Annotated in this window: 116 protein-coding genes and 1 pseudogene (1 of these 117 only partly in view); 49 read left to right on the plus strand and 68 right to left on the minus strand. The window is 57.1% G+C overall.

Annotated features, from left to right (window positions below):
- The 3 genes and pseudogenes from ACR0BK_RS15040 to ACR0BK_RS15050 all read left to right on the plus strand — a co-directional run.
- Positions 1–98 (plus strand): annotated as a pseudogene (locus ACR0BK_RS15040) (IS5/IS1182 family transposase); the annotation flags it as partial.
- A gap of 28 nt (positions 99–126) precedes the next feature.
- A complete protein-coding gene (locus ACR0BK_RS15045) occupies positions 127–342 on the plus strand; it encodes a hypothetical protein (protein ID WP_480519976.1) in 216 nt (71 codons plus the stop codon).
- The gene (locus tag ACR0BK_RS15050) at positions 335–736 is read left to right on the plus strand and encodes an ATP-binding protein (RefSeq protein WP_480555245.1); all 402 of its coding nucleotides are present in this window, start codon (positions 335–337) and stop codon (positions 734–736) included. The genes ACR0BK_RS15045 and ACR0BK_RS15050 overlap by 8 nt, the downstream gene beginning before the upstream one ends.
- Here ACR0BK_RS15050 and gyrB read toward each other — a convergent pair.
- A complete protein-coding gene (gene gyrB / locus ACR0BK_RS15055) occupies positions 659–3,076 on the minus strand; it encodes a DNA topoisomerase (ATP-hydrolyzing) subunit B (protein ID WP_480474814.1) in 2,418 nt (805 codons plus the stop codon). The genes ACR0BK_RS15050 and gyrB overlap by 78 nt on opposite strands.
- A 114-nt stretch (positions 3,077–3,190) precedes the next feature.
- Positions 3,191–3,763 carry a TetR/AcrR family transcriptional regulator gene (locus ACR0BK_RS15060; protein WP_480555246.1) on the minus strand — a complete coding sequence of 191 codons (573 nt, stop codon included), beginning with the start codon at positions 3,761–3,763 and terminating at the stop codon, positions 3,191–3,193.
- A gap of 100 nt (positions 3,764–3,863) precedes the next feature.
- Between ACR0BK_RS15060 and ACR0BK_RS15065 the strand changes: the two genes are divergently transcribed.
- A complete protein-coding gene (locus tag ACR0BK_RS15065; RefSeq protein WP_480555247.1) occupies positions 3,864–4,430 on the plus strand; it encodes a carboxymuconolactone decarboxylase family protein in 567 nt (188 codons plus the stop codon).
- Here ACR0BK_RS15065 and recF read toward each other — a convergent pair.
- From recF to mutM, 6 genes are all read right to left on the minus strand, one after another.
- Positions 4,427–5,524 (minus strand): DNA replication/repair protein RecF, encoded by a 1,098-nt coding sequence (gene recF / locus ACR0BK_RS15070; protein ID WP_480555330.1) that lies wholly within the window; start codon positions 5,522–5,524, stop codon positions 4,427–4,429. The two genes, ACR0BK_RS15065 and recF, sit on opposite strands and share 4 nt — an antisense overlap.
- Before the next feature lie 57 nt (positions 5,525–5,581).
- Complete coding sequence (gene dnaN, locus ACR0BK_RS15075) at positions 5,582–6,703, minus strand: DNA polymerase III subunit beta (RefSeq protein ID WP_480483945.1); 1,122 nt, start codon at positions 6,701–6,703, stop codon at positions 5,582–5,584.
- Positions 6,704–6,927: 224 nt separating this feature from the next.
- Positions 6,928–8,313: a chromosomal replication initiator protein DnaA gene (dnaA, locus tag ACR0BK_RS15080; RefSeq protein WP_480488104.1), complete on the minus strand. Its 1,386-nt coding sequence runs from the start codon at positions 8,311–8,313 to the stop codon at positions 6,928–6,930.
- A 555-nt stretch (positions 8,314–8,868) separates the two neighbouring features.
- The gene (gene rpsT, locus ACR0BK_RS15085) at positions 8,869–9,132 is read right to left on the minus strand and encodes a 30S ribosomal protein S20 (protein ID WP_039541017.1); all 264 of its coding nucleotides are present in this window, start codon (positions 9,130–9,132) and stop codon (positions 8,869–8,871) included.
- 225 nt (positions 9,133–9,357) lie between these two features.
- Positions 9,358–10,134 (minus strand): enoyl-CoA hydratase, encoded by a 777-nt coding sequence (locus ACR0BK_RS15090; protein WP_480555249.1) that lies wholly within the window; start codon positions 10,132–10,134, stop codon positions 9,358–9,360.
- A gap of 66 nt (positions 10,135–10,200) precedes the next feature.
- Complete coding sequence (gene mutM, locus ACR0BK_RS15095) at positions 10,201–11,052, minus strand: bifunctional DNA-formamidopyrimidine glycosylase/DNA-(apurinic or apyrimidinic site) lyase (protein WP_480555250.1); 852 nt, start codon at positions 11,050–11,052, stop codon at positions 10,201–10,203.
- An 86-nt stretch (positions 11,053–11,138) separates the two neighbouring features.
- Here mutM and ubiE point away from each other — a divergent pair, with 86 nt between their 5' ends.
- Together ubiE and ubiB are read left to right on the plus strand one after the other, a co-directional pair.
- On the plus strand, positions 11,139–11,891 hold the full coding sequence (gene ubiE, locus ACR0BK_RS15100) for a bifunctional demethylmenaquinone methyltransferase/2-methoxy-6-polyprenyl-1,4-benzoquinol methylase UbiE (protein ID WP_480474807.1): 753 nt from the start codon (positions 11,139–11,141) through the stop codon (positions 11,889–11,891).
- 3 nt (positions 11,892–11,894) lie between these two features.
- Positions 11,895–13,430: a 2-polyprenylphenol 6-hydroxylase gene (gene ubiB / locus ACR0BK_RS15105; protein WP_480555252.1), complete on the plus strand. Its 1,536-nt coding sequence runs from the start codon at positions 11,895–11,897 to the stop codon at positions 13,428–13,430.
- 91 nt (positions 13,431–13,521) lie between these two features.
- Here ubiB and ACR0BK_RS15110 read toward each other — a convergent pair whose 3' ends face one another.
- The gene (locus ACR0BK_RS15110) at positions 13,522–14,697 is read right to left on the minus strand and encodes an acetyl-CoA C-acyltransferase family protein (RefSeq protein ID WP_480555254.1); all 1,176 of its coding nucleotides are present in this window, start codon (positions 14,695–14,697) and stop codon (positions 13,522–13,524) included.
- 116 nt (positions 14,698–14,813) lie between these two features.
- Here ACR0BK_RS15110 and ACR0BK_RS15115 point away from each other — a divergent pair, with 116 nt between their 5' ends.
- The 5 genes from ACR0BK_RS15115 (at position 14,814) to ACR0BK_RS15135 (ending at position 19,495) form a co-directional block, all read left to right on the plus strand.
- Entirely contained in the window at positions 14,814–15,377 is a 564-nt protein-coding gene (locus ACR0BK_RS15115; RefSeq protein ID WP_480555256.1) for a helix-turn-helix domain-containing protein, read from the plus strand.
- Between the two features lie 110 nt (positions 15,378–15,487).
- Positions 15,488–16,672 (plus strand): glycine C-acetyltransferase, encoded by a 1,185-nt coding sequence (locus tag ACR0BK_RS15120; RefSeq protein WP_480555258.1) that lies wholly within the window; start codon positions 15,488–15,490, stop codon positions 16,670–16,672.
- 14 nt (positions 16,673–16,686) lie between these two features.
- Complete coding sequence (tdh, locus tag ACR0BK_RS15125) at positions 16,687–17,715, plus strand: L-threonine 3-dehydrogenase (protein WP_480476882.1); 1,029 nt, start codon at positions 16,687–16,689, stop codon at positions 17,713–17,715.
- Between the two features lie 64 nt (positions 17,716–17,779).
- On the plus strand, positions 17,780–18,664 hold the full coding sequence (locus tag ACR0BK_RS15130; RefSeq protein WP_480494561.1) for a tryptophan 2,3-dioxygenase: 885 nt from the start codon (positions 17,780–17,782) through the stop codon (positions 18,662–18,664).
- A gap of 3 nt (positions 18,665–18,667) precedes the next feature.
- The gene (locus ACR0BK_RS15135) at positions 18,668–19,495 is read left to right on the plus strand and encodes an alpha/beta hydrolase (protein ID WP_480555260.1); all 828 of its coding nucleotides are present in this window, start codon (positions 18,668–18,670) and stop codon (positions 19,493–19,495) included.
- A 66-nt stretch (positions 19,496–19,561) separates the two neighbouring features.
- Here the strand turns inward: ACR0BK_RS15135 and infB are convergent, their stop codons facing one another.
- The 6 genes from infB to pip all read right to left on the minus strand — a co-directional run bounded on the left by infB (position 19,562) and on the right by pip (position 26,868).
- On the minus strand, positions 19,562–22,048 hold the full coding sequence (gene infB / locus ACR0BK_RS15140; protein ID WP_480555262.1) for a translation initiation factor IF-2: 2,487 nt from the start codon (positions 22,046–22,048) through the stop codon (positions 19,562–19,564).
- 8 nt (positions 22,049–22,056) lie between these two features.
- Positions 22,057–22,680 (minus strand): RNA-binding protein, encoded by a 624-nt coding sequence (locus tag ACR0BK_RS15145; protein WP_480474799.1) that lies wholly within the window; start codon positions 22,678–22,680, stop codon positions 22,057–22,059.
- Between the two features lie 22 nt (positions 22,681–22,702).
- Positions 22,703–24,322, minus strand: coding sequence for a transcription termination factor NusA (gene nusA / locus ACR0BK_RS15150; protein WP_480555264.1), 1,620 nt, complete (start codon positions 24,320–24,322; stop codon positions 22,703–22,705).
- Positions 24,322–24,912: a ribosome maturation factor RimP gene (gene rimP / locus ACR0BK_RS15155; RefSeq protein ID WP_480555265.1), complete on the minus strand. Its 591-nt coding sequence runs from the start codon at positions 24,910–24,912 to the stop codon at positions 24,322–24,324. Before rimP ends, nusA begins: the two co-directional genes overlap by 1 nt.
- A gap of 160 nt (positions 24,913–25,072) precedes the next feature.
- The gene (locus ACR0BK_RS15160; RefSeq protein WP_480555267.1) at positions 25,073–25,894 is read right to left on the minus strand and encodes an ABC transporter substrate-binding protein; all 822 of its coding nucleotides are present in this window, start codon (positions 25,892–25,894) and stop codon (positions 25,073–25,075) included.
- On the minus strand, positions 25,891–26,868 hold the full coding sequence (gene pip / locus ACR0BK_RS15165; protein WP_480474792.1) for a prolyl aminopeptidase: 978 nt from the start codon (positions 26,866–26,868) through the stop codon (positions 25,891–25,893). Before pip ends, ACR0BK_RS15160 begins: the two co-directional genes overlap by 4 nt.
- Positions 26,869–26,916: 48 nt before the next feature.
- Between pip and ubiG the strand changes: the two genes are divergently transcribed.
- Complete coding sequence (ubiG, locus tag ACR0BK_RS15170) at positions 26,917–27,663, plus strand: bifunctional 2-polyprenyl-6-hydroxyphenol methylase/3-demethylubiquinol 3-O-methyltransferase UbiG (protein WP_480555269.1); 747 nt, start codon at positions 26,917–26,919, stop codon at positions 27,661–27,663.
- A gap of 36 nt (positions 27,664–27,699) precedes the next feature.
- Positions 27,700–28,194, plus strand: a complete 495-nt coding sequence (locus ACR0BK_RS15175) for a hypothetical protein (protein ID WP_480474790.1) — start codon at positions 27,700–27,702, stop codon at positions 28,192–28,194.
- Between the two features lie 23 nt (positions 28,195–28,217).
- Here ACR0BK_RS15175 and ACR0BK_RS15180 read toward each other — a convergent pair whose 3' ends face one another.
- From ACR0BK_RS15180 to ACR0BK_RS15195, 4 genes are read right to left on the minus strand one after another with little or no spacing between them, the layout of a single operon-like run.
- Complete coding sequence (locus ACR0BK_RS15180; protein WP_480474789.1) at positions 28,218–28,658, minus strand: MarR family winged helix-turn-helix transcriptional regulator; 441 nt, start codon at positions 28,656–28,658, stop codon at positions 28,218–28,220.
- Between the two features lie 12 nt (positions 28,659–28,670).
- Entirely contained in the window at positions 28,671–29,501 is an 831-nt protein-coding gene (locus ACR0BK_RS15185; protein ID WP_480520003.1) for a carbon-nitrogen hydrolase family protein, read from the minus strand.
- Positions 29,501–29,758 carry a glutaredoxin 3 gene (gene grxC, locus ACR0BK_RS15190; protein ID WP_480474786.1) on the minus strand — a complete coding sequence of 86 codons (258 nt, stop codon included), beginning with the start codon at positions 29,756–29,758 and terminating at the stop codon, positions 29,501–29,503. Before grxC ends, ACR0BK_RS15185 begins: the two co-directional genes overlap by 1 nt.
- A gap of 38 nt (positions 29,759–29,796) precedes the next feature.
- Positions 29,797–30,561 carry a double zinc ribbon domain-containing protein gene (locus ACR0BK_RS15195; protein WP_480474784.1) on the minus strand — a complete coding sequence of 255 codons (765 nt, stop codon included), beginning with the start codon at positions 30,559–30,561 and terminating at the stop codon, positions 29,797–29,799.
- Between ACR0BK_RS15195 and ACR0BK_RS15200 the strand changes: the two genes are divergently transcribed.
- Together ACR0BK_RS15200 and hemH are read left to right on the plus strand one after the other, a co-directional pair.
- Positions 30,542–31,372: a methyltransferase domain-containing protein gene (locus ACR0BK_RS15200; protein ID WP_480555270.1), complete on the plus strand. Its 831-nt coding sequence runs from the start codon at positions 30,542–30,544 to the stop codon at positions 31,370–31,372. The two genes, ACR0BK_RS15195 and ACR0BK_RS15200, sit on opposite strands and share 20 nt — an antisense overlap.
- 57 nt (positions 31,373–31,429) lie before the next feature.
- On the plus strand, positions 31,430–32,479 hold the full coding sequence (gene hemH, locus ACR0BK_RS15205; RefSeq protein ID WP_480555271.1) for a ferrochelatase: 1,050 nt from the start codon (positions 31,430–31,432) through the stop codon (positions 32,477–32,479).
- A 161-nt stretch (positions 32,480–32,640) separates the two neighbouring features.
- Here hemH and ACR0BK_RS15210 read toward each other — a convergent pair whose 3' ends face one another.
- Both ACR0BK_RS15210 and ACR0BK_RS15215 read right to left on the minus strand, forming a co-directional pair.
- Positions 32,641–32,823, minus strand: coding sequence for a hypothetical protein (locus ACR0BK_RS15210; RefSeq protein WP_480474781.1), 183 nt, complete (start codon positions 32,821–32,823; stop codon positions 32,641–32,643).
- Positions 32,824–32,962: 139 nt separating this feature from the next.
- Complete coding sequence (locus tag ACR0BK_RS15215; RefSeq protein ID WP_480474779.1) at positions 32,963–33,562, minus strand: L,D-transpeptidase; 600 nt, start codon at positions 33,560–33,562, stop codon at positions 32,963–32,965.
- Between the two features lie 169 nt (positions 33,563–33,731).
- Here ACR0BK_RS15215 and dalA point away from each other — a divergent pair, with 169 nt between their 5' ends.
- Entirely contained in the window at positions 33,732–34,247 is a 516-nt protein-coding gene (gene dalA / locus ACR0BK_RS15220; RefSeq protein ID WP_209507204.1) for a divisome-associated lipoprotein DalA, read from the plus strand.
- A 52-nt stretch (positions 34,248–34,299) separates the two neighbouring features.
- Here dalA and ACR0BK_RS15225 read toward each other — a convergent pair whose 3' ends face one another.
- From ACR0BK_RS15225 to ACR0BK_RS15255, 7 genes are all read right to left on the minus strand, one after another.
- A complete protein-coding gene (locus tag ACR0BK_RS15225; protein WP_267363095.1) occupies positions 34,300–34,764 on the minus strand; it encodes a PTS sugar transporter subunit IIA in 465 nt (154 codons plus the stop codon).
- 57 nt (positions 34,765–34,821) lie between these two features.
- Positions 34,822–35,385, minus strand: coding sequence for a ribosome hibernation-promoting factor, HPF/YfiA family (gene hpf, locus ACR0BK_RS15230; RefSeq protein ID WP_480474777.1), 564 nt, complete (start codon positions 35,383–35,385; stop codon positions 34,822–34,824).
- A 252-nt stretch (positions 35,386–35,637) separates the two neighbouring features.
- Positions 35,638–36,396, minus strand: a complete 759-nt coding sequence (gene lptB / locus ACR0BK_RS15235; protein WP_480474775.1) for an LPS export ABC transporter ATP-binding protein — start codon at positions 36,394–36,396, stop codon at positions 35,638–35,640.
- Positions 36,396–36,887 (minus strand): LptA/OstA family protein, encoded by a 492-nt coding sequence (locus tag ACR0BK_RS15240; RefSeq protein WP_480555273.1) that lies wholly within the window; start codon positions 36,885–36,887, stop codon positions 36,396–36,398. The genes lptB and ACR0BK_RS15240 overlap by 1 nt, the downstream gene beginning before the upstream one ends.
- A 3-nt stretch (positions 36,888–36,890) precedes the next feature.
- Positions 36,891–37,490, minus strand: a complete 600-nt coding sequence (gene lptC, locus ACR0BK_RS15245; protein WP_480520011.1) for an LPS export ABC transporter periplasmic protein LptC — start codon at positions 37,488–37,490, stop codon at positions 36,891–36,893.
- Between the two features lie 11 nt (positions 37,491–37,501).
- Positions 37,502–38,470, minus strand: a complete 969-nt coding sequence (locus tag ACR0BK_RS15250) for a KpsF/GutQ family sugar-phosphate isomerase (RefSeq protein ID WP_480555274.1) — start codon at positions 38,468–38,470, stop codon at positions 37,502–37,504.
- Entirely contained in the window at positions 38,467–39,081 is a 615-nt protein-coding gene (locus ACR0BK_RS15255) for a ribonuclease D (RefSeq protein WP_480474769.1), read from the minus strand. The genes ACR0BK_RS15250 and ACR0BK_RS15255 overlap by 4 nt, the downstream gene beginning before the upstream one ends.
- Before the next feature lie 159 nt (positions 39,082–39,240).
- Between ACR0BK_RS15255 and ACR0BK_RS15260 the strand changes: the two genes are divergently transcribed.
- From ACR0BK_RS15260 to ACR0BK_RS15295, 8 genes are all read left to right on the plus strand, one after another.
- Positions 39,241–39,498: a metal-sensing transcriptional repressor gene (locus tag ACR0BK_RS15260; RefSeq protein ID WP_480474768.1), complete on the plus strand. Its 258-nt coding sequence runs from the start codon at positions 39,241–39,243 to the stop codon at positions 39,496–39,498.
- A 3-nt stretch (positions 39,499–39,501) separates the two neighbouring features.
- Positions 39,502–40,821: an MFS transporter gene (locus ACR0BK_RS15265; RefSeq protein WP_480555275.1), complete on the plus strand. Its 1,320-nt coding sequence runs from the start codon at positions 39,502–39,504 to the stop codon at positions 40,819–40,821.
- Positions 40,822–40,873: 52 nt separating this feature from the next.
- Complete coding sequence (locus ACR0BK_RS15270) at positions 40,874–41,302, plus strand: Lrp/AsnC family transcriptional regulator (protein WP_480474766.1); 429 nt, start codon at positions 40,874–40,876, stop codon at positions 41,300–41,302.
- 72 nt (positions 41,303–41,374) lie between these two features.
- Complete coding sequence (locus ACR0BK_RS15275; RefSeq protein ID WP_480555276.1) at positions 41,375–42,073, plus strand: transglycosylase SLT domain-containing protein; 699 nt, start codon at positions 41,375–41,377, stop codon at positions 42,071–42,073.
- A gap of 69 nt (positions 42,074–42,142) precedes the next feature.
- Positions 42,143–44,170 carry a flagellar biosynthesis protein FlhA gene (flhA, locus tag ACR0BK_RS15280; RefSeq protein WP_480555332.1) on the plus strand — a complete coding sequence of 676 codons (2,028 nt, stop codon included), beginning with the start codon at positions 42,143–42,145 and terminating at the stop codon, positions 44,168–44,170.
- Complete coding sequence (locus tag ACR0BK_RS15285; protein WP_480555277.1) at positions 44,167–44,940, plus strand: flagellar biosynthetic protein FliR; 774 nt, start codon at positions 44,167–44,169, stop codon at positions 44,938–44,940. The genes flhA and ACR0BK_RS15285 overlap by 4 nt, the downstream gene beginning before the upstream one ends.
- Entirely contained in the window at positions 44,937–46,025 is a 1,089-nt protein-coding gene (flhB, locus tag ACR0BK_RS15290) for a flagellar type III secretion system protein FlhB (RefSeq protein ID WP_480555278.1), read from the plus strand. Before ACR0BK_RS15285 ends, flhB begins: the two co-directional genes overlap by 4 nt.
- The gene (locus tag ACR0BK_RS15295; protein ID WP_480555279.1) at positions 46,022–46,405 is read left to right on the plus strand and encodes a hypothetical protein; all 384 of its coding nucleotides are present in this window, start codon (positions 46,022–46,024) and stop codon (positions 46,403–46,405) included. Before flhB ends, ACR0BK_RS15295 begins: the two co-directional genes overlap by 4 nt.
- A gap of 34 nt (positions 46,406–46,439) precedes the next feature.
- On the opposite strand, the gene ACR0BK_RS15300 is transcribed toward ACR0BK_RS15295, so the two are convergent.
- The 9 genes from ACR0BK_RS15300 to ACR0BK_RS15340 are packed head-to-tail and all read right to left on the minus strand — an operon-like array spanning position 46,440 to position 50,978.
- Positions 46,440–46,940, minus strand: coding sequence for a flagellar basal body-associated protein FliL (locus ACR0BK_RS15300; protein ID WP_480474759.1), 501 nt, complete (start codon positions 46,938–46,940; stop codon positions 46,440–46,442).
- Positions 46,941–46,949: 9 nt separating this feature from the next.
- Positions 46,950–47,681 (minus strand): flagellar basal body L-ring protein FlgH, encoded by a 732-nt coding sequence (flgH, locus tag ACR0BK_RS15305; RefSeq protein ID WP_480474757.1) that lies wholly within the window; start codon positions 47,679–47,681, stop codon positions 46,950–46,952.
- The gene (gene flgA, locus ACR0BK_RS15310; protein WP_480555280.1) at positions 47,681–48,097 is read right to left on the minus strand and encodes a flagellar basal body P-ring formation chaperone FlgA; all 417 of its coding nucleotides are present in this window, start codon (positions 48,095–48,097) and stop codon (positions 47,681–47,683) included. The genes flgH and flgA overlap by 1 nt, the downstream gene beginning before the upstream one ends.
- Positions 48,097–48,882 (minus strand): flagellar basal-body rod protein FlgG, encoded by a 786-nt coding sequence (gene flgG, locus ACR0BK_RS15315; RefSeq protein ID WP_480555282.1) that lies wholly within the window; start codon positions 48,880–48,882, stop codon positions 48,097–48,099. The genes flgA and flgG overlap by 1 nt, the downstream gene beginning before the upstream one ends.
- Positions 48,883–48,903: 21 nt before the next feature.
- On the minus strand, positions 48,904–49,614 hold the full coding sequence (locus ACR0BK_RS15320) for a flagellar hook-basal body complex protein (RefSeq protein ID WP_480520029.1): 711 nt from the start codon (positions 49,612–49,614) through the stop codon (positions 48,904–48,906).
- Positions 49,614–49,886: a flagellar biosynthetic protein FliQ gene (locus ACR0BK_RS15325; protein WP_171621143.1), complete on the minus strand. Its 273-nt coding sequence runs from the start codon at positions 49,884–49,886 to the stop codon at positions 49,614–49,616. Before ACR0BK_RS15325 ends, ACR0BK_RS15320 begins: the two co-directional genes overlap by 1 nt.
- Before the next feature lie 4 nt (positions 49,887–49,890).
- Complete coding sequence (gene fliE / locus ACR0BK_RS15330; protein WP_480520031.1) at positions 49,891–50,181, minus strand: flagellar hook-basal body complex protein FliE; 291 nt, start codon at positions 50,179–50,181, stop codon at positions 49,891–49,893.
- A gap of 11 nt (positions 50,182–50,192) precedes the next feature.
- Positions 50,193–50,579: a flagellar basal body rod protein FlgC gene (gene flgC / locus ACR0BK_RS15335; protein ID WP_480520033.1), complete on the minus strand. Its 387-nt coding sequence runs from the start codon at positions 50,577–50,579 to the stop codon at positions 50,193–50,195.
- Positions 50,580–50,591: 12 nt separating this feature from the next.
- Positions 50,592–50,978, minus strand: coding sequence for a FlgB family protein (locus tag ACR0BK_RS15340; RefSeq protein WP_480520035.1), 387 nt, complete (start codon positions 50,976–50,978; stop codon positions 50,592–50,594).
- An 87-nt stretch (positions 50,979–51,065) separates the two neighbouring features.
- On the opposite strand from ACR0BK_RS15340, the gene ACR0BK_RS15345 reads away from it, so the two are divergent.
- From ACR0BK_RS15345 to ACR0BK_RS15370, 6 genes are all read left to right on the plus strand, one after another.
- Positions 51,066–52,403 (plus strand): FliI/YscN family ATPase, encoded by a 1,338-nt coding sequence (locus tag ACR0BK_RS15345; RefSeq protein ID WP_480555284.1) that lies wholly within the window; start codon positions 51,066–51,068, stop codon positions 52,401–52,403.
- Between the two features lie 88 nt (positions 52,404–52,491).
- Positions 52,492–53,331: an OmpA/MotB family protein gene (locus tag ACR0BK_RS15350; RefSeq protein WP_480494531.1), complete on the plus strand. Its 840-nt coding sequence runs from the start codon at positions 52,492–52,494 to the stop codon at positions 53,329–53,331.
- 91 nt (positions 53,332–53,422) lie between these two features.
- Positions 53,423–54,718, plus strand: a complete 1,296-nt coding sequence (locus ACR0BK_RS15355) for a flagellar hook protein FlgE (protein WP_480555285.1) — start codon at positions 53,423–53,425, stop codon at positions 54,716–54,718.
- 33 nt (positions 54,719–54,751) lie between these two features.
- Positions 54,752–56,203 carry a flagellar hook-associated protein FlgK gene (gene flgK / locus ACR0BK_RS15360; protein WP_480555286.1) on the plus strand — a complete coding sequence of 484 codons (1,452 nt, stop codon included), beginning with the start codon at positions 54,752–54,754 and terminating at the stop codon, positions 56,201–56,203.
- 2 nt (positions 56,204–56,205) lie between these two features.
- The gene (locus tag ACR0BK_RS15365; RefSeq protein ID WP_480555288.1) at positions 56,206–57,213 is read left to right on the plus strand and encodes a flagellin; all 1,008 of its coding nucleotides are present in this window, start codon (positions 56,206–56,208) and stop codon (positions 57,211–57,213) included.
- Positions 57,210–58,304, plus strand: a complete 1,095-nt coding sequence (locus ACR0BK_RS15370) for a flagellar basal body P-ring protein FlgI (protein ID WP_480555289.1) — start codon at positions 57,210–57,212, stop codon at positions 58,302–58,304. Before ACR0BK_RS15365 ends, ACR0BK_RS15370 begins: the two co-directional genes overlap by 4 nt.
- Positions 58,305–58,357: 53 nt before the next feature.
- On the opposite strand, the gene ACR0BK_RS15375 is transcribed toward ACR0BK_RS15370, so the two are convergent.
- The 8 genes from ACR0BK_RS15375 to ACR0BK_RS15410 are packed head-to-tail and all read right to left on the minus strand — an operon-like array spanning position 58,358 to position 65,974.
- The gene (locus ACR0BK_RS15375; protein WP_480520045.1) at positions 58,358–59,002 is read right to left on the minus strand and encodes a DUF1523 family protein; all 645 of its coding nucleotides are present in this window, start codon (positions 59,000–59,002) and stop codon (positions 58,358–58,360) included.
- 10 nt (positions 59,003–59,012) lie between these two features.
- Complete coding sequence (locus ACR0BK_RS15380; protein ID WP_480474728.1) at positions 59,013–59,279, minus strand: hypothetical protein; 267 nt, start codon at positions 59,277–59,279, stop codon at positions 59,013–59,015.
- A 1-nt stretch (position 59,280) separates the two neighbouring features.
- Entirely contained in the window at positions 59,281–60,618 is a 1,338-nt protein-coding gene (locus ACR0BK_RS15385) for a DUF6638 family protein (RefSeq protein ID WP_480555291.1), read from the minus strand.
- Positions 60,615–61,379, minus strand: coding sequence for a hypothetical protein (locus ACR0BK_RS15390; RefSeq protein WP_480555293.1), 765 nt, complete (start codon positions 61,377–61,379; stop codon positions 60,615–60,617). Before ACR0BK_RS15390 ends, ACR0BK_RS15385 begins: the two co-directional genes overlap by 4 nt.
- Complete coding sequence (locus tag ACR0BK_RS15395; RefSeq protein WP_480555295.1) at positions 61,376–63,307, minus strand: AAA family ATPase; 1,932 nt, start codon at positions 63,305–63,307, stop codon at positions 61,376–61,378. Before ACR0BK_RS15395 ends, ACR0BK_RS15390 begins: the two co-directional genes overlap by 4 nt.
- A 55-nt stretch (positions 63,308–63,362) precedes the next feature.
- Positions 63,363–64,481 (minus strand): hypothetical protein, encoded by a 1,119-nt coding sequence (locus tag ACR0BK_RS15400; RefSeq protein WP_480555296.1) that lies wholly within the window; start codon positions 64,479–64,481, stop codon positions 63,363–63,365.
- Entirely contained in the window at positions 64,474–64,890 is a 417-nt protein-coding gene (locus ACR0BK_RS15405; protein ID WP_480555297.1) for a hypothetical protein, read from the minus strand. The genes ACR0BK_RS15400 and ACR0BK_RS15405 overlap by 8 nt, the downstream gene beginning before the upstream one ends.
- Positions 64,891–64,894: 4 nt before the next feature.
- Positions 64,895–65,974, minus strand: coding sequence for a coiled-coil domain-containing protein (locus tag ACR0BK_RS15410; RefSeq protein ID WP_267365200.1), 1,080 nt, complete (start codon positions 65,972–65,974; stop codon positions 64,895–64,897).
- A 285-nt stretch (positions 65,975–66,259) separates the two neighbouring features.
- Between ACR0BK_RS15410 and ACR0BK_RS15415 the strand changes: the two genes are divergently transcribed.
- Positions 66,260–67,735, plus strand: a complete 1,476-nt coding sequence (locus ACR0BK_RS15415) for an NAD-dependent succinate-semialdehyde dehydrogenase (protein ID WP_480555298.1) — start codon at positions 66,260–66,262, stop codon at positions 67,733–67,735.
- A 170-nt stretch (positions 67,736–67,905) separates the two neighbouring features.
- Here the strand turns inward: ACR0BK_RS15415 and ACR0BK_RS15420 are convergent, their stop codons facing one another.
- The 7 genes from ACR0BK_RS15420 to ACR0BK_RS15450 all read right to left on the minus strand — a co-directional run bounded on the left by ACR0BK_RS15420 (position 67,906) and on the right by ACR0BK_RS15450 (position 75,225).
- Complete coding sequence (locus ACR0BK_RS15420) at positions 67,906–68,832, minus strand: DMT family transporter (protein ID WP_480520062.1); 927 nt, start codon at positions 68,830–68,832, stop codon at positions 67,906–67,908.
- A 171-nt stretch (positions 68,833–69,003) separates the two neighbouring features.
- Positions 69,004–69,471 carry an Hsp20 family protein gene (locus ACR0BK_RS15425; protein ID WP_480474711.1) on the minus strand — a complete coding sequence of 156 codons (468 nt, stop codon included), beginning with the start codon at positions 69,469–69,471 and terminating at the stop codon, positions 69,004–69,006.
- Between the two features lie 122 nt (positions 69,472–69,593).
- The gene (locus ACR0BK_RS15430; RefSeq protein WP_480555299.1) at positions 69,594–70,409 is read right to left on the minus strand and encodes a trypsin-like serine peptidase; all 816 of its coding nucleotides are present in this window, start codon (positions 70,407–70,409) and stop codon (positions 69,594–69,596) included.
- Positions 70,406–71,197: a trypsin-like serine peptidase gene (locus tag ACR0BK_RS15435; protein WP_480555300.1), complete on the minus strand. Its 792-nt coding sequence runs from the start codon at positions 71,195–71,197 to the stop codon at positions 70,406–70,408. The genes ACR0BK_RS15430 and ACR0BK_RS15435 overlap by 4 nt, the downstream gene beginning before the upstream one ends.
- A 120-nt stretch (positions 71,198–71,317) precedes the next feature.
- On the minus strand, positions 71,318–72,631 hold the full coding sequence (gene glcF, locus ACR0BK_RS15440) for a glycolate oxidase subunit GlcF (protein ID WP_480555301.1): 1,314 nt from the start codon (positions 72,629–72,631) through the stop codon (positions 71,318–71,320).
- A gap of 4 nt (positions 72,632–72,635) precedes the next feature.
- Positions 72,636–73,736 (minus strand): FAD-binding protein, encoded by a 1,101-nt coding sequence (locus ACR0BK_RS15445; RefSeq protein ID WP_480555302.1) that lies wholly within the window; start codon positions 73,734–73,736, stop codon positions 72,636–72,638.
- 49 nt (positions 73,737–73,785) lie between these two features.
- Positions 73,786–75,225: an FAD-linked oxidase C-terminal domain-containing protein gene (locus tag ACR0BK_RS15450; RefSeq protein ID WP_480555303.1), complete on the minus strand. Its 1,440-nt coding sequence runs from the start codon at positions 75,223–75,225 to the stop codon at positions 73,786–73,788.
- Positions 75,226–75,305: 80 nt separating this feature from the next.
- Here ACR0BK_RS15450 and ACR0BK_RS15455 point away from each other — a divergent pair, with 80 nt between their 5' ends.
- A complete protein-coding gene (locus tag ACR0BK_RS15455; protein WP_480476878.1) occupies positions 75,306–76,016 on the plus strand; it encodes a DUF599 domain-containing protein in 711 nt (236 codons plus the stop codon).
- Between the two features lie 35 nt (positions 76,017–76,051).
- Positions 76,052–76,399 (plus strand): hypothetical protein, encoded by a 348-nt coding sequence (locus tag ACR0BK_RS15460; protein WP_480555333.1) that lies wholly within the window; start codon positions 76,052–76,054, stop codon positions 76,397–76,399.
- Positions 76,400–76,402: 3 nt separating this feature from the next.
- On the opposite strand, the gene ACR0BK_RS15465 is transcribed toward ACR0BK_RS15460, so the two are convergent.
- The 4 genes from ACR0BK_RS15465 to ACR0BK_RS15480 form a co-directional block, all read right to left on the minus strand.
- Positions 76,403–76,888 (minus strand): flavodoxin family protein, encoded by a 486-nt coding sequence (locus ACR0BK_RS15465; protein ID WP_480474704.1) that lies wholly within the window; start codon positions 76,886–76,888, stop codon positions 76,403–76,405.
- Position 76,889: 1 nt separating this feature from the next.
- A complete protein-coding gene (gene rlmH / locus ACR0BK_RS15470) occupies positions 76,890–77,360 on the minus strand; it encodes a 23S rRNA (pseudouridine(1915)-N(3))-methyltransferase RlmH (RefSeq protein ID WP_480520078.1) in 471 nt (156 codons plus the stop codon).
- 44 nt (positions 77,361–77,404) lie between these two features.
- The gene (rsfS, locus tag ACR0BK_RS15475; RefSeq protein WP_209599225.1) at positions 77,405–77,764 is read right to left on the minus strand and encodes a ribosome silencing factor; all 360 of its coding nucleotides are present in this window, start codon (positions 77,762–77,764) and stop codon (positions 77,405–77,407) included.
- A gap of 164 nt (positions 77,765–77,928) precedes the next feature.
- Positions 77,929–79,281, minus strand: a complete 1,353-nt coding sequence (locus ACR0BK_RS15480) for a mechanosensitive ion channel family protein (protein WP_480555305.1) — start codon at positions 79,279–79,281, stop codon at positions 77,929–77,931.
- Between the two features lie 115 nt (positions 79,282–79,396).
- Between ACR0BK_RS15480 and ACR0BK_RS15485 the strand changes: the two genes are divergently transcribed.
- From ACR0BK_RS15485 to leuD, 4 genes are read left to right on the plus strand one after another with little or no spacing between them, the layout of a single operon-like run.
- On the plus strand, positions 79,397–79,492 hold the full coding sequence (locus ACR0BK_RS15485) for an isopropylmalate isomerase (RefSeq protein WP_245220657.1): 96 nt from the start codon (positions 79,397–79,399) through the stop codon (positions 79,490–79,492).
- A 43-nt stretch (positions 79,493–79,535) separates the two neighbouring features.
- The gene (gene leuC, locus ACR0BK_RS15490; RefSeq protein ID WP_480494511.1) at positions 79,536–80,939 is read left to right on the plus strand and encodes a 3-isopropylmalate dehydratase large subunit; all 1,404 of its coding nucleotides are present in this window, start codon (positions 79,536–79,538) and stop codon (positions 80,937–80,939) included.
- Between the two features lie 37 nt (positions 80,940–80,976).
- Positions 80,977–81,519 (plus strand): HdeD family acid-resistance protein, encoded by a 543-nt coding sequence (locus tag ACR0BK_RS15495; protein ID WP_480520084.1) that lies wholly within the window; start codon positions 80,977–80,979, stop codon positions 81,517–81,519.
- Between the two features lie 41 nt (positions 81,520–81,560).
- Complete coding sequence (leuD, locus tag ACR0BK_RS15500) at positions 81,561–82,166, plus strand: 3-isopropylmalate dehydratase small subunit (protein WP_480520086.1); 606 nt, start codon at positions 81,561–81,563, stop codon at positions 82,164–82,166.
- Between the two features lie 24 nt (positions 82,167–82,190).
- Here the strand turns inward: leuD and ACR0BK_RS15505 are convergent, their stop codons facing one another.
- Complete coding sequence (locus tag ACR0BK_RS15505; protein WP_480474697.1) at positions 82,191–82,394, minus strand: hypothetical protein; 204 nt, start codon at positions 82,392–82,394, stop codon at positions 82,191–82,193.
- 104 nt (positions 82,395–82,498) lie between these two features.
- Between ACR0BK_RS15505 and ACR0BK_RS15510 the strand changes: the two genes are divergently transcribed.
- Together ACR0BK_RS15510 and ACR0BK_RS15515 are read left to right on the plus strand one after the other, a co-directional pair.
- The gene (locus ACR0BK_RS15510; protein WP_480474695.1) at positions 82,499–83,329 is read left to right on the plus strand and encodes a hypothetical protein; all 831 of its coding nucleotides are present in this window, start codon (positions 82,499–82,501) and stop codon (positions 83,327–83,329) included.
- A complete protein-coding gene (locus tag ACR0BK_RS15515; RefSeq protein ID WP_480555307.1) occupies positions 83,326–84,354 on the plus strand; it encodes an endonuclease/exonuclease/phosphatase family protein in 1,029 nt (342 codons plus the stop codon). The genes ACR0BK_RS15510 and ACR0BK_RS15515 overlap by 4 nt, the downstream gene beginning before the upstream one ends.
- On the opposite strand, the gene ACR0BK_RS15520 is transcribed toward ACR0BK_RS15515, so the two are convergent.
- Positions 84,351–85,253, minus strand: coding sequence for a Rossmann-fold NAD(P)-binding domain-containing protein (locus ACR0BK_RS15520; RefSeq protein WP_480555308.1), 903 nt, complete (start codon positions 85,251–85,253; stop codon positions 84,351–84,353). The two genes, ACR0BK_RS15515 and ACR0BK_RS15520, sit on opposite strands and share 4 nt — an antisense overlap.
- 84 nt (positions 85,254–85,337) lie before the next feature.
- Between ACR0BK_RS15520 and ACR0BK_RS15525 the strand changes: the two genes are divergently transcribed.
- Entirely contained in the window at positions 85,338–86,231 is an 894-nt protein-coding gene (locus ACR0BK_RS15525; RefSeq protein ID WP_480494501.1) for a LysR family transcriptional regulator, read from the plus strand.
- A 3-nt stretch (positions 86,232–86,234) separates the two neighbouring features.
- Here ACR0BK_RS15525 and ACR0BK_RS15530 read toward each other — a convergent pair whose 3' ends face one another.
- Positions 86,235–86,762 carry a redoxin domain-containing protein gene (locus tag ACR0BK_RS15530; protein ID WP_480555309.1) on the minus strand — a complete coding sequence of 176 codons (528 nt, stop codon included), beginning with the start codon at positions 86,760–86,762 and terminating at the stop codon, positions 86,235–86,237.
- Between the two features lie 91 nt (positions 86,763–86,853).
- Here ACR0BK_RS15530 and leuB point away from each other — a divergent pair, with 91 nt between their 5' ends.
- Positions 86,854–87,957: a 3-isopropylmalate dehydrogenase gene (gene leuB, locus ACR0BK_RS15535; RefSeq protein ID WP_480555310.1), complete on the plus strand. Its 1,104-nt coding sequence runs from the start codon at positions 86,854–86,856 to the stop codon at positions 87,955–87,957.
- Positions 87,958–88,027: 70 nt separating this feature from the next.
- On the opposite strand, the gene ACR0BK_RS15540 is transcribed toward leuB, so the two are convergent.
- Positions 88,028–90,202 carry a transglycosylase domain-containing protein gene (locus tag ACR0BK_RS15540; RefSeq protein WP_480555311.1) on the minus strand — a complete coding sequence of 725 codons (2,175 nt, stop codon included), beginning with the start codon at positions 90,200–90,202 and terminating at the stop codon, positions 88,028–88,030.
- Positions 90,203–90,461: 259 nt separating this feature from the next.
- Between ACR0BK_RS15540 and ACR0BK_RS15545 the strand changes: the two genes are divergently transcribed.
- On the plus strand, positions 90,462–90,800 hold the full coding sequence (locus ACR0BK_RS15545) for a P-II family nitrogen regulator (protein WP_117871083.1): 339 nt from the start codon (positions 90,462–90,464) through the stop codon (positions 90,798–90,800).
- Between the two features lie 33 nt (positions 90,801–90,833).
- A complete protein-coding gene (locus ACR0BK_RS15550) occupies positions 90,834–92,159 on the plus strand; it encodes an ammonium transporter (protein ID WP_480474686.1) in 1,326 nt (441 codons plus the stop codon).
- A gap of 72 nt (positions 92,160–92,231) precedes the next feature.
- On the opposite strand, the gene ACR0BK_RS15555 is transcribed toward ACR0BK_RS15550, so the two are convergent.
- The 4 genes from ACR0BK_RS15555 to ACR0BK_RS15570 form a co-directional block, all read right to left on the minus strand.
- Entirely contained in the window at positions 92,232–93,416 is a 1,185-nt protein-coding gene (locus ACR0BK_RS15555) for an amino acid aminotransferase (protein WP_480474685.1), read from the minus strand.
- On the minus strand, positions 93,416–94,270 hold the full coding sequence (sseA, locus tag ACR0BK_RS15560; RefSeq protein WP_480555312.1) for a 3-mercaptopyruvate sulfurtransferase: 855 nt from the start codon (positions 94,268–94,270) through the stop codon (positions 93,416–93,418). The genes ACR0BK_RS15555 and sseA overlap by 1 nt, the downstream gene beginning before the upstream one ends.
- A 93-nt stretch (positions 94,271–94,363) precedes the next feature.
- Entirely contained in the window at positions 94,364–94,633 is a 270-nt protein-coding gene (locus ACR0BK_RS15565) for a CBU_0592 family membrane protein (protein WP_480555313.1), read from the minus strand.
- The gene (locus ACR0BK_RS15570) at positions 94,630–95,193 is read right to left on the minus strand and encodes a helix-turn-helix domain-containing protein (RefSeq protein ID WP_480555314.1); all 564 of its coding nucleotides are present in this window, start codon (positions 95,191–95,193) and stop codon (positions 94,630–94,632) included. Before ACR0BK_RS15570 ends, ACR0BK_RS15565 begins: the two co-directional genes overlap by 4 nt.
- Before the next feature lie 108 nt (positions 95,194–95,301).
- On the opposite strand from ACR0BK_RS15570, the gene ilvD reads away from it, so the two are divergent.
- Positions 95,302–97,134 (plus strand): dihydroxy-acid dehydratase, encoded by a 1,833-nt coding sequence (gene ilvD, locus ACR0BK_RS15575; protein WP_480494489.1) that lies wholly within the window; start codon positions 95,302–95,304, stop codon positions 97,132–97,134.
- Between the two features lie 128 nt (positions 97,135–97,262).
- Here the strand turns inward: ilvD and ACR0BK_RS15580 are convergent, their stop codons facing one another.
- Positions 97,263–98,081: a sulfotransferase family protein gene (locus ACR0BK_RS15580; RefSeq protein WP_480555315.1), complete on the minus strand. Its 819-nt coding sequence runs from the start codon at positions 98,079–98,081 to the stop codon at positions 97,263–97,265.
- Between the two features lie 143 nt (positions 98,082–98,224).
- Between ACR0BK_RS15580 and ACR0BK_RS15585 the strand changes: the two genes are divergently transcribed.
- Entirely contained in the window at positions 98,225–99,802 is a 1,578-nt protein-coding gene (locus ACR0BK_RS15585) for a DUF5928 domain-containing protein (RefSeq protein WP_480555317.1), read from the plus strand.
- 318 nt (positions 99,803–100,120) lie between these two features.
- On the plus strand, positions 100,121–103,720 hold the full coding sequence (locus tag ACR0BK_RS15590; RefSeq protein ID WP_480555318.1) for a flavoprotein: 3,600 nt from the start codon (positions 100,121–100,123) through the stop codon (positions 103,718–103,720).
- On the opposite strand, the gene ACR0BK_RS15595 is transcribed toward ACR0BK_RS15590, so the two are convergent.
- From ACR0BK_RS15595 to ACR0BK_RS15605, 3 genes are all read right to left on the minus strand, one after another.
- The gene (locus tag ACR0BK_RS15595) at positions 103,717–104,880 is read right to left on the minus strand and encodes a hypothetical protein (RefSeq protein ID WP_480474678.1); all 1,164 of its coding nucleotides are present in this window, start codon (positions 104,878–104,880) and stop codon (positions 103,717–103,719) included. The two genes, ACR0BK_RS15590 and ACR0BK_RS15595, sit on opposite strands and share 4 nt — an antisense overlap.
- Positions 104,881–104,900: 20 nt before the next feature.
- Positions 104,901–108,185, minus strand: a complete 3,285-nt coding sequence (locus tag ACR0BK_RS15600) for an ATP-binding protein (protein WP_480555320.1) — start codon at positions 108,183–108,185, stop codon at positions 104,901–104,903.
- 87 nt (positions 108,186–108,272) lie between these two features.
- The gene (locus tag ACR0BK_RS15605) at positions 108,273–109,178 is read right to left on the minus strand and encodes a LysR family transcriptional regulator (protein WP_480555321.1); all 906 of its coding nucleotides are present in this window, start codon (positions 109,176–109,178) and stop codon (positions 108,273–108,275) included.
- Positions 109,179–109,281: 103 nt separating this feature from the next.
- On the opposite strand from ACR0BK_RS15605, the gene ACR0BK_RS15610 reads away from it, so the two are divergent.
- The 3 genes in view from ACR0BK_RS15610 to ACR0BK_RS15620 are tightly spaced (at most 4 nt apart) and all read left to right on the plus strand, a layout consistent with a single transcriptional unit that may run on beyond the window.
- Positions 109,282–110,724 (plus strand): aldehyde dehydrogenase family protein, encoded by a 1,443-nt coding sequence (locus ACR0BK_RS15610; RefSeq protein ID WP_480520114.1) that lies wholly within the window; start codon positions 109,282–109,284, stop codon positions 110,722–110,724.
- Positions 110,724–111,698: a membrane dipeptidase gene (locus ACR0BK_RS15615; protein WP_480555323.1), complete on the plus strand. Its 975-nt coding sequence runs from the start codon at positions 110,724–110,726 to the stop codon at positions 111,696–111,698. Before ACR0BK_RS15610 ends, ACR0BK_RS15615 begins: the two co-directional genes overlap by 1 nt.
- Positions 111,699–111,702: 4 nt before the next feature.
- On the plus strand, positions 111,703–112,320 hold the 5' end (the start) of the coding sequence (locus ACR0BK_RS15620; RefSeq protein WP_480555325.1) for a hypothetical protein. The gene runs 1,071 nt beyond the window's last position; only the first 618 of its 1,689 coding nucleotides appear in the window; it begins with the start codon at positions 111,703–111,705; the stop codon falls past the right edge of the window.

The raw sequence follows: 112,320 nt of genomic DNA on the forward strand, positions 1-112,320 counted from the left end.
TCAAAGACTGGAGACGCGTGGCAACCCGCTACGACAGGTGTCCCAAGGTCTTCCTCTCGGCCATCGCGCTCGCAGCCGTCGTCATCTACTGGTTATGAATCCTGACCCTAGTAGGGATAAGCATCTGTGGCCAATGAAAAAATCAAGACGGCTACCGAAGTTGTCACCGGGTTCATCGACGAGCAAGCGAAGGACGAAGACCTTGATCCTGACACTGTAAAATCGGTCGGCGCACTGCTTCATGAAGGCAAGCTGACCAAGGTCAATCTGCTTCGGCAGCTCGAAGTTCTGCGCAAGGCAGCGATCAATACTCAGGCAGATGAAGGCGGTGCAGATGACTAAGCTGCGTTCCCTCAAAGCCACCGGTTTCCGTGGCGCCCGGTTTGAGTTGCCGCAGAAATTCACCAAGAAACATCGAAGCCTTGCGATCTATGGAGAAAACGCCGCTGGCAAAAGCACGATCACCGACGCGCTGGAATGGTTCATCCGTGACCGGATCATCTTGCGGCATGCCGATATCGTCGGTTTTCTGGACGAAACCAAGGGACGAAAGCGCGAAGCGATAGCGCGTATTATCGGTTTTGACGAGACCATTCAGTTTCGATCAGTCATCCAGCAGTCGCGCAACACCCTGCAAAAATACGGTTCCTACAAACCGTCAGAAATCCAGATTCTCGACGCTCAGTGCGTTTTTCTGGATAAATTCTCGACGAGGTTCGACAACATCACCCATTAGCTTGGTGAACAGATCGTCAGCTTCCACCATATCGTCAACGCGCACTTGCAGCAGCGTGCGTGCATCCGGGTCCAAAGTCGTTTCCCAAAGCTGGCCGGGGTTCATCTCTCCCAGACCTTTGTAGCGCTGCAAGGACAGGCCCTTTTCCCCTTCTTCCAGAATGGCGCGCAACAGGTCCAGCGGACCGTGGATCAATTGGCTACGATCACGGCGGATCAACGTGGCCGAAGTGTTGTAGACCTCTTGCAGGCTTTGCGTGAAGTTGCCTGTTTTGCGCGCTTCTCCCGACCGCAACATCGGGCCGTCCAAGGTGCGAACCTCTTCGACACCACGCAGAATGCGGGCCAGCCGAATTCCGTGATCCTGTGTGATCCGGCCCTGCCAGCCACGCTCATACTCCAGCGCGATCAGGTCCAGACGGGCGGCAACCTTGTCAGCCACCCCTTGCAGGTCTGCGTCCACCGCACCCGGCACAAAGGCACCTGCAACGGCGGCCTGTTCCAGGATGTGGCGCGGGTAGTGCGTCGGGAAGGCGTCCAGAACGCGTTTCAACTGGCGCGCTTCGTCCACCACGCGGGCCAGGTCCTGCCCGGTGATCTCTTCACCCGAACCCAGTTTCAGCACGGCGCCCTCGATCCCCTGGTTGACCAGATAATCGTCCAGAGCCGCCTGATCTTTCAGATAAACCTCTGATTTTCCACGCGAAACCTTATAAAGCGGCGGCTGCGCAATATAAAGATACCCACCTTCGATCAGCTCAGGCATTTGCCGGTAGAAGAACGTCAGCAGCAGAGTCCGGATGTGCGCACCGTCCACATCCGCATCGGTCATGATGACAATCTTGTGGTAACGCAACTTTTCAATATTGAACTCATCACGGCCGATACCCGTGCCCAGAGCCATGACAAGATTACCGATCTCTTGCGAGGACAACATCCTGTCAAACCGCGCGCGTTCCACGTTCAGGATCTTACCGCGCAGAGGCAGAACCGCTTGTGTCAGCCGGTCACGGCCCGTTTGCGCCGACCCTCCGGCTGAATCACCCTCGACAAGGAAGACTTCGGTTTTGGACGGGTCTTTTTCGGAACAATCCTTCAGCTTCCCCGCCAGATAGTTCACATCCATTGCCGTTTTGCGGCGGGTCAGTTCACGCGCCTTGCGCGCGGCCTCGCGCGCCAGTGCAGCTTCGATGATCTTGCCGACGATCGCCTTGGCCTCGGTCGGGTTTTCTTCGAACCACTCGGCAAGTTTTTCGTTCATCAGACCCTCGACCGCTGGGCGAACCTCGGAACTGACCAGCTTGTCTTTGGTTTGCGACGAGAATTTCGGATCAGGCACTTTGACCGACAGCACACAGGTCAGACCTTCGCGCGCGTCATCACCGGTAAAGCTGACCTTTTCCTTTTTCGCGATCCCGCTGGACTGCGCGTAGTTGTTGATCGTCCGGGTTAGGGCACCACGGAAACCCGCCACATGGGAACCGCCATCGCGCTGAGGAATATTGTTGGTAAAGGGCAGTACAGACTCGTGATAGCTGTCATTCCACCACATTGCGATTTCCACACCGATATCGTCGCGCTCGCCCTTGATATAGATCGGCTCGGACATGGCAGGGGTTTTGGACCGGTCGAGGTACTTGACAAACTCCTTGACCCCACCTTCATAGAACAGCTCGGTTTCCAGCCGTTCCGCCGGACGCTCGTCAATCAGGATGATCCGAACGCCCGAATTCAGGAAAGCCAGTTCGCGCAGGCGTTTTTCCAATGTCTCGAATGAGTATTCAAGGTTCGAGAATGTGTCGGTCGAAGCCAGAAACCGCACCTCTGTTCCTGTCCGGTCCCCGCATTCGCCAACAACCTTCAGGTGCTCAACGGTTTCGCCACCTTCAAATCGCGCGATGTGCTCTTTGCCATTGCGCCAGACGCGCAGTTCCAGCCAATCCGAAAGCGCGTTCACCACGGAAACACCCACACCGTGCAGGCCGCCCGACACCTTGTACGAGTTGCTGTCGAATTTCCCACCGGCGTGCAGCTGGGTCATGATGACCTCGGCCGCCGACACGCCTTCTTCCGGGTGGATGTCCACCGGAATACCGCGTCCATTGTCGCTGACCGAAACACTGGAATCGGCGTGAATTTTCACCGTCACATGGTCGGCATGACCCGCCAAAGCCTCGTCAATCCCGTTGTCGACAACTTCATACACCATATGGTGCAGACCCGAGCCATCATCCGTGTCCCCGATATACATGCCGGGGCGTTTGCGAACTGCCTCCAAGCCCTTGAGAACCTTGATAGAATCTGCGCCGTATTCTTGGGGGGCCTGTGCGTCTTCGGACATTCAGTCAGTACCTATATTATTTTGGTAACTTATACGTTTTCTGGTAGGGATTGTCACGCCATCCCCCAATATTTTGTGTTGTTCCGGATCGTTTTTTGCCGCCCGAAAAAGGGATCACAAACGATCGATATCAGAAGCGATATCCGCGGCAATTTCCAACGCGTCGACATCCTTGCGCTCGGCCGACAATCGCAGCCCGAGAATGTCCGACTGATACCGTGCCGCCAGTCGATCCGGATCATGTCCCGCCCCGATTTCACCGGCATCCTGAGCCCTGCGAAACAGATCAGCGAAACAGCCTTTCATTTCCGCCATGTGATGCGCCGCCTGATCCGCAAGGTCATGATCCTTCGCCTTCAACTCGGCATATGTCTTTGCCAACATGCAGGCCTTTGCCGGGGTCTCGACCGCTTCGATCACCAATCGGGGCTGCGCTTTCAGCGCCTCCTTCGGACCCAGTCTCTCTGCCAGGGCCTTTAAGCGCGCCACACCTTCTTGCGTATAACTCTCCAGCGTCAGCGCATAGAGCGCATCTTTCGACCCGAACGCCGCATAAAAACTGCCAGGCTTCAGCTTCAGTTCCCGCTCCAGATCCTTCAGCGATGTACCAGCCCAGCCCTGACGCCAGAAGATATCCTTCGCCTTCGCGATCAACACGTCACGATCGTATGCGGGTTTGCGGGGCATCAGCATCACCAATTTTTGAACGTTCACTCAAGTATATACTTGAGCGTTCACTCAAGAAACCCTAAATACGACCCATCGCGCCAGAAACAGGAGTTCCGACATGGCCAATTTCCCGTCTCACGACCTCGAAACCGCGCCTGAAGCGTCCAAACCGCTGCTGCAAAAGTCTCAGGCCGCTTTTGGTCGCTTGCCCGGCCTGCATAAGGTCATGGCCGAAAGCCCTCAGCATCTGGAAGGCTATCAGGTTCTGCACGGCCTGTTCCTGCAAACTGATTTCGACAATGATGAGAAAACCGTCGTCTGGCAGACCATCAATGTGGAAAACGAATGCCACTACTGCGTGCCCGCCCACACCGGGATCGCCAAGATGATGAAGATCTCGGACGAGATATCGGACGCCCTGCGTAACGAAACTCCGTTGCCTTCAGCCAAACTCGAAGCACTGCGCACCTTCACCCTGCAAGTGATGGAAACCCGCGGCAACCCGACCGAAGACCAGCTTCAGGCGTTCTTTGACGCGGGCTATTCACACCGCGCGGTTCTGGATGTCGTGCTGGGTCTGGCCCAGAAAACCATGTCGAACTACGTCAACCACATGGCCAAAACCCCGGTGGACGAGGTTATGCGCGGCTTTCTGTGGGAACGCAAAGTCAGCGAATCGGCCTAAGCGGTCACGACCGAGCCCTGATCGCTGTCGGTAACGATCAGCGTCTGGGCCCGGTCGCCCATTTCCGCAAACAGCTCAGGCCCGGTGCCCGTCATCCAGGCCTGAGCGCCCAGCGCGCAAATCTCGTCATAAAGCGCTGCACGCCGCCCAGCATCCAGATGCGCGGCCACCTCATCCAGCAGAACGATCGGAGGTGCGCCCAGCATCGCCGCCAGCGCCCGCGCATTGGACAGGATCAGCGACACCAAGAGCGCTTTCTGCTCACCAGTGGAACACTCCCGTGCCGGCACGCCCTTGGCCGCGAACACACCGTACAGGTCGGACCGATGCGGCCCCACCAGGGTTCGGCCCGCTGCCAGATCCCTGAACCGGCTCTCGCTCAACGCGTCTCGCAAATCTTCCGCTGTCACGGGCATTGCGCCTTCGGTTTGCACCAACTCCAGTTCGGCCGAAGGAAAGACCGTTTCCGCCCGGTCCTGCGCCGCCCGTAGAAGATCCAGCGACCTCAACCGCGCGGTATGGATGCGGTGCCCCGTCTCGGCCAACTGCCCTTCAAGCGCGGCGTACCAATGCGCGTCCCTGATCTGCTCTTTCAGCAGACGGTTACGTTCGCGCATCGCTTTTTCATAAATCAGCGATGTTTCGGCGTGGGCCGGGTCAAAACTCAGCGCGATACGGTCCAGAAACCGACGGCGTCCCTCAGCCCCTTCAATCCACAGACGGTCCATGGACGGGGTCAGCCAGACTACCCGTGCAAGTTTCCCCAGATTGATCTGGGTCGCTGACTTGCCATCAATTCGCACCTGTCGCGCTGCGCTGCCCTCGGACCAGGTTTCGATTTCAAACCGCTGCCCCTGAGCGTCCAGCAACCCGGACAGTTTCCAACCCAGCGCCTCGGGCCGACGGGTCATCTCGGCCGCGCTCGCCCGCCGCATCCCGCGACCGGGCGAAAACAACGACACCGCTTCAAGAATATTGGTCTTCCCGGCCCCGTTCGGCCCGTGAATGGCAACCGGTCGGCCGTCCAGAGACAACCGCGCCAGCTTATGAGATCGAAAATGCGAGACCGTTAGCTCGGTCAGGGCCAATCCCATGACCCCTCCCTTCATCTTTTCAAAAATACTCCCGCCGGAGGCATCGCATCCGCGCGATCAGACGCGCATCGGCATGACGACGTATACAGCGCTCAGATCGTTGCCTTCACGCATCAATGTCGGGTCACCAGCCGAGTTGAACAGGAAAACTGCATTCTCACGATCCACCTGAGACGCAATCTCCAACAGGTATTTGGCGTTGAACCCGATCTCCAACCGCTCATCCCCGTAAGCGACAGCCAATTCCTCCTCGGCCGCGCCGCTGTCAGGAGCATTCACCGACAAGATCAGCTTGTCGCCTTCCAATTGCAACTTCACTGCCCGCGACCGTTCCGACGAAACAGTCGCCACGCGATCTACGGCCTGCGCGAATTCAGCAGCATCCACTTCAAGCTTGCGGGTATTTCCTTGTGGGATAACACGTGTGTAGTCGGGGAAGGTGCCGTCAATAACCTTCGACGTCAGCGTGATATCCGGCGTGGCAAAGCGTACCTTGGTTTCACTGACCGAAACGGCGATATCCATCTCGTCGTCATCCAACAGCTTGCGCAACTCGCCCACTGTTTTGCGAGGCACGATCACGCCCGGCATATCCGCCGCGCCATCCGGCAAATCTGCGTCAATTCTCGCTAGCCGGTGGCCATCGGTGGCCACACAACGCAACACTTTTCCACCCTCGGACCCATCCGCCACATGCATGTACACACCGTTCAGATAGTACCGGGTCTCTTCGGTCGAGATGGCGAATTTGGACTTGTCGAACAACCGGCGCAGCAATGCTGCCGACGCGCTGAAATTCGATTGATATTCCGAGGACGCCATCACCGGAAAATCTTCTTTTGGCAGTGTCGCCAGCGAAAAATTCGACCGACCCGCTTCAACTGTCAGCCGTCCTGCGGCGCTGTCAGCAGTCAATGTCACCAGCGCACCGTCCGGCAGTTTGCGCACAATCTCATGCAGGGTTGTTGCCGCGACGGTCGTCGCGCCCGCCTTTTCGACCTGTGCGGGTGCCTTATCGACCACTTCGATATCCAGATCGGTGGCACGGAACTGGACCTGATCGCCTTCGGCCTCGATCAGGACATTGGCAAGTATAGGAATGGTATTGCGACGTTCTACAACGGACTGAGCCTGCGAAACGGCTTTAAGAAGGGTGCCGCGTTCAATGCTGATCTTCATACCCTCAATTCCTCTGACTTGCGTACCGACATGGGCGGGACTGGCACGTTAGCGGTTCCACCCCGAGGCACAAGGATTTTTTACGGATTTCTGGGTTGGAATGTACCAACCGTCAAGTGCGGCGTGCCCCACACGCCTCAGTTCTGGTGCAACCGTGGATTCTTACGCACAAAAAACGCCCCGGCACAGAAGTCCGGAGCGTTTCTTAGCACTACTGGCCCGGTTCAGGCTTCGAGAGAACGGCGCAGCATTTCCACGTCTTCAGCGATCTGACCATCGGTCAGTTTCAGCTCTTCAATGCGCTTGACGCCATGCATGACCGTGGTGTGGTCGCGCCCGCCGAACCGGCGGCCGATCTCTGGCAGCGACCGGCTGGTCAGCTGCTTGCACAGATACATCGCCACCTGACGAGGGCGCGCGTAGGATCGCAGGCGCTTGGGACCGATGATATCAGACATGCGGATGTTGTAGTATTCGGATACTTTCCGCTGAATCTCTTCAACCGTGATCTTACGCTCGGATGCGCGCAGGACATCTGCCAGACAATCCTGCGTCAGCTCCATGTCGATCTCGCGTCCAACCAACGAGGCAAAGGCAAACAGACGTGTCAGAGCACCTTCCAGCACGCGGACATTGGTCGAGATACGATGAGCCAAAAATTCAAGGACGCCATCTGCAATCGTCAGGTCGGGATAGGAACTGCTATATTGCTGGACCTTGTTCTGAAGAATGCCCAGACGCAATTCATAGTCGGTCGGATGCAGGTCAACGACCAAACCACATTGAAGGCGGGACTTTACACGATCTTCCAGATCCTTGATTTCGCCCGGGGCGCGGTCGGCCGAGATGATGATCTGCTTGTTCTGATCCACCAGCGCATTGAACGTATGGAAAAACTCTTCCTGAGTAGAATCCTTTCCGGCAATGAACTGCACGTCATCGACCATCAACACATCGACCGAACGGAACAAATGTTTGAAATCCATCATCCGGCGTTCCCGCAGGGCCTGCACGAAGCGATACATGAACTGTTCGGCTGACAGGTACAGGACATTCAGTTCCGGATGCTTGGTTTTCAGCTCCCAGGCAATTGCGTGCATCAGGTGGGTCTTACCCAGACCCACTCCACCATACAGAACAAGCGGGTTGAATGTTACCGGGCCACCTTCGGACACACGGCGCGCGGCAGCATGGGCCAGCTCGTTGGGTTTGCCCACCACAAAACTGTCAAAGGTGAAACGTGAATCGAGCGGCGCGGCCTGCAACGACTCCAAAGCGTTCTGCGCACTATCCGTCGCCGCTAAGGGTACCGGCTCTGGCTGAGTTTCGGTGACCACCTTGGCTGCGGGCTTGGGACGCGCGGGCGAGTTGGCAGCAACACGGAAGTCCAGACGCTGAACGGTTTCCCCAGCCGTATTCAGCTCGTACAAGATGAGGTCCGCAAAATTCTGGCTGACGTAGTTCCCCATAAAGTTCGTTGGCACGGAAAAAACCGCCACACCATCCTGCAGCTCTTTAAATTCCAGAGGCTCGATCCATGTGGTGTAATTATTCCGACCGACAGCCTTCAGCAATTTGTTACGCAGTAGTCCCCATTTCTCTTGTGTCATTCAGCGCCTCACGCATCCCATTCTTATTGGCCTGTCGGCCTTATCATACGAAGCCGGTTGCCCGGTCTTGCATTCACACGCCCAAAGGGAACCTGTCGCCAAACCTAACGGCTTGGCGGGATTGCCCCTGAAAGTTCGGTGCACCCGGATTTTCGACGCTCAACAATAAATGAGCGTCCCGAAACTCGGGCTGCACGTCACAATCTCAATTTTCAGACAGGGCCGAGAATCCCGGATAATCCGGACTTCGCGGCAGATCGGCAGCCCAGCTTGCGCCAGTCGTCGACGAATGTTTCCTGATCGATCTGATGCCCGTCAGTCCGATCGAGTAAACAGCCTGTCCCCCCAAGCGAGTGAATCGCTGACATCAGTGGTAGCAACTTGAAATGGGGCGCGGCAACGAAACTCTGATATTGACTCGGGTCTTTGGTCGAAAGAATCTCTCGGTTTCGTGAAGGCGCGGTATTCCGGCAACACGAAAAAAGGCGCCGCAATGCGCAGCGCCTTTGACATTAGTTCAGCCTTGCTGACTTGACCTAGGGTAACCCGCAGGCTTCAACCCAGAGCTTTGACCCGGGCCGACAGGCGCGACATTTTACGCGCAGCAGTGTTCTTGTGGAACACGCCTTTGGTGACGCCGCGCATCAGCTCGGGCTGGGCGGCGCGCAGTGCTGCGGTTGCCGCATCTTTGTCACCGGATGCAATCGCTTCTTCGACTTTACGCAGATAGGTGCGGATGCGCGAACGACGCGCTTTGTTAACAGCGAAACGCTTTTCGTTCTGACGGGCGCGTTTCTTTGCCTGGGGCGAATTTGCCATGTGTCTCTGACCTTCGTTCGGTACGGTTATCAAGGGTTGCGCGCCACGGACATATCCGCACCGGATCAGAAATCACGAGTGTGAGTCGGGCCAAGCGGGCCGCACGCGCATGTATTGCGGCGCTCATTACCGAACATTTCAAGGATTGCCAAGCCGATTCTTGGATCTCACAGACCCGGCAAAGAAAAGGCGGGCAACACCCGCCTTTCATTAGTCTCTTGCGTTCTACTTGTCGCGAAACTGCGCAGCCCGCTTTTCAAGAAACGCCGCCATGCCTTCTTTCTGGTCTTCGGTGGCAAACATGGAATGGAAGACCCGACGCTCAAACAGCATACCTTCACTCAGCGGAAGCTCGTAACTGCGATTGACCGCTTCTTTTGCCGCCGCTGTCGTCAGTGCCGATTTCTCGGCTATTTTTTGCGCCGCACCGACGGCTTCTTCGATCAGCTTCTTGGCCGGTACGACCCGGCTGACCAAACCAGCGCGCTCGGCTTCGTCCGCGTCCATGAACCGCCCAGTCAGGTTCATGTCCATCGCCTTGGACTTGCCGACAAAGCGCGTCAAACGCTGGGTGCCGCCCAACCCGGCTATGACGCCAAGGTTGATTTCAGGCTGGCCGAATTTTGCAGTGTCCGCCGCAATGATGAAATCGCAAAGCATTGCCAACTCGCATCCCCCACCCAGAGCATAGCCCGCGACCGCGGCGATGATCGGTTTGCGAATCGCCGAAACCCGATCGTTTGCATCAGCAAAAAGGTTGGTTGTGTAGACATCGACAAAGCTCATCTCGGACATTTCCCTGATGTCCGCGCCTGCGGCAAAGGCCTTGTCCGATCCGGTGATGACGATGCAACGAACCTTGTCGTTGCTGTCCGCCTCTTCCAGCGCGGTACACAACTCACCCAGTAACTGGGAGTTCAGCGCATTCAACGCATCTGGTCTGTCGAGTTTGATTAGGGCGACGTGGTCTTCGATTTCGACGATGATCGTCTCAAAAGCCATGAGAAAAAAGCTTCCGGTTGTTCCGTTCAGTTACGAGTCCTTACCACGCGAATTCTCTGGATCAAGCTATCTTTGGCATTGCGCACAGTAGAAGGATGAGCGACCGGACTGGGTGATTCTCTGGATCAGACCATTGCAACCCTCGGTCCGGCAGGGCTTTCCTTCACGACCGTAGACATCAAAGCTGTGCTGAAAATATCCAAGTTCTCCATCAGCTTGCCGGAAATCCCGCAGGGATGATCCGCCTGCTTCGATCGCGTCCTGCAACACCTTCCGAATGATGGGAACCAGCGACGCGACACGCGCCGCAGAAATTTGCCCTGCTTTGCGACGTGGCGACACCTTGCCGCGATAAAGCGCTTCGCAAACATAGATATTCCCCAATCCGGCAACGATTCCCTGATCCAGCAGGGCTGATTTGACTGGGGTATTCCTGCCTTTGAGCGCCTCAATCAGGTGTTGCTCGTGGAAATCATTGCCCAAGGGCTCTGGTCCCAGAACCGCCAGAAGCTTGTGATCCTCGGCTGTGGCTGTGGGCAGCAGGTCCATCGCTCCAAACCGGCGAGGATCGTTAAAGGTGATACGCGCCCCGTTGGCCATGTGAAAAACAACATGGTCATGTTTCTCAGCGGCAGGATGTTCGCGCAGGAAATGACCTAGTGGATCCCCTGACACCGTCATTCGCCCCGACATCCCCAGATGGATCAACAAGGTCTCGCCACTGCTGAGATCGGCCAGGATATATTTTGATCGCCGCCTTAACCGATCCACCCGCTGCCCGGTCAGCCGTTCTGCCATGCGTTCCGGAAATGGCCAGCGCAGATCCGGGCGGTTCACATCGGCGCGTTCGATCTCGACCCCCTCCATCGCAAGGCTCAGGCCGCGTCTTACGGTCTCGACCTCGGGCAATTCTGGCATTACAGGGCTCCTATTCCAAAGGGCCGCATTGTGCCCCGCTTCCAGAGCCCTATAACAGAAGCGAAATTCGACAAACGGCAAGGCTTATGTCCGACAACAGCGACAACACCACTCATTTCGGGTTCGAAACCGTACGCGAGGCTGACAAGGCCGGGCGCGTGCAGGGCGTGTTCAACTCGGTCGCCTCGAAATATGACGTGATGAACGATGTCATGTCGATGGGTATCCACCGGGTCTGGAAAGACGCGATGATGGACTGGCTAGCTCCGCGTCCCGGTCAGCGTTTGCTGGATGTTGCGGGCGGAACCGGTGACATTTCCTTTCGCTTTCTGAAACGTGCAGGCTATGGCCATGCCACGGTTCTTGATCTGACAGAACCCATGCTGGTCGAAGGCCGGCAACGCGCCGAAGCCGACCAGATGGCCGACAGCCTGAACTGGGTGGTGGGCGATGCCATGGCCCTGCCGTTCGAGGACAACACCTTTGACGTCTACACGATCTCGTTCGGCATCCGGAACGTGACCCGCCCGCAAGAGGCCCTGAACGAAGCCTTTCGCGTGCTGAAACCCGGTGGCCGCCTGATGGTGCTGGAGTTCAGTCAGCTTCCTAATGACGGGTTGCAAAAGCTCTATGACCTCTACAGTTTCAATGTCATTCCACGCATGGGAAAACTGATCGCGAATGATTACGACAGCTATCAGTATCTGGTGGAGTCGATCCGTAAGTTTCCTGATCAGGAAACCTTCCTGAACATGGTCCGAACTGCTGGCTTCGAAAACGCCAAATACCGCAATCTCAGCATGGGTATCGCCGCGCTGCATTCCGGCTGGAAAATCTGACACATGCGTGGCCCACATAATATCATCCGCCTGATCCGAACGGGTGCCACGCTTGAGCGCACCGGTGCCATGAATGTCGTGCTGGATGCATTCGAAGCCCCGCGCCCGCTTCGCGTCATCGCTCATGCTTTGGGCAAACCGTTTCAGTGGCTGGGCTACAAAGGCGACCCGCAGATGCCACCCGCAACCCGTGCCCTGACCGCTTTGGGTCCGGCATATATCAAATTCGGGCAGGTGCTTTCCACCCGCCCTGATGTCGTCGGCAACGAACTGGCAGAACAATTACGTGTCCTACAGGACAAACTCCCGCCTTTTTCCCGGACAAAAGCCATGGCCGAGGTTGAAAAGGAACTTGGACAGCCAGTGGCGGACGTGTTCTCTGAGTTCAGTGAACCTATTGCAGCCGCGTCCATCGCTCAGGTCCACAAAGCCAAACTGGTTAGCACAGGCGAAGATGTCGCCGTCAAAGTTCTGCGCCCGGGGATCGAGCGCGCATTTCGCAAGGATGTGGATGCATTTTATTTCGCCGCTCGCATCGTGCAGCTTTTCGCCCCCGGTGCCCGCCGTCTGAGGCCCATGGAGGTCATTGAACATTTCGACGGCGTTGTTCGGGGCGAACTGGATCTGCGTCTGGAAAGCGCTGCCGCCTCGGAATACGCGGCCAACACAAAAGACGACACAGGGTTCTGGCTGCCGCCCGTCTTGTGGTCACTGTCGGCACGGCGCGTGATGACACTCCGCTGGGCCGACGGTGTTGCATTGGGTGAAAATGACGCACTGGACGCCGCAGGCCACGATCGCCGCGACCTGGCTGAACGTGTGCTGCGTCTATTCCTTCTTCACGCCTTGCGCGACGGCTATTTCCACGCCGATATGCATCAGGGCAACCTAAAGGTCGCCGCCAACGGTGACATCATCGCTTATGATTACGGTATCATGGGCCATATCGACGAATACACGCGCCGGGTCTATGCCGAGATCCTGTTCGGTTTCATCCGCCGCGACTACAAGCGCGTGGCCGAAGTGCATTTCGAAGCCGGTTACGTTCCTGCACATCAGGACGTCGATGAATTCGCCCGCGCCCTGCGTGCGGTTGGCGAACCGATCTTCGGTATGGATGCCTCGCATATTTCGATGGGCCGTTTGCTAAGCTATCTGTTCGAAGTGACAGAGCGTTTTGGCATGGAGACCCGTACCGAGCTGATCCTCCTACAGCGGACGATGGTCGTGGTTGAAGGCGTTGCCCGGTCACTGGATGACCACATCAATATCTGGGAAGTTGCCCGCCCCGTGGTCGAAGATTACATTAAACAATCCATCGGCCCGCGCGCCGCGCTTCGTGACTTCGCCAAAACCGCTTTGGTTCTGGCACGCTTTGGTCCGCGCCTGCCGACATTAGTCGAAAACGCGTTGATTGCACAGACACACAAAGAAGAACCGGAAAACTCGGGTCTTTTGCCAAAAATCCTGCCAGCCGCTCTCGGTGCAGTTGCCGGCGCAGCCATAGTTTTGTTGATCACGACACTCGGCTGGTTGTGATCCGCAGCTTCATCTGGCTGAAAATATCCTCGGGGCGGGAATCGCGCCTTGCGCGATGGGGGGCAGACAGCCCCCCTTGCCCAAACCCGGATCAGAGCCGCTCGATGGCAATGGCGATCCCCTGACCGCCACCAATACACATGGTGATCAACCCTTTTGATCCACGTGTACGCTCCAACTCGTAAAGTGTCTTCATGGTAATGATGGCACCCGTCGCACCGACAGGATGTCCCAGTGCAATCGCACCTCCATTCGGGTTCACTTTCGCTGCATCCAACCCAAGCTCCTGATTGACGGCCAGCGCCTGCGCGGCAAATGCTTCGTTGCTTTCGATCACATCGAAATCTTCCACCGAAAGACCCGTCTTTCTGAGCAGGTTTTGCACGGCCGGTACCGGGCCAATACCCATGACTTCGGGGCGCACGCCAGCATGTGCATAGCCGATTACACGCGCTTTTGGCTTCAACCCGGCCTTTTCCGCCGCATCCGCCGTTGCCAGAACCATCGCCGCCGCGCCATCGTTGATGCCCGAGGCATTGCCTGCCGTCACTCGCCCATCTTTCTTGAACACCGGCCGCAACCCGGCCAGCGCTTCGGCGGTCGTCGCTTTGGGATGCTCATCAATTTTGAAATCTACCATGTCCCGCTTGACCTTCACCTGAACGGGCACGATCTGGCTTTCGAAATATCCGGCTTCAATTGCGGCGGCAGCGCGGGTCTGGCTGGCAAGGGCGAATTCGTCCATCTGTTCACGGCTGATCTGGTGTTCATCGGCAACGTTCTCGGCCGTCACACCCATGTGCCCTGTGCCAAAGGGGCAGTTCAACGCACCCAGCATCATGTCCAGTGATGTGACATCACCCATTTTCGCGCCCCAGCGTGCCTGTGGAACAATGTAAGGGCTTCGCGACATGCTTTCTGCCCCACCTGCCACGGCAAAATCGGCATCGCCAAGCATCAAGGACTGCATTGCCGACACGATCGCCTGTGCGCCTGAACCACACAGTCGGTTTACATTCATCGCAGGGGTGCCGTTCGGAATCCCGGCCTGCATCGCGGCAACGCGCGACAGGTACATGTCCCGAGGCTCGGTGTTGATAACATGACCAAACACAACATGCCCGATTTGAGCACCTTCTACCCCTGACCGCTCCAAGGCCGCTTCGGTGACCACCGTCGCCAGATCAATGGGCGCGGTTGACGCAAGTGCGCCACCAAAAGTTCCAATCGCGGTGCGCGCACCATCCAACAATACGATGTCTGTCATGTCTTTCTCCTCTTGGAATCGTCGTCAGTATGCACATGCAGCATGATCCTGTCCTATAGGACGTGCCGTCACGGATGGAATTGACAAGCGGGGTCCCAACACGCATGGATTCCGTCATGACGGAGAACACAGACGATATCCTGAACCTTTTGCCCGCCCGCCTGAAAGACGCACGCCGGGCCAAAGGACTGTCGCTGGAAGCAGTCGCAAACCTGAGTGGCGTGTCCAGATCCATGGTTAGCCAGATCGAACGCGGGGAAAGCAGCCCGACGATCTCGACCCTCTGGAACCTGACCCGTGCGCTACAGGTGGATTTTGCCGGTCTTCTGGAAGGTTCAAAAGCCAGTGATCAGATCGAGGTGCTGCGCGCGTCCGAAGTGCCCAGCATCGACAATATGGGGCAGAACTGCCGCATTCGCATCCTGTCCCCGCCGGAAGAGGCCGGAGGTCATGAGGTTTACGATATCGTGTTCGACAAAGGCGGGGCCTTGAACAGCCAGCCCCATGCGCGCGGCGCGCGTGAGCAGCTGACCGTGCTGGAAGGAGCCGTCAAGGTTACATCGGGCAGTGCCGTGTCGGAACTGAGCCAAGGGGATACCGCCCGCTATGCCGCGGATATCGTGCATTCCATCTCGGCCAAAGAACCAGCGCGGGTGTTTCTGATCGTAAAGAACGCCTGACATCAGCAGATTTCCGCCTTCACGGAAAATTTTCCTGTATATTGAAATTCCCCTATTTGGGAAATCCATCCGCTATGTTAGACGTGCGACTCAGTTGAACGGAGGTCGCCATGGCAGATGCATTCCTGTCCCACATCACGGACACACTCGCGCAGATCGAATCCGAGGGGCTGTATAAGCGCGAACGAATGATCACCTCGCCTCAGGGCGGTGAGATTACGGTTGGCGGCAAACGGGTGATCAACCTGTGCGCCAACAACTATCTGGGTCTTGCGGATCACCCCGCGCTGATCGAGGCCGCAACAAATGCGATGGGTCCGAAAGGATTCGGTATGGCCTCGGTCCGGTTCATCTGCGGGACGCAGGATATTCACCGTGAACTGGAACAGCGGTTGGCGAAGTTCCTGAACAAGGACGATGCGATCCTGTTTGCGGCCTGCTTTGATGCCAATGGCGGGCTGTTCGAACCGTTGCTGGGGCCTGAAGATGCCATCATTTCGGACAGTCTGAACCACGCCTCGATCATTGACGGGGTGCGGCTGTGCAAGGCCAAGCGCTATCGCTACCTGAACAATGACATGAACGACCTGGAAGCGTGGCTGAAGCAAGCGCGCGAGGATGGCGCGCGTCACATCATGATCGCAACCGATGGCGTGTTCTCGATGGATGGCTATCTGGCCAACCTGCCGAAAATTCGCGAACTGGCTGACAAATACGACGCCATCGTGATGGTCGATGATTGCCATGCAACGGGCTTCATGGGGCCGCGCGGTGCAGGAACACCGGATCACTTTGGTGTTGATGTCGACATTCTGACTGGAACTTTGGGCAAGGCACTTGGGGGGGCAATCGGCGGCTACATCGCCGGGCCGCAGCCAGTGATCGACCTGCTGCGGCAGCGGGCGCGGCCCTATCTTTTCTCGAACTCGCTGCCGCCATCCATCGTCGCCGCAGGGATTGAGGCGATCAGCCTGGTCGAAGAAGGCGACATTCTACGCGCGCAGTTGTTCGGAAACGCAAAGTACTGGCGTGCCGGTTTGGAAAAGCTTGGCTTTGACGTTTTGCCCGGCGAACATCCGATCATCCCTGTCATGCTGGGCGACGCGACGCTGGCACAAGAGATGGCCACCAAGCTGTTTGACGAGGGCGTGTATGTCTCGGGCTTCTTCTTTCCTGTTGTTCCCCGCGGGCAGGCGCGGATCAGGACACAGATGAACGCCGCCCTGACGCGGGACGAACTGGACCGCGCTCTGGCGGCCTTTGGCAAAGTCGGCAAGGAACTGGGGGTGATCTGATGCGACCCAACACGATGAAAGCGCTGGAAAAGTCGAAACCCGAAGAGGGGTTGTGGATGGTACAGGCCCCGGTCCCGGAAATCGGGCCGGATGAGGTGCTGATCAAGATCAACAAGACCGGAATTTGCGGTACCGACATTCACATCTGGAACTGGGATGAGTGGGCCTCTCACACCGTTCCGGTTCCGATGATCACTGGTCATGAGTTCGCTGGGGAAATCGTTGAGATTGGGCGCAACGTAACCGGCCTGAACGTTGGGCAGCGCTGTTCCGGCGAAGGGCATCTGATCGGCACTGAAAGCCGTCAAAGCCGCGCAGGCAAGTTTCACCTCGACCCCGGCACGCGCGGGATCGGGGTGAATGAACAGGGCGCGTTTGCGCAATACCTGAAACTGCCTGCCTTCAATGTTGTTCCCCTACCGGATGATATCCCGGATGAGATCGGGGCAATCCTTGATCCGCTGGGCAATGCGGTACACACCGCGTTAAGCTTCGATCTTCTGGGCGAAGATGTCCTGATCACCGGCGCAGGACCCATTGGCATCATGGCCGCCGCCGTTGCCCGCCATGCAGGAGCCCGTAACGTGGTGATTACCGACATAAACGCTGAACGATTGAAACTCTCGGAACATGTCGTGCCGTCGGTGCGGACCGTTGATGTTTCCAAACAAGATTTGCACGATGTCATCGCACAGCTAGGAATGAAAGAAGGCTTTGATGTGGGGCTTGAAATGTCCGGCTCACAAGCCGCGCTTGACCAGATGGTCGAAGCGCTTGTGATGGGTGGGAAAATCGCCTTGCTGGGGATACCGCCGGGGAAATCTCCAGTCGACTGGTCGCGTATCGTTTTCAAGGCGATCACAATCAAGGGTGTCTATGGTCGCGAAATGTTCGAGACCTGGTACAAGATGATCGCCATGCTGCAAAATGGCTTGGATGTGTCCCGCGTGATCACGCATCGCTTTGCGGTTGATGATTTCGCGGATGGTTTTGCCGCGATGAAATCCGGCCTCTCAGGCAAGGTTGTCCTTGACTGGACCTAACCCGCTGGAAAGTTACGAACTCAACGCCTAGACAGGTGCAAGGATCGCACAACGGAGGCATGAGATGGGCGAGAACAAAGACGATCGTCTGTTGCAAAGAGGTGTCGAAGACACTCTGATCACTGATTTCGCCGAGACACATCGCAAAAGCTATGGAGATTTTCTGCAACTCAAAACGCTGCTGAATCTGCAAAAGACCTTTCAGGACCCTGCGCAGCCGGACGAGATGCTGTTCATTATTATCCATCAGGTCAGCGAACTGTGGCTGAAACTGATGCACCACCAACTGGTCGAGGTGCGCCGTTTTCTGCAACAGGATGAATTTGGCCCAGCCATGAAAAACCTCGACCGAATCAAGGCCATTCAACGGCAGTTGATTGCGGCTTGGGAAACCCTGCTGACCATGACGCCTGCCGACTATATGACGTTTCGGCAGGCTCTTGGCAGCTCGTCAGGGTTTCAGAGCTACGGGTATCGGCAGATCGAATTCATTCTCGGCAACAAGGATGCCTCAACACTGAAGGTCCATACGCATGACCCAGAGGTGATGGAGATGCTGAATGCCGCACTGACCAAACCGTCGCTTTATGACGAGGTGTTGCACATGTTGGCCCGCCAAGGGTTCGATGTGCCCAAAGATCTGATCGAACGCGATTACGCCCAACCCTATTCCGGCGATTCGCGCGTGGTGCAAATTTGGGTGGAGGTGTTTCGAAACACTGAAAAATACTGGGATCTTTATGCTTTGGCCGAAAAGCTGATGGATGTGGAAAGTTTGTTTCAACGCTGGCGCTTTGACCATGCCACCGCGGTTGAGCGCGTGATCGGGATGCAACCTGGCACTGGTGGCTCAAGCGGCGTGGCCTTTTTGCGAAAGGCGCTAGAGCTGCGGTTTTTCCACGACCTTTACGACGTGCGTACGGAATTGATGTATAGTGGGCAGAACTAAGACATGTTGTATCGAGGATTTTCGCAATCCGATCTGGAGCGGGAGTACTCTCCCAGCACAATGATCGGCGGCGACCTGAGCCCCTATCTTGCCAGTTATCAGGCGCTGAGTGCTCAGGCGCGGGCCGACTTTCCGGTACGGGAAAGTCTGGCTTATGGTGACAGCCCCCTTCAAGTTTTGGATTTCTTTCCCGCTCGCGATGACAAGGCACCCCTGCACGTCTTCATTCACGGCGGGTACTGGCAGGCGCTCAGCCAGAATGAGTCGTCTCTGATGGCGCCGGGGCTGTTGGAACACGGGCAAGCTTTTGCGACTGTGAACTACACGCTGGCACCCGATGCCCGGATTGGCGACATGATCGACGAGTGCCGTGACGCGTTGTTGTGGCTGGCGGCCCAGGCTGAGGAGTTGGGGTTCGACCCGTCGCGGATCACCCTGTCAGGTCACAGTGCAGGCGCGCATCTGGCGGCGATGGTGATGGCAACCTCATCAGACGCCCTTGCCAAAGCGGGGCTCCGGGTGCGGGATGTGCTTCTGATCAGCGGCATATACGACCTGGAACCGATCAGCCTGATGTCGGTGAACGATCCGCTGCAATTGACACCGGTCGAGGTCAACGATCTGTCACCCATCCGCAATCTGCCCCGGCCCGGTCCTCGATACCATGTTTCGGTGGCCGAACGGGATACGGATGAGTTCATTCGCCAAAGCCGTGACTATGCCGAAAGGCTGCGAAAGTCCGGACACTCTGTCAGCTTTATGCTCGCGCAAGGAATGCATCATTTCGATATCATCATGCATTCAGCTACGTTTCTGCCCCAAACAAAATAAGCGCCTCGACAAATGAAAACAGCGGCCTAAGGGGGTCGCTGTTTTTCGTTTTCAACTTATGCCGGGTTAGTCCAGCGTGCGGGTGACTTCTTCGCGCTCGAAGATTTCGATCACGTCGCCTGCGCGAATGTCATCGTAGTTCTCGAATGCCATACCGCATTCCTGACCCGACTGAACCTCGGCCACTTCGTCCTTGAAACGCTTCAGTGTTTTCAGCGTGCCTTCGTGAATCACCACGTTGTCGCGCAGCAGGCGGACACCGGCGGAACGGCGCGCCACACCTTCGGTAACCAGACAGCCGGCAACCTTGCCAACGCCGGTGACCTTAAAGACTTCGCGGATTTCGGCGTAACCGATGAACTTCTCGCGAATCTCGGCGCTCAACAGACCCGATGCGGCAGCTTTCACGTCGTCCACCAGATCGTAGATAACCGAGTAATAGCGAATCTCGACACCTTTCTGGTTTGCCGTGTTCCGGGCAGACGCATTGGCCCGCACGTTGAAACCCAGGATCGGAGCACCCGAGGCCTCGGCAAGACCGACATCGGTTTCGGTGATTGCACCCACGCCCGAATGCAATACGCGCACGCGTACCTCGTCGTTGCCGATCTTCTCCATCGCCTGAACGATGGCCTCAGCCGAACCCTGCACGTCCGCTTTCATCAGAATCGGCAGTTCGGTGACGCTTTCGTCTTCCTTGGCCTTCTGCATCAGCTGCTCAAGGGTGGTAGCGGCACCGGCGGCAGCGCGTTTGTCCTTGGCGGCCTGCTCGCGGTAGGCGGCGATCTCGCGCGCCTGTGCTTCAGTCTCGGTCACGTTCAGAACGTCACCGGCTTCCGGTGTGCCATTGAGACCCAGAACCTCGACCGGAACCGAAGGACCCGCTTCCTGAACGCGTTCACCCTTGTCATTGATCAGCGCACGGACCTTACCGTACTGCTCACCCACAACAAAGATATCGCCCTGACGCAGCGTGCCGTTCTGAACCAGAACGGTCGCGACCGGACCACGGCCTACATCCAGCTGCGCCTCGATCACGGCACCCTGGGCTGCGCGATCGGGGTTGGCTTTCAGTTCCAGAATCTCGGCCTGCAATGCGATGGCTTCCAGCAGCTCGTCCAGACCCTGACCGGTGATGGCGGACACTTCTACGTCCTGAACCTCACCCGACATTTTCTCGACGATCACCTCGTGTTGCAACAGATCGGTGCGCACCTTGTCCGGATTTGCATCATGCTTGTCGATCTTGTTGATCGCCACGATCATCGGCACTTTGGCCGCCTTCGCGTGATTGATCGCCTCGATTGTCTGCGGCATGACCGCGTCATCGGCAGCGACAACCAGAACCACGATATCGGTCACCTGAGCACCGCGCGAGCGCATCGAGGTAAACGCCGCGTGGCCGGGTGTATCCAGGAATGTCAGCGTCGATCCACCATCGGTTTTCACCTGATAGGCGCCGATATGCTGGGTGATGCCACCGGCCTCACCAGCCACAACGCGCGCATCGCGGATTGCATCCAGCAGCGATGTTTTCCCGTGGTCGACGTGACCCATGATGGTGATGACGGGCGGACGAGGCTTCAGATCGTCTTCGCTGTCTTCGACCTCTTTGATGACGTCCTCAACATCCGAATCAGAGACGCGTGTGACCTTATGGCCAAACTCTTCGATGATCAGTTCGGCAGTATCAGCGTCGATGGTCTGGTTTTGCGTGACCATCATACCCATCTGCATCAACGATTTGACCACGTCAGCCACACGCTCGGCCATACGGTTGGCCAGTTCCGAGACCATGATCGCCTCAGGCAGTTGTACGTCGCGGATCACCTTTTCACGCTCGACCGAACCGCCCATGGCTTTCTGACGGGCGCGTTCCTGCTTGCGCTTCATCGCTGCCATCGACCGCTGGCGGCTGCCTTCGTCACCAGTGGCCTGACCCAGTGTCAGCTTGCCTGAACGACGGTTGTCTTCGCGGCCCTTGCCACGACCGCGCTGTTCGCGTTCGCGATCCTGCTTGCGAGGCGCGGCTGCAGGCGCAGGTTTGCTGGCCGGGCTACGTGCAGCTTTGGCTTCTTCAGGGGCCGGCGAAGCGACAGCAGCAACAGCAGCACGCTTGGCTTCTTCTTCAGCCTCCACGCGCTTGCGCTCTTCATCTTCGGCTTTCTGACGGGCGCGCTCTTCGGCTTCACGCTGCTCGCGCTCTTTCGCTTCCTGTTCCGCACGGCGGCGCACGCGCTCTTCTTCGCGTGCCTTTTCAGCGGCTTCGCGTTCAGCGGCCTCTTCGACCTCGCGGGCCTTGGCAGCCTGCAAAGCTTTCATACGGCGCGCCATTTCCGCGTCGGAAATACCTGCGGGACGACGCGACGGATCACCCGAAGGGGCGGCACCGCCACCCGGCTTTGCCGCGCCCGGCTTGGGGACCACCACGCGCTTGCGTTTGGTTTCCACCACGACATTCTTGGTGCGTCCGTGGCTGAAACTCTGTTTCACATTTCCGGGGCGTGCCCCGCCACGAAGACCCAATGTCTTTTTGCCGTCACTATCGCTCATAAAGCTTCTTACCCTTCCGCGCGGCCCTTGCCGCCGTCATCCGTTTCGCGCAAGCCACGCAGGCGCTGCGCTTCCTCTACAACACGTTTGGCGAGTCCGCCAGAGGCCAAGGCCGCATGAATCACCGTTTGGCGCCCAAATGCTTGCCCTAATTCGTCTGCCGTCAGCCAACCGATGTATTTTCCTAAGTGCGGCGTACTGAGCTTCGACTTGCCGCGCCCCGATCCATCAGTGGCCTGAATCAGCACCTGAGCCTCTTCCCGGTCCAGCCACGACTTGACCTTTTCATACCCGGCAACCGCGTCGCCGGACTTGCGCGCCAGACTGAGCAACTCAATCACACGGCGCGCGATCTGTTTTTCAACCTCTGCCGTCAGGTCCTGAGGCACGGTCACCTGTGCCTTGAACCCCCGCGCAAACAGTTTCTTGCCAATGGCCTTGTCCAGCGCGGCACGATCCGCCGCCACATAAACGCCCCGCCCCGGCAACTTTGCCGCGACATCCGGAAAGACCTGACCGTCCGGCCCCGTCACAAAGCGGATCAAGCCATATTTAGGCTGAACCTCGCCTGTGGCGATGCACTTGCGTTCGGGTCCGTCAGACCGATCCTTATGGACGCCACCGCGACCCATACGCGCCACCCGAGACCTGAGATCAGGCCTCGACCTCCTCGTCTGCTGCGTCGTCGTCGATGTCTTCTTCCGCCTGCTCCAGCTCGGCCGGATCAACCCAACCCAACAGGATACGCGCAGTCATGACCATGTCTTGTGCTTCTTCGAGCGTGACGCCAAAGGGCTCCAGAACGCCATCATCCTTGACGCGTTCACCGTCAACTGTGGTCCAGCCACCGGCCAGTTCCCAGTCTGCACAGGTTGCGAAGTCTTCCAGCGTCTTCACATCGTCCTTGGCCAGAGCCTCTACCATCTGGGGTGTCAGGCCTTCGAATTCAATGAGGCTATCCTCGGCACCCAGTGCGCGCGCGGCATCCAGAGCGGCTTTGGCCTGGGCTTCCAGGAATTCACGCGCCCGGGTCTGAAGTTCCTGCGCAGTGCCTTCATCGACGCCGTCAATGACCAGAAGTTCATCAATCTCGACATAGGCAACTTCTTCGAGATTGGTGAAGCCTTCGGACACCAGCAGCTGCGCAAAGAATTCGTCCAGATCCAGACTGTCCATGAACAGCTTGGTACGAGATTCGAATTCCTTCTGACGGCGTGCTGATTCTTCAGCTTCGGTCATGATGTCGATGTCCAGGCCGGTCAGTTGGCTTGCCAGACGCACGTTCTGACCGCGACGACCGATTGCAAGAGACAGTTGCTCTTCAGGAACCACAACCTCGATCTTGCCTGCTTCTTCGTCCAGAACAACCTTCGAAACCTCGGCAGGTTGCAACGCGTTCACCAGGAAGGTCGGTTGGTCTTCGTTCCACGGGATGATGTCAATCTTCTCACCCTGTAGTTCGTTCACAACGGCCTGTACGCGGCTGCCGCGCATACCAACGCAGGCGCCAACGGGATCAATCGAGCCGTCATAGGAAATTACGGCGATCTTGGCGCGTGAACCTGGGTCACGGGCCACGGCCTTGACCTCGATGATACCGTCATAGATTTCCGGTACTTCCATCTTGAACAGCTCGGCCATGAATTCCGGAGCGGTACGCGACAGGAAGATCTGGTGGCCACGCACTTCGCGGCGGACTTCCTTGATATACGCGCGCACACGATCATTCGGGCGATAGCTTTCGCGCCCAATCTTGTCGTTGCGGCGCAGAACGGCCTCGGCACCGCCCAGATCGACGATAACATTGCCGAATTCTTCGCGCTTGACGGCACCGTTGATGATGGTGCCCGCACGATCCTTGAATTCTTCATACTGACGATCACGCTCGGCTTCGCGGACCTTTTGCAGGATCACTTGCTTGGCGGACTGCGCCGCGATCCGACCCATTTCGACCGGCGGCACTTCTTCAACAAAAACGTCACCGACCTGCGGGTCTTCCATGTACTGTTTGGCCTGTTCGACGGTGAATTCGGCCTGATAGTTCTCAAGCTCGTCATCCTCGACCACGGTGCGCACACGGGTGAATGTCGCCTTGCCGGTCTTGCGGTCGATCGACACGCGAATGTCCATCTCGGCGCCGTAGCGGCTCTTGGCAGCGCGGGCGAGCGATTCCTCCATCGCTTCGACAACCAGACCGGGGTCGATCATCTTTTCGCGGGCCACGGCCTCGGCAGTCTGCAGCAGCTCCAGCTGGTTGGCTGAGGTAATTGCCATCAGTTCGTCTCCTCTTCGGACCCTTCGGTCTCAATCTCGTCGAAAGCTTTTTCGTTCAGGGCGCCCATATCTTTGCGCTGGCGCAGCATTTCTTTGATCAGATCATCGGTCAGGACCAGCTTGGCATCACTCAGCCAGTCGAATTGCAGGCCGATTGTGATCGTCTCGGACCCTTCGGGAATATTGATCAGAACCTCTTCCCCTTCGATCCCGGCCAGTTCCCCTTTGAACCGGCGGCGGCCATCGATCAGTTCAGAGGTTTCGATCTTGGCCTCATACCCCTCAAAAGTCTCAAAATCCTTGAGGCGCGTCAGGGGGCGGTCGATACCGGGGCTGGACACCTCAAGCGTATAGGCGTCGAGGATCGGGTCCTCCACATCCAGGGTGGCGCTGACCGCATTCGAAATCTCGGCGCAGTCATCCACTTCGATGCCGCCTTCGGGTTTGTCAGCCATGATTTGCAGCGTGGTCTGCTTGCCACTCATCAGCCGGACACGGACCAGCTCATACCCCAGGTCTTCGATCACCGGGGTGATGATCTCGGCAAGTCGCTGGTCGATGGCAGCTTTGGCTATCAGGTCGTTTGTCATCAGGTTCTCTACCCTGTCAATCGGGCACAAAAAAACGGGCGCGCGGCCCGTCGAATTTTCCGGTGGAGCCTTGGACCGGAAGTCCAACGCGCCGCTGTTGAAACTGCATATACGCAGGATGATCCGAGTCTGCAACCCCCGACAGATGTATCACCCGGAATTACACGATCCACCACCGTTCAGCGATACGACCGTCGTCCAGAACCGTGCGTCCGGCAATCTGCCGCGGCAATCCCACCGTCCCAGAAACGGCCAGTGCCATATCGGTCTCGGAAGGATGGAAGCGAAGACCGCGCGTACTGCGGATCTCGGACGGATCTGGGAAAGCCGCAATATCGACGTAGCCATCGCGCAATGCCTCGGCGCGGACACGGGCATCGGGAATAACGATCACTTCGAATGCATCGACCCAACCGGCCTGACCGTCCTTGTAATGTCCCGAAACACGGCGACCCAGGAAATGTCGCCCGTCTTCGGCGCGCTCGACACGGTAGCAACCCGTACCGTTGGCCCTGTGTAGCGGCGTGACGCCTTCGCCATTGCGGGCAATGACAAAACGACTTTCCGCCAAAAGGAATGGAAGGCCCGGATTTGCCTCGGCCAGTTCCAGCCGCAAACGGTTGGCGGTCAATGCCTCGGTATACCCGACTTCGGCCAATACGGTCGCAACGTCTGAGATGTCCAAAGGCGCGCCGTCGTGGAACACCGCATCATTGCGCAGATCAAAGCTCCAGACCCTCGCATCGGCGTCGGTTTGCCAGCCCGTCGCAAGCTCGCCCCGCAAAGTGCCATCCGGGGCGATCTCGGTCAGCGTGTCGAAAACAGCACCGCGCGCCACCTGCTCAAGACTGTCGTCGCGCGGCACGGCCAATCGCAGCGTTCCGCCTTTCTCGGGTCTGTCCGCCAGAGACGCGCCTGTCGCGGCAAGCAGCGCGGCGGCGGCACCCGAAGCAAACAAGGCACGGCGGTCGATGCGTGTCATGCCAAACCCTCCGCCACGCGATCCATGATCCGGATCAGTTCTGCGCTGATCCCGGGTTCAGAAAGCGCATGACCGGCCTGACGTACCATCTTGATCTCGGCATTCGGCCAGCGTTCGCTTAGCGACCAGGCGGCCTGCGGCGGGCAAATCATGTCGTATCGCCCCTGCACGATGTGACCCGGGATATGAGCGATCCGGTCCATTTGATCTAGGATCTGCCCATCCTTTTCCAGAAACACCTTATTGTAGAAATAGTGATTCTCGAGCCGCGCAAATGTACGGGCGTATTCGCCGGGACTTTCGCCCACTGATCCGTTCGTATGGATCGATGCCAGCGCATTTTCCCAGTGCGACCATGCCCGCGCATACAGGGTCTCGGTCGCGCGGTCCCCCGAGAACAGGCGTTTGTTATAGGCGGTGATGGTGTCCTTCAGCTCGGCCTCGGGCAAAAGCGCGGTGAATTTCTGCCACTGCTCCGGCCAGAAACGCCCCACTCCGCCGCCATAAAACCAGTCAAGTTCAGCCTGAGTTGCCAGAAACACGCCCCGCAGCACCAAACGGCTGACCCTGTCGGGATGCGACTGCGCGTAGATCAAGGCAAGGGTCGCGCCCCAGCTGCCGCCAAAAGCTATCCATTCATCAATCTCGAGCAGGTCGCGCAACCGTTCAATGTCGGCCACCAAATGCCATGTCGTGTTGTTTTCAACCGAAGCCGTGGGGCGAGACCGGCCACACCCACGCTGATCAAATAGAATCACCCGGTAGACACGCGGATCAAAGTAGCGGCGCATCGCAGGGCTGCAACCGCCACCCGGACCGCCATGCAGGATCAGCACCGGTATGCCTTCGGGATTACCGCATTGTTCCACATAGATACGGTGCCCGTCGCCCATATCGACCATACGCTGGTCGAACGGGTCGATCGGCGGGTACAGATATTGAACTGCGCGCTTTTGGTCCGGGTACTTGTCCATTATGGCCCTATATAGTCCTTAAGCGTAAAAGAGCATACGGAGACAGGAATGCAAGCGCATCCGAACACGGTGGATCCATCCGAGATCGCAAAATTCGAAGCGATGGCGGCGGAATGGTGGGATCCTCATGGGAAATTCAAACCCTTGCACATGCTGAATCCTTGCCGTTTGGATTATATCACACAGCAGATCGCCGGTGAATTCGACCGCGATCTGAAAGTGCGGAAACCGTTCGAAGGTCTGCGCCTGTTGGATATCGGTTGTGGCGGTGGTCTGCTGAGCGAACCGATGGCGCGTCTGGGGGCCGAGGTCGTCGGGGCCGATGCCGCCGGAGGCAACCTGCCTATTGCGCGTATCCATGCCGAGCAGTCCGGTTTGCAGATCGACTATCGCCACACCACAGCCGAAGACATGGCCGCCGCGGGTGAGCAGTTCGACGTGGTCCTGAACATGGAAGTGGTCGAGCATGTGGCCGACCCGGCGGGTTTCCTGACCGCCTCGCAGCAGTTGCTCAGGCCCGGCGGGCTGCTGATCTGCTCAACCATCAACCGCAACCCGAAATCTTATGCGATGGCTATTTTCGGGGCCGAGGTGGTAATGCGCTGGCTGCCGCGCGGCACGCATGAGTGGAACAAGTTCATCACCCCTGACGAGTTGTTCGACCTGCTGCGCCAAGCGGGGGTCGAGCCGGTGGACCGCAAGGGTTTCGTGTTCAACCCGATCCTGTGGAGCTGGTCGATTTCGGACCGGGATTTAAGCGTGAACTATGTGACGGCAAGTGTGAAACCGGGGTAAAGGTAGTCACGAAAACCAAATTAGGAAAACCTGTCGATGTGGGGCAAAAGATTTTTTGATGTTCCGGTCTATCGCTTGAAAGAAGAAAAGTACCAGCAACAATTGAGCGCGAAGATTGATCGCGACATGAGAGAAATAGTAGGATCAGACATTCCTGAAGACATCCTTTCGCGGAATCGCAAAATGCGAGTCGAACATCAACGGCTGAAGTACGGAACGTGGGATTTCAACGAAATCATCGGCTACATCCGGCTTTATTTTCGCGGGTCACAAGTTCTTGGTGAATATTTTAGCGCTGAAAAGAAACGTGCGGTCTTAACCAGACGGAAAGTCTTTTTGTACAAGACTTATAAACTCGCCGCAGATCTCAACATTCCCGCGAACGCCACAAACGAAGAAGTGTTTAGCTTCATCAAGGAGTATCTAGAGCGATGCAAAAAGGAACTGAGGAAAGATAGATTTATCGACACCACATTCTTGGAACAGATTGGGCCACACGTCGATTGGAACACGCTTCGGCAAGAAGACTAAAATCACGGCCGTGATCTTGCGTCTCAACCTTGCTCCAACTGCAACCGCAAATCCCGCAGCACCGGCAGTGTCGAACGAACACGGTCGTCCCCCAACTCTCCGACCACGCGGTTGATCAACGGGGCAATCGAGGAAATCGCCTGATCCCGCGCGCGTTTACCGGCGGGGCTGATCGCCACCATCTTGCGGCGGGCATCGTCCCAATCGGGTCGGATGTGGATGTATCCGGCCCATTCCAGCTTGGCCAAGGTGTTGGTCATCGCGCCGCGGGTGACGTGGAACGTGTTGGCCAGCTGCGCCGGGCTGCGCTCATCCGCGACAAAAGCCAGGTGGTTCAGAACCGAGAAATGCGAGATTTCCATGCCCTTAGGCAGCACGCGGCTAAGCCGGTTCCGCAATAGCTGGTCGGCGGTCAGGATCTCGCTGAACAGCGTGACCGCAAGGGCATTGGTGTCGTCTGTCATTGTTCCGTTCTGTCAGGGTCCGTCGAAGGATCGGCGGTGGTGCAGTGAAGGGACACGTCGGCGTGCCTCAGTTACAGAACTATCATCCAAATCGAAAATGTGAATGCCTGGATCGGTCCCTGCGTCGATCAGCACCTTTCCCCACGGGTCGACGACCATGCTGTGACCGTGAGTATAGCGTGTTTTACCGCCGGTTTTTGGATGTTCCCCAGTTTGGGCCGGGGCCAGCACCCAGCACCCGGTTTCGATTGCACGTGCGCGCAGCAAGGCCTCCCAATGCGCGGCGCCCGTGACCGGCGAGAACGCGGCCGGGACGGTCAGAATGCGCGCGCCCGCCTCCGCCAGTGCCGCGTGCAAATATGGAAAGCGGATATCGTAACAGATGGTCAGACCAACCTTGCCGAAATCCGTTTCGGCGATAACCGCTTTTTCGCCTGGGCGGTAATTCTTTGATTCGCGGAACGTCTCGGTCTCGGTGACCTGCACATCGAACATATGGATCTTGTCATACCGCGCCACGATCTGACCTTGCGGTCCGATCATAAAGCAGCGGTTGGCAAAACGACCGTCATTGTCATGAGTCTTGAGCCCCAACGAGCCGATCAGAAGCCATACACCCAGATCAGCAGCCTGTTCGCGCAGGCCCGCCAAGGTGATGTCATCTTCTTCATGTTGTAAAACCGCGCGCTGCCGTGTGGTGCTGGTCGAAACGCAATTCGTAACCTCTGGCGTCAGAACAAAGCGGGCGCCCTGTTCTGCCGCTTCAGCCATCAGGCCTCGTACCATCCCGAGGTTTTCAGCCGGATCGTCCGACGAGGTGACTTGCAGCAGCGCGGTTTTCATCAGGCCGCAAGCAGACGGTCAAGCTTGCCCTGACGCTCCAACTCGTACAAATCATCGCAACCGCCGACATGCGTGGTGCCGATGAAAATCTGCGGGACCGTGCGTTTGCCTCCGGCACGTTGAATCATTTCAGGTTTGCGTTTGGGGTGCATCAGCACGTCGATTTCCTTGAACTCAACACCTTTCTGCTTCAGAAGGCGTTTGGCTGCATGACAATACCCGCACAGTGGCGATGTATAGATCTCTACCGACTTCATTTTCCGTTCCCTTCGGATTTCGCGCAATCTTGGGCGAATTAGGCATTCTTAGCAACGCGCGCCAGAGCCAACACAAAAATATGATTTGCCCCCGCCGCCTGACAGACCCGAGTGCATGCGGCCAGTGTTGCCCCGGACGTCATCACGTCGTCTACCAGCAAGACGTTCCGGCCAGTTAGATGGCGGGCATTTCGGGGTTGAAGGCATATCGCGTCTTCCAAGATCTGTGCCCGCTCGGCTGCTGTTTTGCCGTCCAGCACCGGCGTCTTTTTTTTGCGAATCAACAAATCGGGCACGCATTTCAATCCTGTCTCACGCCCCAGGTTCTGCGCCAAGAGAGCTGACTGGTTGTATCGCCTTTTGAGCAAGCGTGACCAATGCAGAGGAACCGGAGCAATCACCATACCCGCTCGCAGCAATGGGCGCCCTGCCTGCGCCATCCACTGCGCGGCAGGGCGGGCCAGTTCGGGCTGATCACCATGTTTCAACGCCAGGATCAGTGACCGCGCCTTGCCGTCATACAAAAGCGCGGCGCGGCCTGCCCTCCAGGGGCGCGCGGTCTTCAGGCAATCATCGCACTCGGTCCGAAACTCGTCCTGCCCTCCGATCAGGGGCAGACCGCAACTTTCACAGACCGTGCCGCCAATGAATGGCGTTTCCCGCCAGCACGGGCCACACAGGCCAAAATCGGACTCGGTCAGGTCGCCGCACCCCATGCAACGTGGTGGATAAATCAGCGCAAGTGCGGTTTGAATCCGTTGCGCGATACGATACTTGCCAGTTATGAAACTGCCCGAACCCACTGCACCCTCACTTTTTGACCGTGCCGCCATTCTGCGTCATCGCAACCGCGTGCAGGATGACGCCCTTTTTCTGCACCGCGTCGCGATGGACGAGGTTCAGGATCGGCTCTCCATGGTTAACAAAACCTTTACGGCGGCAGCGATCGTGACGGCCTACCCACAGCTTTGGACGGACGCTTTTCCCGAAGCCTCGATCGTTGCGGATAACGACGTGCTGGCACTGCAACCCGGCGCACATGATCTGGTGATCCACGCCATGACACTGCATTGTGCAAACGATCCGGTAGGTCAGTTGATCCAATGCCACCGCGCGCTTAAGCCCGATGGGTTGTTGCTGATTGTTTGTCTGGGCGGCGAAACGCTGCACGAATTGCGCGCGGCGTTGGGTCAGGCCGAGATTGACGTTACCGGTGGCCTCAGCCCCCGCATCGCTCCAATGGCCGAGCTGCGGGACATGGGCGGTTTGTTGCAGCGGGCCGGTCTGGCCTTGCCCGTCGCAGACTCGGTGACACTCACGGCTGAGTACCGTGACATCTGGCACCTGATGCACGATCTGCGGAATATGGGTGAGGCCAATGCGTTATCCGCGCGCCTGAAACACCCGACCAAACGCGCAGTATTTGAAACCGCGCAAAACGTCTACGCGACTCATTTCACCACGGGGTCCCGGCGCCTGGCAGCCACGTTCGAACTGATCTGCCTGACGGGATGGGCCCCCCACGACAGTCAACCAAAGCCACTGCGTCCCGGGTCGGCGCAAACACGTTTGGCTGACGCCTTGCGCACCGACGAGGGCAAACTGCCCGATTGACGCGCGACCAAATCCCCTTATTTCAGGCCCTAACGCAAGAAATTCAGGAAGCCTCATATGTTTGATGCCACGCGACCCGCTCATGCTCCTACGGATCACCCCAAGATCAGGATGGGGCGCGTCGGCATATTGCTGGCCAATCTGGGCACGCCGGACGATTACACCTATTGGCCGATGCGTCGGTATCTGAATGAGTTTTTGTCGGATCAGCGCGTCATCGATTATCCGAAGTGGAAATGGCAGCCGATTCTGCAGGCGATCATCCTGACTAAACGGCCATTCAGTTCCGGCGAGGCATACAAATCAATCTGGAATCAGGAAAAGGGCGAAAGCCCGCTGATGACCATCACCAAGGACCAGACTGCCAAGCTGAGCCAGGCCATGCACGCACGATACGGTGATCAGGTCATGGTCGATTTCTGTATGCGTTACGGCAACCCGTCGACCAAATCCAAAGTGCGCGAGATGGTAGCGGCAGGGTGCGATCGCATCTTGTTCTTTCCGCTTTACCCTCAATACGCTGGCGCAACGACGGCCACCGCCAACGACCAGTTCTTTCGCGCGCTGATGGACGAAGCCTGGCAGCCCGCCACGCGAACCGTTCCGGCCTATTTCGATGAACCTATTTATATCGATGCGCTGGCACAGTCAGTTGAACGTGCATACGAGGCTATGGAAACAAAACCCGACATTCTGGTCTGCTCATATCATGGGATGCCCGAGCGGTATTTGCAGCAGGGCGATCCCTATCACTGTCAGTGTGCTAAAACGACGAGGCTGTTAAAGGAGCGATTGGGCTGGGCGGATGATCAATTGGTATCGACCTTCCAGTCGCGCTTTGGCCCCGAAGAATGGTTGAAACCTTACACTGTGGATCACGTGGCCGACCTGGCGAAGCAAGGCAAAAAGAACATTGCTGTTATTGCCCCGGCGTTTTCTGCGGACTGCATCGAAACGCTGGAAGAGATTAACGAAGAAATCAAAGAGAGCTTCGAAGAAGCAGGCGGCGAGACGTTTACCTATATTCCATGCCTTAACGATGACGATGCCCATATCACAGCACTTGGAAAGGTGATCGAAGACAATCTGCGCGGGTGGCTGGCGTAAAGCGTTTCCAGAACACAAGCCAAATCTCTTATGAGAACGTCAGGCTCGGCTTGATACTGGCGCGTCAGTATCCCTTCGGCGCGCAACAGGCTTGAAGACCTGTTGGAATTAAAAAAGGCGGTGGATTGCTCCACCGCCTTTTTCATGAATTCCGTGTCGGATTAGCTTGCAGCAACAGCAGCAGCAACAACGACCAGCAGGATCAGCGGCAGCAGAATGCCCTGCGACGAACCCTGAGTTTCTTCAACAACAACTGGTGCTTCAACAACCGGCTCATTCAGGTTGCCAGCATATGCAGTCGAAGCTGCTGCAGTCAGAGCTGCGGCGAGAACGAGTTTCTTCATATTAACCTCCAGAATTTGCACGGTTCCAATATCCGGAGCCGCACATCTAAGACTTACCTCGTAGTTTTTTCTAATCAGCATTAGAGCGGGAATGCAATTGCAACTTGACCTGTAAGCGGCTTCGCACACAAAAATGTCGTCATATTAGCAACACTTGCGTGCCAACCTTTGCCATCGAAAACAGCTCGGCGATGTCTTCGTTGAAAAGGCCGATGCATCCATTCGACGATCTGCGACCAATTTTACGCGTATCATGGGTGCCGTGAATGCGATAGTACTTCCAGCTCAGGTATAAAGCGTGTGTTCCCAATGGGTTATCAGGACCCGGAGGAATATAGTCCGGCCATTCCGGATTTCGCTTTTTCATCGACGGCGTCGGAGACCAGCTCGGGCCTTCGACCTTGCGGATCACACTGGTGCGCCCGCGCCGGGTAAGGTCTTCGGTCAGCGGAACCGACGACGGGTACAATTTGTACACCGATTGATCATCCGACCAATAATGCAGCGCTCTTGAGACGGTATCGACCAATATGGCGCCATTTCTGGTGTTCGAGAAATACGGTTGCCAATCCAATGCCCGGAACCCGGATACGTTGCGGCGAACCGCTGGTTCACTCTCGGGCGCGGGACGTAGCGGGTCGCCTGGGATATACTGCGCCAGTGCCGGTGTCGCCAGAGTGGCGGTAGCCCCTGCTAGAAATCCCCTGCGGGTAGGCGAAAGAATGCGCTTTTTTACCATGACAACGGGTCCTGTGTTTTGGTGAAGTCTGAAATCAGAGGCATTCTATGGCCAGAATGCTTCAGTCGCAAACCAAACCGGCAGAATCACGCAAGTTGTGGCCATTGCGCGTTTGCTCAGAACAAGCAGGCACGCTATGCCCTGTTGTGATACAATAATCAGGTCGAACATGACGCGCATCGTTTCTTTACTGTTGATTTGCTTTGTCGCGCTTGCGGCATGTACCAACACTGGCTCAACCACCCTGGGATCTGATGGTCGCCCATTGCCGACCGTATATAAGATCCGCGGCAATCCGGAAAAGCTGCAGTTCCGCATGCTTGATTCGGTCAATGCCTTGCGTCAGGCCCAGGGATTGCAGCCCGTACAGCTGAACGCGCAGCTGAACGCAGCGGCGGCGACTCATTCGAAGGATATGTCGCGGCAGAACCGGCCCTGGCACTTTGGTTCAGACGGTTCATCACCGATCGACCGGGCAGCGCGTGTTGGCTATTTCGGCACGTTTCTGGGGGAAGCCATTTCCGAAACTTACGAGACCGAGACTGAAACGCTTGCCGCCTGGATGCAGGAACCCGGACCGAGGGCTGTCATAATGGACGCCAAGGCCACCCAAATGGGATTCGCCTGGCATCAGGAAGGCGGTGGTAAAATCTGGTGGACGCTGGAAATGGGAACCGGCGGCTGATCCGGCCAACGGAAAGAAAAAAGCCCCCGGTTTTCGGGGGCTTTTTTGTTAATCAGGCGGCTTGCATAGACTGCGCCTCGGTCAGGATTGCATAGAGCTTTACCGGATCAGGGTTCGCCCGGAGCTTGGTGCAAACCGAAGTATCCCGTAATGTGCGAGACACTAGAGCCAGAGCTTTGAGGTGATCAACGCCCGCCTCTTCCGGTGCAAACAGCGCGAAGGCAATGTCCACAGGCTGGCGATCAACCGAACCGAAATCGATCGGCTTCTCAAGCATGACAAAAACACCTGACACCGAATCAAGATCGGGCAGGCGCGCATGTGGCAACGCCACACCATGGCCGACACCGGTCGGTCCAAGGCTTTCCCGCTCCAGCAGGAAATCAACCGCTTCCTGAGGATCGATACCCAGCGTCGCCGCGGCGACGTCACCGATTTCCTGAAACAGCCGCTTCTTGCTGGAAGCCGCGGACAAAACACGCACCGCTTCGGGCTTCAGTATGCTCGAAAGCTCCATGATCACGCTCCATGGCACGCACCCGCATCAGCGGGCGCGGCCCCGTATCCTTGCCTGTTACGGATCAATCCAGCCGATATTACCGTCATCGCGACGATAAACGACATTCAATCCGTCCTTGTTTTCATTTCTGAACACCAGTACTGGCGCACCGGCAAGTTCCATTTGCATAACGGCCTCTCCGACGCTCAAAGATGGGATTTTTGTTTCCATCTCGGCCACAATCATTGGCTGAAGCGATTCGGGTTCATCGGCCGACTCCGATTCGTTAGAAGCGAGGATATAAGAGGACGCCCCAAAGAGTTCAACCGGTTCGACCCGATCCTTGTGGTGGTCCTTCAGGCGACGCTTGTAACGACGCAACTGTTTTTCCATTTTATCACAGCATGCCTCAAATGCCGCGTAGATCTCGGTTGCATGGGCTTTGGCCTGAGCCGTCAGGCCAGTGGACAGGTGCACTGTTGTCTCGCATACATATTCATGCGCCGAACGGGAAAAGACGACGTTTGCATCCGTAGGCCGCTGCGCATATTTGCCCACGACCTCATTCAGTTCGGTCTGCACGTGTGTCTGCAACGCCGCACCGATGTCAATCTGTTTTCCGCTGATTTGGTAACGCATGTGATCTCCTTCACAATTCACACCCATTCTGACGCCGCGAAACGCGACGAGCTTGTTTTTATCGGGTGGGGGGTCGAGACATTTTCCGCGGTTGCCTTGTTTCCAGCCCTTCGAAGAAGGGACATCGAGATCCAGACTGGAGCCGGGTAAATGCCATAAGCCAATTGAGGCAAGAGACGAGGGAAGAGTCAATCAAAACAGATGTGTATATACGCGATTTCCGCCATGCAATTGGCACAACTCCGCGCAAGATTATGAAATGCGGAAATTCTCGCCCAGATAGACGCGGCGCACATTCTCGTTTTCGACAACCTCATCAGGTGTGCCGGACATCAAAACCTGACCGTCATGCAGGATATAGGCCCGGTCGACAATTTCCAGCGTTTCCCTGACGTTGTGATCGGTGATCAGCACACCAATACCGCGTTTTTTCAGATCCGCGACCAGATGGCGAATATCCCCGACACTGATCGGGTCAACGCCTGCAAACGGTTCATCCAGCAGCAGGTATTTGGGGTCTGCGGCCAAACAGCGCGCGATCTCGACCCGGCGGCGCTCGCCGCCTGACAACGCCAATGCCGGGGCCCGGCGCAAGTGTTCGATCGAGAAGTCCGACAGCAGCTCTTCCAAACGCTCTTTGCGCTTATGCGCATGAGAGACCGTGATATCCAGAACGGCAGCAATGTTGTCCTCGACGCTCATGCCGCGAAAGATCGACATCTCCTGCGGTAGATAGCCGATCCCCATCCGCGCCCGCCGGTACATCGGCAAAGTAGTCACATTCTGGCCGTCTATCGTGACTTTTCCCGCCTCGGGGAATACAAGTCCCGCAACTGAATAAAACGTTGTGGTCTTACCTGACCCGTTCGGCCCCAGCAGCGCTACCACTTCGGACCGGCCCAACGTCATCGAGACATCGCGGATCACCGTCTTTTTTTTGTAGGACTTCCGCAATTTCTCGATGCGCAGCCCGGAACTGCCCTCGGTCAGTTTCAGGTCGGGACGCGCCATCAGTTGTTTCCCTGCTGCAAGATCGTTTTGACCCGCCCGGTCATGGTCGCAGTGCCCGTAGTCAGGTTGGCGTTCATCTGATCGCCACTGATGATGCTGGGGCCCTGTGTCAGCAGGACATTGCCCTTCATGACAATCTCACCCGAACCGATCTTGTATTCAGCCCAGTCGCCTTCCGCTGCATCCGGCGGGCTGACCAGAACCACATTCTCGGTCGCTTCCATTCGCTCGATCGCCGAGCGTTCCTGATTGTAGATAACCAGCACGCGTTCGGCTGTCAGGCGCATTTCACCCTGCACGACGATAACGTTCCCGATGAACTCGGCCGATCCGTCCTCTTGATTGACGTTCAGGGTTTCCGATGTCACCTCGACCGGCAGGCTCGGATCGGCATTCGCGGACCCAAAAGCCACCTGCGCCTCCTGCGCGATCACGGGCGCGGCGCCCGCGATCAACGCGAGGCACAAAGGAACAAATCGAAAATCGAACACAAGTTATCTTTCTGCTTTTTCAGGCTCGTATACCAGCTTCACACCATCTGTAAAAACAATATGGACTGGCCCGTCCGTTTTTTCAGTGCCAAAGGTCATACGCCCCGCAGAAAAGTTACCGATCGGACCGGTTCCGTTCACCTGCCCCGGCGTGTCGCCCCGGACTTCATCCAACGAGGTATTGAGCAGATCCGTCGTAACCTTGAGACCATCCGCCGTGGTGATGACCACGTCACCAACAAAGGTTGCTGTTCCACTATCCGGACGGATCTGGCCGGAATTCGAATCCAGGGAAATTGTGCCGCCATTGAGCAGCCCAAAGCGGCCGCGAAACTCGGACGCGGTCGGAACCGACGCCTCGGTGCCCTGCCTGGCTTGCACAGCCTCGATATGCACGGTCTCTCCCTTGCGGGTCGTTCCGCGGTAATCCGGCCGCGTTACCACCTGTTGTTCCAGTCTCTCATCAATGTCTTTCTGCGCGAAGGGCACGGATACGTTTGTTTCGATGCTGCGGGACAGCAGGAATACCGTGGACAACATCACAATTGCCGCGAGCGGCAACAGCACCTTAAGGAACTGCACCATGCGGGAATATCTGTCCACCTCAGCCTCCCTCAGCCCAGACCGACACGCAGGCAGTCGTGGATATGAAGCAGCCCCAAAGCCTGACCTGATGTAGCCTCGTCAACCACGAAGAGCGAGGTGATCTTACGGTCATTCATGATCGCGACCGCTTCTTCCGCCAACGCACCCGGGGATATGGTTGTGGGGTTGGGGGTCATTACCTGCTCGGTCGTTTTGTTCAGCAACCCATCCATGTGGCGCCGCAAGTCACCGTCTGTAATGATCCCGGCCAACTGACCCTGCGGGTCCGTTACACCAGCAACACCAAACCCCTTCTGGCTGATTTCGATCAGCGCATCGCTCATCGGAGTATGCGCCGCAACCAGAGGCAGGGCCTCTCCGACATGCATCAAATCCTGTACCGTACTCAATTGCGCACCCAGTTTGCCGCCGGGATGGAAGGCGCGGAAATCCTCGGGTCGGAAATCGCGGTATTTCATAAGGGCAATCGCCAATGCATCGCCCATGGCAAGGGTCAGCGTCGTGGAAATCGACGGCACCATACCATAGCCACAAGCCTCGCCCATCGACGGGATCAGAAGATGTACGTCGGCCTGTTTCATCAATGTGCTGTCAGGTTTGCTGGACAATCCGATCAGCGGAATGCCAAAGCGGCGCGTAAAGGCCAGCAGATTAGCAAGTTCCGGTGCCTCTCCCGAATTCGAGATCGCGAGAACCACATCACCTTTGGAGACCATGCCCAAATCCCCATGGCTGGCCTCTGCCGGATGCACGAAATAGGCAGGCGTTCCGGTGCTGGCCAGCGTGGCCGCAATCTTGTGACCTATGTGGCCTGACTTGCCGATACCGCTGATGATGATGCGCCCGGTGGCCTGAAGGATCAGTTGCACCGCTTCGGCAAAATGCTTGTCCAAACTGTCGGCAAGGACGTCCAGCGCGCGGGCTTCGTCAGTCACCACCTGACGGGCGGTTCTCAGGAATGCTTCGGTATCGGTCATGAGTGCGCAAAGATATCCGTTTCGGGCCAACCGGCAAGGTCCAGTTTCGCACGCATCGGCAGGAAGTCAAAACAGGCCTGCGCCATTTCAGTCCGGTCCTCGCGAACCAGACGAATGTTTAGCGCATCGCGCAGCTGATGCAGATAGAGTACGTCTGACGCAGCATAATCCAATTGAGCGTCTGTAAGTGAGACTGCGCCCCAGTCGCTCATCTGTTGCTGTTTGGAAATATCGACACCGATGAGTTCCTGACACAGGTTCTTGAGCCCGTGCCGGTCGGTATAGGTCCGCACCAGGCGGCTGGCGATCTTGGTGCAATAGACCGGCGCGGCCAGAGCACCAAAGGTATGGTACAGGGCGGCGATGTCGAAGCGCCCGAAATGGAACAGCTTCAGTACGTCAGGGTTTTCCAGCATGGCACATAGGTTCGGCGCCTCTGTCTGGCCTTTTTCCACCTGCACGATATGGCTGTTGCCGTCTCCACCCGACATCTGAATCACACACAAGCGGTCACGATGTGGGTTCAGACCCATGGTTTCACAGTCAATGGCCACAACGGGGCCCAGATCCAACCCGTCCGGCAGGTCGTTTTTGTACAAATGGTTCGCCACCCGATTATTCCTTTGTGCGATATCGCCTCCGAGATAGGCGGTTTGGTCCATAAACTCAACGCCGTCTATTGGTCCATAAACTCAACGCCGTCTAAAAGTCACGGGCAGATCCCCGCAACAGGATTGACAGTATCCCTATGGGGGGGATAGGGATAAATCATGACAAATTTACCCCGCGAGTCGCATCCGCATATCACGGCAAGGCTGAAACGGGCCCACGGGCATCTGGCAAAGGTCATTGCCATGCTTGAAGGTCAGGCGCCCTGTTCTGACATCGCCCAACAGCTGTTTGCCGTTGAAAAAGCGGTTACCAACGCCAAGCGCGCCTTGATCCATGATCACATCGACCATTGCCTGTCTTCCGATGGCGATAGCGGCGGGATCGAGGATTTTAAAGCCATCACGAAATACCTCTGAACCATGCTGAGCATTCTAAAAAACCGGACCTACCGCCACCTGTTTGCTGCCCAGATCGTCGCCCTGACCGGAACCGGGCTGGCCACAGTCGCGCTTGGGCTGCTGGCCTTTGATCTGGCCGGAGACGCTGCTGGCCTTGTGCTGGGCACCGCGCTGACAATCAAGATGGTGGCCTATGTCACCGTGGCCCCCCTGGCCGCCGCTTTTGCCGAACGGCTGGACCGTCGGAAAATGCTGGTTTTTCTGGACCTGATCCGCGCCGCAGTCGCCGTATGCCTGCCTTTCGTGACCGAGGTCTGGCAAATCTATGTGCTGATCTTCGTGCTCCAATCCGCCTCGGCCGGGTTCACGCCCGCCTTTCAGGCGACGATCCCGGACGTCTTACCAGATGAAAACGAGTATACCCGCGCTTTGTCTCTGTCACGTCTGGCCTACGACATGGAAAGCCTGCTGAGCCCGATGTTTGCCGCGGCACTTCTGTTGCTGGTCAGCTTCAACAGCCTGTTCTGGGGCACAGCGCTGGGGTTTGTTGCCTCGGCATTTCTGGTTGTCTCGGTCGCCCTGCCCTCGCCCAAGCCCAGCAAACCACGCGGAATCTATGACCGCACTACACGCGGAATTCGCATCTACCTGAAAACGCCCCGGCTGCGTGGGCTGCTTGCGCTCAACTGGAGCGCGGCAGCGCTGAGTTCGATGGTGATCGTCAACACAGTGGTCATCGTGCGGGCCACGCTTGGCCTGTCCGAAAGCGCCGTGGCCATTGCACTGGCCGGATTTGGGGGCGGGTCGATGCTTGCGGCGTTCACTCTGCCCCGCCTGCTGGATCGGATCGAGGATCGCAAGGTTATGCTGTCCGGAGCCATTCTTGCGTCGGGCGCTATGGCCGTCGCCTCGGTTCTGACCGTGACGATCCCGCTTACGCTGGGTGTCCTTGCCGTTTTTTGGGCCTTTACCGGCTTTGGGTATTCTACAACCCTTACGCCTTCGGGTCGTTTGTTGACCCGTTCGGCCCATCCCGAAGACCGCCCCGCCGTCTTTGCCGCACAGTTTACTCTGTCACACGGCTGCTGGTTGGTGCTGTATCCGCTGGCTGGGTGGATAATGACTGCCTATGGGCCGACTGTTGCGCTCGGCAGTATGTCTATTCTGTCCATGACGGGTGTGATTGTAGCAGTCAGCCTTTGGCCGCGTGACGATCAGGAACCGGTTGTTCACAATCACCCCGATCTGCCGACCGATCATCCGCATCTGGCCGGGGTAGGCCCGCACGCGCACCCGATCATTATCGATGATCTGCACCCACGCATGCCGCGTGAGCCTTGAGAAAGGGCGTCAATCTGATCTAAACCCGGACTTGCCGCAAACCGGAGCCCCAATGGACCAGCTTGACCGTCGTATTATCGCCGCCCTGCAAGCCAATGCACGTGCCTCGACCACGCAGATCGCGGCCTCGCTGGGTGTGGCCCGCACGACTGTGCATGAACGGATCAGTCGGCTGGAACATCGCGGCGTAATCACGGGATACACCGTGCGCCTTGGGTCCACGGAAGACACGCCTAAAGTGCAGGTCATCGTTATGCTGGAAGTGCAGCAGAAGGAAACCAACCGAATCCTTAAACGGCTCGAGGCCTATCCCGAGGTCAAACTGTGCCTGTCGATCAATGGCGAATTCGATCTGATGCTGACCGCAGATGCCCCGAGGCTGGAGGATCTGGACATTCTGGTGGACGATCTGGCGAAGATCCCTGGCGTCCTGCGCACCAATACAAGCGTTGTTTTCGGGCGCAGGATCGACCGAAATTGAGGCCGCGATAACCCTCTGTAAACCGATCGGTGTCTAGCTTGGCCGGGAACACCAGAATCCCGGACCGGCAGAATGTCAATTCACAGAATACCGATTGCTTTCATGATACTGCATGTGCTGTTGGCGCAGGCGGGTACCGCCATGCACAATGTGCCAACAGGCGGGCTTTGTGATCAGGCCGCGCGCCGTGCATCACTGTCCGAAGATGTTCCGCTGGATGTACTGCGCGCCATAACACGCGTTGAAACCGGGCGAACAGTTGGCGGAATGTTGCAGCCCTGGCCCTGGACTATAAATGTCGAAGGCCAGGGGTATTGGTTCAAGTCCGAGGCCGAGGCCAAGGCCTATGTTTTCGATATTTTCAAAGCGGGCTCTCGTAGCTTTGACGTCGGGTGTTTTCAGGTCAATTATCGATGGCATGGCAATGCCTTCCGCTCGATCGATTCGATGTTCGATCCGGATGAAAATGCGACCTATGCTGCCCGCTTCCTGAAAGACCTTTATTTCGAGCTTGGTTCGTGGTCGGCTGCGGCCGGGGCCTACCATTCCCGCACGAATGCTCTGGCCAAGGCTTATCGTGGTCGGTTCAAGACAGTGATGGCCCAGTTGGACAACCCGTCCTCACACGGGTTTTCTCGTATGTCACTCGATCCGTTCACAAGGGCCGCAGCGCCCTTGATTCCGATGCTAGTGGCCACACCCGCCACCACTTCCCTGGGCTCTCTGGTCCCGACCAATAGCACAGCAACTGCTTTCATCCCTTTCAATTAGGATACCTGCGTGCCCCAGTTTGACATCCGGTCCCTGTTTTCACCTACTGTCCTGTTGGCAGTGGCGCTGATGACCGTCATCGTCATGATGATCCTGCCCATGCCCGCCTGGGTGCTGGACGTCGGGCTAGCCGCCTCTTTCGCGCTTGCCATCCTGATTTTCACACTGACGCTGTTCATCGAGCGTCCGTTGGATTTCTCATCCTTCCCAACGATTCTTCTGGCATCGCTGATGTTGCGCCTGTCGCTGAACGTCTCGTCAACCAAACTGATCATCGGTCAGGGGCATACCGGACCCAACGCAGCGGGTGACGTGATCGAAGGGTTCGCCAATTTCGTCATGGGCGGCAGCATCTTTCTGGGTCTTGTTGTATTCGGGGTGCTGCTGATCGTGAACTTCATGGTCATCACCAAAGGGGCCGCCCGTATGGCCGAAGTGGGCGCTCGCTTTGCACTGGACGGGATGCCGGGCAAGCAACTTGCCATCGACAGCGACATGTCAGCCGGGGCCATCGACCATCAGCAAGCCAAGGATCGGCGGGAACGCGAACAGCAGGAGACAACGTTCTTCGGCTCGCTCGACGGTGCGTCGAAATTTGTCAAAGGTGATGCCGTTGCCGGTCTTCTGATCACTCTTTTGAACCTTGTTATGGGTTTGGTCATGGGGGTGATCGTGCACGGAATGCCGGTGTCTTCGGCGTTCGAGACATATGCAATCCTGACCGTCGGTGATGGTCTGGTCTCGCAGATCCCCGCTGTTATCATCTCGATTGCCTCTGCATTGCTGCTGGCGCGCGGCGGAACACAGGGTGCCACTGACAATGCCATTTTCTCCCAACTCGGGCGGCATCCGGCGGCTCTGTCTACCGTGGCAGTTCTGATGGTCCTGTTTGCGCTGGTGCCCGGCCTGCCTTTCCTGCCGTTCATCCTCGGTGCAGCTGTGCTTGGATATGCGGCCTACAGAATTCGGAAAAAGCAGAAAGAAACGGACCCGTCATTGCATTCGCAGGCGACCGAAACCGAGGTGCCTTTCTCGCAGGCTATTGGTGATATTCTGGATCTGGATGACGTGCACCTTGAATTCGCACCTGATCTGGTAAGTCTGGTGTTGAATCCCGGGACCGGGTTGGATGCCCGCATCGCCAATATGCGCACCTACGTGGCGTCCACCTTCGGATTGATCCTGCCCGAAATTCGTCTGACTGATCGAGCCGACCTGCCAACCGGAACCTATGTGATCAAGGTTCAGGGGGTCGAACAGGCGCGCGGCGTTCTGAACCCCGATCTGGTTCTGGCTCTGGTTCAGGACGGGTTCGATCTGTTGCCCGAAGGCAACGACGTGACGGAGCCGGTTTACGGCGCGCCTGCCCGTTGGATCCTGCCCAAACATCAGGAGGACGCGGCGTTGAACGGGGCCACCATAGTCTCACCGCCCGAGATCCTGGCAACGCATCTGCTTGAAATTATCAAACAGAACTTCTCACGCCTGCTGACCTTGAAATCCCTGCGCCGCCTCCTGACCGAAATGACCCGTCTGAGCGACCCGGTACGGGCTGAGGCAAACCGCAAGCTTCTGGATGAATTGATCCCCGACAAAGTTCCGATCGACACATTGCACGCCGTTCTACGACTACTTTTGGAGGAACGGGTTTCGATCCGGAACATGGCCCTGATCCTTGAAAGTGTGGCCCAGGCACGGCTGACAACCACCCAACCCGAAACCATTTGCGAATTGGTGCGCCAGCGTCTCGGATTTCAGCTGGTCGCAGACATGAAGCGCGAAGACGGTTCAATCCCGCTTATCCAACTGGCTCCCGAATGGGAAGAAACGTTCAACACCTATCAGGTCGACGCGCCCAGCGCCGGGTTGGATGTCGCACTGCCGCCGAACCTGTTTAACAAGCTGGCCGACGGCATGGTCAGCAGTATCGCCAGATCTGCTGATAACGGTCTGTTTCCTGCAGTCGTGACCTCGACCCGGCGACGCCGATTGCTGCGTACGATCATGTATGCTCGCGGCATTTCAAACCCGGTTCTTTCTTTTGAGGAGATCGGATTGGAAGCCAAACCCGCGCTGGTAGGAACTGTTCCCGCGTGATCGCTTTGCCGCCAGAATTGTTGACGCAGCTGGCCGAACCGCTCTGGCAGGCCTTTGCGGTGTTTCTGCGCGTCTCTGCTTTGGTTTCACTGCTGCCCGCTTTCGGCGAGCGCAGCATTCCAACACGGATGAAACTGGGGATTTCCGTCGCCTTTACCCTGATCATTTTTCCGGCAACCCAACCTTTCGACCTGTCTCCCAGCCTCAGGACGCTGGGACGGTTGGTCGGGGCAGAAATCCTGATTGGACTGGCGCTTGGAACAGGGTTGCGGCTGTTTGTTTTGGCGCTGCAAACCGCCGGATCCATTGCCGCGCAATCCACGTCATTGTCGCAATTGCTGGGTGCAGCGGCCGCTGATCCTGTTCCGGCGATGGGATATCTGCTGACGATCGCGGGGATAACGCTTGCCGTCATCATGGGCTTGCACGTTCGGGCCGCGCAATTCCTGATCCAGAGTTATGCTTTATTCCCCATGGGGTTGGCACCAAGCTCGGCAGACTTGTCCCATTGGGGTGTGCAACAAATCTCACGCAGCTTTGGTTTGGCCTTCTCGCTGGCAACGCCATTCGTTATCGCCTCGTTGATCTACAATCTTGCACTTGGGGTTATCAACCGGGCCATGCCGCAATTGATGGTCGCCTTTGTGGGCGCGCCAGCAATAACATTTGCCGGGCTGTTTCTGCTGTTTTCGGGCGCACCATTGATCGTCTCTGTTTGGTCTGACGCGCTGATTGCCTTCTTCATGAACCCGATCGGAGGCCAGCGATGAGCGGTGCCGATGACGACAGCGACAAGTCATACGAGCCGACGCCACAAAAGCTTCAGAAAGCCCGTGAAAAGGGTGAGGTTCCCAAGTCCAACGACTTGTCGGTTGTTGCGGCATATACCGGGCTGCTGGTCGCATTGTTGGCAGCAGGGCAGTACCCCGTCACGCAGCTGGGGAATCTGTTCATGGTCCTGATAGACCAATCCGACCAGATTGCGAACCTTCTGTACACCGGGCCTGCAACAGCGACGGTTGCCGGAATTCTGAGCGGCGCATTGCCACCCATTGCCGTGCTTTTCTGCCTGCCCGCGGTGGCCGTTCTGTTAAACCTGATTGCCCAGCGCTCACTGGTATTCGCCCCCAGCAAACTGAAGCCAAGGCTTTCGCGGATATCCCTTGTTTCGAATGCCAAAAACAAATTCGGGCGCGGTGGTTTGTTCGAGTTTGCCAAGAGTACAACCAAACTGGTGATTTACAGCCTGTGCCTCGCACTTTTCATCAAATCGAACTTGGTTGAAATTCTGTCTGCCAGCGCGGCCCCGGCAAAGTCATCCATACTGCTGATGATGAACCTGTTGTTTCGCTTCCTGTTCATTGTGGTAGCCATCGCCCTGGGCATCGGCGTTATCGACTTTCTGTGGCAATACACCGAGCACATGCGCAAGAACCGCATGTCGCGCAAAGAGATCCAGGATGAAACTAAGGACGCCGAAGGCGACCCGTATGTAAAGCAACACCGCCGTCAACGTGCGCAGGAGATCGCCTCCAGCCAGATGATGGCAGATGTTCCGGGCGCGGATGTTGTTATCGTTAACCCCACCCATTTTGCCGTTGCACTGAAGTGGTCCAGGGCTACTGGCAGCGCACCTGTTTGTGTCGCCAAGGGTGTGGATGCAGTAGCCGCTTCAATCCGTTCTGCTGCGGCTCAGGCCGGCGTTCCGATCCGCTCGGATCCTCCGACGGCGCGTGCGCTTCACGCAACTGTCGACATCGGGCAGGAGATCGCCGAAGAACATTATCGCCCTGTTGCCGCTGCAATCAGGTTCGCCGAAGCGATGCGGAAACGTTCAAGGGAGCAGATCCGTTGAAGGACACTCAGTTAAGCGGGCTGGAAAAAATAGCCGACGTCGCTTTCCAGAAGCAATTTCAGACACTCCGCCCGATCCTCGAGGCCGAGGCCAGGATTCAGCACCAATTGGCGAAACTGGATCTTCAGCTTGACCAGATGCGCAAAGCCAGCGGGTTAATCGAAGGATATCAGATATCGGGGGCCGACATTCTTTGGAATGGCTGGGAATCTGCCACGCGCCGCACGTTGAATATGCGACTTGCCCAAACACGCGCTCAGAAAATTGCCGGTCTGGAAGCGCTCAGAATTGCATTTGGCCGCAAACAAGCCGTCGCAACCCTGCGGGAGCAGCAGCTGAAAAGCCATCGGCAGGCCGTCGTGCGAAAGCAAACCCGTTAATGCTGGCCGGATCCGCGCCGTGAAGCGACCTTCGTCAGGTATCTTGACGGTTCACGCTCATGATCAGCACTTTTGAAACATCTTCGCCCAGTTCTTTTTTCGCCACTTCCAACAAGGACTTACGCAAGACATCCAGATTCCGGGATTCTGTGAACGTCCCATCAAATCCCCCGGTATTTGCGTGATCAAACAGAACCTGAAGAAAGCCATCCCGCAGCTTGGGCTCAATGGAATAAAAAGTTTCTTCAATTGCTGTGTTCGCCTCAAGGCTGAGGGACAAAGTGACCATCGCTTCGATTTCGTCATCCCCAACCACCGGAACGACAAAATGTTTGGTCAACTTTAGATACCCATAGGCTGGCTTTTTTTCCTTGGACTTTTCAGACTTCTCGTGACCGGCCTTCTCTTCTTTTGCCACTTCTTTTTCGGCGGCTGTTTTGTCGGGCTTGCCCGAAGGTGACAGAAACAGCCCGGCACCGACACCCGCACCCAGGCCGACAATCAGGAAAACGACTGGAACCAATTTTGCAATCACGGTCGCACCTCAGAACGGCAAGAGTGAGTCAAGAACTTGCTGGCCGTATCGGGGTTGCTGAACATCCGTAATCTGACCTCTTCCACCATAAGACACTCGCGCCGAGGCGATCTTGTCGTAGGTAACTTCGTTTTGACGCGAGATATCCTGAGGACGCACATACCCGGCCACCAAAAGCTCGCGCAGCTCAAAATTGACCCGCAGTTCCTGCGAGCCGGAAATCGAAAGAACCCCGTTCGGCAGAACATCTAGGACCGTCGCGGCGACACGTAGCGTCAGTTTCTCGTTTCGCCTCACAGATCCCCGCCCGGAGCTTGAGGAATCCGCTTCGATTGACACAGCATCATCCAGCGATGCCCCGTCTGGTAGGTGCTTTTGTACGCGCTGGGGCAAGCCAAAGAGGCCAGGAACCTCAAGGTTTTCCGAGCCTGACCTGGACCGTCTGGTGTTGTTTGATATCTCAGCTTTTTCATCCAGCTCGATGACCACTGTCAGTATGTCACCTTTCTTGATCGCCCGCTGGTCGCCCAGCAACGATTGCTGCCCTCCGCTCCATAGAGATGAGCGGTCAACAGTGCGTTGTGGTTGCGTGTGCAAGGGCAGACCCGGCCACAGCATGGCAACCTGCTCGGGAGACTCTTCACTTGGTGTAAAACTCGGCGGCTTGCCAAGATGATCCAGACGGCCACACGCGGCCAACGACAAAGCTATAAGAAGAAGAGTTTTCGACAGTCCGGTCATCACTTAACCTCGACTTGGCCATCCACGCGGATTTGGCCAGTTACAGTTGTTCTGGACGACAGATTCATGACCCGGATGCGGTCCCCGGCAGCACCGCGTCCCAAGGCGCGGCCTTCCGCAGTTATCGACAAGGCTTGGCGGTCGAATATCAGGACGACCAGATCGTTGCGGTCAACGATGGCGGGGGGTCCTGCATCAGTGATTCGGATCGGCCGGCCTGGATAAAGTGCCACCCGCGCCTCTTGCCCGATCAGAAAATCAGGGTCAGCCACTGCGCCGGGGACATCCGTCGGGCTTGTTCTCAAATCCGCTGCGGAAATGATTTCCTTGGCCCGGATCGTGCGTGTTGGAACCACAATGTCAGCCTGTGCTGCAATTGGAGCCAGGAGTGCCAAGTACATGCCGAGTCCTCGCATCATCGCACCTGCGTTGTCGCGCTCATCATTTGATCCACTGCCGAGATGACTTTGGCATTCATCTCATAGCCGCGCTGCGCCTCGATAAGTTCGGTTACCTCGCGCACTGCATCGACCGAGCTGTCTTCCAGATAGCCCTGCCGCAATGTGCCCAGCCCATCACTTCCCGGAGTTCCCAGTACCGGGGCACCCGACGCCTCGGTCTCCGTGAACAGATTGCCGCCAATGGCTTCCAGCCCCTTGGCGTTCGAAAAGCTGGCAAAGACAAACTCACCCAGCAACTGCCCCTCGGGAGAGTCGTCGAAATATGCATAGACCTCGCCCGCGGCATTGATTGAAATTGACCTTGCGTCGTCGGGAACGGTGAGTTCCGGCGAAACCGCATAACCGTCGGAGGTGACGATCAGACCTTCTGCCGACCGCTTGAGGCTGCCGTCACGTGTATACGCGGACTGACCGCTGGGCAATGTGATTTCCAGATATCCGCGCCCCTCGATCGCCACGTCCAGATCACTGCCGGTGGCTGACAAGGCACCTTGTTCCAGTTGCACGGTAACAGCTGCGGGCCGCACGCCCAGACCAAGTTGAATACCCGTTGGCAATACTGTTCCGTCCGAGGCGTTTACAGTTCCGGCGCGCGCCATCTGTTGATAATGCAAATCGGCAAATTCGGCCCGGCGGGCGTTGTAGCCTGTGGTGTTCATGTTTGCCAGGTTGTTCGAAATCGTCTCGACCCGCATCTGTTGCGCGGTCATTCCGGTGGCGGCAATTTTCAGGGCTCGCATGTCAAACTCTCCTTATACCGTTCAGCGCATCAGCGCCTTGAGCGCCCCGCGCACGCGTTCGTCTTCGCTGTCAAGAAAACTTTGCCCCAGCTCATACGCGCGCTGGATTTCCACCAAGCGGGTCACCTGCTGAATGGCATTGACGTTTGAACCTTCGAGAAAGCGATGCAAAACAACGGGTTCATCAACCGGGTCTATCGCACCGTTGGCACGAAACCGCGTATTTCCTTCGCGGACCAGCTCCTGCGGATCAGTAACATTGAAAACGCCCAACTGGCCCAGAAACTGGCCGTTGACACTCAACGTTCCATCACTGCCGACATCAATCGAAGCTGCATCGGGCGGGATAAAGACAGGGGCACCGTTGGCATCCAGAACGCGTGCGCCATCCATCGCAACCAGATCGCCTTCGGCGTTTGGCGAGAAGCTGCCCGCGCGCGTCAAACGGTTACCATCCGGGGTTTCAACCGTGAAAAACCCGTCCCCTTCGAGGGCGAAATCAAACTGCCCTCCGGTTTCCGTAAGAACGCCTTGTTGCAACGATGTGTTACGCGCCTCGGCCCGGCTCATGGAGAGGGACGGATTGTTCGGCATGTCCCGCACGTATTCCGAAAACACCAGCCCTTGCTGGCGATATCCGGTCGTGTTGGCGTTTGCGATGTTATTCGCCACCAGCCGCATTTCATTCATCAGCCCGGACTGGCGGGACAGGGTGACGTAAGCCGTGTCCATCAGCGGCCTCCTGCAATCAAGGGAACAAGCGTTCCGGTAAAAAACGTAACAAGGGTCTGAGTCATGAACCCCATCGAAATCCAGAACACGACGACAATGGCGATCAATTTGGGAACGAAAGTCAGGGTCATCTCTTGAATCGAGGTCAGCGCCTGGAACAGACCGACAATCAGGCCAGAAACCAGCGCCACGGCAAGGATCGGGACGGATGTGATGACCGCAACCCACAACGCCTGACGAACGATGTCATAAAAAAGCCCTTCGCTGAGCATCGGGTCAGACCGGCATTCTTAGGATTTCCTGATAGGCTTCGACCACTTTGTTGCGGACGATCACCGCGGTTTCTACCGCCAGTTCGGTCTGGGCCAGCGCCTGAACAAGTGCATGGGGATCAGCCTGACCGACCATCGCAGACTGAGATATCTGTTCGCTGTGTCTCAGCGTGGTTGCAAAGTCCTGAAAGGTCGCCCTCAATCCTTGTGCCGCCCCGCTATGATCGGGATCGGCCTGTGTGGCAGAGCGTGCGCCGGCATAATTCTGCGCGGCGTTGAGTGATCGGATATCCATTCTGGTTGTCCTTATTTTCTGAGCAATTCCATCAGCGACGACGACATCTGCCGCGTCTGATCAAACATCTTTAGATTGGCCTCATAACTGCGCTGGGCTTCCCTGGCGTCCGCGATTTCAATCATCAAATCGACGTTGGAGCCTTGGTAGTGACCACTTTCATCTGCCAACGGATGACCGGGGTCGTAGATGCGGCTCAGCGAACGCTGATCAAGCGTCACGCGGCCGGCCTGCACCATGTCCCCACCGTTTTTCTGCACGGTTTCAAACGGTACAGTCTTGCGCCGATAGCCGGGCGTGTCTGCGTTCGAGATGTTTTCGGACACATGCCGCAGCCGTGCGGATTGTGCGCGCAGGGCACTGGCTGACGCAGCAAGGGAATGGGAAAAATCGCTCATACCTGCCGCCCCTTATCCGCGACCCAAACTGGTGCGCAGAACGTCCATCGAGGATTTGTAGATCGCCAACGCTCGGTCATGCTGTCGTTTGACATCGACCGATTTCAGCATCTCTTCCTCAAGCGACACGCCATTGCCATTGGGATCGCCTGATGGGACAGCTTCAACCTCAGCCCAGTTTTGCGCACCCATACTGCCGTGCAGATGGCCCGGCCGAGTGGCTTTTATGGTCACGTCATGCCCGGTGGTTTCGAAAGCTTTCTGAAAGGCTTCGATATCGCGCGGTTGATAGCCCGGTGTATCCGCATTGGCCATGTTTCGCGCAATGATCGCCTGCCGTTGCCCTGCATGGGTTGCCATTGCGTACGCTGTCTTAAAGACGTTCAGGTCATAGAACATCGGGGCTTCTCCCTCGATCAATTTCAATCAAGGCTTAACCCCGATTCCTTTAGAAACCGTTTTCAGAACTCAGTTGGAGACGCCACGATGTCTGATCTCGACCCGGTACTTCTGAAACACGAGCTCGACAGGATGACCGCAGTCCGTCACGTGGGGCTGGTCACCGGCGTCGCACAGGGTCTGATCGAGATCGGTGGATTGAACACGCATGCCCGGGTCGGGGATTTGCTGACATTGCGGCGGCGCGTCGGGTCCGATCTTGCGGGCGAGGTGCTTCATGTCAGTGCTGGCCATATCAAAATGCTTCCCAATGCGGCGCCCGACGGCGTTAGCCTGGGGGATCGCGTCTACCTTGACCCATCACCGGATTTTGCACCAGGATTGCACTGGCTTGGACGGGTAATCGACCCCTTTGGCAGACCCTTGGATGGAAAGCCGTTGCTGAGCGGCCCGCAGACGCGCGATATCATGCAAACCCCTCCACCAGCCGTGGCGCGCAAACCGTTGGGGCAGAGGATGGCCACCGGCTTGTCGGTTCTCAACACTGTGTTGCCCGTCGTGCGCGGTCAGCGGGTGGGGTTGTTCGCCGGGTCGGGTGTCGGAAAATCGACCCTGCTTTCCACACTGGCCAGGTCCATGCAGGCCGATGTCGTCGTAGTCGCGCTTATTGGCGAACGCGGACGCGAGGTGAATGAATTTGTCGCGCAGGCCATTGGCCCCGAAGCCATGAAACGCACGATCGTGGTGGCTGCCACCTCTGACCAGTCGGCGTTGGCGCGCAGGCGGTGCGCCTGGTCGGCCATGTCGATGGCTGAGTATCTGCGGGATCTGGGGCTGAACGTTCTTTTTTTGGCTGATTCTGTGACCCGCTTTGCCGAAGCGCATCGTGAAATTGCTGTTTCTATGGGGGAATCGCCGTCTTTGCGGGGATATCCACCCTCTGTCACACCCCTGATCGCCAGTCTTTGCGAACGCGCAGGCCCCGGAACGCAGGAACAGGGGGATATTACCGCAGTGTTCAGCGTTTTGGTGGCCGGTTCGGACATGGATGAACCCATCGCTGACATTCTGCGCGGCGTTTTGGACGGGCACATTGTGCTGAGCCGTAACATCGCCGAACGGGGACGTTTCCCGGCCATTGACGTCAGCAGATCAGTGTCGCGGAGCCTGCCAGGAGCCGCATCCGAGGCCGAGAACCAGATGATCACCGAAACCCGAAAACTCGTGGGCAGTTACGAGCAGTCCGAAGTGATGATCAAGGCCGGGCTGTATGCCGAAGGGTCTGACCCGCTGCTGGATCAGGCTGTTCGCATCCATGAGGAACTGGACGCCTTTTTTGCCAAACCAGAGTCTGAGGGAATCGAAAACAGTTTTGATCGCCTGTCATTGATTCTGCGCCGTGCATCGATTAGCTTGCCACGCTAGGCGGAACTCTGAACATTTTTAAGTATTAAGACCACCTTAAGACCTGCGCTGCTAGGCAGATACTCGGGTGATAATATAGGTGGTGGAGATGGGTGCGCAGACCAATGCGGCGCCAATCATCATCAAGAAGAAGCGTGTGTCGGGTGGTGATGGTCACCACGGCGGGGCGTGGAAAGTTGCATATGCCGACTTTGTCACGGCCATGATGGCCTTCTTCATGTTGATGTGGCTGCTGAACGCGACAACTGAACAGCAACGCAAAGGATTGGCGGATTACTTCGCCCCTACAATCCCTCTGAGCCCCGAATCCGGCGGCGGAGACGGTGCCTTTGGCGGCGACAGTATGTTGTCGGAAAAGACGTTGCTGCGGGATGGTGCCGGGGCCAGCACCAAACACGCAACTGAATCCCGTCAGGCGCGCGGATCAACCGGTGTGAACGCCAACGGTGGTGGCAAAGGTGACACCGAAGACTTCTCGACGCTTGAAGCTCAGCTTTTGGGGCGAACCGGTGAAAGCGAGGTGTCGGATAAGCTTCTCAGGCATATCGTGACACGCGTCACCGACGAAGGATTCGTCGTTGAGCTATTCGATACGGATACCCAGCCATTGTTCGAATCCGGTTCCGAGAAACCAACCGGGATCATGCGGGCGCTTGCTTTGATCATAGCGCGTTCTTCGGATCTGGTGACCAACCCGATTGCAGTCACAGGCCATGTCAGCGCATCTCCTGTTGTGCAGGTTCGTAATACCGCCTGGGATCTGTCCACTGCCCGGGCGCAATCAGTCCGCCAGCTGTTACAGGACAAAGGCGTGGCGGCAAGCCGTATGGATCGCATCACAGGTCATGCTGACAGAAAACTCTTCACCGACAATCCGATGGCAGTTCGGAACAACCGAATCGAAGTGATATTTCTGCGTCGACCCTAAAGGATAGAACGCATTTTACCTGTTAGCGCGCTGTTAAGGGGCAGCGCGTTACCTGTTGCATCGAAGCTTGACGCAACAGAAGGGCGCGCCAATGACCATTTCCTCTTCGCTGAATGCCGGTGTGGCAGCGTTGAAGGCCAACGCCAACAGGCTGGCCACGATTTCCGACAATATCGCAAACTCTTCTACCTACGGATACAAACGGGTGGAAACTGACTTTCATTCGATGGTCACGTCTGGTCAGGGTGGCAGTTATTCGGCAGGGGGCGTGCGCACGACCAGCCAGCGCATGATTGACCAGCGCGGATCACTGGTGACCACCAGCAACTCTACCGATTTGGCAGTGCGCGGACGCGGCATGTTGCCGGTGCGATCCAGCTCGCAGGTCGGCTCAAATTCCAACGAGATGTTGCTGACGACCACGGGTTCCTTCCGGACCAATGACGAAGGATATCTGGTGACCGAATCCGGCCTTGTTCTATTGGGATGGCGTGCTGCGGCAGACGGGTCCATCCCGCCCGTTCCACGCGACACGCCCGCCGCGCTTGAACCAATTCAGTTGAGCGTCAATCAGTTGTCCGGTGCCCCGACGACAAAGATGAACCTGAGTATGAACCTTCCCGCAACGGCGACAGATGCGGGTGCGCCAGGTGACACACAGCCTTTATCGGTCGAGTATTTCGACAATCTCGGAAAATCCGAAAGTATTGATATCCAACTGATCCCGACCGTTCCGGCAACCGGCAGCAGCAATGAATGGACCATGGTTCTGCGCGACTCGGCATCCGGCGGCGTGGTTATCGGGGAATATACTTTGACCTTTACCGACAACCGAACAGCCGGGGGCACTCTGGCCAGCGTCACCCCTGTAACCGGCGGCGCCTACGATCCGGCAACCGGCAGTGTCATGGTCAACGTCGCTGGCGGCCCGATGGAGGTCAATATCGGGCTGATCGGCGATGCCGATGGCATTACTCAGCTATCCGATACATTCGCTCCGGTTTCAATCACGCGGGATGGCTCTGCCGTTGGTACGATGACCAGCGTTCAGGTCGATGAAAGTGGCTATGTCTATGCATTCTACGATACCGGTGTCAGCCGCCGAATGTTCCAGATCCCGCTGGCCGATGTTCCCAATCCCAACGGCTTGACGGCACTGGACAGTCAAACCTACGCGCCATCCCGCGAAAGCGGCACGTTCTTTCTGTGGAACGCGGGCGAAGGCCCAACCGGAGATATCGTTTCTTTCGCGCGCGAGGAATCCACCACGGATGTGGCAACCGAGCTGACATCACTGATCCAGACACAACGCGCCTATTCATCCAGCGCCACGGTGATCCAGACGGTGGACGAGATGCTTCAGGAAACGACCAACTTGAAGCGCTGATCCAGGCACTGACCAAAGGAAAGGAGCAGCCTCATGAATATGTCGACGGCACTCAATAACGCATTGGGCGGGCTGACAGCGGCCAGTCGCGGGGCCGCTGTGGTGTCGGGGAATATAGCGAATGCCCTGACACCAAGCTATGCGCGCAGGTCCCTTGAACTGGCGACAAGCCCCATAACTGGCAATGGCGTGCGTACGGTTGGGGTGATCCGGCATCAGGATCCGGTTCTGACGGCCAACAGACGATCGTCAGACGCCGAGCTTGCCTTTCAATCCGCCATCTCAGATTTCCGTTCACGGTTCGAAAACCTTGTGGGAACAGCAGACGGCACGCCATCCCTTGCCAGCCGTATGTCTGCCTTGGAAAACAACTTCATCACCGCGGCCAGTCTCCCCGACTCGATCGAAAGACTTGATCAAGTGGCGCGCGCGGCGAGCGATCTTGCGGCAGGGCTGAATGCGGCTTCTGAAGGCGTGCGACAGGCACGCTCGGACGCGGACCGCAAGATAGGCGCTCAGATCGAAAGCCTGAACCTGGTTCTGAAAGACATCGAAATTTTGAACGCAAAGATTCCGGCCATTCAGAATTCCGGCGGAGATATCGGGGCCTTGCTGGATCAACGGCAAGTCCTGATCGATCAGGTCAATACCCTGATCCCGGTCAACGTTGTGCCACGCGCCAACGATCAGGTATCCCTCTATTCAGACGGCGGGTTGATACTTTTGGAGGGTAAGGCGTCCGAGTTCACCTTTTCCACGACCGGTGAAACGAAACCCCACATGACGGTTGCAAATGGTCTGCTGTCCGGATTGTCAATGAACGGCAATCCGGTGCGCACCAGCGGGGACACTGCGCAAATCCGCGGTGGCGCATTGGCAGCGCAGTTTTCGGTCCGTGATGAATTGGCGGTTGAGGCACAGTTGCAGCTTGACACCGTTGCCCGCGATCTTATCGAACGATTTGAAACGCCGGGCTTGGATCCCACGGCACATGCGACAGATCCCGGTTTTTTCACGGACAACGGAAATCGGTTCGACCCGATAACCATTGTCGGGCTGTCATCGCGCATTTCGCTGAATTCGGTTGCAGACCCCGACAACGGCGGCGACAGCTGGAAGCTCCGCGCCGGGCTGGGTGCCGCAACACCGGGCGATCCCGGACAAGCGTCGCAACTGCGTGCTTTCGGTGCCATTCTGAATGATGCGCGCACCGTACCTGGCGGGCTGTTTGGCACTGGAAACATGCGCGCCGCCGAGTTGACCGAGGCGCTTATATCGAAAGCCGGGGCGCAATCTCAAGCCGCGGAGCGGCGGAAGGCATTTGCCAGCAACAGCCAACAACAAATGTCACAGATTGAGGCCGAACAGGGCGTCGATACGGATCAGGAACTACAGCGCCTCATGCAGATCGAACAGACATACGCAGCAAACGCACGTGTCATCTCGGTTGTCGATGAGCTTATGGAAACGCTTCTGAGGTTATGAGCATGAACTTTACTGCCATCGGCGATCTGGCGCGCGGTATGACCCTTCGCACTCGCGCCACTGAAATCAAAACACAGATTGAAACCCTCTCTTACGAGATGTCCACCGGCAAAGTGCAGGACATATCTGGCCGGCTTGGCGGAGATTACTCTCAGATCCTGGATTTGGACCGTTCGCTTGCCAGACTCGACGCCTTTGGCATCGCCACAGCCGAAATGGCCCTGTTCACGGATGCCATGCAGTTGAGCCTGAAGACATTTGGAGATTCGGTTGGCGAAATAACCGCGTCTCTGTTGGCCTACGGGACGGCCAATCAGCCTGTAAATCATGCACAGGCGTCAGATCATGCCAGGAATGAGCTCGACACGATGGTATCGGCGTTGAACACACGGGTTGGTGGACGCAGTCTGTTTTCGGGTACAGCCACGGATGTCTCGCCACTGCCATCGACCGACACGCTGTTGGCTGCGTTGAAGACACAACTGACGGGGGCCATGACCGTCTCAGACATACGCCTGGCTGCCGACACATGGTTCAATAGCCCTGCCGGGTTTGACGCCATGATTTATCAGGGTGCGAACACCACGCTCTCTTCTATGCAGATCTCGGAAAATGAAAGCGTTACGCTGCCACTCTCGGCAACCGACCCAGCATTCAAGGCAGCCCTGAGGGATGTTGCCGTAGCAGCAATAGCCACCGACAATACATTGGCTCTTTCTTCCGATCAGCGCACTGCATTGTTCACACAGCTGGGCGTCGATCTGGCCAACGCACAGGATGCCACAGTAAACCTGCAGGCCCAGGTCGGCAGCGCCGAGGCCCGCATCGAACAGGCCGCCACGCGAAATTCGATGGCCCGAACCAGTCTGGAATTCAGCCGGAACGAGCTGATCGCAGCAGATCCTTATGAAACAGCGGCGAAATTGCAAACGGTGCAGTTTCAGTTGGAAAGCCTCTATTCGGTAACCGTTCGCAATGCGAACCTTTCGCTGGTGAATTTCCTGAGATGAGGGCGCTGATACTTCTTCTGATCCTTCTTCCCGGTATGGCCTGGGCGGGGGCAATCCGCCTCAAGGACCTCGTCGATTTCGACGGTGTCCGAGGTAATGATCTTGTGGGTTATGGCCTGGTTGTCGGTTTGAACGGAACCGGTGACGGATTGCGCAACTCCCCTTTCACCGAAGAGATCATGTCCAACATCTTGGAGCGTTTGGGTGTCAACGTAACGGGCGAGGATTTTCGGCCTAAGAATGTGGCAGCCGTCTTGGTGACAGCCAGTCTGCCGCCTTTTGCCAGAGTCGGCGGCCAAGTCGATGTAACGGTTTCGGCGATAGGCGATTCAAACAGCCTATTGGGTGGGACGCTGGTTATGACCCCACTTAACGCAGCAGACGGGCAAATCTATGCGGTTGCACAAGGCACAATCCTTGCAGGTGGCGTTTCCGCTGAAGGAGAGGCCGCGTCGGTCGTGCGCGGGGTACCAACCTCGGGTGTGATCCCGTCCGGCGCGCGTGTTGAGCGTGAAATTGAGTTCGACTTGTCAACTTTGACCCAAATGCGCCTGGCATTGAGAGAACCCGATTTCACCACGGCCGCGCGTATCGAATTCGCCATAAACACCGAGTTCAACAGAGCTGTGGCAATCATGCGCGATTCAGGCACGGTTGAGCTCAACATTGCTGCAACTCAGGCAGTATCAACGGCCCATGCCATCGGGCGAATCGAGAATATTCTGGTCGAGCCGGAAGCAAAAGCGCGTGTGGTCGTCGATCAGCGGTCCGGCACTATCGTTATGGGGCAGGAAGTCCGGATATCGCGTGTGGCTGTCTCTCAGGGTAATCTGACCCTGACAGTTCAGGAAGCGCCGATTGCCGTGCAACCCAACCCGTTTGCCAAGGGCGAAACAGTAATCGTGCCGCGCACTATTGCGGGGATCGAAGAGGAAGAAGGAACTGGCCTTGCCGAAATCCCCGAAGCTACGACCCTGTCGGAGGTTGTCGCAGGCCTGAACGCGCTGGGGGTGTCGCCCCAGGATATGATCGACATCTTGAAAACCATCAAGGCGGCGGGTGCCTTGCACGCAGAATTTGTCGTCAGGTAGCCGGCATCTCTGGCCCAACGGGCGTGCTGAGAACATGCCCGCGACGTTAAGGCCTATTTCGACTTCCAGCTGTCCAGCCAGCGCTGAAATCTGTTTCGGCGTTCTTCAATCGCGTCGCCGGCAGCATAAAAGCCGTCTTCCACATTCTCAATCATCGGATCAATTCGGGCCTTCCGGAACCTGCGCCAGCGCACCCAAACCGCCCAGACCAGCGCGGCAAAAATTGTCAGGAAAATGATGTTGAACCAGGGAATGACCTGCGCATCCGGCCCTTCCACATGTTTGATGAAAATGGCGTTGGGAAAGATCGACATGAACTCGTTGCGCCACCCGTAATGGGTCACGACCACCCATTTCGGGTTTTCCTTGGTCGATTTCGCATCATTAGCTTCGGTGTAAAGGTTCGCCGTGTCGAACTTGAAGTAGGGTGGCCACCCCCACCCGGTGTCTTCGTTTCGGTACACGATCGGCTTGCCATTTTCGCGCACGGCCTGAATGAATTGCACATCCCGGTTAGACAGGCTGGTCGATTGGTCTTCGGGTTCGGACCAGAATATCCGTGTCCAGTCGTTCAGATCCTGCCGCTCTTCGTAGGTGTTTACGATACGCACAACGTCGTGTTGCGGCAGCGAGTATTGCAGGACCGCAGCGATCGTTCCCCAGAAGATGATGATGAACGCCCATTTCACGTAGGCCATGCCTAAACCCTCACATGTAATTCACGATGTAGATCAGCGCGCCAATCGCCACCCATGGCACAATATAGACACCCAGGATCAGTTTGCGCCGGAACGAATTGTCATACACATGCAACCCGCGTTCGACAAAGGCGTCCTTATTGCCCGACTTGCCCTTCTCGTCCCACCAGCTTTCCAGTTTACGACGGCGTATCCCGCGCGAGTAGAAAGACAGCGCGACATAGGCGATCGTTTGGATCACCAACAAGATCAGCAAAAGGCGCAATAACCCGAACATCTCAGCCTTTCCTTACCGAACCCCACGGACCGACCCGCGCGATTATGTCATCGCTGACCCGGTCTTCGCCGCTCATGTCCGGCTCATGGCCGAACAGCGCGGCACGGGCCCCTTGCTTGTCCACCTGATACTCGCGCGCGAGGAAGTCGGCAACATAGGCTTTCTTGCTCTCGGGCCATCTGGAATAGGTGTTATAGAACAGCTCTTTGTGGCAGATGAACATCTGGCGTGGATCCAGCGGGGCCAATTCGGCCAGCAGCATATTCACCAGATCACGGTTCGGCGTGTCAGCGGCGCGCAAAGTGTAGAAATAAGCCGGATGATCCGACGTGATACGCGGCCACGGCCCCCCGTCGCTTGCCCAGCGCAGCAGTTGCGCAAGGCCGTGATAGGCTTCGGGCAAGCGATCCGAGTGATTGCGCGCCAACCGCCGCATATCGCTTCGGTCCAGCCCGGTAAGGTCGACATCCGCATCCGCCGCCGCGTCGACAGTCAGGAAATCCATCTTCTGCTGCAGGATTGCGGCGGCATCCACGCCGCGCGCCTTGACGATGGGTTCGACCAGATCATTGTAACCCAGAAACTTTGCAATCTGGTTCCGCTGCGACGGGTCAAAAACGTATTTGATCGGCAAATCGTCAGGCTTGTCACCCATACAAATCGCCGCCGGGTGATCCAGGTCCGGGAACAGGTACAGCCCGCCGAAATGCGCCGTCCAGAAGTTGCGTTGCTCAAAATCCGTGTGGCGCAGATGGACGGGGTTGCGCGTAACGTCGCCGGTCTCCTTGGCGGTCTCGATCATCCTGGCGATCAGCACATCGTCGAACCAGGCGTCCTCGGCGGTTTTGAACTGTTCGACCATGCCCGCCAGCTGCTGCGCCTTGCGCAAGGTGCCGCCTGCGGTGTCGGCCTCAATCTCGATCTTGCGCAGATTAAACAAATCACGGGGACTGCTGAGCTTGAAGACCGAGTTCACCAGCTCTCCGGCCACCGCATCAGTGGCGGTCAGGGCAAACAAATGCGCTTCATTCATCTCGATAAACTCGCGCAGGATATCGCGCGAGGTCGAGAACTTGACGTTCAGCAAAGGCGCGCGTTTCTGCTCGGTCGTCAGCAGGATGAACTGCCGGTTGACCCCGTTGGGGTTGAGGTAGAGCTCGTCCTCCAACTCAATCCCCACCTCCGGCGAATAGCCCGAGATATCCACATGAAAATCCGAAAGCTGAGTGGTCTTGCCCGCCAGATGCTGCAGCGCGCGGTTATACCTCTCGACTAAGGCCGGGCTGGAGATGTGGACGAGATTGCCGAACATCAGGCCTTTTTCGATGAGGCGGATCATTGACTGCTCCGAACAAAAACCGGAAGTACATCGCGGCCACCTTCCGCGACCAATTCTGTTTTCACGAAGTAGTGTGTCTTCTTAGCCTTTTTTTCTGTCCTCTCAATTACCACGCCAAATAAATCCGCTTGTAAGTGCTTTAGAAGTCTAACAACTTCCAACGACCAACTTATCCAGCTATCTGCCAGCACTTCCGGGTCTACGAACTTTTTGTCCGAATGAGCGAACCTTCGTAGACGCTCAAAGAAAACTAAACTCTCTCCCAGCACGAAATAGGAATTGCCGTCCATGGAATTAACATAAACTGAGGCGTCTGCGTCGTCAGGCAAAGTCTGTGCATTTTTGAGAGCAGTCTTATATTTGTAGTGAAAGGTAGTTTCGTTCCTAATATTTCGATTTATGGCATAACCTTCTGAAACGCCAAGTTTTTCAATTTTTTCAGTACTATTTTGAATAAGATTCAGTATCTCAGGAGCTATGCCCTTATTTTTTGCGTTAACTTCTTTGAGAAACTCAAACGCTTCGAAAAGTCGGGAAGACAGCGTCCTAAGAACTACGTGGTATTGGAGATCGGACGCGAATTTTGCTGGGCCTCGTTGACCTTCATATCGTTCAGAGAGGCTAAGAAATCGGGCGAACACGTTTAGCTCGTTGCAAATGTACGACAACATACCCAAAACTGCCATCTCTTCCTCTGTCATTGAGGTGAGGTCCGATTTCTTGAGTTTAAACTCATAAAAGTGCACCAGAGCGTCGCTCACCCCTTCCCCTCCAGATACCGCCGCTTGGCCTCTTCCATCCGGCCCATCTCGCGCACCGCGTTTTCGATGGCGACCTCGTCGCTCTTGTCGGCATAGCGGAACTCGCTGTCGGCGTAGCGGTTGATCTCTTGCATCACCATCTCAACCGTGATCGGCTGGCGCAGGTCCTCGATCATCGCTTTCTTGGTGTCGTAGTCGCGGAACAGAAACAGGTCGGGGTTTTCCATCCACTCGTCAGGCAGTTCGAAATCCATCGCGCGGACCTTGACCGCGTCGGTGATGTTCTTGATCGCACGGCCGGTAAAGCGCTCATCCGCCTGCTGGATCGCCTTGAGGTAGGTGCCCAGCTTGGCGATTGTGTCCATCTGACCGATCTCGCCCGAGACCCGGTCATAGACCTGCAACAAAGCATCCTCATGCGGGCGGGAATGGCTTTCGAAACTGGCGGCGACGGCCTTTTTGATTTCCTGCGCGGCGTAAGCCTCGTGTTCGCCCAGCGGGATGTCGTGGTTGCGACCCATCAGCAGGTGCAGGATGTCGATGTAATCCTCGCGCGTTTGCGGCCCGTCCACCAGAAACCGTGCGCCTGCCCGCTGGCGCAGGGCGTCGTCCACATTCTCGGGGTAGTTCGAGAACATGCCAAAGGTACAGTTGCCGCGCACGACGGTGTTGGCACCGGCAAAGCTTTCCATCAGCACGGCGGTAATCTCCAGCTGCCCGGCTGACGACTGCCGGTCGCCGCGCTTACCCGCGAGCTGGTCGATATCGTCGATGGTGCCGAACCCGATGACCGAGGGGTCGATGATCGTGTTGATAAAGGCCTTGGCGTTCTGACCCGATTTGCCCTGATAGCTGTCGATATTGTCGGTGCTCAGGTTCTGATAGCGGAACGGATAGCCCGCGTTCTGGCAATACTCGTTGATCAGCCCGGCCATCATCTGGATCAGGGTGGTCTTGCCGGTGCCCGGTTTGCCGTCACCCATGAAGGTAAAGATGAACCCGCCAAGTTCCGCAAACGGGTTCAGGCGGCGGTCGAAATCATAGGCCATCACCATCTTGGCCAGCTTCATCGCCTGATATTTGGCGATATGGTTGCCGACCACTTCGTTCGGCTTCTTGAACGTCATGGTCAAGGTGGTGGATTTTGCCTTTGAAGCGGGCTCGAACCCCCGTATCGTCAGATCATCCGCCTCAATATGCCAGGCCGCATTCTGGAACGGGGCCAGATGACCTGTGGACCCTGCGCGCAGGGCTGACTTCTCCATCAGTTGTTCGGCATAGGCGCTGGTGGCCGCGATCAGGTGGGCATCGTCCAAGGCGTATTTGGCCAGCACCTGATCCAGTTCCCACAGGGCGCCATGCAGGGCAAGTTGGCCGTTGTCGGTCAGGACCTCTTCGATCTCACCAATATCAACCGTGGTCTCACCCAGATGCGAGGACAACAGATAAGCCAGCGCGTTGCCGAACGTGTGTAACGTGATCAGCGCTTCGGCTGTCAGTACCTCTGAAAACTCGGTCTTCCGTGCGGCGGGCAGATCCCCGGCCAGGTTTGCCCGTTTCAGATCGGCCAACGGGGTCTGTTCCGCATAAGTGTCCGCCACGGCCAGAGCGATTGCGACGGCGCGGCGGATCACCTGTTGTGCAGTCGCTTGCGGCGGCGAAACCAAGGCGTCACCATCGTCCGAGGCTTCGATCCTCTCAACCAGATGCACCCCGTCTGCGCGCACGGTCCGGCGTGTCACCAACCCCGGTGTCGTCGAGCGAAACCGCCGACCGGTTGACACGCCTGGCGAGCGTTCAACGGTGGTTTCCACGGCTTTGGCGATCCGCGGCGCATGTTCGAACCCATTCAGCAAAGCGGTCGCTGCCGGATAATGCTTGCGAATATCGTCTTCGCGCAATTCCATCTGATCTGACGTCAAACTCATCTAAAAAACCGCCCTTGCTTCATCTTTTCAAAAATACTCTCGCCGAAGGCGAAAATTAGTACCTCAAAACCTGCCCCGCATTGCTGACGACGAACTTGCGCACATCTGCAAATCCCGGCGGGTTGCGTTCGGCCAGCACCTGAAACGGGCGCTGTGGCAAGATGATCGACCGTTGGGTGCGGGTGGCCCCGGTCTCGGCCCCCTGCCCGCCGAAAGGATCCAGCGCAAAAACCTCACGCTCGACAGTTGAAAACCAGCCAGCGCGTTCCTCGATGACCTCTTCGCTGTGCAACTCTTCGGTGGTCCAGGCCAGCGCCCAATCCTGACCTTGCGGAGATTGCGCATCCTCCAGCACCTGCCGCAAGGGGCCGGATTGTTCGGTAAAGGCCGAAGAATACATCGGCCCCACGTGAATACGTCGCAGGTGTTTGGGGTGCAGGTCGTTGAAATCCTGATCAAAGCCCTTGGCGATGGTCACCAGTTTCAGCCCGCCTAAAGACTGCGCCATCAGGTGAGCCTGCACCTCAGGCCAGCGGCGTTGGTCCTTGGGCAGGGCGGTTTTGCCTGTGTCCTCCAGCTGCATCAGATAGATGACGGGCAGGTTGATCTGGCTGTCATAGACCGCCCAGTGGATCATGAACTTGCGCCGCTCGCCCTCATTCCCGATCCAGTGGCACTCAGGATCGTTGCGGGCCCAGAACAGCTGACCCTTCAGCAACTCTTCATAATAGAGCCTTTGTGACAGCGCAAATTGCAGTTTGGTGGGGATTTCCCGGTCGCCGATGATCGTGCGGACCATGTCGGTTTTCAGGTCATCTTCCGAGGGCATATTCGCCAGATGCACCTGCGCCTGCTGCGCGTCATTGGCCATGGTCAGCAACTCGGCCGCCACCGGAAACCCGCTGTCGCGCTTGTCCATTGCAAGGCTGCCAAAGAACCGCCCCGTATCGCGCCCGACCAGCAGGTATTTCATCGACAGCGCGCGGAAAGTGTAGAGCAACCCCGAGAGGTAGCGCGATACGATCCGCACCTCTTGCTTGCTGATTTCGCCCTCCGCCTCCATCGTCGCGGCCACACGCAGAAGATGGACAGTGATCACCTCAAATTTGCGGAAATAGCGACGCGAGGCGAAGGTGTCAGTCAAGCCGACATGGTCTTGGCTGGGGTTAGTCATTTGCGCATACGCGAGCGGAAATTTTTGCCCTGCAGTCTTCAAGTTGAGCCACAAAAATGAAGAGGTAGAGCCCAACAACGCCGCTCACCGGCAACCCCCACCGCAAAAACAGTGGAGCTCCTAGGAACATACCTGCAAAAGGCAATGCCCACTCCTTTCTATACTTTCGCCAGAGAGCTTTTGAGAAGATTGCTTTTCCAAATGTAAACTCGCCCCCCCAACCCTCAGCAGCGTCTGATGAGGATTTCACAAAGTAAGCAATCAGAAGCTGACTGGGTAGCATGGTCCAAATCGCAACCACACTTAGAGTTGGGATATTTGCAATCAGCCCGACGCCAAACGCAATCGTTAGGGCCACCGTTATAACTGCCAATACGGCTAGAGAGATTTCTCGCGCAGAATAACGCACGCACTCATCCCCCATACAAATTCTTATCATGCTTCTCGACAATCGAGGCAAACCGGCGCGCAAACCGCTCATCCGCCTTGGCCTTTTTCTCAAGAACGTCACGGGCAAAGACCATGTGGTCCTCGTGCGCCTCAAGCATGTCGGCCATTTTCTGGTTGGTCGCGGTGCCGATGGCGGCCATCGCCGTCTGCGCCTCTTGATCCGTCTGCACACCGATCTCGTTGATGCGGTGGGCCACGTCCTGCTGCTGCGCGGTTTTCAGCGATTTTGTCAGGGCGTCATACAGCACCACGCGCTGCTGCGTGTCTGTCTGCAGCTTGTTGATCAGCACCATCTGCGTCGCCGCCTGGTTCTGGAGCGAATCGACCCAGGTCTTACCCTTTTCGATATAACGCTCCAGTGTCTGAGACTTGGCCAACTTGACCTGCTCTTCCTGAACCTTGGCGTTGTATTGCTTGTTCAGTTCGGCCAGCTGAGTTTCCAGCTGGGTGCGCGCGGCGGCGTCCTGTTCAACGCTGATCTTGTTTTCGAGCGTGATAATCGCCGGGTCCATGCCCTGAATCTCGGCCCGCAATGCTTCCAGTTCGGCCACGGTTGCCTCACGGTCATCCAGCGTGCCTGTCAGGTTGTCCTCGACCTTTACGCGTTGTTCTTCCAGCACGGTCAGCTGCCCTTGCAGCAGCTTCACGATCACATCGGATTTGGCGATCAGATCCTGCAACTTGTCGTCGATATTGGCCGTGCGCATCCGTTCTTGCCGCAGCGACTCGGATTTTCCCTTGGAAAAGATGCCAACAAACGATTCCCACCCGGTTTTCGAGCGCATCTCGTCGAAATCCTTGGAAAACGCGTTGGTAACATCGTCCAGACCCATGATCAGCTCGGCGATGTTGGCGTTCATCACCTCAGTGTGGGCGTGAACATCCTCGAGCGTGGCATTTTCGATGTCGATATCGGCCTCGGCCGTTCCAATCTTGGCCCGCGCCGCTTCGATGCGCGAGGTCAGCCCCTCAATCTGCGACTGGCTTTCGCGCACTTTCGTTTGCGTTTCTTTGATGAGCGCTTCGAATTGCTGGTTCGACATCTCTGCTGTCCTTTTTTCTTTAATTACCCAATAAGATAGGAAATGTTACGGTCATTTACATCCCCTTGAGTCCAAAAATCACGCAAACTCTGGCAAACTTGGGGTGGAAAGAAAAGCCGCGTGATCGCAACCTGACGTAGAACTCAACGCTGCGACTATGCTGCAACGATTAGGTCCGAAAATAATTTGATCAAAACTGGGCTGATCGACCTGTATCAGTGGCCATAGACAAAGCCTTCAACACCTGATTGGGTGCGCCAACTCAATTTCTGCGCGGAGAATGACATGCTGGACGCAACGACTGATCTAAAATCAATTCTGAAGAACCCAGGCCTGCTTGTAACCAAAGCCTATATCGGCGGTCAGTGGGTGGATGGTGACAACGGAACGTTCGACGTGACCAACCCGGCCCGGGGCGATGTGGTGGCCAAAGTGGCCGATGTCAGCCGCGCGCAGGTTGCCGGAGCAATCGCACAGGCCGAAGCCGCGCAAAAGGAATGGGCCAAGCTGACCGGCAAGGAACGTGCCGTGATCCTGCGGCGCTGGTTCGACCTGATGATGGAGAACGCCGAAGATCTGGGCAAGATCCTGACCGCAGAACAGGGTAAACCGCTGGCTGAGGCCATCGGCGAAATCGGCTATGGCGCGTCCTTCATCGAGTTTTTCGGTGAAGAAGCCAAGCGAGTGTATGGCGAGACCATCCCGGGACATCAGCGCGACAAGCGGATCATGGTGCTGAAACAGCCCATTGGTGTGGCGGCTTCGATCACACCCTGGAACTTTCCAAACGCCATGATCACGCGCAAGGCAGGGCCGGCGCTGGCGGCGGGGTGTGCCTTTGTTGCCCGCCCGGCGGCAGAAACACCACTGTCCGCGCTGGTTCTGGCGCTTCTTGCGGAACAAGCCGGCGTGCCAGCTGGTGTCTTCAACGTGGTGCCTTCATCCCAGGCCAGCGAGATCGGCAAGGAGTTCTGCGAAAACCCCGGTGTTCGCAAGTTGACCTTTACCGGCTCGACCGAGGTGGGGCGTATCCTGCTGCGGCAAGCTGCTGATCAGGTCATGAAATGCTCGATGGAACTGGGCGGCAATGCACCCTTTATCGTGTTTGATGACGCCGATCTGGATGCAGCCGTCGAAGGCGCGATGCTGTGCAAATTCCGCAATAACGGCCAGACCTGTGTCTGCGCCAACCGCATCTATGTACAGGCCGGTGTTTACGACGCGTTCGCTGCCAAACTGAAAGCGGCAGTTGAAGCCCTGAAAATCGGCGACGGTCTGACTGAGGGCACCACAACCGGCCCGCTGATCAATGCCGATGCGGTCGCCAAGGTGGAAGAGCATATCAGGGATGTCACGGACAAGGGCGGCGCCGTTCTGACCGGCGGATTGCCTCACGGTCTGGGCGGTACGTTCTTTCAGCCGACCATTGTGACCGGCGTGACTCAGGACATGATGGTGGCGCAGGATGAAACCTTTGGCCCGCTGGCACCGCTGTTCAAGTTCGAGAATGAAGATGACGTGATCGCCATGGCGAATGACACGATCTTTGGACTGGCCTCGTATTTCTATGCAAAGGACCTGAGCCGCGTCTACAAAGTGGCCGAGGCGCTGGAATATGGCATTGTCGGCGTGAACACCGGCATCATCTCGACTGAGCTAGGCCCGTTCGGCGGCGTCAAGCAATCCGGTCTGGGCCGAGAAGGCAGCCATCACGGCATGGAAGACTATCTTGAGATGAAATACGTCTGCATGTCGGTCTGATCTGGCGGGCCATCGCCTTGGGGCGGTGGCCATTCTGCCCGCAGGCGAGGCGTTGTTCGGGTCAAACGGACCGGTGGCGGCTGGGAAATAAACTTATTTCACCAAGCATGAATTCCCCACGCGCAAGCATCGCAGGAACTTTTCGTATGGGGCTCGATACGATCCCAAACTTACGTCTTTTCGTTTTTCGCTATCACGGTCGTTACGGTGCGCGTCACCCGACTTCTGGTTATTGCAATCGCCCCTAAGACCAAAGCACAGGCTATGGCTTGCGCAGTTGTGATCGCTTCTCCAAACGCAAAGAACCCGACTGCAAACATCGTGGGCAATTCAATGCTTCCGACAACCGCAGTTTGAGAAGCGCCGATCAGCGGCGAACAGATCGTGTAGACAAGCTGCGGCACAAGCGCCGTGACCAATCCAATTCCAATGATCAGAACCCAATCGGACTGACCTTCAGGAAGCAGCGTGGAAACGTCTGCATTCAGCATCAAAGGCAAAAGCCCAAGTACCGATCCCAGAGACACCGAGGCGATACGTGCAAGTGGCGCAATTCGGGACAACCTGTGGACCAGAACAGAAATCCCGAAGCCAAAACCAAATGGCGCCGCCAGCGAGATTAAAAGCGTAGGAATGTGCTCGACCGGAACGGATGCTGGCGAGCCTGCTATGATGGCAGCCAGAATTATGAGACCAGAAGCAAGAATCGCACGCCTTGTGGGAGTATCGGCGAACAAAGCCCACGCAATGATCAACGTGAAAACCGGATATGTCATATAGAGCACGCCCACCGTCGATGCGGGCAGTGTCTTTAGGGCTGTGACATATCCGATCCAGCCAAGCCCCATCACCACTCCGACCGCAAGACCCCAACAAATCTCGCGCCAGGCTGTTCGATGTACGACGAGAACTGGCAGTAACAAAACCGCCGGAACGATGTAGCGGTAGAATGCGACCGCGAAAGGTGCGACGCCCTGCTCGGTCAGCCCCCTGCTGAAATAGGGAACAAGCCCGAAACAAATTGAAGCGAAAAGAACGCCAACAACCGCAAGCGGTTGAGGAATAGCCGGTCTAGTCTGCGTGGATGTCGTCGACATCTGCAAGTTCTAGCACAGGTTCGCGATTAGTGTAGCGGAGTTTACCGGGCCCACGCTTAGATATGCAAATGCGTTTTCATCAAAAAAACAACGCCCCGCGTCTGGAGGAACGCGGGGCGCGGGTGTTGCGGCAGTCCGGGAGGAGGAGACTGCCGCTAGGCTTTCAAAGCCTCAGTTCACGGCCTTGGCGTCAACCACATCTTTTTCGATGGCTTTAGCCGAGGTAATTTCGATCCGGCGCGGTTTCAGTGCCTCGGGCACTTCGCGCTTCAGGTCGATGTTCAGCATTCCGTTCTCATGGCTTGCACCGGTGACACGGACGTGATCGGCCAGCGCAAAGCGACGCTCGAACGCGCGGGTTGCGATGCCGCGATGCAGATAGCTGCGGCTCTTGTCCTCGGATGCCTTCTTACCTGCAACAACCAGCGCGTTTTCTTTCACTTCAACGGACAGGTCGCTTTCTGAAAAACCGGCGACGGCCACCGAGATACGGTAAGTGTCGACATCGGTTTTTTCGATGTTGTAGGGTGGATAGCTTGGCTGTGCCACATCATTGGTCAGAACGCGATCCATCATGTCGGCGATCTGGTCAAAGCCAATGGTGGCGCGGTGCAGCGGTGCAAAATCAAATGTACGCATGTGTCATATCCTCATTTTTGAGCGATTCACGATCTGGCCCTCCGGCTGGACGGGCCAATGTTGATGACGGACCCCGTTGTGGCGATCCGATATCAGTGACATGGGAAGCGATTTGACCGAGTTCAACCCCCGCCGGAGCTGATGAATTTCGCGCCAGACCCTGACGCACCGGACCCAGCCTGTAACCGGCGGATCGTAGCAGTTGGTTTTGGCGCATCGCGCCGCATGATGGACTTGAGCTCGGCCACTATTCCGTCAAGCTCCATGCCGAACCCCACCTTTCTGCGACCGTTGGTGCCTACCGCTGAAACCACGGACAAAACCTGCCATCGCGAACCGTTTTTTACCAGAATGGCGGATCCGGAAGACCCGAAGGTGACGTCGCAATCAAATGTGATCAGGCCCTGCCTGCGATCCAATACGCGGCACGACCTTTCGCGCGTGATCGCCTCGGATCGTCCGCGCCCATACGAGGCTATGCTGATCTCGTTTCCCGAAACTCGCCCGCTGTGCAACACGAAAGGATCGGCAATCGAATACGGGATGGGCTCATTCAGCCGCATCAGGGCGACATCCATCCGAACACCTTCGTGCGAAAGCGGGTTATTTGAAGCGTAGCCGGGCAGAACCGCAATCTGCGTGACCTGACGTTCGGCCAACGCGTTGCCGTTGCTCAGACCCGCACGAAACGTGATGTCTTTGGGCGCGTATGTTTCCCCGGTACGGCGGTCCACAGCACAATGGGCAGCGGTCAGCACCATGTCCTGCGCGATCAGCGTACCTGTGCAATAGGACTCTTCGCGCACATCCAGCCGCCCGATTGCTTCCCAACCATAAAGGTCATCCCGGTCTGTCAGATTGCGTTTGTTGGCTTGCGCATGGGATGCGGTCGCCAGAACACTCAGGCCCAAAAGCAAAATTAATAAGACCTTGGTCATGGCCTGACAAACCTTGCACCGACGTTCTTGCCGGTACTTGAACCGGAGGTCGACAATCCAAATCCATGCCCGGCAGACAGCTCGTCGCGCAGCAGTTGCAGCGAATGTTCAACCGCAGTGCCAATCGCAACGCTCTGGCCATCCATGCTGGCCTTTGCCGCCACAACCGACACGATTTGAGGGCGCGCGCCTGTAAAGGAAAAAACCGGTGCCCCTGAAGATCCGAAATCGACGTCGCAGGACATGATCATAACGCCTGCCTGCCGGTTCATGACCGAACAAACCTGTTGCAACGAAGGTGCTTCCGACCGGTCATGCGCATATGACACCACACCCACCTCCGCACCCCGGCGGGGCTGATCTCCTGATTCAAACGGAATGACCGATGTGTTGCGGATCGGCTGCCAAAGCTCGATCAGGGCGACATCCGCGCCGACACGGTCCGTCGACGACTCGGCACTGAATTGATAATCCGGGTGAATTACAGCTTGTCTTGCCGTTCGATAAGCCAGAGCGCGGCCCAGCCGCCACCCGGCCAGAAATTCGATATCGGACGGGTTCACCCGCTGCCCGGACACCTTGTCGAACAGGCAGTGCGCAGCTGTCAGCACAAGGGTCGGCGACACAAGCGTTCCGGTGCAAAACCCTTTTCCGGCAATATCCAGACGCCCGACAGCCATCCATTCGCGCCCGGAATCCGAGGTCTCCAGGCTTTCCAGCCTGGTGTCCCGTGCTGTAGCCGCCATCGGCAAAGCACAAAGCACAATCGCCTTAATCCAGTTGCGCACTCGGGTCTCCGGAGACTCACTCTGAAGCTTTTGTCGTACGTGCCCCGTTGGGCGAAAATAGGGCGATCGGTGTACAGGGGAATTTCCTGAGGAAATGATGCGGGTCGGCATCAGGGCGGCTCATCGCAATATGGGAACAGCGCCCTCTGCCCGTTGCAAGGCGGGTGGCTTTGGCCCCCCTGTCGCCCAATCCAGCAGCTCGACCGTATGAACGACTGGCACTTGGGTGCCGGACCCGATCTGCATCATGCAGCCGATATTGCCTGCTGCGATGATATCAGGTTTCTTGACCTCAAGTGTCCTGATTTTACGCTGCTTCAACTGACCCGAGATTTCCGGCTGCATCAGGTTGTAAGTCCCTGCGCTACCGCAGCACAAATGGCTGTCGGCGGGCTCGACCACTTTGAACCCGGCACGTTTCAGCAGGTCTTTGGGATAGGTCTTGATCTTCTGCCCATGTTGCAGTGAACAGGCTGCGTGATACGCAACTGTAAGGTCCTGATCACACCCTTCGGGCAAATTCAGCTGCATAACCAGCTCACTGATATCCATCGCAATACCCGAGACCCGCGCAGCATCATCCGAGAGCGTATCGTTTCGGAACATATGCCCGTAATCCTTGACCGTCGTCCCACAGCCCGAGGTATTGATCACGATGGCGTCCAATCCGTCGCCGTCCATCTCGCGAATCCAGGCCCTGATATTGGCGATTGCGGCTGCATGGCTGTCTTTCACTTTGCCCATGTGATGGGTCAGTGCTCCACAACATCCAGCACCATCAGCCACCACAACCTCACATCCAAGCCGGGTCAGCAGACGGATCGTGGCGTCATTAATGTCGGTATTCAGCGCTTTCTGCGCGCATCCCGTCATCAGGGCCACCCGCTTTTTCCGCTCGCCTTCGGGCGCAAAGTTTTGTGGATCATCGTTGCGGCTGACCGGTGGAATGTTCATTGGCGCCATGTCCAGCATGGCACGCAACCGGGCATCTGGCATCAAGAACCGGAACGGGCGACCCAGTTTAGCCCCGATCAAGGCCCAGCGAAAGCGCATCGGATAGGGCAGGATCCGCGCCAGAACCCAACGCAAAATGCGATCCGTCAAAGGGCGCTTGTAATTCGCCTCGATATATTCACGCGCGTGATCGACCAGATGCATGTAGTGCACACCTGATGGGCAAGTGGTCATGCAAGCCAGGCAGGACAGGCACCGGTCGATATGTTTGACCGTCTTTTCGTCGGGCTGCCGCTCGTTTTCGAGCATATCCTTGATCAGATAGATGCGCCCGCGCGGGCTGTCCAACTCGTCGCCAAGAACCTGATAGGTCGGACATGTTGCCGTGCAGAATCCACAATGGACGCAATTTCGCAGAATTTCGTTCGCGCGTTTGGTTGCCGGGTCTTGCAACTGCCGTTCTGTGAATGATGTCTGCATAAACCTATCCCATCAGTCCCGGATTGAACAAACCACGTGGGTCAAACTTCGCGCGCAATCCATTTGTCAGGGTCGAGACGGCCGCGTTCTCTGGTTGAAAGCGCCCCAGTCGCGCGACCGTTTCTGCATCCGCTCGCACAAGTGTCGCGTGGCCGGAAAACACATCAAGCCGCGCGCGCAGATCCGTACCTTTCGGGACGCGCAGCCAGACAAGCCCGCCGCCCCAGTCAAAAAGCAACTGATCCGCTTCAGCACGCGCTGAAACTTCGGCCGCATCTCCGGGTTTTACGGAAAGCCGCCAGACATCCCCGTCCTGCCCCTGAAACGGATGAGCATCGCGGATACCAGCCCAAAGCGTGTCTGCATCCGCTTCCTCTGAAATCTCACCAAACCGGGACAGTTCAGCCGTCAACCTGCCTGTACGATATGCGACCGCATCCGTGAAGTCTTCGACCCTAAGCAGGGCTTTCCCGGCGTCGGGATCATACGCAGCCCCGGTTACCTCGAACGGCGATCTCAGTGCAGCGGACAACACCCGAACCGCAGTACCAGCATCCCGAACCGCAACAGATAATGTTGCCGCCCGTTCCGGTTTGGGCAGCACCTTCAGCGAGACCTCGGTCAAAACCCCTAAAGTACCCCAGGACCCGCCCATCAATTTGACCAGATCGTACCCGGTGACGTTCTTCATGACGCGGCCACCGTTCTTGATCACCTGCCCGCGCCCATCGACATAGCGCACCCCCAGCAGAAAGTCCCGGCAGGCCCCGGCCTGAATCCGTCGAGGGCCCGAAATATTGGCCGCGACGACACCGCCAATGGTCGGTTCACCCTGTGTTCCCAGCAAACCGCGATGGTCCATCGGCTCAAATGCGAGGTGCTGGCCCTCTGCTTCCAGCGCCGCCGTGATCTCTGCCAAAGGCGTCCCTGCCCGTGCAACAAGGGTCAGCGCCCCGGGTTCATATAGCGTGATACCGCGCAAAGCTCCGGTTTCGATTTCTGCATGCGGACCGACAATTCCACGCGTCCCGCCTCCGACAATGCGTACAGGGTTTTCCAACCCGGCCACCAGCTTTGCCAGATCGGCCTCAGTCTCAGGTCTCATTGGCTTCATCTTTTCAAAAATACTCCGGGGGCAAGGGGGCAGCGCCCCCTTATTCTGCTGCCATTCGCCGCGGCTCCGACACGTCGAGCGGAAACACTTTGGCCGCGTTCAGCAGCCATTTGGGATCGAAAACGTCCTTAACCGCCATCTGCGCCTCAAGGTCGGCAGGTGAATATTGATGAGACATCAGATCCCGCTTTTCGATCCCCACACCATGCTCCCCAGTCAAACAGCCGCCCTCGTCAACACACAGCTTCAGAATCTCTGCCCCGAAAGCTTCGCATTTTTCCAGATCGCCGGGTTTGTTGGCATCGAACAGGATCAGCGGATGCATATTTCCGTCGCCTGCGTGGAACACATTTCCGACCGGCAACCCAAACTCTTCACTCAGTTCTCCGATGCGGCGCAGAACGGTTGGTAGGGCTGACACCGGGATCGTCCCATCCAGACACATATAATCGTTCAATTGTCCCATGGCACCGAATGCAGATTTCCGACCCAACCAGATCTTGGCGCTTTCCTCGGCCGACTGGCTTTCGCGCAATTCAACGGGGTCATGGCGTTTGGCTATCTCGATGATTTTCGAAAGCTGATAATCGATTTCAGCGTCAGACCCCTCCACTTCGACGATCAGCAGCGCATGGCAATCGGGATAACCGGCATGGGCAAAGTTTTCGCAGGCCCTGATGCACAGGGTATCCATGAACTCGATCGCAACCGGCAATATGCCCGATTTGATGATGTCCGAGACACACTGCCCCGCAACCTCATTGTCATTGAAACCCATCAGAACCGGTCGTGCGCCTTCGGGCTTGCGAAGAATACGCAACGTGGCCTCGGTCACCACTCCCAGTTGACCTTCGGACCCACAGATGACGCCCAACAGGTCCAGACCTGGTGCATCCAGATGCGCACCACCAATTTCGACAACGCTGCCGTCCATCATGACCATGGTCACGCCCAAGAGGTTGTTTGTTGTCACCCCATATTTGAGGCAATGCGCACCGCCTGAGTTCATCGCGATATTGCCAGCAATGGCACAGGCCAGCTGCGAAGACGGATCAGGGGCGTAGAAGAAATCCTCCTCTTCGACCGCGCCGGTAACGCTCAGATTGGTGCGACCCGTCTGTACTCTGATGAAGCGGTTGTCGTAGTCGATTTCCAACACCTCATTCATCCGTGCGACGCCCAGAATGACGCAATCCGCCGTGGGCAAGGCTCCACCGGCCAATGAAGTGCCCGCGCCGCGCGGCACCACAGGCACGTTTTCGTCATGACAAATGCGCAGAACGTCCGAAACCTGCTGTGTGCTTGACGGCAGCACGGCCAGCATCGGCGGGCATTTATAGGCTGTCAAAGCGTCACACTCGTAAGCGCGGGTTTCGGCGGGGTCATGGATGATCGCATCTTCGGGCAGAACCCGCGACAGCCGCGCAACAAGCGCAGATTTCCGGCTCAGAACATCCGGGCTTGGCTTTGGCATCTCCATGGCATCACTCCTTTTGGTAAAATAATATTACCAATTTCTTACTCTGGCAAGTTCCCATGCCCGGCCTTACTGTCGCGGCCATGACCTGGATCGAACGCGCCGCTCTTTTTGCCCCTTTGGACTATGCATCACTGCTTCTGCTGCTGGGTGCGTGGCTGTGGATCGGGTGGAAAATCGAACATCCGTCGCCGCAGAGACAATCCGTAGCCCTCATGATGGACGATTACCGGCGCGACTGGATGCGCGAGATGGTGACCCGCCAACCGCGCATGTTCGACGCGCAAGTCGTGGCGGCCATGCGGCAGGGCAGTACATTTTTCGCGTCGACCACGATGATTGCCATCGGGGGCGGGCTGGCCCTGCTGGGCAACACTGAAAGACTGGCAGGCGTCGCAATCGACCTTGCCATCGGCAGTGTTCCGGCAATGGTCTGGGAGATCAAGATCCTTTTCGTCGTATTGCTGCTGGCCAACGCATTTCTGAAATATGTGTGGGCGCACCGCCTTTTCGGGTATTGCGCCGTGTTGATGGCTGCAGTTCCCAATGACCCCGAAGACCCGCAAACCTATCCCCGCGCCGGTCAGGCGGCCGAGATCTGTGTCACCGCAGCGCGCAGCTTCAACCGTGGCCTGCGCGCCACCTATTTTGCATTGGCATCGCTGGCGTGGTTTCTTGGACCTGTCGCGCTCATTTTGGGCACAGCGGTCACGTTTGGCGTCTTGTATCGGCGCGAGTTCGCCTCACATTCCCGGGAAATACTGATGGCCCGAGCCGCCAGCACGGATACGTGATACCGATGCGCTACCTCACTGGCTACACTGGTGCGATGCGATACTTTATTCTCTGTGCCTTAATGGCCGGCCCTGCCCTTGCCGACCCGCCAACAATCGAGCAGGTCCGCACTAGTGCGAACGGCGATACATGGCGGTTCGATGTAACGATCCGGCATTCCGATACGGGTTGGGATCATTACGCCGACGGCTGGCGTGTTCAGGATATGGATGGAAACGAATTGGGAATGCGCGTGCTGGTCCATCCACACGAAACCGAACAACCCTTTACCCGCTCTTTGGGTGGGGTGGTCATTCCAAAAGGCCAGAACCAGGTGCAAATTCAGGCACGGTGCATCGTCGATGGATGGAATGGAGGCACCACGGTTGTCAAACTGGATTGACCCTCAGAAAATACCTATGGCCAGACCCGCACCCAAAGCGGCTCCTGTCTCGCGGCATTGATCCAGCTGGTCTTGCGGGATTGTCTTTTCGGCCAATATGGCCTCGGGCGATTGCGCATGGGTGCAAATGATCAGCGGAGGCTGAACAGCTTTCAATCGCCAACCGGTGGCTATCCGTGCGATCTGACGGGCGGCGTTTTCGCCATCTGATCCTGCGCAAATCATCTGCACATAGGGTCGGCCTTCTAGTCTTCCCAGCACCGGGTAGTAGCAGCGGTCGAAGAATTCCTTCATCAGACCCGAAATTGCCGCCAGATTTTCTGGCGCGCAAAAGATGTAGCCATCGGCAGCCAGCAGATCTTCCGGCCCGGCTTGATTGGCTGGAATAAGCTTTGTGTCAGCCTCACCTCGCGCTGCTTCGGCCGCCGCTTCGGCCATCTGCCGGGCACCGCCTGTGCGAGAGTGATAAACGATCAGAAGCTGCGCCATGTCAGACCCGGTGGTAGGGGCCACCTGACAGAATGGTCGCGGCCCGGTAAAGTTGCTCGGCCAGCATCACACGGACCAGCATATGGGGCCAGACCATCGACCCGAATGAAATGGAAAAATCCGCCTCGGCCCGCAAAACTGGGTCGATTCCATCCGCGCCACCGATAACAAATGCCAGGTCCTGCCGACCCGCGTCGCGCCAATCACCCAGCTTCTTCGCGAAATCGGGCGAGGACATGACCCGCCCCCGTTCATCCAGCGTGCACAACACTGCCCCTTTGGGTAGGGCCTTGCGTAGCAGCGCGGCCTCGGCTGCCATGCCTGCGTTTTTCTTATCTTCAACCTCGATCACCTGCGCAGGCCCAAGGCCCAGCGCACGGCCGGTCCGGTCAAAACGGGTCAGGTAATCGTCAAGCAGTGTCTTCTCGGGTCCGGCGCGCAATCGCCCGACCGCAACTATGCTGATACGCATATCTCTCTCGCCTCCGGCCTGTTAATGCAGGCCGGGATGGCGCCTCAGTTCGCCGAGGCGCTGCCGCCCTGAGGCAGCCACATCTTTTCCAGCTGATAGAATTCACGCACTTCGGGGCGGAAGATATGGACGATGACGTCGCCCGTATCGATCAGCACCCAGTCGCCGGTGTCCTTGCCTTCGACCTTCGAGGTGAAACCGAATTCCTGCTTGATGCGATCCGTCAGCTTTTCCGCCATGGCCGAAACCTGACGGGTCGACCGACCCGAGGCAATCACCATGTGATCCGCAACCGATGATTTGCCCTGCAGGTTGATCTGCACGACGTCTTCGGCCTTGTCATCGGAAAGTGAGGAAAGGATTCGTTCAAGCAGCTTGTCGCTGATTGACTGAGAGTGGGCCATTATGTTGACCCCATCATCGGCGGGCAAACCCGCCTGTGTATGTAGAGACAGGACATAGTCCTCCTTTGCTGCGCGCCGCGAAACCCCGGCGCCGGGGTACTAATTAGGTAGCAAGGGGAATGCAACATTTCAATGAATGCACGCTGCAGGGCGTCCACAGACGCTTACTCTGTGATGATCTGTTGCGCAGTTGCGCCGTCCGACAACAGCCGGACTTCGCGCTGCGGGAAGGGGATCGAGATGCCTTCTTCCTTGAATGCGTCCCAAAGCGCCAGATAGACGTTGCCCCGGATATTGGTCAGCCCCTTTGTCGGGTCGCTGATCCAGAACCTCAGCACATAGTCCACGCTGCTGTCACCAAATCCGGTGATGTGGCAAACCGGTTCATGTTTGCCGCCGCTCAGGACCCGGGCAACCGCCTTTACCGCCATGATTGCGGTTGCGCGCACTTTATGCGGATCGTCGTCATAGCTGGTACCAAAATCCAGATCCAATCTCACGAACCGGTCGGAATGCGACCAGTTCACCACCTGGTTGGTAATCAGATCTTCGTTTGGGATCAGGTACTCGCGCCCGTCCCGTGTTACGACCGACACATATCGCGCGCCAAGCGAGTTGATCCAACCGAACGTATCCCCCAACGAGATCACATCGCCCGGCTTGATCGAGCGGTCCATCAGGATGATGATCCCCGATATCAGGTTCGACACCACTTTTTGCAAACCGAACCCGATACCCACGCCGATGGCGCCGGACAAAAGCGCGATGCCGGTCAGATCGAACCCTAACGTTCGGATCGCAGCCATAAAGACTGCCCCGTAAAGCAGGACCTGTATGCCTTTTGACAATAGCACCTGCATGGACGGGGTTATGTCGTCATTGCTTTGCAATGCGCGTTCGGCTGCGCGCGTGCCGATACGGGCCAGTGTCAGCAGGATGCCAATCAGCAATGTGGCTTTGAGAATACCAAGGGCCGAAATATGCAGGTCCCCGATGGAAATCGCCACTCCGTCAAGAAAACCCGCGACATCATCTGTCAGATTCAGCGCGACTAGCGTTGCGTAGATCCACATTGCCCACTTGAAAATCCGGCGAAGCGTGCGGTTTTGGACCAGTCTCGCGACCAGTGCTATTGCCAGCCATGCCGCCGCCAGCGTAGCTATCACCCCGATGATATAGCTGCGCGACGGCCAGGTGAGCTGCTGCATGATCAGATACAATGCCCACGAAAGCAGGATGAAGTAGACCAGCGCCAACCGCCGCATCAACTGTACCAGAACCCGGAGCCGCCATTTCGGCCATCCCGTGCGTGAACGGGCCCAGGCATCCCATCTAGACTGGGTCAGGAATTTCAGCAGCAAAGCCAGCGCCCACAGCAACAGGATGATGAGCAGTTGATATTGTCGCCAGCCCGGCGTGACGATCAGATCAAGCAGCTTTGCAAATTGCGCGGAAAAAGCCGCAACCATGTTGTTATAGAGGTCAGTCAGCGTACTTGGGATCAGGTCTTGGTTCATGCACGTCTCCTGCGGGCCAGCTTGAACAGCAATGCGGAGTGATGCAAGCCTGACACCGGTTTTGAACCTTGATTGCCGGAAGGGCGCGGTATATCTGAACCGCATGAGACTCAATGTGGCCCAACTTCAGAATCTGGAAGATCGCGCGCGCTTGCGTGAACGGTTCTTTGGCGCTGCCCGCACGGTTCTGGCGCGCCTATCCGTCGCCTGAGCCAACTCGCCAGCTATTTCTCATTACATACGGGAGAGGACCGATGTCCCCCAAGACACTCTATGACAAGATCTGGGATGCCCATGTCGCGCACGAAGCCGATGATGGAACCTGCCTGCTTTATATCGACCGCCATCTGGTGCACGAAGTCACCAGCCCACAGGCTTTTGAAGGGCTGCGCATGGCAGGCCGCAAGGTGCGCGCGCCGGAAAAGACCATCGCCGTACCGGACCACAACGTGCCGACCACGCCGGACCGCGTGAACGGGATCGAAAACCCGGAATCGCGCATTCAGGTCGAAGCGCTGGACAAGAACGCCAAGGATTTCGGCATTCACTACTACCCGGTGAATGACGTGCGCCAGGGCATTGTCCACATCGTTGGCCCGGAACAGGGCTGGACCCTGCCGGGTATGACCGTTGTCTGCGGCGACAGCCACACAGCGACCCATGGTGCATTCGGCGCGCTGGCTCACGGTATTGGTACGTCTGAGGTTGAGCATGTTCTGGCAACGCAAACGCTGATCCAGAAGAAGTCCAAGAACATGAAGGTGGAAATCACCGGTAAGTTGCAACCGGGCGTGACCGCTAAGGACATCACTCTGGCCGTAATCGGTGAGACCGGCACCGCTGGCGGTACCGGCTATGTCATCGAGTATTGCGGTGAAGCAATCCGTGATCTGTCGATGGAAGGTCGCATGACCGTCTGCAACATGGCAATCGAAGGCGGTGCTCGTGCCGGTCTGATCGCGCCGGATGAAACAACGTTCGACTACGTCAAAGGCCGCCCGCACGCGCCGAAAGGCGCGCAGTGGGAAGCGGCTCTGACATGGTGGAAAACGCTCTTTACTGATGAAGGCGCGCATTTCGACAAGGTCATCACCCTGCGCGGCGAAGACATCGCGCCGGTCGTGACCTGGGGCACCAGCCCCGAGGACGTTCTGCCGATCACCGCAACCGTCCCGAACCCCGAAGATTTCGAAGGTGGCAAAGTCGACGCGGCCCGCCGCTCCATTGAATACATGGGGCTGAAGGTCGGTCAGAAGCTGAGCGAAGTTGAGATCGACACTGTCTTTATCGGCTCGTGCACCAACGGCCGGATCGAGGACCTGCGTGCTGCCGCCGAGATTCTGAAGGGCAAAAAGATCAAGGACGGCATACGCGCCATGGTCGTTCCGGGCTCGGGTCTGGTCCGCGCGCAGGCCGAAGAAGAAGGTCTGGCGGATATCTTCAAAGAAGCCGGTTTCGAATGGCGTCTGGCAGGATGTTCGATGTGTCTGGCGATGAATCCCGACCAGTTGCAACCGGGTGAACGCTGCGCCGCGACTTCGAACCGCAACTTCGAAGGCCGTCAAGGCCGGGGCGGGCGTACCCACCTGCTGAGCCCGGCAATGGCCGCCGCAGCGGCAATCACAGGACGGCTGACAGACGTCCGTGAAATGATGTAAGCTGCCCTCATAACTGGATATTTGAGGGATTGAAGACATGAGTGACTGGACAAAATGGCTATTGCTTGGACTTCTGTCCATCATGTTCGGCATCTTTGTGCTGGGCGCACCGGTCGTGGCATCAATTACCGTGACGGTGGTCACAGGTGTATTGCTGCTGATTTCTGGCGCATTGCAGGTTGTTGGCGGCTTCACAGTCGAAGGGACCGGCAACAAGATACTGTCATTTATCATGGGTGTCGTGATGCTGTTTCTGGGCTGGTCCTTTCTGGATCACCCACTGCAAGGAACGCTGACGCTGGCAACCGTCTGCCTGATCCTGTTCATGGCTGGCGGCATTGCCCGAGTGATCCTATCGTTCCAGATGCGCGGAACACAGTATTTCTGGGCGACGCTGGTCTCGGGCATCATGTCAATTGTTCTGGCGATCCTGATCTGGCGCTTTGCCGCGATGGATCCTTCGGTGCTGCTGCAATTGCTGGGCATCCTGCTGGGGATCGAAATGATCTTTAACGGGCTCGGCCTTGTCTTCATGGCGTTCTTCGTCAAGGACGCTCCAAAAGAAACGAAACAAGCTTAACGCGGGGCCTGGGCGCGGCCCTCTCCCGCAGGAGTGTGAACATGGATAAGTTTGAAAAAGTCCACGGGGTGGCCGCCCCAATGCCGCTGATCAATATCGACACCGATATGATCATCCCGAAAGTGCACCTGAAAACCATCAAACGGTCCGGCCTGGGCATCGTTCTGTTCGACGAGATGCGTTATCACGATGACGGTCAGGAGAATGAAGAATTCGTCCTGAACAAGCCCGCCTATCGCGAGGCCGAGATTCTGGTTGCAGGCGACAACTTCGGCTGTGGGTCCTCGCGCGAACACGCGCCCTGGGCGATCAAGGATTTCGGCATCAAGGTCGTGATCTCGACCAGTTTTGCCGACATCTTCTTCAACAACTGTTTCAAGAACGGCATTCTGCCGATCGTTGTCGGGGCAGAACACCACGCGATCCTGATGGATGATGCGCATAAAGGCGAAAACGCCCGCATGACCGTACATCTGGAAGATCAGCAGATCACCACATCGGACGGCATCGTGATCGATTTCGAAATCGATCCTCACCGCAAGCACTGCCTGCTGAATGGTCTAGACGATATCGGGCTGACGATGGAAAAAGATCATCACATCGACAAGTTCGAGGATCACGCCAGTCAGGCCCGTCCCTGGGTGTGATTCTGGGGGCGAATCTGTGGATACTCAACCTGACGGGGTCGCCAAGGCGGCCCCGCTCGCATTCTTGGGGTTGATTTTTTGAAAACCACAACATGTGGGTATCAATTTGAGATACACGTCGGATTTGCGTCGAAAATGATGCAATACCGCACCAGTTGCGCCATCTTTTTGCCCGAAATCACGTGTTTTCTGCACCTCGGCTTGAGCAAAATGCCGCTTATCGTTCATGTTGGCGCTAAAGAGGATCCGTCAACGTCAGACGAAGCGACGGGCGCAAGTTGGAAACAAGTCGACAAAGATCGGCTGATCCGGTTTGAAAAAGGGTTCGGATAGTGATTGCGCGCACAACAGGGGCGGCTATACGCGGTATACTTGTTGCACTTATGGTGCTGACACCTGCGTTGTACCTGCCTGTCTCATCTACGAACGGGACCGAGATACTGGTCTTTCTCGCGATCCTCGCGTTTATCCTGACCTTTGCCGAATACAATTCCGCATTTCCCAGCTTTATCGAATTCCGCGACGCGCCCCCGGTCAATCGCCTTCGGTTTGTCGGCCTGATGTCGATGGTCACCTTTCTGACGCTGATCTGCAAAAACGCCTTTGAACCAACGCAGCTGACCACATTCTCTTATTCGGTTGGCCTGGCTGTCGCAAATGTGGTGGACTTCCCCTATTCTCCGGTGCGCCTCATCGTGCTGATGTTACCCCCGGATGCCAGCCACGCCTTGATCGAACTGGTCCGCATCACGGCCAGCGTGGCTTATGTTGCGGCTTTGGTCACGATTGTCAGCTTTGCCTATGCGGTCAGGGTTCGGGGATGGCCAACCGGCAATGGCGCCTTCAATGTGTGGACTAACTTGCCGCTGTTTGACCCGACCAAAGGGGGTGATGTCGTTACGCGCCTTCAAAGGGATGGCCGCCTGAACATCTGTATCGGCATTCTGCTGCCATTCCTCATTCCGGCGATTATCAAGTTGATGAGCAGTGTGATCGCCCCGATCTCCCTCGGGAATCCACAGACCTTGATCTGGACCATGAGCGCATGGGCCTTCCTGCCCGCCAGCATGATCATGCGCGGCATGGCGACCCTCAGGATCGCGGGCTTGATCATGGAAAAACGCCGCGCCTATTCGACCAGCGAGTCAACACAGACCGCATGATCCGCATCTTGTGTCTGCTATGGCTGCCCTTTGCGGCACAGGCAGAAGTCGTGCGCATTGCCACCTATAATACCGAGCTTAGCAGAAATGGTCCCGGTTTGTTGCTTCGCGACATTCAACGCGATGACGCGCAGGTTCTGGCCGTTGTCGACGTTATTGCGTCGGCGCGCCCTGACATAATCGCCCTTCAGGGTATCGACTGGGATCTGAACAATACCGCTGTAATCGCCCTGATTGGGAAACTGCGCAACGCGGGGCTTGATTATGGATATTACCTTGCCACACAACCCAATGCCGGCCTGGAAACCTCGCTTGATCTGGACGGTGATGACAAGACCCAAGGCCCCGGCGACGCGCAAGGCTGGGGGCAGTTCACCGGTCAGGGTGGGTTGGCGTTGTTGTCGCGATACGAAATTATCACCGCCGAGGTTCAGGATTATTCCGAACTGTTGTGGCGCAGTTTACCGGGCGCCACCCTGCCTGGCGTAAACGGGCACCCCTTCCCGTCTGACGCGGCACATCAGATACAACGCCTGTCTTCGACCGCACACTGGGTTGTACCGATCGAAACCCCTTATGGGCGGCTCAACTTGATGACCTTTCATGCGACGCCACCCGTTTTCGATGGGCCCGAGGATCGAAATGGCTTGCGCAATCAGGATGAGATCCGGCTCTGGTCCGTTTTACTGAACGGTGAACTGGGGCCAGTCCCCGAAAGTCCCTTTTTGATCGCCGGCGATGCCAACCTTGACCCAACGCGTGGGGAGGGCCGTAAACAGGCCATTCAGTCCCTTCTGGCCCATCCCCGTCTGCAAGACCCGCTGCCGAAAGACCAGTCAGGCTCGACCTCAACGGTCGCTTGGAAGGCCACGGGTGAAATGCGCGTGGATTATGTGTTGCCGTCCGCCGACCTGCGCATTTCGGACGCCGGTGTGACGTGGCCGGAAGAAGGCAGCAAGCTATACGAATCTGCCCTACGTGCCAGCAGGCACCGATTGGTCTGGGTTGACGTCACCCTGCCTTAAGGCGTGACCGACTCTCCGTTCGCATAGGGCAAAGCCACAAGGCTGGGAGAGATCGCAGAACGCAATGCATCATCCAGATCTGTCTGATACACAGAACCCAGCAACTCGGTCAGGTACGATCCGTCCAACTGGTGCGGCACCTGCCACAGATACCGCATTTCAATCAGGTGTGAGGACATGCGCCAGAATGGTCGCGCCAGCTGCAATGGCCACCATTGCATCGGCTTCACGAATATGTCCCGTCCTGTCACTCTCGACAAAGACTGCGCGATCTCAGTTCCAGTCAGAGTATAGCCAGCGAAAGGAACATCGCAGAACCGCGGCAGATCCTTTCGGATTTCACACAGCGCGACTGCAGTTTGTGCAAGATCTGGCAGATAGGCCCAGGCGTGCAGGGCCTCCGGGTCTCCGGGATACACGAACTGATTGCGCGACAGATGCTTGATCATGACCTGATCGAACCAGTTTCCTGATGCCTCTGTGTCAATAAAATCGCCCGCACGCAGAAGGATCGTACGGACGGTTGAAGCGCGATACGCCTCCTCCATCTCGATCCGGATACGGCCAAGCGGATTGGTGGCCAAGTGCGGTGTAAGGCCGGACCATGGGCCTTGCGTGCCCGGTCCAAAAACGTAGACGTTTCCGGGAACCAGTACGGTGGCTCCGGTCTCGGACGCGGCGTCTATCACACGTCTGGTCAGGTCGGGCATTTCACGCGACCAATCAGGATAGAGCGGGTTCCACCCGTTTACGATGACATCCACCCCTTTTGCCGCCTGGGAAAGAGAACCGGACCCGCGACGGAATGTCTGCACGGCCCAGCCTGCATTCCGAAACGCCTTTGCAGCATTGCGCCCAAACCGGCCCGATGCGCCGAGTATCAGTGCAGTTTGTGTCATTGATGCCTCCTGTTTCAGACCAATCTATCCATTCAATGCACGTATTGAATTGCCGAGAAATGCAGAATGTGTATTCAATTTTGAATGGATAAAGCACTGACACATGCGGATTGGTCTCTGATCCAGAGCTTTCTGGCCGTGGCCGAAACGGGGTCCCTGTCCGCCGCTGCACGGCATCTTGATCGCAGCCAGCCCACATTGGGACGACAAGTACAAAGCCTTGAGACCGAACTGGGCGTATCCTTGTTCGACCGGCACGCGCGCGGCCTGAAACTGAGCGTGGCAGGTTCCCAGCTTTTGCCGATGGCGCAGCAAATGCACAGCGCCATGACTGCATTCAGCCTTGCCGCCGCAGGGCAGTCGCAGCAACTTGAAGGCTCGGTCCGCATCACCGCTTCGGTCTTCGCGTCGCATCACCTGCTGCCACCGATTCTGGCGTATATCCGAAGGCAGGAACCCGCCATTCAACTTGAGCTGGTCGCCACAGACACCACGGAAAACCTGTTATACCGCGAGGCGGATATTGCCGTTCGCATGTATCGCCCGGCGCAGATGGATATCATTTCGCGATATCTGGGGGAGGTGCCGCTATGCTTTTGCGCGGCCAAGTCCTATCTCGACCGTAGGGGACGCCCCAAGACACCCGAAGAACTTTTTTCCCACGACCTAGTGGGGTTTGACGCCAATCAGGAAATCATCAAGGCCATGCGCGAAAAAGGGTGGCCCGCAAGCCGCAACAGTTTTGCGACCCGCTGTGATCTGCAAAGCGCCTATTGGGAATTGATCCGCGCGGGATGCGGCATTGGCTTCAGCCAGGTCCAGATGGCCGAAGCCGACCCGGATGTCGAAATCTTGCCGCTGGATGTTGAAATCCCGGTTCTGCCCGTGTGGTTGGCTGCGCCGCAGGCCATGCGCCAGACCCCGCGTATCCGCAGGGTCTGGGATTTGTTGGCAGAAGGGCTCAAAGCCTCTCTTTGAGCGTCAAAGTGGGCCGGTATAAGTTCCACGCGCGGGATAGTTGTTGCCCAAAGTGAACTTCAGACCACCCGCGATATCCGACATCGACGGGCGACCGAAAGGCGTGGTCTGTCGCCAAGCATAGTACAGCGTCCGGTCAGGTGCGATGTAGAAATGTCCGGGCTCTGCGAACAGGTCTGGTTCGGCACTGCCTTCGCGCTTGGTCGAGATGTTCAGCCCCCAACCCTCCCGCGCCTCAGACAGGGGCAGGCTGTGGCCTACGCGTAAGCGGGAAACATTGGCTTTTACGGCGGTTTCAGCGGCACGTTCGGCGGTATCGGTGGTGATCATGATAACCTCGACACCCAGCGCCGCGAAATCGTCCAGCGCCGCCTCGGCCTCGGTCATCTGTCTGATGCAGATCGGGCAATGCAATCCGCGATATTGAATCACCAGCGTTCCGTTTTCGCCCTTGTTGGTCTCAAGGTCGAAACTGCCATGGGCGACGGTTTCAATTTTCAGTGCAGGAACCGGATTTCCAGGTGTCAGCATGTATTTTCCTTGTGTTTTGACAGGTCTGTCTCATTGACCCGATGCTGCGCAGACGCTAGGGCCTGTGCAACAAAACGCAAGGAGACCCTTCATGCCCAACCCCTCGCTCCTCATCCTGCCCGGAGACGGAATTGGCCCAGAAGTTATGGCCGAAGTGCGCAGAATCATCGATTGGTTCGGTGCCAATCGTGGTCTTCAATTTGACGTGAGCGAGGATCTGGTGGGCGGTGCCGCTTATGACGCCCACGGCAAGCCTCTCTCCGATGAGACCATGGCAAAGGCGCAAGAGGTTGACGCGGTTTTGCTGGGCGCTGTCGGCGGTCCGAAATACGACGATCTGGATTTCAGCCTGAAGCCCGAGCGTGGCCTGCTGCGCCTGCGCAAGGAAATGGACCTGTATTCGAACCTGCGCCCCGCGCAGTGTTTTGACGCGCTTGCCGATTTCTCGTCGCTAAAGAAAGACATCGTTGCCGGTCTCGACATCATGATCGTCCGCGAACTGACGTCGGGCGTCTATTTCGGTGAGCCGCGCGGCATCTTCGAGGAAGGCAACGAACGCGTCGGCATCAACACCCAGCGTTACACCGAATCCGAGATCGAACGTGCCGCGCGCTCGGCTTTCGAACTGGCAATGCGCCGCAACAAAAAGCTGTGCTCGATGGAAAAAGCCAACGTGATGGAATCGGGCATCCTGTGGCGCGAAGTCGTCACCCGCGTCGCAGCGGACTACCCCGAAGTTGAACTGAGCCATATGTACGCCGACAACGGCGCGATGCAGCTTGTGCGCGCTCCGAAACAGTTTGATGTGATCCTGACCGACAACCTGTTCGGCGACATCCTGTCCGACTGCGCCGCGATGCTGACCGGGTCGCTGGGCATGTTGCCTTCGGCCTCTCTGGGCGCGCCGATGGCCAATGGTCGACCCAAGGCAATGTATGAACCCGTCCACGGCTCGGCTCCGGACATCGCGGGTCAGGGCAAAGCCAACCCGATCGCCTGTATCCTGAGCTTTGCCATGGCCCTGCGCTACAGCTTTGATCAGGGCGAAGAAGCGGATCGTCTGGAGGCCGCGATCGAGAAAGTACTGGCCGATGGTGTACGCACCGGCGACCTGCTCGCAGAGGAGGGCGTTCAGCCCGTATCAACCACTGAAATGGGCGACGCGATCCTTGCGGCCTTGGATGCCAGCGTCTGAAACACGCAATTAGCGAAATGGCAAAAAGGCGGTGCCCAGTGCACCGCCTTTTTTTCCACCAAAGAAGGCTTTAGTTTCCGCCAAAAATATTCTTCAGCAGATTGTTGATGTCCTCGGCAAAACCTCCGCGCTTTCGACGCGGCTGTGGCTGTGCGACCTGAACCGGCGGTGCTGGTGCCATCATCGGCAAGGGTGTGGGTGTCATCCCTTCGGTGACACGCAGCATGGTTTCTCTCCAGATTTCCGCGGGCAAACCGCCGCCGGTCACACCAGACAGGGGCGTGTTGTCGTCATACCCCATCCAAACACCGGTTACATAGTCCGCAGTAAACCCGATGAACCACGCATCGCGCGCTGCCTGGGTTGTGCCTGTTTTGCCCGCGACCTGCCAGCCGGGCAACTTGGCCCGTCCACCTGTGCCTTCGGACACCACACGTTCCATCATCCATGTCAGTTGCTTGGCAGCCGCGTCGTTGATCACCCGTTCACCGATACCGGTTGTCGTGACCATGACAGGTGCTTCATCACCCAGCAGCTTCAGCTCGGTCAGGCCATAAGGTTCGACGGCAGAGCCACCGTTCAGAATACCTGCATAAGCCCCCGTCATCTCAATCAGCGTGCTTTCCGATGCGCCCAGCGCCAAAGCAGGTCCTTGCGCCAGATCGCTGGCAATCCCAAAACCACTGGCCACCGTGCGGACGTTATCCAAGCCCGATATCTCAGCAACTTTCACCGCCGGAATATTCAACGAATTCTTCAACGCATCCGCCAGTGACACGCGCCCGTAGTACTTGTTGGTATAGTTCTTGGGGCACCATTGACCGGACCCGGGAATGTCCACGCAGTAAGGTTCATCCATCACCGTATCCAGCGGGGAATAGCCGAGTTCCAGCGCGGTGGCATAGACAAATGGTTTGAAAGACGAACCGGTTTGGCGCTTGGCGATGGTGGCCCTGTTGAACACCCCGGCAACCCGTGTTTCTCGGCCGCCGACCATTGCTCTTACCGCTCCGTCCGCGGACATAACCACGATGGCCGCCTGCGCCTTGGAGCCTTCGCGCACCTTTTCCTGAAAGATGAATTGCAAAGCCTCTTCCGCCGATCGCTGAATCCGCTGATCCAAAGTCGTCTGGATTACAACATCTTCGGTTGTGTTGTCGCCAAAATAACTGGGAAGTTCCGAAACAACCCAATCTGCGAAATAACCGCCCGCTCGGGCAGCTGCCGCTTCAGACAGTTGCGCCGGTCGCGTACGCGCTTCGCTGGCCTGTGCGGCGGTCAGATATCCCTGATCCTCCATCAGACCGATCACCAGCCGCGCCCGATCCTGAGACCGTTGCAGGTTGTTGGTCGGTGCATAGCGTGTAGGCGCAACCAGCAGACCAGCCAGCATCGCGGCCTCTGCGGGCGAAACCTCGGCGGCGGATTTTCCAAAGTAGCGCTGGCTTGCGGCTTCGAACCCACGCGCGCCTGCGCCAAGAAAGGCACGGTTCAGGTAGATCGTCAGAACCTCGTCCTTGGAGTATTTCACCTCCATCGCCAGCGCATAGACGGCTTCCTTGGCCTTGCGCCACAAGGAGCCCTGACGGCAGTCGGCCTCATACGCGGCCTCAGAGTCCCAGTCACTGGGATCATAGGGAACGCCCAGACACAGGAGTTTCGCGGTCTGTTGCGTGATTGTCGACCCGCCATGCCCCGACAAAGGCCCGCGGCCTTCGCTCAGGTTGATGCTGACCGCGCTGGCGACGCCACGCGGGCTGACCCCGAAATGCCGGTAAAATCGCTTGTCTTCGGTTGCGACAACCGCGTTTTTCAGATGCGGAGAGACGGTATCGGCCGTGATCACTCCACCAAACTGATCGCCACGCCAGGCAAAGACCTTGCCATCACGATCCAGCAAGGTCACGGAACCCCGCGCGCGCCCATCCAGCAAGGCATCGACATCCGGCAACGTGGCGTAAACGATACCCACCGCCAGCGCGAGCAGCATGGCCGAAATCGCACCGACACGCCAGGTCAATCCCCAGATCAACCGCCAGATCCATCGGAACAAACGGCGAAAGATACCACCGCCTTTACCCCCTGATGACTTGCGGGTTTTCCTGCGCGTGGTTTTGCGCGTGGTCGGTTTGCGCACCGTCGATTTCTTGCCCGCCGTGCTTTTGGTCGCAGCCAGTTTTCGGCCCTTCGAAGGGTACCGTTTATCCGCGACCAATGTCGGCTTGCGGCGCTTGGACTCAGTCATGCTCAAACTCTGCCCGGTTATACTTTTTGGTCACCATACCTCGACAACCGCAGTATGTAGAGGTCCGAATTTCCGGAATTTCCCCTCTCTATAGCGCTCATTTATTGGGCACAATGCCCAAGTTGTGCAAAAAATGTGCAACTTTGCATTACTTCCCGGCAGGTTTTGACCCCGAAAGCGTTTCTTACTGCGTCGCGGCGCGCTTTTTTTCTGCAGGTGCAAACAAGCCGGTCCCACCGGACAACCAGAGGGGAAAGACGTGAAACTGATCATTGCGACAATCAAGCCGTTCAAGCTGGAGGAGGTGCGCGAAGCTCTGACCGAGGCTGGCGTGCGCGGCATGATGGTAACCGAGATCAAGGGCTTCGGCTCGCAGTCCGGTCACACCGAAATCTATCGTGGGGCCGAATATGCGGTGAACTTCGTGCCCAAGATCAAGCTTGAGATCGTGGTGCCTGCGACAATGGCCGACCAGATCGTCGAGACGATCACCAAAACCGCCAAGACCGGCAAGATCGGTGACGGCAAGATTTTTGTCCTCGATGTCGAACAGGCGCTGCGTGTGCGTACCGGGGAAACCAACGAGGACGCGCTGTAAGCGCGCCCACTCACAATCATTCGAGGACTGACAATGAACCTGATGAAATCTCTCATCCCTGCCGCCGCCATTGTTGCGCTGCCGCAGATGGGTCTTGCGCAAGAGGCCGCTGCAACCGGCGAAGCGGCACAGCACACCCAGTACATCTTTACCACGCTGCTGTTTCTGATGGCGGGCTTTCTTGTTTTCTTCATGGCCGCAGGTTTTGCCATGCTGGAAGGCGGTCTGGTACGATCCAAGAACGTTGCCATGCAGATGATCAAGAACGTAGCATTGTTTTCATTTGCCGCAATCATGTACTGGCTGATCGGGTTCAATCTGATGTATCCCGGCGACGGCTGGTCCATCACGGGCTGGCTTGGCCCGTTCTTCTCGACCACAACGCTTGATGCGGTTGGTGTTGCGCCGGCGGATGCGGCACTGGACTATGCTTCGGTCGGTTCGGACTTCTTCTTCCAGCTTGTGTTCGTGGCCGCGACTGCGTCCATCGTGTCGGGCGCCGTGGCGGAACGGATCAAGCTTTGGCCCTTTCTGATCTTCGTCATCGTGCTGACAGGCATCATGTACCCGATTTCCGGTTCGTGGAAATGGGGTGGCGGCTGGTTGGATGCCAAGGGCTTCTCGGACTTTGCCGGTTCGACCATCGTACACTCGGTCGGTGGCTGGGCTGCGCTGGCAGGGGCCCTTATCTTAGGCCCGCGGATCGGCAAGTACAAAGATGGCAAAGTTCACCCAATGCCCGGCTCTAACCTGGCGCTGGCAACACTGGGGACGTTCATCCTGTGGCTGGGCTGGTTCGGGTTCAACGGCGGCTCGCAACTGGCGATGGGAACAGTGGGCGATGTATCGGACGTGTCACGCATCTTCGCCAACACCAACATGGCGGCTGCTTCGGGCTCGGTTGCAGCGCTGGTCCTGACCCAGGTTCTGTACAAGAAGCCCGACCTGACGATGGTGCTGAACGGCGCACTGGCGGGTCTGGTCTCGATCACGGCCGAACCGCTGGCCCCGACCCTGTTCGGTGCCCTGTGGATCGGTGCCGTGGGTGGTATCATCGTGGTCTTCGCGGTCCCGATGCTGGACAAGTTCAAGATCGATGATGTTGTCGGTGCCATCCCGGTTCACCTGTTCTGTGGCATCTGGGGTACCATCGCCGTCGTCTTCTACGGTGACGCGAGTCTGGGCGCGCAGCTACTGGGCATCGCCGCATACGGCGTTTTCACCTTTGTCGGCGCACTGTTCCTGTGGACGATACTGAAATCCACCGTCGGCATCCGTGTCAGCGAAGAGGATGAGATCAACGGCCTCGACATGGCTGAACTGGGAATGGAAGCATATCCCGAATTCTCGAAAGGCTAAGCCTTGCCTTCACCTGACAAAAAAACCCGGGCGTTCGCGCCCGGGTTTTCGTTTCGAATGTCGCGTCGGCATCTAAACCCCGACATCCACAATTGCTTTGGCCAAAATCGGCACAGTCACTGCGTTCAGCCCAGCAATGTTCAGTCGACTGTCACCGACCATGTAGATACCGTGTTCAACGCGCAGTTTCTCGACCAGTTCCGGTGCCGCCCCAAGGCGTGAGAACATGCCGCGGTGCTGGGCGATGAACCCAAACCGGTCGGATCCGGCCAGACGCTGCAACTCGTCAGCCAGTTGCTGGCGCAGGCCCAGCATGGAGAGGCGAACCTCTTCCAGCTCAGTTGCCCAGTCTGCCCGCAACGCCTCATCCATAAGAATGGTCGTCACCACGCGCGCGCCGTGGTCCGGCGGGAAGGAGTAGTTCTGGCGATTCAAAAACGCCAGTGTGGCCTGATTCAATGCGGTTTCAGCCGCGTTGTCACTGACGGCCATCAGCAACCCGGTGCGCTCACGATAGACGCCGAAATTCTTCGAACATGACGCCGCAATCAGGCATTCCTTGACCGATGAGGCCACCAGCCGCACGCCTTGCGCATCCTCTTCCAGACCGTCACCGAAACCCTGATAGGCAATGTCGATCATCGCAACGAGGCCCAGCGCATTGATCAGGTTCACGACCTCCTGCCATTGCACCATGTTCAGATTGGCACCGGTCGGATTATGGCAGCAGCCATGCAGCAAAACCACGTCACCCGCTTTGGCGGTTTTCAGGTCTGCGATCAGCCCGTCGAAATCGACGCCCCGGGTCTCTTCATCGAAGTAACGATACTGAACCGTTTCCATCCCCAGATAATTCAGGATCGACAGGTGGTTGGGCCAGGTCGGGTTCGACACAAACACGCGTGCCGAAGAGTTCGCCATCCGGATCAACTCGAACGCCTGACGGCAGGCACCGGTGCCTCCGGGTGTCGCCACTGCGGCGATGTTGCCGCGTGGCACAGAAGTACCCAAGATCAATCCGATCATCGCATCCGCATAGGCCGGATCACCGGCCAGACCGGTATAGGCCTTGGTTTCCTGCTCTTCCCAGATACGCTGTTCGGCGGCTTTCACCGCGCGCATCACCGGCGTCACGCCTTCGGCATTCTTGTAGACACCAACACCCAGATCGATTTTCTGATCGCGCGGGTCTTCGCGGTACATCTGCATCAGCGCCAGAATCTTGTCGGCAGGCTGCGGTTTCAGGTTCTCGAACATCAGTTCTCTCCGGTTGCGACGGGCAGGGTCGGGAAGGCACCCCATTCAGCCCAGGAGCCGTCATAAAGCGAGTGGTCTTTCTTGCCCATGCGTTCCAACGCAAGGCTGAGAATCGCGGCCGTGACGCCCGAACCGCAAGAGGTGATCGCCGGCTTCGACAGATCGACGCCCGCAGCCTCGAATATGGCGCGGCAGTCCTCGGGCGACTTCATTGTTCCGCTGGCGTTCAACAACTGCCCAAAGGGCACATTGCGCGAGCCCGGAATATGGCCCGAACGCAGCCCTTCGCGCGGCTCGGGTGCGGTTCCGGCAAATCGGTCGGCCGAGCGGGCATCGATGATTTCGTGATCCGCCAGCTTGGCGGCGGCGGAAACTTGCGTGACGTCCCGGACAAGTTGGTTTTGCACGCGAACGGTCATGTGGCGGTCGCGAATGACCGGAGGCAGATCCTCGATCTCGCGCCCCTCGGCCTGCCATTTTGGCAAACCCCCATCCAGAACCGCGATGTTTTCCTGACCCATCAGACGGAACACCCACCAAACGCGCGCTGCGGACATCAGCCCGGCACCATCATAAACCACAACCTGATGACCATCACCGACACCCATGGCCCGCAGGCGTGACATGAATTTTTCGACCGGTGGCGCCATATGAGGCAAGTCGGAACGGTGATCTGATATCTCATCAATATCAAAGAACCGTGCTCCGGGGATATGCCCGGCATCATATTCGGCCTTGGCATCACGGTTTTGCGCGGGCAAATACCACGACCCGTCCAGAATCCGCAGATCCGGGTCTTTCATATGCGCGGCCAGCCATTCGGTGGATACGAGGGTTTTTGGATCGTCCTGCATCAAAGCCTCCCCTAAGCGAGCTTGGGGTTTCCCTATACCCCGTGGCATGGGCGTTCAAGGCTGGATAGCGCTAGCGCTTGTTAACCGCTGGATTTATCGCGCCTTGCGCAGGCGGAAATGCTGGATGATGCCGATGACACTGATCACAATCCAGAACCCTTCGATCAGCATCGAGGCCAGATTGAAATTCTCAAGCAGCGAAAAGACGATCAAGACAGACCCCAGCAGGTTGATCATCGGAAAGGCCAGATCATCGGAATTCATCATCCGCATCTGCGTCGCGAAATACGCGGCCACCACGATCAGCGCCCCGAATGAGCCGATGGCATCCACGATGGTAAGCGTGTCAAAAATAGCCGTCATGTCTGGGCCGTGCCGTTTTCAGGAGATTCAGTGTGTTGCGCATAGTGATGCATATTCAGAAACGCGGCCCCCTGCGAACCAGCACGATACCCGTGCGGCAGGTCCGCAGCAAAGCGCAACCCCTGCCCGGCCTGCAACGGCACCCATTCCTCGCCACGCAGGATTTCCAAAGTGCCGCTGAGGACAAATACTTCCTCGGTCACCCCGGCGGCATGAGCCGGGGATTCGTGGCTTTGGTTCGCGGCAAGGTTCACATGAAAGGTCTCGGCACCCAGCGCGGGATCGAAGGGAAAGACAATCTTGACCTCGATACTGCCGGGAAAGGTTACAGTCTGAAAGACCGATGGATCGCCCAGAGTCGTGTCGATCAACCCGCTGAGCGGTATCTGAAAGCCCTTGGCGATTTTCCAAAGCGTCGCGATCGTTGGGCTTGATTCGCCGCGTTCAATCTGGCCCAGCATGGCTTTGCTGACACCGGTCATCTCGGCGACTCTGGACAGGCTCAACCCCGAGGCTGCCCGCACATCCCGTAATTTCAGCGTAATGTCGTCCATAGCCATACCCGCGCTCTGCGATTTACCTTGTACGTTATAACGCACATGTGCTACGTGCGCTATAACGTACGAACCCCGAATTATGCAACCCGAGGCAACAGGGAAAACAGCATCATGCCATTGTACCGATCCAGAACCTCTACCCATGGCCGCAATATGGCTGGCGCACGCGGCCTTTGGCGGGCCACAGGTATGGGTGATGACGATTTCGGCAAACCTATCATCGCCATCGTCAACTCGTTCACCCAGTTTGTGCCGGGTCACGTGCATCTGAAGGACCTGGGCCAGATGGTCGCGCGCGAGGTCGAAGCCGCAGGTGGTGTGGCGAAAGAGTTCAACACGATCGCTGTGGATGACGGCATCGCCATGGGCCATGACGGGATGCTGTATTCGCTGCCCTCACGCGAAGTGATAGCCGATTCGGTCGAATATATGGTCAACGCCCATTGTGCGGACGCGATGGTCTGCATTTCGAACTGCGACAAGATTACCCCGGGTATGCTGATGGCCGCCATGCGTCTGAACATCCCCGCCATTTTCGTCTCGGGCGGTCCGATGGAGGCCGGCAAGATCGATATTGCCGATCTGGAAGCCAAGAAGATTGACCTGGTGGACGCGATGGTCGCCGCCGCAGATGACAAGTTCACTGACGAACAGGTTCAGCACATCGAAGAAAACGCCTGTCCCACGTGTGGCTCATGTTCGGGCATGTTCACTGCGAACTCGATGAACTGTCTGGCCGAGGCGCTGGGTCTTGCCCTGCCGGGCAATGGGTCGACTCTGGCGACACACGCAGACCGCAAAGAACTGTTCCTTGAGGCTGGCCGCCGGATCGTCGAGATCACCAAGCGCCATTACGATCTGGACGAAAAAGGCTTTCTGCCCCGTGAGATTGCCACCTTTGATGCATTCGAAAATGCCATGAGCCTCGATATCGCCATGGGTGGATCAACCAACACGGTGCTGCACCTGCTGGCCATCGCGCATGAGGGTGAAGTTGACTTCACAATGGCCGATATGGACCGCCTCAGCCGTCGTGTTCCCTGCCTCTGCAAAGTCGCGCCCAATATCGAGAATGTGCATATGGAAGACGTCCACCGTGCCGGTGGTATCTTCTCGATCCTGGGTGAGCTCAGCCGCGCGGGCCTGCTGCACAACGAATGCAGCACGGTGCACTCGGCCACGATGGGCGAGGCGATTGCCAACTGGGACATCACCATCGCCAACAACCCCAAGGCACAGGAACTGTTCAAGGCCGCCCCCGGCGGTGTGCGTACCACACAGGCATTCAGCCAGTCGAACCGGTTCAAGGAACTGGACACCGATCGCCAAGGCGGCGTGATCCGGTCCAAGGAACACGCATTCAGTCAGGATGGCGGTCTGGCGGTTCTGTTCGGCAACATTGCCCGCGACGGCTGTATCGTGAAAACCGCTGGTGTGGATGCCAATATCCTGCAATTCACCGGCTCGGCCTACGTATGCGAAAGCCAGGATCAGGCTGTTAGCGACATTCTCACCGGCAAGGTGAAAGAGGGCGACGTAGTGGTGATCCGCTATGAAGGCCCGCGTGGCGGTCCGGGGATGCAGGAAATGCTGTACCCAACGTCTTACCTGAAGTCGAAGGGTCTTGGCAAAGCCTGCGCCCTGCTGACCGACGGGCGGTTTTCGGGCGGCACTTCCGGTCTGTCGATCGGCCATGTCTCGCCCGAGGCGGCCGAAGGCGGAGAGATTGGTCTGGTACAGAATGGCGACACGATTGAAATCGACATCCCCAACCGCTCGATCAATCTGGCCGTCTCAGATGAAGAGCTTGCGGCCCGGCGCGAAGCACAGGACGCAAAGGGCTGGGTGCCTGCTGCGCCGCGCAAACGCAAGGTGTCTACTGCGCTGAAGGCCTATGCGAAACTGACCACCAGCGCGGCAAAAGGAGCCGTGCGCCAGGTCTAAACCGATAGATTACCGGTCTGCTGACGCGGCAGACCGGTAAGTCGATCATGCATAGGCGCACCAGGGCGCAACCAGATTAAATGTTTCGCAAGAAACGTTGACGATGGACGGGGCATCCTGTCTAAAGATCAATCGCCCAGTTTGGCGTGAATTTCATCCAGATCGATTTCGCCAATCGGCATCTTGTTGGCCGGGTTTTCGAAATCGTATTTGAACAGCTCAAAATCCTGCTTGTAGATCTCATAGACCAGATGCATTGACAGGTCGTCGAAATAGTCTTCAACCGGATGCGCGCGCTTGGGTCCGTGGCCTTCGGATTCGTTGAACCGGGGTATTTCGGACAGCGAAACAGAATTCTTCAGCTTTGTATTGTCCAAGACACCCTGCATCCCGTCGTTGAACGCTTCGGTCCAGAAGATCCGATCATAACGACCACCGTTCACGATGAAGGTCGACACGTGACCAGACATGGCTGACCAGTGAATGTCCGGGTCCATCGGACGCCGCCAGCGGATGGTATCACGCGCAAACAGCAGGAACCGGCGAAAGCTGGCGATCTGGTCAAACTCTCCCTTGCCATCGTCACCGCCCACCTCGATCCCGTAATTGTAGATCAGCGTCGGCACCAGATTGCCACGATACCGTTTGCCGTTGCGCTGGATCCCGCAGATCTTGTCGAAAAACGAGCTCAGAATACGCGTGTACGGGTTGCGCACACAGGTAAAGGAATACGAGGCGTGATCGCGCACATTTTTGGAAATCAGGTCCTGGCTCTGATCAAAGGCCCATTTGTGCATGCCATCCTTGGCGTCATGGATGTCACCGTCAAAGAACTGACCGTGATCCGAATAATACATGATCTGCCCAATGGTCGAGCAGGCGCATTTTGGCACAACGCGGTACACCATGCTTTCGCTCTCGGTCATCCAGGTACCGGGAAAACCCATCTGCTGTGCCTCCTAAGCTGGTCTGGTCTCAAACCGATATGCCAGCTTTTGATAACAAGGAACCAAAATTATTCTGTTTATTCAATCGCTCATCCTCAGTATCACGGTTGAAACCGGGCAGAAACGGAAATTACCTAACCTCGATGGCGAAGATTGCCTATATATTGCTATGCCATAAAGACCCTGATGCAATCATTGCACAGGCCGAACAGCTGACCGCTGCGGGCGATTGCATGGCCATCCACTTTGACGCCCGTGCCAGCGCCGAAGGCTACGGGCGCATTCGTTCCGCGCTGGATCAAAATCCGAACGTGACCTTTGCTAAAAGGCGCATCAAATGCGGCTGGGGAGAATGGTCGCTGGTGCAGGCCACGCTGAACGCCTTGCAGGCCGCCGTCGAAACCTTCCCCCGCGCCACGCATTTTTACATGCTGTCCGGTGATTGCATGGCGATCAAAACCGCAGAATACACCCACCGGTTTCTGGATGATCACGACAAGGATTTCATTGAAAGCCACGACTTTTTCGAAAGCGACTGGATCAAGACCGGCATGAAAGAAGACCGGTTGATCTATCGCCATTATTTCAATGAACGCACCCAGCCGAAACTGTTCTACGCCGCCTATGAAACACAGAGGCGTTTTGGGCTGATGCGGCAAATTCCCGAAGACCTTCAGGTTATGATCGGCAGCCAATGGTGGTGTCTTCGCCGCCGAACGATTGAGATGATCCTGGATTTCCTAAGGCAGCGCAGGGACGTGATCCGGTTTTTTGCAACCACCTGGATACCCGATGAAACCTTCTTTCAAACGCTGGTACGCCACCTGATCCCGAAAGGTGAAATCGAAAACCGTACACCGACATTTCTGATGTTTTCGGATTATGGAATGCCCGTCACGTTCTACAACGATCACTATGACATGCTTCTGGGTCAGGACTATTTGTTTGCCCGCAAGATCAGCCCAGAGGCGCATGAGCTGAAAGAGCGTCTCGGCTCACTTTATGCGAGTGAGGGCATCGACTTTCCCATCTCGAACGAGGGGCGTAGCCTTTATGCGTTTCTGGCTGGCCGGGGGCGCATCGGGCACCGGTTCAGGCAACGCTTCTGGGAGGCCGGAAGTGTTCTGGGCCCCGACCGAGAGCTGTTTGTGATCGTGTGCAAAAAGTGGCATGTCGCCAAAAGGCTGGTCGATCAGATCGCGTCTGAAACAGATATCCCCTGCGTCGAATACCTGTTTAACGAAGGGGATACCCAACTGCCTGATCTGGGCGGTATTGAAACGACGCTGACCAAGCGCTCGCGCCATCGGCGGGCCGTTGTACGAATGCTTTTCGAAAGTTTCGGATCAGACCAGTTGGTTCTGTGCCTCGACCCGGCCAATCTGGACGTTGTTCAGGATTTCAGCGGTGATCAGGCCAAAACCCATGTGCTTGAGATCGAATGCGAATACTCGGACGAATACCTGATTGGCCACGCGCGGCGCGTCGGATTGGCGGGTGACAACAGCCCGGTTGAGACTGTTTCCCATCTGCTGCCGACACTTCGCAACGACCTGAGTTACGAGTCCCAACAAATCCGTGCCGCCGGTTTGGACAATTACCTGCGACTGCGGGAAACCGCCCAGCGCGCCGAAAACATAGCTGTCATATCCGAATTTCTTGGGGTGGACAAAGAAAAGGCCGACGCGGTGATGCGGCTGGACTACCTGTTCGCCGACTAAACGGAAAGTCAGCCTGACATCCGACAGCTTTTCGGCCCCCTTTGCTGCATTGGGTGCACCGCATATTTGCCTGTCGGAAAGGACAGCCTAAAACCCAACATCACTGCCATCGTGATTTTTATTCAAAAATCGGATACTGTGCAGCCAATTGGGCCAATTTGCTTATACTTTTTCTCTTTGGCAGGCCGGCCCTGGCCAGTGAAAGGCAAAAACAGACGCGTCCTTAATTCTGAATGACGGGTATCTGCGCATCGAAAACCCGAAAGCCCCTGCTGGCCGCAATTAGACATTTGAAACGCAACTCCGGGGGGAACAGTTGTGCTTATAGATCAAATTGAAACATCCAGATCATATATCCCAAATGACGCAGACTGGAACCTGATATACAAGGTTCTGCCGGGCGAGGCCAAGATTGCCGACCCGTCAGTCATCAACCGTCATTTCGAATGTATCGAGGTGACCGACAACACGGTTCTGCCAGCAAGCGGCATGTATGTTGTTCTGCGCGGTGTGGTTCAGCTGCGGCAGAACGGTAATCCTTTGGCCAGCGCGGATGTCGGTGACTATTTCTATGAAGAGCACCTTCAGATATCAGACATTCCCGTCAGCCTCGAAGCGCTCGCGCTGGACGGATCGCGGGTGGCTTTTCTGTCCAGCGAGAACTGGCGTCAGATACCAGAGGAAATCCGTCAACCCTGCTTCGCCACGATGTTCGGCGATCTGGTCAGTGTTCAATTGCAGAACTTCCAGCAGCCGATCAATTGTTGCAGCGTGACGGCTGCCGCCCTCAGCATGTCCGCGTTGGGCTTCAGTTGCGAAGTGAACGACATTTTCCGTGAATGCGCGCTGCCTTCGTCTTTCGTCGTCAATGACGGTATCTCACTGGGTGAGCTGTTTGACGTCGCCTGTACCTACATTCATTCGCAGGGCTTGCGGGACAGTGTTCAGGTTCAGGCCTATTTCATGGACGAGGACACGACAAACGTGCAGCTGTTGCTGGATGCGATTGACGAATCCAACCGGCTGGGTGGTGACAATGATATTCTGGTGGCGAATTTTCAGGTCGGCGTCGCCCATGGCAAAGCGAATATGCCGGGCGGGCATTTTGCCGTCATCGCCAAGTGCAACCCAAGCACTGGGCTGGTGCACATGATGGACGTACATCCTGAAAAATACGGCAAGCTTTGGGTTACAACCGCAGACCGGCTTTGGAAGGCGATGTCGGACCGTGACGGAACCTCGATGCGGTCGCGTGGCATTTTGCGCTTCTCGGCGCGTGCCGCGGTCAAGACGCATCTGAAGACATTCAAGCAACGATGCAACTATGTCGACAGCACGCTCTATCTGGCAAAAGACCCCAAGAAACGGCGCAACCTGTTCCGCCGCGCCACTCCGAACATGAACTCCTTAGGTGTGTTGGTGGAAAGCCTGGCCATTCACGGCGATGACAAGGTGGACGAAGACGAGCTGCTGCGGGCCACCGAAGCCTCTTTCACGGATGTTGTCTCACGGGTGGCCACGGCCGCGGACATGCACAACATGGCCCAGAAATATCTGAACGCGGCTGAAAACATACACCTGAGCAGTTCACTTCGCAGTTTCGGAACGCGCGAGGACACATCGATCCTTACCCCCGAAGACTGGTTCAAGATGCAACTACAGGGCCTGGACGCCAACACGGACCGTCACCTGATGATCAATATCGACTTTAATCGGGTAACCGGGATCGAAGCCATCCGCCCGCCGGTAAACGTTTACCGGGAAACCGCGTTGCTCGAAGAATTCTGGTGCCTGTGTATCGCATATGATGAAGCAGCCGACCTTGTGACGATCGTCGACATGAGCCCCGCAACGTCACAGGTCTGGCAAGCCCCTCGTGGCAACATCTTCCGCGGCTTGCGCGATCTGGAGGACCCGGCTTTGCTGGTGATCGAAACAGTTGAGCCGCCCGAAGATCCCGGCGATGTCGCCAGCATTATCCGGAACAACCCCATGGTTCTGTTTTATGAAGATGAAGACCCGTGGTCCTACATGCTCAGAAGTGTTCTTTCGAACATCGGTGCGACCAGCGTAAAGCAGGTGGATGTGGGCGGTCGCGACCCCAACGCGATAAAGATGCGACGTCAGCTGATATCTTTAGGTGAAAAACCCAAAGTTCCCTACCTGTTTTTCCAAGGCCAGTGCATCAGCAAAGGCGAAAAGCTGGAAGACATTGTGGACATGATCAAGGCAGGTCACCTTCAGGACCGCATGATCGAAGCAGGTCTTCCCGTTTCTAAGCTTGAAGAGACACCCAGCCTGAATAAGAACATGTTCGGCTATCCCAAAGGTGTGATGAACGAGGTAAGCAGCGGCAAACGCAACGTGCTGCTTTGTGCCTGCGGGTCATCGGCGGCAGACAAGATACCAGAACTTGTTGAGCGCATCGTCGACGCCGGACACAATGTCAAACTGATCCCTTCCACTTCGGCTGAAAAGTTTTTTCGGGACTTCGGCGCTGAACGGATCGACGCCAAGATCACCCATAACGACTATTACCGCGACGATGATGAATGGAATTTCCGTTACATGGAATTCGACATGCCAGTGCGTGCGTCGCATCTGGCGCTTTGTGACTGGGCCGATTGCGTGATCGTCGCACCCATCACCTGCAACACCATGGGAAAGGTGGCAAACGGGATCGCCGATAACCTTCTGACCTCTGTCTTTGTGGCGTGGCAGTACCAGAAGAAGCCCGTGATCCTGTGCCCGGCCTGTAACACGAATATGTGGAACAACATCACCACCCAGAACAATGTCGCAAGGCTGAAGACACTGGGCATCGATTTCATAGGCCCACGGGAGGGCCGCCTGTCCAACGGCCGGATGGGGATTGGTATGATGGCCACGCCTGACCAGATCATGGAAGCACTGGGCGAGGCATTCGAAGAACTGGACGACCAGAAATACCGCGTGTGCAAATGGGCCCGGGAGGCTGCCGCCGCCGATGACATCAATGAATGGAAACGTGTGTTCCGCGCCATCGATGAAGGTGTCGTAGGTATCAATATTGTTGACGAAGCCCACGGCGATTCATTGCTGCATTATGCGGCTGGCGGCGAAGGCGAATTGAACGAAGGCGGTCACGATCTGGGCAAGCCAGATTATGAAGCGGCACAGGATTTGATCGACCGCGATATCGACGTCAATATCGTCAACGATCACGGTTTCACGGCATTGCATGTGGCTGTGATGAACAAAGCCCCAAGGATGGTCGACATCCTGTTGCGCGCCAAAGGCATGGATGCAACCTCGTGCATTAAATTTGTTCAGGGCATGGATATCCCGCCCGAGATACGGACCATGCTGGATGCTTGGGCGCGAGACCACAACCTTAAGATAAAAGACGCGGAACAGGGCCGTGACGAAACCTTTATTGCCGTTCAGGAACCCACCTATCTGTATTTCACATACGGCTCCCTGAAACAGGGGTTCCCGAACCATGAGGCACACAGCCGGGTCTTGAATGACTTTGTCGGGCCTGCCCGCACGCGGCAACCAATGCCCCTGATCGTTCCAAATGAACCGTTCTGCGACAATCCGAACTGTGGCTTCCTGCACCGAATGGCGACCCTTGTCGATCAGCAGGGCATGGGCAAACAAGTAAGCGGAGAGGTTTACCGGGTGACGGAATCGGGCCTGCACGAGCTGGATAAGCTGGAAGGTTATCATGGTCCGGGCTCGTCCAAGAACGTCTATATCCGCAAGAAGATCAACGTGATCTTGGATGGGGTGATGAAACCCGCCTACGCCTATGTGATCGCCGATCCTGAAAAGTACATGCAAAACTGGCGTGACGGAAAATCAGATGTTATCAGCGACTACACACTGGATATGGCGCAGGGTGAACCCAAGCCCGGATTCGAGCCGGCTATCTAGTTTTCCGCTGTGCTGACTGGTGGCGGTTTCGGGCTTTCCTTGGAACTGAGATTATAGGCCGTGATCACCACCATACAAAGCAGGACGAACGGCCAGAACCCGGCCTTGGGAATAAGGTTGTCCCGATAGTGGATGATCCGCAACGACGTCTCAACGTCGGACGCAAACAGGTATGTATTGACCGAAACTGCCAGCAGCATGAAGTACATCAGGAAAAAGAACGACTCCATATAGATCACAGGAGAACCTGCGAACCCTTCACGTAGCTGCACATGGGCCAACAGGATCACGAAAAACAGAACCGAGCAGGTTCCGATTACACTGGACGTGCTGAAGTCATGCCGATCGGCCAGCCCCTCGCGGCGCGTGACGGTCATCAGCGCCCCAAACAGCAGCATTGTCACGACAAGCAGCGGGACCATGTGCACGATGAACGCGTTTGCGAAATTGCGTTTGATGACAAAGTTATAATGCAGCTCGGGCATGTTGGTTTGATAGGCGTTCTGAGCGATGCCCAACGTAGTATCCAGGCTTGACAACTTATAGTCGAAATAGGTGTTCTCACGTTCCCACGTACCCATCACGATCTGACTGTCGATGCCGAAAATATCATCCGGGCCAGTCGCGGAATAAGCCTCAAAGTCAGGAACCAGCGCAACATTGATGTCAAAAGATGCGGGCCAGAAGCGCACCCAGACCGTTTTGTGATCAAAGGGGTAGCGGGTGTAGTCAAAACTCTGCCGAAGGGTTTGTTCAAAATACCACCCGATCAGCAACCCATCTTGTTGCGGCAGCCGATAGGCCTCTTCGATCAGTCCGTTTGCTGTATCGACCGCTTCCGGCAGAAGGAAACCGATCTCACCCTCGGCCGGACGGATCTCATCATGAACACCTGTGATGTAGCGCTGCCAGACGTAACCGGTGACCTGCACGTCGCTGGCACCAAGAAAGCTGAATGATTTTAAGAAGATCCCCGTTTTAACGCGGTAATCCGGCACGGCATCCAGTTTTTCCAGATACGCGTCCACTGATGCCTGATCCGGAAGTTGAGTGGGATCACCCTCAAAATGATTCAGTTCGATCCAAAGTTTGAGCAAGAGACCCCCAAGCCCAAGGGTCAACAAGCCAGAAATCAGCCACACCTTTCTTTCAACGCTCATTCAGCCTCCTGCCGTGTCACCTAATCAGCCAGAAACCCCACTGAACCCAGAAGGGATTGCGTGATACCCATAGCGGCAAACTGCGTTGCCAGATCGGCATACCCCCCGTGTTGTATTGGCGGAATGTTCTGCTGTCCGCTTTCAGCCAAAAGTCGTGTTTGACAAATGGATAAATCGACCATTGGCAAAGGCTCGGTGGTCGTGAAGGCTGCAAGCCCATCCGCATATTCAAGTGCTGCGTCCCAATCGCCGCGCGCCAGCATGACGGCGCAGGCGTCCGAGTAAAAGTGAAGGTGACTGTGACCCACACATCCCTCGGAAATGATCTCAGACCCCAGGTTCAACAAGCGCGTTTGCTCATCAGGGTTGGCCTCGGCCATTGCCAGGGCCGACAAGGCCTTGGGCCCTACAAAGTTCCGCCCATGTTCAAGCGCGATTTCAACCGCGCGACGAGCTGTTTCCCGACCGTGGTCCAACTTTCCGGCATAAACCTGCGTTCGTGCCAGATGTTCAAGGGCCTGCGCCTCAAGGCGTTTTGCACCGACGCGTTCCGCAATTTCAGCTGAAACACTGAACGCTTCCAGCGCCTGATCAAGGTTGCCCAAAAAGGTCTCGGCCACGCCAAGGCAGGTCTGTGCAACGCATTCCGGAACAAAGGCAAAATACCTTTGCGAGACTTCGATGGCCTCAATGGCGTCAGCCTTGCCCTGTGCGACGTCCCCGGTGTAACTGCGCGCGACGCTGAGATTGTGCAGATTGGCGGCCAGATCGCGGACCAGCCCTTTTTCGCGCGCTCGTTCAACAGCTTGCGTATAAAAGCCTGTCGCTGTCTTCATGGTGGCTTTCATGAAGTTTGCATCACCAAATCCGCTTAGCGCCCCAACCTCGAGGCGGGCAGAGCCAAGTTTGCGAGCAAGCGTCAGGGCGCGTTCATTGGCGCTTAGCGCTTCCTTGTCCCGGCCCAGAGGGAAAAAGACATTACCGCGCACATAATTGATCTGCGCCACATCCCGCTCTGACCTGCAACGCTCGGCGGCGGTTTCAGCCATATCGAGTGCCTCCAGCGCGTCCTGATACAGGCTGGATTGCCGCGCAGCCTGCGCGAGCCCGATATACGCGCGGCTTATTTGCTCATCGGTTTCGGCAACGCGTGCAGCTTCCCGAAACTCACGCAGTGCGTCGCCGGACAGACCCTGAAGCCTGTGCGTCTCAGCCCGAGCGCAAAGCAGATCGAACCGGACACCTGCGGGGGACGGCAGTTCCAGGGCGCGTTCGATCAATGGGCTGGCATCGTCAAATCTGAAGGCCTGGATCAGTTTCTCCGCCGCGTCCAGATACGCCTGTGCGGCGTTATTCGCCCCAGCCCGGTCCAGATGCTGTGCGCATAGGGTCGCATCGCGATCCTCGAACCACTTGGCGGCCTGTCTGTGCAGGCGCGCACGCTCGGATTTGACCAACGTTGCATAGGATCCATCCCGGATCAGCGCATGGGCAAACATGAGGTCAGGCCCTGCCTCTCGGACCAGCGCGGATCGGATCAGGCTGGTCGTATCCAGATGCCCTTCACCCAGAATGAAGTTCAGCACTTCTGCCGAGAACCGTTGCCCCAGTACCGATGCTGCCTGAATGGCGGCGCGGCTGGTTCGATCCAGTGCATCCAGTCGGGACTGAACGATCCCCTGAATACTGCCGGGCACGCTTTGTTGGGTAAGTACATCTGTATTGCGCAACAACTGTTCAAGAAACAGCGGATTGCCCCCGGCGCGTTTGACACAGGTTTCCAGCAACTCGGGGTCGATGGCCGTGAATTCTTCGACCAACAGTCTGGCCTGTTCCTCGCCCATCGGCGCCAGTTCCATCTTGGACACCGGCGCGCCATCGGTTGCCATTTGCCAGTCCCGGTCAATCGGGTCGCCTTCAACCCGGCTGGTCATCATCAACACGCAAGGGATATTCCGCGTCGCCGCCGCAATATGAGAGCAGGTCACCAGGATCTCGGGCGAGGCCCAGTGGATGTCCTCGATCTGGATCAGCAGGGGGGCTTCCCGGCTGCTGGCCGACAGCAACTCTTCAATGACCTGCCGCCTTCCGCGCAAGCGGGTCTTGTTGTCCATCACCGCAAACACCTCGGCCAGACCGGCGTCCTGCTCCAGCTCAAGCAGCGCGTTGAGGTGCGCGGCGTTCGCGGGGCTGACCCAGCCCCTGGCGATTGCGTCCCTGGCCGCTGCGGCACCCGTTTTCGCGCCATCCGACGGGTCAAGACCCAGAATGCTGCGGGCAACCATCTGAATGGCCGAATGCCCTTCGCGCGCGCCGAAATCCATCACGACACCGTTGTGGATCGTGTAGGACTGGCCGGATGCCAGTTCAGCGACTTGCTCGGACAAATGGGTTTTTCCGATCCCGGGCTCACCCAGAATCACATGGACTTCGCCCTTGCCGTGGCGTTTGCATCGGTCAAATGTGGCCGAGAACACCGACAACTCCCGCTCGCGCCCGATGAACTTATGACGCCGTGTGCGAATGTTCCGGGCCAATCGATCCAGACGCCAAATTTCAACGGGATCATTCAGCCCTTTGATGGCCTTCACACCAAGGGATTCGCCCACGAATAGCGGTCCCAACGCGCGCTGAATGTCATGTGAAACCAGAGTCTCGCCGCCTGCGGAAATATCCGTCAGACGGGACGCCAGATTTACCCCATCCCCTGTGACAGTGTATTCTGTATGCGACTGACTTCCGGTCGTACTGGCAATGACCTGACCTGACGCAATACCGATGTGGCAGGAAAGCGGTGGTGACAAAGTCGGTAGAACTGCATGTATCTCGGCAGCAGCACGCGCCGCCCTTTCGGTGTCATTGGTATGTGAAATCGGCGCTCCGAAAACGGCCATGACCGCATCGCCGATATGCTTGTCTATACGACCACCATACTTTTCGACGACATTGTCCACTTTGCTGAAGAATTGATTCAGCAGCGCATGCAGATCTTCTGCATCCAGCTCACTGGATAGTTTCGTGAATGCGGTAAGATCGGCAAACATCACTGTAACCTGTCGGCGCGCGGGCTCGAGCTGTGCAGCAGGTTCAGGCTCTGCTGATGTTTGGCTGGTATCAATCTGTTCGATGGCGCGCAGCAGCCGCCGCCGATCACCGACGGCCGTCACCCCAATTTCGATCAAATCCTCGGCCGTCAAATCAGGCAGGATGGAGAAATCGATTTTGTTGTCTGCGAAGGCCTGCGCGTACTCGTTTAATCCAATTGCGCTCAGCCAGCCCCTAAGGTCCTGAGACATGTTTCCCATCTGAAGTCCCCCGCTTCAACCTGGAACCTAGCATGTGAGCCGCTTCGAGTCTGCTAGAACCTAATTAATTTGTGTTTTTGAGCAGGGTTAATCCAAAACTGGCTCCTGCACCAAGCCAGTGTTTCCGAAACCGCTGGACAGGATATACGAACAGCAGGCCTGGGTGATCTCGCGGAAGCGGGCTCTTTCTCGACGGTAAAGGTATACCTCTCGCTTGTCCGGCAAATCTGAAATCGGGCGAAAGGCGACCGCGTCCGGGATGAATTGCGCGACGGTCTGCGGCAGGACCGTGATCCACTGGCCTGCCCTGACCGTTGTGATCAGCGAGTGCGTGTTGTGAATAGTAACCTCGGCCCGGTCCAGAATCTTTTTGAACGAGGATGATTCAATGATGTCGCACAAGGCGTTTCGCACGAAGGGTGCCGCCATCAGGTCACGGATTTCGGGCGGTTTGGCCTGTGTCATAAGCGGATGATCAGAAGCTGCAACGAGTCCGAACTGATCCTGAAACAGAGGCTCGGTACTGACCCCGTTCAGGGGATGATGGCCGGATGCAATGCCGATATCCGCCTTATCCCCGGCAACGGCGTCCAGAACCTGTTGCGAATCCCCGTCTCGCAACTCGATCTTCAATCCGGGAAAGCGTGATGCCATATGTCCCAGCAAGGCGGGAAAGACCAAAGCCCCCACAGACGGCACGGATACGATACGGATCAACCCATGTTCCGCCTGCGCCGCCATTTCTATATTCTGAACAGTCTGATCAAAATCGCGCACCTGTTTGAGCGCAAGGTCCAGAACCTGCTGACCCAGCGGCGACAGGTGATTTTTCCGTTCACCTTCAAACAGTTTCTTGCCCAGATGATCTTCAAACTGTTTCAGCATCATTGAGACGGCGGATTGTGTCCGACCCAGACGGCTGGCAGCCTCGGCAAGGTTTCCGGTTTGGGCCACGGTACAAAAACACCGCAGCATCTCGACTTTCATCGCCATACTTCAAACTTTCTGAAGTTTACTAAAGTTATTTGAGTTTGACTGATGTTAGTCGAAAGTTCCATCCTTACCCAAATCGAAATTTGCGAATTTGGGGCCTGACGTGACCAAACTGAACCTGATTGCCGGCGAATGGCTGGCGGGCGAAAGCGAAATTGAAAACCGCAATCCTTCGGATTTAAGCGATCTGGTTGGCATGTTCACACAGGCCAGCGCCGATCAGCTTGAGGCGACTCTGGATCAGGCGCGCGTCGCGCAGACCGAATGGGCTGCCTACGGGTTGGAGCGGAAACAGGCCGTCCTGAACGCCATCGGCAACGAGTTGATGGCCCGCGCCGAAGAACTGGGTACATTGCTGAGCCGCGAGGAAGGCAAGCCGCTGGCCGAAGGCAAGGGTGAGGTTTACCGGGCCGGTCAGTTCTTCACTTATTACGCCGCCGAGTGTCTGCGCCAGATCGGTGAAAACGCCGATTCCGTACGCCCCGATATCGAAGTGGATGTGCGCCGCGAAGCCGTTGGCGTTGTCGCAATCATCAGCCCGTGGAACTTCCCCACTGCAACGGCCTCGTGGAAGATTGCCCCGGCGCTGTGCTATGGCAACGCGATTGTGTGGAAACCCGCCAACATCACCCCCGCCTCGGCTGTGGCCCTGACTGAAATCATCGAACGGCAGGATGTCCCGAAAGGTCTGTTCAGCCTTGTGATGGGCTCGGGCCGTTCGGTTGGGCAACGTCTGGTGGAAAGCCCCAAGGTCAATGCGATTTCCTTCACCGGATCGGTGCCCGTAGGCAAAGGTATCGCCGCCGCAGCAATCCAGAACCTGACCAAAGTGCAAATGGAGATGGGGTCTAAAAACGCGCTGGCCGTGATGGACGACGCCGATCTGGATCTGGCGGTGACGCTGGCTCTGGGCGGGGCCTTTGGTGGCACCGGTCAGAAATGCACCGCCTCGTCGCGTCTGGTAGTTCACGCGGGCATCCATGATGCCTTTGTCGAGAAACTGGTTGCCGGTGCGCAGGCAATGAAAGTGGGTCACGCGCTGGAAGCGGGCGTGCAGATGGGTCCCGTCGTCAGTCAGCAGCAATTGAATGAAAACCTCACCTATGTCGACCTGGGCAAATCCGAAGGGGCCGAGCTGGCCTGTGGCGGTCAGCGCCTGGAGATGCCCCATGACGGGTTCTACATGTCGCCGGGCGTGTTCCTGAACACCACCAACGACATGCGCATCAATCGCGAAGAAATGTTCGCACCGCTTACATCCGTCATCAAGGTCGGCAGCTATGACGAGGCGCTGAGCGTGGTCAACGACACCAATTTCGGCCTGACCTCAGGCATCGTGACCAAATCACTGGCCCGCGCCACCCATTTCCGCCGCAACGCGCGCACCGGCGTGGTGACGGTTAACCTGCCCACCGCTGGCACCGATTACCACGTACCATTCGGTGGCCGGGGCGACAGCTCGTACGGACCGCGCGAACAAGGCAAGGCGGCAGCCGAGTTCTATACAACCGTCAAAACCGCCTATATCAGCGCAGGCCCGGTCTGATGCGGATCGACGGCCTGCAATATACCAACTGGTCGGAGAAGATCTTCCGCCAGCTGCGCGAAGGGGGCGTGGACGCGATCCATGTCACCATCTCCTATCATGAGAACTTTCGCGAAACGGTTCTGAATTTCGAGAAATGGAACCGTTGGTTCGAGCAGTACCCAGATCTGATCATGAAGGGCCGGTGGGCCAGCGATATAGACTCAGCCCGTAAAACGGGCCGGACCGCAGTGTTTTTCGGGTTTCAGAACCCGTCGCCCATTGAAGACGATATCGGGCTGGTTGAAATTCTGCATGATTTGGGCGCGCGGTTCATGCAACTGACCTATAACAACCAATCCCTGCTTGCGACCGGTTGTTATGAGGCCGAAGACACCGGCATAACCAGAATGGGCAAGCAGGTGATCAAAGAGATGAACCGCGTGGGCCTTGTGGTGGATATGAGCCATTCGGCAGACCGGTCCACAATCGAAGCGGCTGAGATTTCGGACCGGCCCATCGCAATCACACATGCCAATCCGCACGAATGGTCCCCGGCCCTGCGCAACAAGCGAGATGATGTCATCCGCGCCGTGACTGAAAACGGTGGGATGCTGGGTTTTTCGGTCTACCCTCACCACCTGAAGGACAAGTCCGACTGCACTCTGGAGAGCTTTTGCGAGATGATCGCCCGCACTGCGGACAAATATGGGGCCGAACATCTGGGGATCGGCACTGACCTGTGCCAGGATCAGCCTGACAGCATCGTTGAATGGATGCGTGTGGGGCGGTGGACAAAAGAAATCGACTATGGCGAAGGCTCGGCCTCGGCCCCGGGGTTTCCACCAATGCCGGGCTGGTTTCAGGACAACCGAGACTTTGGAAACATCGAACAAGGGTTACGCGCGGCTGGCCTGAACGATGACGAAGTGGCCGGGATCATGGGCAGGAACTGGTATCGGTTCTTTGCCGAGAACTTCGTCCCACAAAGGTAACCAAATGGAACCACACGCGCAGACAGAGATCGCCAGACGTGACCCCGCTATGGTCATGCGACTGTCACGACTGGGATCACTACACCAATGTCGGCTCAGCTTTATGCGGCAACTGACACGCCGCATGGCCGATGAAAACTGGAGATTTTCGCGCCCTGCATTTGAAATTGACGACAAAGGTGTCGGGCATGCGGTCTATACCGCGCAAGGCCCCGATCGCGCCTATTCGCTGGTCGCCTTTGCCCATGACCTGCCTGCCGATCAACGGTCAGACCGGGTTATTGCCGAAGCGTGGGACGCCACCTTTGCGCTGTTCGATGGCATCCCCACGCCAGAAGACATAGATCGCCTGTCCCTGAACGTACCGCTGCAAGAGGCAGGGCGTGTCAGCGAAACCGAATTGTCACTGTCACGCGCCAACCGTTCCGTGCGACTCTGGGCTCATGTGGTGGATCGTCTGGCTGCGGGCCAGCAACCGGACCTGGAACAGATTTATCAGGTCGGCTATCTGATGAGGACCACGGCTGTTTACGGGTCGGGCAAATTCGGCGCTGCGGATCGTGAGAAAACGGCGGACCGGAATGAGGTCAGTGGTCCCTTCCAGATCGAAATGCTGTCAGTC

This window comes from Ruegeria sp. AF1, assembly GCF_056542125.1.

What these genes read in the sequence shown, in the direction of transcription:
- ACR0BK_RS15050 (WP_480555245.1), top strand. Translation starts at nt 335, where the DNA reads ATGACTAAGCTGCGTTCCCTCAAAGCCACCGGTTTCCGTGGCGCCCGG.
- gyrB (WP_480474814.1), bottom strand. Translation starts at nt 3,076, where the DNA reads ATGTCCGAAGACGCACAGGCCCCCCAAGAATACGGCGCAGATTCTATC.
- ACR0BK_RS15060 (WP_480555246.1), bottom strand. Translation starts at nt 3,763, where the DNA reads ATGCCCCGCAAACCCGCATACGATCGTGACGTGTTGATCGCGAAGGCG.
- ACR0BK_RS15065 (WP_480555247.1), top strand. Translation starts at nt 3,864, where the DNA reads ATGGCCAATTTCCCGTCTCACGACCTCGAAACCGCGCCTGAAGCGTCC.
- recF (WP_480555330.1), bottom strand. Translation starts at nt 5,524, where the DNA reads ATGGGATTGGCCCTGACCGAGCTAACGGTCTCGCATTTTCGATCTCAT.
- dnaN (WP_480483945.1), bottom strand. Translation starts at nt 6,703, where the DNA reads ATGAAGATCAGCATTGAACGCGGCACCCTTCTTAAAGCCGTTTCGCAG.
- dnaA (WP_480488104.1), bottom strand. Translation starts at nt 8,313, where the DNA reads ATGACACAAGAGAAATGGGGACTACTGCGTAACAAATTGCTGAAGGCT.
- rpsT (WP_039541017.1), bottom strand. Translation starts at nt 9,132, where the DNA reads ATGGCAAATTCGCCCCAGGCAAAGAAACGCGCCCGTCAGAACGAAAAG.
- ACR0BK_RS15090 (WP_480555249.1), bottom strand. Translation starts at nt 10,134, where the DNA reads ATGGCTTTTGAGACGATCATCGTCGAAATCGAAGACCACGTCGCCCTA.
- mutM (WP_480555250.1), bottom strand. Translation starts at nt 11,052, where the DNA reads ATGCCAGAATTGCCCGAGGTCGAGACCGTAAGACGCGGCCTGAGCCTT.
- ubiE (WP_480474807.1), top strand. Translation starts at nt 11,139, where the DNA reads ATGTCCGACAACAGCGACAACACCACTCATTTCGGGTTCGAAACCGTA.
- ubiB (WP_480555252.1), top strand. Translation starts at nt 11,895, where the DNA reads ATGCGTGGCCCACATAATATCATCCGCCTGATCCGAACGGGTGCCACG.
- ACR0BK_RS15110 (WP_480555254.1), bottom strand. Translation starts at nt 14,697, where the DNA reads ATGACAGACATCGTATTGTTGGATGGTGCGCGCACCGCGATTGGAACT.
- ACR0BK_RS15115 (WP_480555256.1), top strand. Translation starts at nt 14,814, where the DNA reads ATGACGGAGAACACAGACGATATCCTGAACCTTTTGCCCGCCCGCCTG.
- ACR0BK_RS15120 (WP_480555258.1), top strand. Translation starts at nt 15,488, where the DNA reads ATGGCAGATGCATTCCTGTCCCACATCACGGACACACTCGCGCAGATC.
- tdh (WP_480476882.1), top strand. Translation starts at nt 16,687, where the DNA reads ATGAAAGCGCTGGAAAAGTCGAAACCCGAAGAGGGGTTGTGGATGGTA.
- ACR0BK_RS15130 (WP_480494561.1), top strand. Translation starts at nt 17,780, where the DNA reads ATGGGCGAGAACAAAGACGATCGTCTGTTGCAAAGAGGTGTCGAAGAC.
- ACR0BK_RS15135 (WP_480555260.1), top strand. Translation starts at nt 18,668, where the DNA reads ATGTTGTATCGAGGATTTTCGCAATCCGATCTGGAGCGGGAGTACTCT.
- infB (WP_480555262.1), bottom strand. Translation starts at nt 22,048, where the DNA reads ATGAGCGATAGTGACGGCAAAAAGACATTGGGTCTTCGTGGCGGGGCA.
- ACR0BK_RS15145 (WP_480474799.1), bottom strand. Translation starts at nt 22,680, where the DNA reads ATGGGTCGCGGTGGCGTCCATAAGGATCGGTCTGACGGACCCGAACGC.
- nusA (WP_480555264.1), bottom strand. Translation starts at nt 24,322, where the DNA reads ATGGCAATTACCTCAGCCAACCAGCTGGAGCTGCTGCAGACTGCCGAG.
- rimP (WP_480555265.1), bottom strand. Translation starts at nt 24,912, where the DNA reads ATGACAAACGACCTGATAGCCAAAGCTGCCATCGACCAGCGACTTGCC.
- ACR0BK_RS15160 (WP_480555267.1), bottom strand. Translation starts at nt 25,894, where the DNA reads ATGACACGCATCGACCGCCGTGCCTTGTTTGCTTCGGGTGCCGCCGCC.
- pip (WP_480474792.1), bottom strand. Translation starts at nt 26,868, where the DNA reads ATGGACAAGTACCCGGACCAAAAGCGCGCAGTTCAATATCTGTACCCG.
- ubiG (WP_480555269.1), top strand. Translation starts at nt 26,917, where the DNA reads ATGCAAGCGCATCCGAACACGGTGGATCCATCCGAGATCGCAAAATTC.
- ACR0BK_RS15175 (WP_480474790.1), top strand. Translation starts at nt 27,700, where the DNA reads ATGTGGGGCAAAAGATTTTTTGATGTTCCGGTCTATCGCTTGAAAGAA.
- ACR0BK_RS15180 (WP_480474789.1), bottom strand. Translation starts at nt 28,658, where the DNA reads ATGACAGACGACACCAATGCCCTTGCGGTCACGCTGTTCAGCGAGATC.
- ACR0BK_RS15185 (WP_480520003.1), bottom strand. Translation starts at nt 29,501, where the DNA reads ATGAAAACCGCGCTGCTGCAAGTCACCTCGTCGGACGATCCGGCTGAA.
- grxC (WP_480474786.1), bottom strand. Translation starts at nt 29,758, where the DNA reads ATGAAGTCGGTAGAGATCTATACATCGCCACTGTGCGGGTATTGTCAT.
- ACR0BK_RS15200 (WP_480555270.1), top strand. Translation starts at nt 30,542, where the DNA reads ATGAAACTGCCCGAACCCACTGCACCCTCACTTTTTGACCGTGCCGCC.
- hemH (WP_480555271.1), top strand. Translation starts at nt 31,430, where the DNA reads ATGTTTGATGCCACGCGACCCGCTCATGCTCCTACGGATCACCCCAAG.
- ACR0BK_RS15210 (WP_480474781.1), bottom strand. Translation starts at nt 32,823, where the DNA reads ATGAAGAAACTCGTTCTCGCCGCAGCTCTGACTGCAGCAGCTTCGACT.
- ACR0BK_RS15215 (WP_480474779.1), bottom strand. Translation starts at nt 33,562, where the DNA reads ATGGTAAAAAAGCGCATTCTTTCGCCTACCCGCAGGGGATTTCTAGCA.
- dalA (WP_209507204.1), top strand. Translation starts at nt 33,732, where the DNA reads ATGACGCGCATCGTTTCTTTACTGTTGATTTGCTTTGTCGCGCTTGCG.
- ACR0BK_RS15225 (WP_267363095.1), bottom strand. Translation starts at nt 34,764, where the DNA reads ATGGAGCTTTCGAGCATACTGAAGCCCGAAGCGGTGCGTGTTTTGTCC.
- hpf (WP_480474777.1), bottom strand. Translation starts at nt 35,385, where the DNA reads ATGCGTTACCAAATCAGCGGAAAACAGATTGACATCGGTGCGGCGTTG.
- lptB (WP_480474775.1), bottom strand. Translation starts at nt 36,396, where the DNA reads ATGGCGCGTCCCGACCTGAAACTGACCGAGGGCAGTTCCGGGCTGCGC.
- ACR0BK_RS15250 (WP_480555274.1), bottom strand. Translation starts at nt 38,470, where the DNA reads ATGACCGATACCGAAGCATTCCTGAGAACCGCCCGTCAGGTGGTGACT.
- ACR0BK_RS15260 (WP_480474768.1), top strand. Translation starts at nt 39,241, where the DNA reads ATGACAAATTTACCCCGCGAGTCGCATCCGCATATCACGGCAAGGCTG.
- ACR0BK_RS15265 (WP_480555275.1), top strand. Translation starts at nt 39,502, where the DNA reads ATGCTGAGCATTCTAAAAAACCGGACCTACCGCCACCTGTTTGCTGCC.
- ACR0BK_RS15270 (WP_480474766.1), top strand. Translation starts at nt 40,874, where the DNA reads ATGGACCAGCTTGACCGTCGTATTATCGCCGCCCTGCAAGCCAATGCA.
- ACR0BK_RS15275 (WP_480555276.1), top strand. Translation starts at nt 41,375, where the DNA reads ATGTCAATTCACAGAATACCGATTGCTTTCATGATACTGCATGTGCTG.
- flhA (WP_480555332.1), top strand. Translation starts at nt 42,143, where the DNA reads ATGACCGTCATCGTCATGATGATCCTGCCCATGCCCGCCTGGGTGCTG.
- flhB (WP_480555278.1), top strand. Translation starts at nt 44,937, where the DNA reads ATGAGCGGTGCCGATGACGACAGCGACAAGTCATACGAGCCGACGCCA.
- flgH (WP_480474757.1), bottom strand. Translation starts at nt 47,681, where the DNA reads ATGACCGGACTGTCGAAAACTCTTCTTCTTATAGCTTTGTCGTTGGCC.
- flgA (WP_480555280.1), bottom strand. Translation starts at nt 48,097, where the DNA reads ATGCGAGGACTCGGCATGTACTTGGCACTCCTGGCTCCAATTGCAGCA.
- flgG (WP_480555282.1), bottom strand. Translation starts at nt 48,882, where the DNA reads ATGCGAGCCCTGAAAATTGCCGCCACCGGAATGACCGCGCAACAGATG.
- ACR0BK_RS15320 (WP_480520029.1), bottom strand. Translation starts at nt 49,614, where the DNA reads ATGGACACGGCTTACGTCACCCTGTCCCGCCAGTCCGGGCTGATGAAT.
- ACR0BK_RS15325 (WP_171621143.1), bottom strand. Translation starts at nt 49,886, where the DNA reads ATGCTCAGCGAAGGGCTTTTTTATGACATCGTTCGTCAGGCGTTGTGG.
- fliE (WP_480520031.1), bottom strand. Translation starts at nt 50,181, where the DNA reads ATGGATATCCGATCACTCAACGCCGCGCAGAATTATGCCGGCGCACGC.
- flgC (WP_480520033.1), bottom strand. Translation starts at nt 50,579, where the DNA reads ATGAGCGATTTTTCCCATTCCCTTGCTGCGTCAGCCAGTGCCCTGCGC.
- ACR0BK_RS15340 (WP_480520035.1), bottom strand. Translation starts at nt 50,978, where the DNA reads ATGTTCTATGACCTGAACGTCTTTAAGACAGCGTACGCAATGGCAACC.
- ACR0BK_RS15345 (WP_480555284.1), top strand. Translation starts at nt 51,066, where the DNA reads ATGTCTGATCTCGACCCGGTACTTCTGAAACACGAGCTCGACAGGATG.
- ACR0BK_RS15350 (WP_480494531.1), top strand. Translation starts at nt 52,492, where the DNA reads ATGGGTGCGCAGACCAATGCGGCGCCAATCATCATCAAGAAGAAGCGT.
- ACR0BK_RS15355 (WP_480555285.1), top strand. Translation starts at nt 53,423, where the DNA reads ATGACCATTTCCTCTTCGCTGAATGCCGGTGTGGCAGCGTTGAAGGCC.
- flgK (WP_480555286.1), top strand. Translation starts at nt 54,752, where the DNA reads ATGAATATGTCGACGGCACTCAATAACGCATTGGGCGGGCTGACAGCG.
- ACR0BK_RS15365 (WP_480555288.1), top strand. Translation starts at nt 56,206, where the DNA reads ATGAACTTTACTGCCATCGGCGATCTGGCGCGCGGTATGACCCTTCGC.
- ACR0BK_RS15370 (WP_480555289.1), top strand. Translation starts at nt 57,210, where the DNA reads ATGAGGGCGCTGATACTTCTTCTGATCCTTCTTCCCGGTATGGCCTGG.
- ACR0BK_RS15375 (WP_480520045.1), bottom strand. Translation starts at nt 59,002, where the DNA reads ATGGCCTACGTGAAATGGGCGTTCATCATCATCTTCTGGGGAACGATC.
- ACR0BK_RS15380 (WP_480474728.1), bottom strand. Translation starts at nt 59,279, where the DNA reads ATGTTCGGGTTATTGCGCCTTTTGCTGATCTTGTTGGTGATCCAAACG.
- ACR0BK_RS15385 (WP_480555291.1), bottom strand. Translation starts at nt 60,618, where the DNA reads ATGATCCGCCTCATCGAAAAAGGCCTGATGTTCGGCAATCTCGTCCAC.
- ACR0BK_RS15395 (WP_480555295.1), bottom strand. Translation starts at nt 63,307, where the DNA reads ATGAGTTTGACGTCAGATCAGATGGAATTGCGCGAAGACGATATTCGC.
- ACR0BK_RS15400 (WP_480555296.1), bottom strand. Translation starts at nt 64,481, where the DNA reads ATGACTAACCCCAGCCAAGACCATGTCGGCTTGACTGACACCTTCGCC.
- ACR0BK_RS15410 (WP_267365200.1), bottom strand. Translation starts at nt 65,974, where the DNA reads ATGTCGAACCAGCAATTCGAAGCGCTCATCAAAGAAACGCAAACGAAA.
- ACR0BK_RS15415 (WP_480555298.1), top strand. Translation starts at nt 66,260, where the DNA reads ATGCTGGACGCAACGACTGATCTAAAATCAATTCTGAAGAACCCAGGC.
- ACR0BK_RS15420 (WP_480520062.1), bottom strand. Translation starts at nt 68,832, where the DNA reads ATGTCGACGACATCCACGCAGACTAGACCGGCTATTCCTCAACCGCTT.
- ACR0BK_RS15425 (WP_480474711.1), bottom strand. Translation starts at nt 69,471, where the DNA reads ATGCGTACATTTGATTTTGCACCGCTGCACCGCGCCACCATTGGCTTT.
- ACR0BK_RS15430 (WP_480555299.1), bottom strand. Translation starts at nt 70,409, where the DNA reads ATGACCAAGGTCTTATTAATTTTGCTTTTGGGCCTGAGTGTTCTGGCG.
- glcF (WP_480555301.1), bottom strand. Translation starts at nt 72,631, where the DNA reads ATGCAGACATCATTCACAGAACGGCAGTTGCAAGACCCGGCAACCAAA.
- ACR0BK_RS15445 (WP_480555302.1), bottom strand. Translation starts at nt 73,736, where the DNA reads ATGAGACCTGAGACTGAGGCCGATCTGGCAAAGCTGGTGGCCGGGTTG.
- ACR0BK_RS15450 (WP_480555303.1), bottom strand. Translation starts at nt 75,225, where the DNA reads ATGGAGATGCCAAAGCCAAGCCCGGATGTTCTGAGCCGGAAATCTGCG.
- ACR0BK_RS15455 (WP_480476878.1), top strand. Translation starts at nt 75,306, where the DNA reads ATGACCTGGATCGAACGCGCCGCTCTTTTTGCCCCTTTGGACTATGCA.
- ACR0BK_RS15460 (WP_480555333.1), top strand. Translation starts at nt 76,052, where the DNA reads ATGCGATACTTTATTCTCTGTGCCTTAATGGCCGGCCCTGCCCTTGCC.
- ACR0BK_RS15465 (WP_480474704.1), bottom strand. Translation starts at nt 76,888, where the DNA reads ATGGCGCAGCTTCTGATCGTTTATCACTCTCGCACAGGCGGTGCCCGG.
- rlmH (WP_480520078.1), bottom strand. Translation starts at nt 77,360, where the DNA reads ATGCGTATCAGCATAGTTGCGGTCGGGCGATTGCGCGCCGGACCCGAG.
- rsfS (WP_209599225.1), bottom strand. Translation starts at nt 77,764, where the DNA reads ATGGCCCACTCTCAGTCAATCAGCGACAAGCTGCTTGAACGAATCCTT.
- ACR0BK_RS15480 (WP_480555305.1), bottom strand. Translation starts at nt 79,281, where the DNA reads ATGAACCAAGACCTGATCCCAAGTACGCTGACTGACCTCTATAACAAC.
- leuC (WP_480494511.1), top strand. Translation starts at nt 79,536, where the DNA reads ATGTCCCCCAAGACACTCTATGACAAGATCTGGGATGCCCATGTCGCG.
- ACR0BK_RS15495 (WP_480520084.1), top strand. Translation starts at nt 80,977, where the DNA reads ATGAGTGACTGGACAAAATGGCTATTGCTTGGACTTCTGTCCATCATG.
- leuD (WP_480520086.1), top strand. Translation starts at nt 81,561, where the DNA reads ATGGATAAGTTTGAAAAAGTCCACGGGGTGGCCGCCCCAATGCCGCTG.
- ACR0BK_RS15505 (WP_480474697.1), bottom strand. Translation starts at nt 82,394, where the DNA reads ATGAACGATAAGCGGCATTTTGCTCAAGCCGAGGTGCAGAAAACACGT.
- ACR0BK_RS15515 (WP_480555307.1), top strand. Translation starts at nt 83,326, where the DNA reads ATGATCCGCATCTTGTGTCTGCTATGGCTGCCCTTTGCGGCACAGGCA.
- ACR0BK_RS15520 (WP_480555308.1), bottom strand. Translation starts at nt 85,253, where the DNA reads ATGACACAAACTGCACTGATACTCGGCGCATCGGGCCGGTTTGGGCGC.
- ACR0BK_RS15525 (WP_480494501.1), top strand. Translation starts at nt 85,338, where the DNA reads ATGGATAAAGCACTGACACATGCGGATTGGTCTCTGATCCAGAGCTTT.
- ACR0BK_RS15530 (WP_480555309.1), bottom strand. Translation starts at nt 86,762, where the DNA reads ATGCTGACACCTGGAAATCCGGTTCCTGCACTGAAAATTGAAACCGTC.
- leuB (WP_480555310.1), top strand. Translation starts at nt 86,854, where the DNA reads ATGCCCAACCCCTCGCTCCTCATCCTGCCCGGAGACGGAATTGGCCCA.
- ACR0BK_RS15540 (WP_480555311.1), bottom strand. Translation starts at nt 90,202, where the DNA reads ATGACTGAGTCCAAGCGCCGCAAGCCGACATTGGTCGCGGATAAACGG.
- ACR0BK_RS15550 (WP_480474686.1), top strand. Translation starts at nt 90,834, where the DNA reads ATGAACCTGATGAAATCTCTCATCCCTGCCGCCGCCATTGTTGCGCTG.
- ACR0BK_RS15555 (WP_480474685.1), bottom strand. Translation starts at nt 93,416, where the DNA reads ATGTTCGAGAACCTGAAACCGCAGCCTGCCGACAAGATTCTGGCGCTG.
- sseA (WP_480555312.1), bottom strand. Translation starts at nt 94,270, where the DNA reads ATGCAGGACGATCCAAAAACCCTCGTATCCACCGAATGGCTGGCCGCG.
- ACR0BK_RS15565 (WP_480555313.1), bottom strand. Translation starts at nt 94,633, where the DNA reads ATGACGGCTATTTTTGACACGCTTACCATCGTGGATGCCATCGGCTCA.
- ACR0BK_RS15570 (WP_480555314.1), bottom strand. Translation starts at nt 95,193, where the DNA reads ATGGCTATGGACGACATTACGCTGAAATTACGGGATGTGCGGGCAGCC.
- ilvD (WP_480494489.1), top strand. Translation starts at nt 95,302, where the DNA reads ATGCCATTGTACCGATCCAGAACCTCTACCCATGGCCGCAATATGGCT.
- ACR0BK_RS15580 (WP_480555315.1), bottom strand. Translation starts at nt 98,081, where the DNA reads ATGGGTTTTCCCGGTACCTGGATGACCGAGAGCGAAAGCATGGTGTAC.
- ACR0BK_RS15585 (WP_480555317.1), top strand. Translation starts at nt 98,225, where the DNA reads ATGGCGAAGATTGCCTATATATTGCTATGCCATAAAGACCCTGATGCA.
- ACR0BK_RS15595 (WP_480474678.1), bottom strand. Translation starts at nt 104,880, where the DNA reads ATGAGCGTTGAAAGAAAGGTGTGGCTGATTTCTGGCTTGTTGACCCTT.
- ACR0BK_RS15600 (WP_480555320.1), bottom strand. Translation starts at nt 108,185, where the DNA reads ATGGGAAACATGTCTCAGGACCTTAGGGGCTGGCTGAGCGCAATTGGA.
- ACR0BK_RS15605 (WP_480555321.1), bottom strand. Translation starts at nt 109,178, where the DNA reads ATGGCGATGAAAGTCGAGATGCTGCGGTGTTTTTGTACCGTGGCCCAA.
- ACR0BK_RS15615 (WP_480555323.1), top strand. Translation starts at nt 110,724, where the DNA reads ATGCGGATCGACGGCCTGCAATATACCAACTGGTCGGAGAAGATCTTC.